This is a genomic window from Streptomyces sp. XY006, from assembly GCF_002237655.1.
Taxonomy (GTDB): domain Bacteria; phylum Actinomycetota; class Actinomycetes; order Streptomycetales; family Streptomycetaceae; genus Streptomyces; species Streptomyces levis.
Genome location: NZ_NOKT01000009.1, coordinates 1 through 115343, shown reverse-complemented (window position 1 = coordinate 115343; position 115343 = coordinate 1). Strand labels below are relative to the sequence as shown.

General features: G+C 72.4%; 92 protein-coding genes, 1 tRNA gene and 1 pseudogene. 32 read left to right on the top strand and 62 right to left on the bottom strand.

What is annotated here, in order from left to right; translation table 11 throughout:
• Positions 1-7 precede the first annotated feature (7 nt).
• Positions 8-667 (bottom strand): GTP cyclohydrolase II, encoded by a 660-nt coding sequence (gene ribA, locus CHR28_RS12705; protein ID WP_094053685.1) that lies wholly within the window; start codon positions 665-667, stop codon positions 8-10.
• Positions 668-708: 41 nt separating this feature from the next.
• Here ribA and CHR28_RS12700 point away from each other — a divergent pair, with 41 nt between their 5' ends.
• Positions 709-1437, top strand: coding sequence for a creatininase family protein (locus tag CHR28_RS12700; protein ID WP_094053798.1), 729 nt, complete (start codon positions 709-711; stop codon positions 1435-1437).
• 188 nt (positions 1438-1625) lie between these two features.
• Here the strand turns inward: CHR28_RS12700 and CHR28_RS12695 are convergent.
• The 5 genes and pseudogenes from CHR28_RS12695 to CHR28_RS12675 form a co-directional block, all read right to left on the bottom strand.
• Positions 1626-2822 (bottom strand): annotated as a pseudogene (locus tag CHR28_RS12695) (lysylphosphatidylglycerol synthase transmembrane domain-containing protein); the annotation flags it as partial.
• Complete coding sequence (locus CHR28_RS12690; RefSeq protein ID WP_094053684.1) at positions 2819-3943, bottom strand: class I SAM-dependent methyltransferase; 1125 nt, start codon at positions 3941-3943, stop codon at positions 2819-2821. The pseudogene CHR28_RS12695 and the gene CHR28_RS12690, both read right to left, overlap by 4 nt.
• Positions 3940-5145: a glycosyltransferase family 4 protein gene (locus CHR28_RS12685; RefSeq protein ID WP_094053683.1), complete on the bottom strand. Its 1206-nt coding sequence runs from the start codon at positions 5143-5145 to the stop codon at positions 3940-3942. The genes CHR28_RS12690 and CHR28_RS12685 overlap by 4 nt, the downstream gene beginning before the upstream one ends.
• Positions 5142-5540, bottom strand: coding sequence for a 6-pyruvoyl trahydropterin synthase family protein (locus CHR28_RS12680; RefSeq protein ID WP_010043117.1), 399 nt, complete (start codon positions 5538-5540; stop codon positions 5142-5144). Before CHR28_RS12680 ends, CHR28_RS12685 begins: the two co-directional genes overlap by 4 nt.
• A 172-nt stretch (positions 5541-5712) precedes the next feature.
• Entirely contained in the window at positions 5713-6693 is a 981-nt protein-coding gene (locus CHR28_RS12675; RefSeq protein ID WP_094053682.1) for a zinc-dependent alcohol dehydrogenase, read from the bottom strand.
• 108 nt (positions 6694-6801) lie between these two features.
• Here CHR28_RS12675 and CHR28_RS12670 point away from each other — a divergent pair, with 108 nt between their 5' ends.
• Complete coding sequence (locus tag CHR28_RS12670) at positions 6802-7563, top strand: CDP-alcohol phosphatidyltransferase family protein (protein WP_094053681.1); 762 nt, start codon at positions 6802-6804, stop codon at positions 7561-7563.
• Between the two features lie 15 nt (positions 7564-7578).
• Here CHR28_RS12670 and CHR28_RS12665 read toward each other — a convergent pair whose 3' ends face one another.
• Positions 7579-7959, bottom strand: coding sequence for a winged helix-turn-helix transcriptional regulator (locus tag CHR28_RS12665; RefSeq protein WP_094053680.1), 381 nt, complete (start codon positions 7957-7959; stop codon positions 7579-7581).
• A 118-nt stretch (positions 7960-8077) separates the two neighbouring features.
• On the opposite strand from CHR28_RS12665, the gene CHR28_RS12660 reads away from it, so the two are divergent.
• From CHR28_RS12660 to CHR28_RS12650, 3 genes are all read left to right on the top strand, one after another.
• The gene (locus CHR28_RS12660; protein WP_094053679.1) at positions 8078-8479 is read left to right on the top strand and encodes a RidA family protein; all 402 of its coding nucleotides are present in this window, start codon (positions 8078-8080) and stop codon (positions 8477-8479) included.
• A 101-nt stretch (positions 8480-8580) separates the two neighbouring features.
• A complete protein-coding gene (locus CHR28_RS12655; RefSeq protein WP_094053678.1) occupies positions 8581-9540 on the top strand; it encodes a nucleotide-binding protein in 960 nt (319 codons plus the stop codon).
• Between the two features lie 122 nt (positions 9541-9662).
• Entirely contained in the window at positions 9663-10775 is a 1113-nt protein-coding gene (locus CHR28_RS12650; protein ID WP_094053677.1) for a hypothetical protein, read from the top strand.
• Positions 10776-10802: 27 nt separating this feature from the next.
• On the opposite strand, the gene CHR28_RS12645 is transcribed toward CHR28_RS12650, so the two are convergent.
• The 5 genes from CHR28_RS12645 to CHR28_RS12625 all read right to left on the bottom strand — a co-directional run bounded on the left by CHR28_RS12645 (position 10803) and on the right by CHR28_RS12625 (position 17368).
• Entirely contained in the window at positions 10803-12680 is a 1878-nt protein-coding gene (locus tag CHR28_RS12645) for a discoidin domain-containing protein (RefSeq protein WP_094053676.1), read from the bottom strand.
• A gap of 140 nt (positions 12681-12820) precedes the next feature.
• Positions 12821-14179, bottom strand: coding sequence for a GH1 family beta-glucosidase (locus tag CHR28_RS12640; RefSeq protein ID WP_094053797.1), 1359 nt, complete (start codon positions 14177-14179; stop codon positions 12821-12823).
• A gap of 29 nt (positions 14180-14208) precedes the next feature.
• Positions 14209-15048 carry a carbohydrate ABC transporter permease gene (locus tag CHR28_RS12635; protein WP_094053796.1) on the bottom strand — a complete coding sequence of 280 codons (840 nt, stop codon included), beginning with the start codon at positions 15046-15048 and terminating at the stop codon, positions 14209-14211.
• 8 nt (positions 15049-15056) lie between these two features.
• Positions 15057-16046, bottom strand: coding sequence for a carbohydrate ABC transporter permease (locus tag CHR28_RS12630; RefSeq protein WP_094053675.1), 990 nt, complete (start codon positions 16044-16046; stop codon positions 15057-15059).
• 5 nt (positions 16047-16051) lie between these two features.
• Complete coding sequence (locus CHR28_RS12625; protein ID WP_094053674.1) at positions 16052-17368, bottom strand: ABC transporter substrate-binding protein; 1317 nt, start codon at positions 17366-17368, stop codon at positions 16052-16054.
• 253 nt (positions 17369-17621) lie between these two features.
• Here CHR28_RS12625 and CHR28_RS12620 point away from each other — a divergent pair, with 253 nt between their 5' ends.
• Positions 17622-19424 (top strand): coagulation factor 5/8 type domain-containing protein, encoded by a 1803-nt coding sequence (locus tag CHR28_RS12620; protein ID WP_094053673.1) that lies wholly within the window; start codon positions 17622-17624, stop codon positions 19422-19424.
• 297 nt (positions 19425-19721) lie between these two features.
• Here CHR28_RS12620 and fusA read toward each other — a convergent pair whose 3' ends face one another.
• The 7 genes from fusA to CHR28_RS12585 form a co-directional block, all read right to left on the bottom strand.
• On the bottom strand, positions 19722-21761 hold the full coding sequence (gene fusA / locus CHR28_RS12615; RefSeq protein WP_179272411.1) for an elongation factor G: 2040 nt from the start codon (positions 21759-21761) through the stop codon (positions 19722-19724).
• Positions 21762-22179: 418 nt separating this feature from the next.
• Complete coding sequence (locus CHR28_RS12610; protein WP_143655831.1) at positions 22180-22941, bottom strand: hypothetical protein; 762 nt, start codon at positions 22939-22941, stop codon at positions 22180-22182.
• 180 nt (positions 22942-23121) lie between these two features.
• Positions 23122-24036, bottom strand: a complete 915-nt coding sequence (locus CHR28_RS12605; protein WP_094053671.1) for a YceI family protein — start codon at positions 24034-24036, stop codon at positions 23122-23124.
• Positions 24037-24184: 148 nt separating this feature from the next.
• Positions 24185-25018, bottom strand: a complete 834-nt coding sequence (locus tag CHR28_RS12600; protein WP_094053670.1) for an NmrA family NAD(P)-binding protein — start codon at positions 25016-25018, stop codon at positions 24185-24187.
• Between the two features lie 89 nt (positions 25019-25107).
• Positions 25108-26202: a maleylacetate reductase gene (locus CHR28_RS12595; protein ID WP_094053669.1), complete on the bottom strand. Its 1095-nt coding sequence runs from the start codon at positions 26200-26202 to the stop codon at positions 25108-25110.
• Positions 26199-27068: an intradiol ring-cleavage dioxygenase gene (locus CHR28_RS12590; RefSeq protein ID WP_094053668.1), complete on the bottom strand. Its 870-nt coding sequence runs from the start codon at positions 27066-27068 to the stop codon at positions 26199-26201. The genes CHR28_RS12595 and CHR28_RS12590 overlap by 4 nt, the downstream gene beginning before the upstream one ends.
• Positions 27069-27115: 47 nt before the next feature.
• Entirely contained in the window at positions 27116-28858 is a 1743-nt protein-coding gene (locus tag CHR28_RS12585) for an FAD-dependent oxidoreductase (RefSeq protein WP_094053667.1), read from the bottom strand.
• Positions 28859-29048: 190 nt separating this feature from the next.
• Here CHR28_RS12585 and CHR28_RS12580 point away from each other — a divergent pair, with 190 nt between their 5' ends.
• On the top strand, positions 29049-30929 hold the full coding sequence (locus tag CHR28_RS12580) for a helix-turn-helix domain-containing protein (protein ID WP_094053794.1): 1881 nt from the start codon (positions 29049-29051) through the stop codon (positions 30927-30929).
• A gap of 162 nt (positions 30930-31091) precedes the next feature.
• Here CHR28_RS12580 and CHR28_RS12575 read toward each other — a convergent pair.
• Positions 31092-31176 (bottom strand) — tRNA-Leu (locus CHR28_RS12575).
• Between the two features lie 141 nt (positions 31177-31317).
• Here CHR28_RS12575 and CHR28_RS12570 point away from each other — a divergent pair.
• Positions 31318-32649, top strand: a complete 1332-nt coding sequence (locus tag CHR28_RS12570) for a DUF2254 domain-containing protein (protein WP_094053666.1) — start codon at positions 31318-31320, stop codon at positions 32647-32649.
• Positions 32650-32750: 101 nt separating this feature from the next.
• Here the strand turns inward: CHR28_RS12570 and CHR28_RS12565 are convergent, their stop codons facing one another.
• The 3 genes from CHR28_RS12565 to sucC all read right to left on the bottom strand — a co-directional run bounded on the left by CHR28_RS12565 (position 32751) and on the right by sucC (position 36692).
• A complete protein-coding gene (locus CHR28_RS12565; RefSeq protein WP_094053665.1) occupies positions 32751-34292 on the bottom strand; it encodes an aldehyde dehydrogenase family protein in 1542 nt (513 codons plus the stop codon).
• A gap of 361 nt (positions 34293-34653) precedes the next feature.
• Complete coding sequence (gene sucD, locus CHR28_RS12560; protein ID WP_094053664.1) at positions 34654-35547, bottom strand: succinate--CoA ligase subunit alpha; 894 nt, start codon at positions 35545-35547, stop codon at positions 34654-34656.
• A 14-nt stretch (positions 35548-35561) separates the two neighbouring features.
• A complete protein-coding gene (gene sucC / locus CHR28_RS12555) occupies positions 35562-36692 on the bottom strand; it encodes an ADP-forming succinate--CoA ligase subunit beta (protein WP_094053663.1) in 1131 nt (376 codons plus the stop codon).
• A 142-nt stretch (positions 36693-36834) separates the two neighbouring features.
• On the opposite strand from sucC, the gene CHR28_RS12550 reads away from it, so the two are divergent.
• The 4 genes from CHR28_RS12550 (at position 36835) to CHR28_RS12535 (ending at position 43431) form a co-directional block, all read left to right on the top strand.
• Positions 36835-38517, top strand: a complete 1683-nt coding sequence (locus tag CHR28_RS12550; RefSeq protein WP_094053662.1) for a thiamine pyrophosphate-binding protein — start codon at positions 36835-36837, stop codon at positions 38515-38517.
• 12 nt (positions 38518-38529) lie between these two features.
• Positions 38530-39771, top strand: a complete 1242-nt coding sequence (gene frc / locus CHR28_RS12545; protein WP_094053661.1) for a formyl-CoA transferase — start codon at positions 38530-38532, stop codon at positions 39769-39771.
• 4 nt (positions 39772-39775) lie between these two features.
• Positions 39776-41920 (top strand): acetate--CoA ligase family protein, encoded by a 2145-nt coding sequence (locus CHR28_RS12540; RefSeq protein ID WP_094053793.1) that lies wholly within the window; start codon positions 39776-39778, stop codon positions 41918-41920.
• 122 nt (positions 41921-42042) lie between these two features.
• Positions 42043-43431: an OFA family MFS transporter gene (locus tag CHR28_RS12535; protein ID WP_094053660.1), complete on the top strand. Its 1389-nt coding sequence runs from the start codon at positions 42043-42045 to the stop codon at positions 43429-43431.
• A 212-nt stretch (positions 43432-43643) separates the two neighbouring features.
• Here the strand turns inward: CHR28_RS12535 and CHR28_RS12530 are convergent, their stop codons facing one another.
• The 19 genes from CHR28_RS12530 to CHR28_RS12445 form a co-directional block, all read right to left on the bottom strand.
• Complete coding sequence (locus tag CHR28_RS12530) at positions 43644-44696, bottom strand: sugar phosphate isomerase/epimerase family protein (RefSeq protein ID WP_094053659.1); 1053 nt, start codon at positions 44694-44696, stop codon at positions 43644-43646.
• An 81-nt stretch (positions 44697-44777) separates the two neighbouring features.
• Positions 44778-46190 (bottom strand): nucleotide pyrophosphatase/phosphodiesterase family protein, encoded by a 1413-nt coding sequence (locus tag CHR28_RS12525; RefSeq protein ID WP_094053658.1) that lies wholly within the window; start codon positions 46188-46190, stop codon positions 44778-44780.
• Positions 46187-47356 (bottom strand): metabolite traffic protein EboE, encoded by a 1170-nt coding sequence (gene eboE / locus CHR28_RS12520; RefSeq protein WP_094053657.1) that lies wholly within the window; start codon positions 47354-47356, stop codon positions 46187-46189. Before eboE ends, CHR28_RS12525 begins: the two co-directional genes overlap by 4 nt.
• Positions 47357-47359: 3 nt before the next feature.
• On the bottom strand, positions 47360-48271 hold the full coding sequence (locus CHR28_RS12515; protein ID WP_094053656.1) for a TatD family hydrolase: 912 nt from the start codon (positions 48269-48271) through the stop codon (positions 47360-47362).
• Complete coding sequence (locus CHR28_RS12510) at positions 48271-49092, bottom strand: EboA domain-containing protein (RefSeq protein WP_094053655.1); 822 nt, start codon at positions 49090-49092, stop codon at positions 48271-48273. Before CHR28_RS12510 ends, CHR28_RS12515 begins: the two co-directional genes overlap by 1 nt.
• The gene (locus CHR28_RS12505; RefSeq protein ID WP_094053654.1) at positions 49089-50063 is read right to left on the bottom strand and encodes a sugar phosphate isomerase/epimerase family protein; all 975 of its coding nucleotides are present in this window, start codon (positions 50061-50063) and stop codon (positions 49089-49091) included. Before CHR28_RS12505 ends, CHR28_RS12510 begins: the two co-directional genes overlap by 4 nt.
• Complete coding sequence (locus CHR28_RS12500) at positions 50060-50971, bottom strand: SCO3242 family prenyltransferase (RefSeq protein WP_256984240.1); 912 nt, start codon at positions 50969-50971, stop codon at positions 50060-50062. Before CHR28_RS12500 ends, CHR28_RS12505 begins: the two co-directional genes overlap by 4 nt.
• Positions 50972-51102: 131 nt before the next feature.
• Complete coding sequence (locus tag CHR28_RS12495; RefSeq protein WP_094053652.1) at positions 51103-52287, bottom strand: inositol-3-phosphate synthase; 1185 nt, start codon at positions 52285-52287, stop codon at positions 51103-51105.
• A gap of 82 nt (positions 52288-52369) precedes the next feature.
• Complete coding sequence (locus CHR28_RS12490; RefSeq protein ID WP_094053651.1) at positions 52370-56092, bottom strand: ThuA domain-containing protein; 3723 nt, start codon at positions 56090-56092, stop codon at positions 52370-52372.
• Positions 56093-56355: 263 nt separating this feature from the next.
• Complete coding sequence (locus CHR28_RS12485; RefSeq protein WP_094053650.1) at positions 56356-57354, bottom strand: sugar phosphate isomerase/epimerase family protein; 999 nt, start codon at positions 57352-57354, stop codon at positions 56356-56358.
• A 14-nt stretch (positions 57355-57368) separates the two neighbouring features.
• Positions 57369-58580 (bottom strand): Gfo/Idh/MocA family protein, encoded by a 1212-nt coding sequence (locus tag CHR28_RS12480; protein ID WP_094053649.1) that lies wholly within the window; start codon positions 58578-58580, stop codon positions 57369-57371.
• A 55-nt stretch (positions 58581-58635) separates the two neighbouring features.
• On the bottom strand, positions 58636-59682 hold the full coding sequence (locus CHR28_RS12475; RefSeq protein WP_094053648.1) for a substrate-binding domain-containing protein: 1047 nt from the start codon (positions 59680-59682) through the stop codon (positions 58636-58638).
• 17 nt (positions 59683-59699) lie between these two features.
• Positions 59700-60719: an ABC transporter permease gene (locus CHR28_RS12470; RefSeq protein ID WP_094053647.1), complete on the bottom strand. Its 1020-nt coding sequence runs from the start codon at positions 60717-60719 to the stop codon at positions 59700-59702.
• Positions 60716-62233 carry a sugar ABC transporter ATP-binding protein gene (locus CHR28_RS12465; RefSeq protein WP_094053646.1) on the bottom strand — a complete coding sequence of 506 codons (1518 nt, stop codon included), beginning with the start codon at positions 62231-62233 and terminating at the stop codon, positions 60716-60718. Before CHR28_RS12465 ends, CHR28_RS12470 begins: the two co-directional genes overlap by 4 nt.
• 180 nt (positions 62234-62413) lie before the next feature.
• Positions 62414-63595, bottom strand: coding sequence for an ROK family transcriptional regulator (locus CHR28_RS12460; protein WP_094053645.1), 1182 nt, complete (start codon positions 63593-63595; stop codon positions 62414-62416).
• Between the two features lie 356 nt (positions 63596-63951).
• On the bottom strand, positions 63952-64629 hold the full coding sequence (locus CHR28_RS12455; RefSeq protein ID WP_094053644.1) for a GntR family transcriptional regulator: 678 nt from the start codon (positions 64627-64629) through the stop codon (positions 63952-63954).
• Positions 64630-64787: 158 nt separating this feature from the next.
• Positions 64788-65726: a beta-ketoacyl-ACP synthase III gene (locus CHR28_RS12450; protein ID WP_094053643.1), complete on the bottom strand. Its 939-nt coding sequence runs from the start codon at positions 65724-65726 to the stop codon at positions 64788-64790.
• Positions 65727-65875: 149 nt separating this feature from the next.
• Entirely contained in the window at positions 65876-66016 is a 141-nt protein-coding gene (locus tag CHR28_RS37755) for an MFS transporter small subunit (protein ID WP_179272410.1), read from the bottom strand.
• Positions 65985-67316 (bottom strand): OFA family MFS transporter, encoded by a 1332-nt coding sequence (locus CHR28_RS12445; RefSeq protein ID WP_094053642.1) that lies wholly within the window; start codon positions 67314-67316, stop codon positions 65985-65987. The genes CHR28_RS37755 and CHR28_RS12445 overlap by 32 nt, the downstream gene beginning before the upstream one ends.
• Before the next feature lie 196 nt (positions 67317-67512).
• Between CHR28_RS12445 and CHR28_RS12440 the strand changes: the two genes are divergently transcribed.
• Genes CHR28_RS12440 through fdhD form a run of 5 tightly spaced genes read left to right on the top strand, consistent with a single transcriptional unit; the run spans position 67513 to position 73952 of the window.
• On the top strand, positions 67513-68484 hold the full coding sequence (locus CHR28_RS12440) for a 2-dehydropantoate 2-reductase (protein WP_094053641.1): 972 nt from the start codon (positions 67513-67515) through the stop codon (positions 68482-68484).
• Entirely contained in the window at positions 68481-70400 is a 1920-nt protein-coding gene (locus CHR28_RS12435) for a molybdopterin oxidoreductase family protein (RefSeq protein WP_094053640.1), read from the top strand. The genes CHR28_RS12440 and CHR28_RS12435 overlap by 4 nt, the downstream gene beginning before the upstream one ends.
• Before the next feature lie 6 nt (positions 70401-70406).
• Positions 70407-72239, top strand: coding sequence for an NADH-ubiquinone oxidoreductase-F iron-sulfur binding region domain-containing protein (locus CHR28_RS12430; RefSeq protein ID WP_094053639.1), 1833 nt, complete (start codon positions 70407-70409; stop codon positions 72237-72239).
• Positions 72236-73096, top strand: coding sequence for a 2Fe-2S iron-sulfur cluster-binding protein (locus CHR28_RS12425; RefSeq protein WP_094053638.1), 861 nt, complete (start codon positions 72236-72238; stop codon positions 73094-73096). The genes CHR28_RS12430 and CHR28_RS12425 overlap by 4 nt, the downstream gene beginning before the upstream one ends.
• A 7-nt stretch (positions 73097-73103) precedes the next feature.
• A complete protein-coding gene (gene fdhD / locus CHR28_RS12420) occupies positions 73104-73952 on the top strand; it encodes a formate dehydrogenase accessory sulfurtransferase FdhD (RefSeq protein WP_094053637.1) in 849 nt (282 codons plus the stop codon).
• Positions 73953-74228: 276 nt separating this feature from the next.
• On the opposite strand, the gene CHR28_RS12415 is transcribed toward fdhD, so the two are convergent.
• Positions 74229-74666 (bottom strand): MarR family winged helix-turn-helix transcriptional regulator, encoded by a 438-nt coding sequence (locus tag CHR28_RS12415; protein ID WP_094053636.1) that lies wholly within the window; start codon positions 74664-74666, stop codon positions 74229-74231.
• A 122-nt stretch (positions 74667-74788) separates the two neighbouring features.
• On the opposite strand from CHR28_RS12415, the gene CHR28_RS12410 reads away from it, so the two are divergent.
• The 3 genes from CHR28_RS12410 to CHR28_RS12400 all read left to right on the top strand — a co-directional run bounded on the left by CHR28_RS12410 (position 74789) and on the right by CHR28_RS12400 (position 78971).
• Positions 74789-75706, top strand: coding sequence for a quinone oxidoreductase family protein (locus CHR28_RS12410; protein ID WP_094053635.1), 918 nt, complete (start codon positions 74789-74791; stop codon positions 75704-75706).
• A 140-nt stretch (positions 75707-75846) separates the two neighbouring features.
• Positions 75847-77718, top strand: a complete 1872-nt coding sequence (locus tag CHR28_RS12405; RefSeq protein ID WP_094053634.1) for a sialidase family protein — start codon at positions 75847-75849, stop codon at positions 77716-77718.
• 11 nt (positions 77719-77729) lie between these two features.
• Positions 77730-78971: a DUF4185 domain-containing protein gene (locus CHR28_RS12400; RefSeq protein WP_094053633.1), complete on the top strand. Its 1242-nt coding sequence runs from the start codon at positions 77730-77732 to the stop codon at positions 78969-78971.
• Here the strand turns inward: CHR28_RS12400 and CHR28_RS12395 are convergent.
• Positions 78907-79923, bottom strand: coding sequence for a bile acid:sodium symporter family protein (locus CHR28_RS12395; protein WP_179272418.1), 1017 nt, complete (start codon positions 79921-79923; stop codon positions 78907-78909). The genes CHR28_RS12400 and CHR28_RS12395 overlap by 65 nt on opposite strands.
• 172 nt (positions 79924-80095) lie before the next feature.
• Between CHR28_RS12395 and CHR28_RS12390 the strand changes: the two genes are divergently transcribed.
• The 3 genes from CHR28_RS12390 to CHR28_RS12380 all read left to right on the top strand — a co-directional run bounded on the left by CHR28_RS12390 (position 80096) and on the right by CHR28_RS12380 (position 84052).
• Positions 80096-80974: a LysR substrate-binding domain-containing protein gene (locus CHR28_RS12390; protein ID WP_094053631.1), complete on the top strand. Its 879-nt coding sequence runs from the start codon at positions 80096-80098 to the stop codon at positions 80972-80974.
• A 301-nt stretch (positions 80975-81275) separates the two neighbouring features.
• On the top strand, positions 81276-83102 hold the full coding sequence (locus CHR28_RS12385) for an AMP-dependent synthetase/ligase (RefSeq protein ID WP_094053630.1): 1827 nt from the start codon (positions 81276-81278) through the stop codon (positions 83100-83102).
• Positions 83103-83260: 158 nt separating this feature from the next.
• Positions 83261-84052 (top strand): aldo/keto reductase, encoded by a 792-nt coding sequence (locus CHR28_RS12380; RefSeq protein WP_094053792.1) that lies wholly within the window; start codon positions 83261-83263, stop codon positions 84050-84052.
• A gap of 97 nt (positions 84053-84149) precedes the next feature.
• On the opposite strand, the gene CHR28_RS12375 is transcribed toward CHR28_RS12380, so the two are convergent.
• The 3 genes from CHR28_RS12375 to CHR28_RS12365 all read right to left on the bottom strand — a co-directional run bounded on the left by CHR28_RS12375 (position 84150) and on the right by CHR28_RS12365 (position 87699).
• Entirely contained in the window at positions 84150-84851 is a 702-nt protein-coding gene (locus tag CHR28_RS12375; RefSeq protein WP_094053629.1) for an SDR family oxidoreductase, read from the bottom strand.
• An 81-nt stretch (positions 84852-84932) separates the two neighbouring features.
• Positions 84933-85829, bottom strand: coding sequence for a class I SAM-dependent methyltransferase (locus CHR28_RS12370; RefSeq protein WP_094053628.1), 897 nt, complete (start codon positions 85827-85829; stop codon positions 84933-84935).
• A 148-nt stretch (positions 85830-85977) separates the two neighbouring features.
• The gene (locus CHR28_RS12365; RefSeq protein WP_094053627.1) at positions 85978-87699 is read right to left on the bottom strand and encodes a glycoside hydrolase family 6 protein; all 1722 of its coding nucleotides are present in this window, start codon (positions 87697-87699) and stop codon (positions 85978-85980) included.
• 395 nt (positions 87700-88094) lie between these two features.
• On the opposite strand from CHR28_RS12365, the gene CHR28_RS12360 reads away from it, so the two are divergent.
• The 3 genes from CHR28_RS12360 (at position 88095) to CHR28_RS12350 (ending at position 94048) form a co-directional block, all read left to right on the top strand.
• Positions 88095-91013: a glycoside hydrolase family 48 protein gene (locus tag CHR28_RS12360; protein ID WP_094053626.1), complete on the top strand. Its 2919-nt coding sequence runs from the start codon at positions 88095-88097 to the stop codon at positions 91011-91013.
• Between the two features lie 156 nt (positions 91014-91169).
• Positions 91170-93818 (top strand): cellulose binding domain-containing protein, encoded by a 2649-nt coding sequence (locus tag CHR28_RS12355; protein ID WP_094053625.1) that lies wholly within the window; start codon positions 91170-91172, stop codon positions 93816-93818.
• 59 nt (positions 93819-93877) lie between these two features.
• The gene (locus tag CHR28_RS12350) at positions 93878-94048 is read left to right on the top strand and encodes a hypothetical protein (protein ID WP_306437564.1); all 171 of its coding nucleotides are present in this window, start codon (positions 93878-93880) and stop codon (positions 94046-94048) included.
• On the opposite strand, the gene CHR28_RS12345 is transcribed toward CHR28_RS12350, so the two are convergent.
• Together CHR28_RS12345 and CHR28_RS12340 are read right to left on the bottom strand one after the other, a co-directional pair.
• Positions 94017-94760 (bottom strand): class I SAM-dependent methyltransferase, encoded by a 744-nt coding sequence (locus tag CHR28_RS12345; protein ID WP_094053624.1) that lies wholly within the window; start codon positions 94758-94760, stop codon positions 94017-94019. The genes CHR28_RS12350 and CHR28_RS12345 overlap by 32 nt on opposite strands.
• 4 nt (positions 94761-94764) lie before the next feature.
• Entirely contained in the window at positions 94765-95070 is a 306-nt protein-coding gene (locus CHR28_RS12340; protein WP_094053623.1) for a 4a-hydroxytetrahydrobiopterin dehydratase, read from the bottom strand.
• Positions 95071-95199: 129 nt separating this feature from the next.
• Here CHR28_RS12340 and CHR28_RS12335 point away from each other — a divergent pair, with 129 nt between their 5' ends.
• Positions 95200-96006 (top strand): helix-turn-helix domain-containing protein, encoded by an 807-nt coding sequence (locus tag CHR28_RS12335; RefSeq protein ID WP_094053622.1) that lies wholly within the window; start codon positions 95200-95202, stop codon positions 96004-96006.
• On the opposite strand, the gene CHR28_RS12330 is transcribed toward CHR28_RS12335, so the two are convergent.
• On the bottom strand, positions 95988-96413 hold the full coding sequence (locus tag CHR28_RS12330; RefSeq protein WP_094053621.1) for a hypothetical protein: 426 nt from the start codon (positions 96411-96413) through the stop codon (positions 95988-95990). The two genes, CHR28_RS12335 and CHR28_RS12330, sit on opposite strands and share 19 nt — an antisense overlap.
• 183 nt (positions 96414-96596) lie before the next feature.
• Between CHR28_RS12330 and CHR28_RS12325 the strand changes: the two genes are divergently transcribed.
• The gene (locus tag CHR28_RS12325) at positions 96597-97460 is read left to right on the top strand and encodes a helix-turn-helix domain-containing protein (RefSeq protein ID WP_094053620.1); all 864 of its coding nucleotides are present in this window, start codon (positions 96597-96599) and stop codon (positions 97458-97460) included.
• A gap of 155 nt (positions 97461-97615) precedes the next feature.
• Positions 97616-98083 carry a nitrate reductase molybdenum cofactor assembly chaperone gene (locus tag CHR28_RS12320; RefSeq protein WP_094053619.1) on the top strand — a complete coding sequence of 156 codons (468 nt, stop codon included), beginning with the start codon at positions 97616-97618 and terminating at the stop codon, positions 98081-98083.
• Here the strand turns inward: CHR28_RS12320 and CHR28_RS12315 are convergent.
• Positions 98080-98469, bottom strand: a complete 390-nt coding sequence (locus CHR28_RS12315) for a winged helix-turn-helix transcriptional regulator (protein WP_094053618.1) — start codon at positions 98467-98469, stop codon at positions 98080-98082. The genes CHR28_RS12320 and CHR28_RS12315 overlap by 4 nt on opposite strands.
• Before the next feature lie 103 nt (positions 98470-98572).
• Here CHR28_RS12315 and CHR28_RS12310 point away from each other — a divergent pair, with 103 nt between their 5' ends.
• A complete protein-coding gene (locus tag CHR28_RS12310) occupies positions 98573-99418 on the top strand; it encodes an NAD(P)H-binding protein (protein WP_094053617.1) in 846 nt (281 codons plus the stop codon).
• Positions 99419-99439: 21 nt separating this feature from the next.
• Here CHR28_RS12310 and dnaK read toward each other — a convergent pair whose 3' ends face one another.
• From dnaK to CHR28_RS12270, 8 genes are all read right to left on the bottom strand, one after another.
• Positions 99440-101320 (bottom strand): molecular chaperone DnaK, encoded by a 1881-nt coding sequence (dnaK, locus tag CHR28_RS12305; protein WP_094053616.1) that lies wholly within the window; start codon positions 101318-101320, stop codon positions 99440-99442.
• 69 nt (positions 101321-101389) lie between these two features.
• Positions 101390-102130, bottom strand: coding sequence for a glycerophosphodiester phosphodiesterase family protein (locus tag CHR28_RS12300; RefSeq protein ID WP_094053615.1), 741 nt, complete (start codon positions 102128-102130; stop codon positions 101390-101392).
• The gene (locus CHR28_RS12295) at positions 102127-103512 is read right to left on the bottom strand and encodes a hypothetical protein (RefSeq protein ID WP_094053614.1); all 1386 of its coding nucleotides are present in this window, start codon (positions 103510-103512) and stop codon (positions 102127-102129) included. The genes CHR28_RS12300 and CHR28_RS12295 overlap by 4 nt, the downstream gene beginning before the upstream one ends.
• A gap of 707 nt (positions 103513-104219) precedes the next feature.
• Positions 104220-104648, bottom strand: coding sequence for an OsmC family peroxiredoxin (locus CHR28_RS12290; protein ID WP_094053613.1), 429 nt, complete (start codon positions 104646-104648; stop codon positions 104220-104222).
• A 73-nt stretch (positions 104649-104721) separates the two neighbouring features.
• Positions 104722-106452: a vWA domain-containing protein gene (locus CHR28_RS12285; protein WP_373453347.1), complete on the bottom strand. Its 1731-nt coding sequence runs from the start codon at positions 106450-106452 to the stop codon at positions 104722-104724.
• Between the two features lie 68 nt (positions 106453-106520).
• Complete coding sequence (locus CHR28_RS12280; protein ID WP_094053611.1) at positions 106521-107582, bottom strand: ATP-binding protein; 1062 nt, start codon at positions 107580-107582, stop codon at positions 106521-106523.
• A gap of 96 nt (positions 107583-107678) precedes the next feature.
• The gene (locus tag CHR28_RS12275; protein WP_179272409.1) at positions 107679-109757 is read right to left on the bottom strand and encodes a phage holin family protein; all 2079 of its coding nucleotides are present in this window, start codon (positions 109755-109757) and stop codon (positions 107679-107681) included.
• A gap of 110 nt (positions 109758-109867) precedes the next feature.
• Positions 109868-110269, bottom strand: coding sequence for a hypothetical protein (locus CHR28_RS12270; RefSeq protein ID WP_094053610.1), 402 nt, complete (start codon positions 110267-110269; stop codon positions 109868-109870).
• Positions 110270-110352: 83 nt separating this feature from the next.
• Between CHR28_RS12270 and CHR28_RS12265 the strand changes: the two genes are divergently transcribed.
• Together CHR28_RS12265 and CHR28_RS12260 are read left to right on the top strand one after the other, a co-directional pair.
• On the top strand, positions 110353-111126 hold the full coding sequence (locus CHR28_RS12265; protein WP_094053609.1) for an MBL fold metallo-hydrolase: 774 nt from the start codon (positions 110353-110355) through the stop codon (positions 111124-111126).
• A gap of 29 nt (positions 111127-111155) precedes the next feature.
• Positions 111156-111776, top strand: a complete 621-nt coding sequence (locus CHR28_RS12260; RefSeq protein ID WP_373453346.1) for a DedA family protein — start codon at positions 111156-111158, stop codon at positions 111774-111776.
• 7 nt (positions 111777-111783) lie between these two features.
• Here the strand turns inward: CHR28_RS12260 and CHR28_RS12255 are convergent, their stop codons facing one another.
• From CHR28_RS12255 to CHR28_RS12245, 3 genes are all read right to left on the bottom strand, one after another.
• Complete coding sequence (locus CHR28_RS12255) at positions 111784-112848, bottom strand: MBL fold metallo-hydrolase (protein ID WP_094053607.1); 1065 nt, start codon at positions 112846-112848, stop codon at positions 111784-111786.
• Positions 112845-114092, bottom strand: coding sequence for an aminotransferase class I/II-fold pyridoxal phosphate-dependent enzyme (locus CHR28_RS12250; RefSeq protein WP_094053606.1), 1248 nt, complete (start codon positions 114090-114092; stop codon positions 112845-112847). The genes CHR28_RS12255 and CHR28_RS12250 overlap by 4 nt, the downstream gene beginning before the upstream one ends.
• 360 nt (positions 114093-114452) lie before the next feature.
• The gene (locus tag CHR28_RS12245) at positions 114453-115124 is read right to left on the bottom strand and encodes a hypothetical protein (RefSeq protein ID WP_094053605.1); all 672 of its coding nucleotides are present in this window, start codon (positions 115122-115124) and stop codon (positions 114453-114455) included.
• Between the last annotated feature and the right edge of the window lie 219 nt (positions 115125-115343).

Here is a 115343-nt window from a genome sequence, read left to right as displayed (position 1 = left end):
CGGCGTCTCAGGAGGAGCTGACCACCGCGTCCAGGTGGGGCAGGTGGTGGTCGAGGCGCTCCCGCTTGGTGCGCAGATAGGTGATGTTGCTCTCGCACGGCGGGATCAGCAGCGGCACCTGCTCGGCGACGCTGATGCCGTGGTCCACCAGCGCCTCGCGCTTGCGCGGGTTGTTGGACATCAGGCGCACCGAGCGCACGCCCAGGTCGTCCAGGATGCGGGCGGCCACGCCGTAGTCGCGGGCGTCGACCGGCAGACCGAGCGCGAGGTTGGCCTCGACGGTGTCCAGGCCCTCCGCCTGCAGGGCCATCGCGCGCAGCTTGGCGAGCAGGCCGATGCCGCGGCCCTCGTGCCCTCGGAGGTAGACGACGACACCGGCGCCCTCGGCGACCACCGCGCGCAGGGCGGCGTCCAACTGGTCGCCGCACTCGCAGTGCTGGGAGCCGAAGGCGTCACCGGTGAGGCACTCCGAGTGCAGCCGGACGAGGACACCGTCGGTGCCGAGTTCACCATGGACGAGCGCGACCTGTTCGTCACCGCGGTCGTGGTCCATGTAGCCGATCGCCTGGAATGCGCCGTACACGGTGGGCAAGGGTGCATTCACGACGCGTTCCACGCCGGTGCGCTGCGGTGACTTCTTGCCGAGTACGCCTATTTTTTCTGTCATGATTCTCGAGTTCCTAAGCAGAGACGAAAGGCCGTGACGTGATGAGTGATCTGGTGCCGGCGGACACCACGGAAGACGTACGGACGCGGGGCGCCGATGTCTCACGGCAGGTCGCGGTGCTTCCCGTGGGGAGCTTCGAGCAGCACGGTCCGTACCTTCCCCTGGCGACCGACACGCTCGTCGCCTGTGCCGTCGCGCGGGAGATAGCCGGCGCGTACCCGGTGCACCTCCTTCCTCCGGTGACGATCTCGTGCTCGCACGAGCACGCGGCCTGGCCGGGGACCGTCAGCATCTCCTCGGTGACCCTTCATGCGGTGGTACGGGACATAGCGGCCTCGCTCCGCCGGTCCGGGGTCGACGCCCTGGTGGTGGTCAACGGGCACGGCGGAAACTACGTGCTGGGCAACGTCGTTCAGGAGTCCAACGCCCGCGGCGAGCGGATGGCGCTCTTCCCGGCCCCGGAGGACTGGGAGGCGGCGCGGGAGCGGGCGGGTGTGGTCACTTCGCTGCTCACCGACATGCACGCGGGGGAAATAGAAACCTCCATCCTTCTGCACGCTCATCCCGAAATGCTCCGTCCCGGTTATGAGACCTCCGATTTCGTCGCTGACGACCGGCGTCATTTGCTCACCCTCGGCATGTCTGCCTATACCGATTCCGGTGTCATCGGCCGTCCTTCGCTGGGTTCGGCGGAAAAGGGGAAGGAACTCCTGGCGAGCCTCGCGGATTCCTTCGGCACGTATTTCTCGATGCTGACCTCCGAGGCGTAGCCGCGCCGGGGCACGAGGCCGGTACCCGGGTCCGGGTCCGGGGCGATCCGGGTCCGGCCGGCTGCCTCGGCCGCGGTCCCGTCGGTGGCGCGCAGGTTCGCGTACCAGCGGGCGACGAGGACGATCAGGCCGGGCAGGCTCGCCACGAGGCTGAGCACCCCGTAGACGACCGCGACGGCGAGTCCCCGGCCGGCGCCGAGGCCCGCGGCGCCGAATGCCCAGGCGGTGACGCCCTCCCTCGGGCCCCAGCCGCCGACGTTCAGGGGCAGTCCCATCGCCAGCAGGGCGAGCACGGCGAGCGGCACCAGGACGGCCACGGAGGCGGTGGTCCCGGCGACGCGGGCGGCGAGGACGAACATGGCGACGTAACCTGCCAGGACGACCACGGAGGAGGCAAGCACTCCGGGTCCGTTGCGCCGGGACAGCAGGACTTCGCGGGCCTCGGCGAGGAGCGCCCGGACCTTCCCGCCGCGGGGCGCCCGCGAGGGCCGGTTCATGCGCAGGGCGAGGACGACGGCGAGGGCGCCCAGTCCGGCCAGGGCCGCGAGCGGCGCGACGTGCCGGGCCTGGGCGAGCACCGGGGACGGCATGGTCAGCAGGACGACCGCGGCCGCGGCGAACAGCGCGAGCTGCCCGGCGGTCCGTTCGAGGACGACGGCCTTCACGCCGCGCCGCAGGTCCCCCTCGCTCTGCCCGTGCCGTACCGCCCGGTGGACGTCGCCGAGGACGCCGCCGGGCAGGGCCGCGTTGAGGAACAGCGCGCGGTAGTAGTCGGCGACGGCGGGCCCGAACGGCAGCCGGATGCGCAGACTCCGGGCGACGAGCGCCCACCGCCACGCGCTGCACACGGTGGTGACGGCGCCGATGCCGAGCGCGAGCAGCAGCGTCACGGCGTCGATCCGGCGCAGCCCGTCGAGGAAGGCGCCGGTGCCGAGCCGCCAGAACAGCACCGTGATGATGGCGACGCCGGCGACGGTCCCGATCCGCGTACGGGCCTTGCGAGAGCCGAGCCGGGCAAGAAGGACCCGCAGCGGGCCACGCCCCGAGTCACCGGCGCGGGACCCGGACACCTCCGACCCGGCCGTGGACGACGGGGCACCGGGCACCTCGGCGGAGCGGGCCGAGTCCGGGCTGCCCACGGAGCGGGCCGCGTCCGCACTCCCCACGGGAGAGGCCGTGTCAGGCCTCCCCGCGGAGCAGGCCGCGTCCGCACTTCCTGCGGGGCGGGCGGCGTCCGGGCTCCCCGCGGGGCGGGCCGCGTCCTCCTCCCCCGGCCGGTGAGCCGGAGTCGGGGGCGCCGTTTCCGGCGCCGGGTGCGTCGCCGGTGGGGCGGCGGCCGCCGTGCCGTGGGGCCGGGGGCGGGTGCCCGTCGCCTGGGGGGTCATGACGCTCCGTCCGCCGGGCGGCACAGGGCCAGGAGGTCGGTGTGGTGGACCGTGACGCGCAGCTCGCCGGCCGCGCACTGGCGCAGGCGGTTGTTCAGGTAGACCTCCGCCTCGGCCCGCAGCTCGGGACGCTGCTCGACGGCGGCGCCGACCCAGCCGCGCAGCCACTGCTCGGTGAGCGCGGCCTGCTCGGGCCCGAGCCGCCAGGGGCTCGGATGCAGCCGTACGGTCGCGCCGTGCGCGGAGAACGCCTCGGCCGCCACCGTGACCGCGTCGGGGCCGAGCAGGCCGTCCCGGCGCTGGTGGTCGTTGAACGCCCGGGCGATCTCCGCGTCGAGCGGGTGGGGCGGGGTCAGTTCCACCCGCCCGGCGACGGACAGCGTCAGCAGGGCGGGGCAGCCGGCCCCGGCGCAGGCGGCCGCGAGCGTGTCGATCTCCTCGCGGGTGAGGACGTCCAGCAGGGCGGACGCCGTCACCAGGGAGGCGCCGTGCAGGGCGTCCGCGGTGAGCCGCGCGACGTCACCGCGCCGGGTCTCCACGCTGACCCGGCTGCCGTCGGCGGCCGAGCGCGGGGACGCCACGGCGGCGAAGTGCAGCAGATAGGGGTCGCGGTCGTGCAGGATCCAGTGCTGCGCGCCGTCCAGGCGGGGGGCGAGCCAGCGGCCCATCGAGCCGGTGCCGCAGCCCAGGTCGTGGATGACGACGCCCGATTTGCCCGGCAGGTTGGCGAGCCGGATCCGCAGCGGATCGAGCAGGTCGTGCGCCCGGGCGGCGGCATCGGCCGGTTCCCGCAGCTCCAGCCACTCGGGCGCGTACCGGGGCGGGTCGTCGGGAGCGGCCTCCCGCAGCTTGACGGTGGGCCGTGTACCGGGCGTGCCGCTGGGACCGGCGCCGGGGATGACCGCGCCACCGGCGTGGGTCGGAACGGACGGGCCACCGGGGCCGGACGGGCCACCGGGACCGGCGATGCCGCCGGGGCCGGACGGGCCACCGGGGCCGGTCGGGCCGGACATGCCGCCGAGGGCCGCGGGGATCATGCCGTTCTTCGCCTCCACGGCCTCGCCGGGCCCGGGCTGGGCCGGGATCGGCCCGCTCCGCTTCGTCGTCGCCGGGTTCGTCATGCGGCCCTCCGGGGTTCGGTCGGGAGCCGGCGCAGGACAGCCGCCAGGCTCTGTGCGGTCGTCGCCCAGCCGTCGAGGGCGGCGCGGCGGCTGCGGGCGGCGGCCTTCAGCCGGCGTCGTACGTCCGCCTCGCCGAACCAGCCGCGCAGTTCGGCGGCGATGGCGGCGGGGTTCTCCGGCGGCACGAGGATGCCGGGCACCCCGCCGTCGGGCGCGCGGCCGACCGCCTCGGGAAGGCCGCCGACGTCCGTCGCCAGCACCGGGATGCCCCGGGCCAGCGCCTCGGTCACGGCCATGCCGTATGTCTCGGCGTAGGAGGTGAGGACCATCAGGTCGGCGGTGGCGTAACTGGCGTCCAGCGCGGCGCCGGACTGCGGCCCGGCGAGCTCCAGCCGGTCCTGAAGGCCGTGCCGCGCGATGAGGGACCGCAGGTGGGCGACGTACTCCGGGTCCTGGGTCAGGGCGCCGACGCACACGCAGCTCCACGGCAGGTCGGTCACCGTGGCCAGCGCCTCCACCAGCCGGTGCTGTCCCTTGCGCGGGGTCACGGCGGCCACGCACAGCAGCCGCGACACGCCGTCGGTGCCGGGCGCGAGGGGCGCGATGTCGGCGCCGGGGGCGGCGACGTGCACCCGCTCCGGGGGCAGGCCGTGGTGGGCGACGAGGCGGCGGACCGCCCAGTCGCTGGTGGCGATCACCGCGTCCACCGCCCGCAGCACCGCCCGCTCCCTGGCGTCGAGTTCGGCGGCGACCGTCGCGTCGAGCCCGGTCTCGTCACCGAGCGGGAGGTGGACGAGCACGGCCATGCGCAGCCGCTCCGCCTCCGGTACCACGATCTCCGGCACACCGCAGGCCACGAGCCCGTCGAGCAGGACGGCGGCGCCGTCGGGCAACGCGGCCAGCGCGCGGGCGAGTTCCGTCCGGGCGGCGGCCCCGGGCCGGGGCCACCGGCCGGCCACGGCGTGCTTGTTCACCTGCCAGCCGAAGCCGGGCAGGTCCAGGCAGACCCGCCGGTCGTAGGCGTTGCCGCCGCTCGGGGCCGCCGGGTCGTCGACGCCGCCCGGCAGCACGAAGTGCACGGTGCGCAGGGACATGGGGATGATCTCGGCGTTCTTCAGGGCGGCATGCTGCACGGGCACGTAGTTGAGGCGCGCGGGTGCGGGTCCGGCCGGCCCGGGCCGCTCGACGGTCGTGTCGGTCACAGCGCACGCTCGTAACTCGCCCAGGCGATGTGCGACTCGTGCAGGGTGACGGTGAGGCCCGCGATGCCCTTGGCGCCCTCGCCCAGCGCGCCCTTGTGGATGCGCTCGGCGAGCCGGTCGGCGATGACCTTGGCCAGGAACTCCGTGGAGGTGTTGACCCCGGCGAAGTCGGGCTCGTTGTCGAGGTTGCGGTAGTTCAGCTCGCTGACCACGGCACCGAGTTCCTGCGTGGCCAGCCCGATGTCGACGACGATGTTGTCCTCGTCCAGCTGTTCGCGCCGGAACGTGGCGTCCACCAGGAACGTGGCGCCGTGCAGGCGCTGCGCCGGTCCGAAGACCTCGCCGCGGAAGCTGTGGGCGATCATGATGTGATCGCGGACGGTGATGCTGAACAACGGACGACCCTCCAGGTGCGGCGCGTCTGCTCCCCCGCTGATGGCTGCCGGGGATGCCGGGTAGTACGGCTGCTTCCCTTCCCCCGTTCAGTGTCGGCTACGTCTTTTCTCAGGTCAGGCGCTCTTGCCCCGCCGATGTCGTACCGGATGGAACGAATCGTCAGCCGATGCGTCAATCGCTCTCGTCGTAACGGACGCGGTGGCACAGGGCGGGGATCTCGCCCGAGGCGAGTCCCGGCAGCACGTCGGGCAGGTCCTCGAAGGCGGATTCGCCCGTGACGAGGGCGTCGAGCGCCGGGTCGGCGAGCAGGTCGAGGGCGACGGCGAGCCGGTCGGCGTAGCTGCGGCCGGGGCGGGCCGGGGAGACGGTGCCGACCTGGCTGGAGCGGATGGTCAGGCGCCGGGAGTGGAAGGCCTCGCCGAGCGGCAGGCTGACCTTCCGGTCGCCGTACCAGCTCAGTTCGACGACGGTGCCCTCGGCGGAGAGGAGTTCCAGGGACCGGGCGAGGCCCTGTTCGGTGGCGCTGGCGTGGACGACCAGGTCGCGGTCGCCGTCGGCGTCCTGCGGGGTGGCGAAGGAGACGCCGAGCGCCTCGGCCGTCTTCGCGCGGGACGGGTCGGCGTCGACCAGCTGGACGCGGACGCCGGGGAAGCGGGCGAGCAGGGCGGCGACCGAGCAGCCGACCATGCCGCCGCCGACCACGGCGATCCGGTCGCCGATCAGGGGCGCGGCGTCCCACAGGGCGTTGACGGCGGTCTCCACGGTCCCGGCGAGCACGGCCCGTTCGGCGGGCACGGTGTCCGGGACGGGCGTCACGGCGCTCGCCGGCACGACGTACCGGGTCTGGTGCGGGTAGAGGCAGAACACCGTCCGCCCGGTGAGCGCGTCGGGACCCTCCTCCACCACGCCGACGTTGAGGTAGCCGTACTTCACCGGGCCCGGGAAGTCGCCCTCCTGGAACGGGGCCCGCATGGCGGTGTGCTGGCTCTCGGGCACGCCGCCGCGGAAGACCAGGGTCTCGGTGCCGCGGCTGACACCGGAGAACAGCGTGCGGACCAGCACCTCGCCCTCGCCGGGCTCCGGCAGGGCGACGTCCCGGATCACGCCTCGGCCAGGCGAGTCGATCCAGAACGCGCGTCCGGTGTGCTTCATCGAAGTCCTCCTGAACGATCGGGAAGCTGCTTGCGTACCGAGGGGTGCACAGGCCGCGCACAAGGTAGCGGCGTTGATCGACTCTGTCACACGGCCGGAGGGTGTTCGGTGGCCCTGAACAACACTTACGACGCGAGGCTCGTACAGCAGGAGACCGCCGTGGGGGCGGGAGTACAGGTCCTGCTGCTGGCCCTGATCGGCACGGCGATCGGGATGGGCCCGGCGGGCTGGCTGAGCGGCCTCGCGTTCGCGATCGCCACCTGGGCGGTGCTCTCCCGGGCCCTGCACCGCTCCCGGCTGCGCTCCTTCGGCGCGGCGAACCGGGTCACCCTCGGCCGGGCCACCCTCGTCGGCGGTGTCACCGCGCTGGTCGCGGACTCCTTCCAGAGCTCGCCGCCGGTGTCGCTGTTCGTCGGGCTGACGGCGGTGGCGCTGATCCTCGACGGCGTCGACGGCAAGGTCGCCCGCCGCACCGGCACCTCCACTCCGCTCGGCGCGCGCTTCGACATGGAGGTCGACGCGTTCCTGATCCTGGTGCTCAGCGTGTACGTCTCGATGGAACTGGGCCCGTGGGTGCTGCTGATCGGCGGCATGCGGTACGTCTTCGTCGCCGCGGCCCGGGTGTGGCCCTGGCTGACCGCGGCCCTCCCGCCGAGCACGGCCCGCAAGACGGTCGCCGCGCTGCAGGGCGTGCTCCTGCTGCTGGCGGGTTCCGGTCTGCTGCCTTACGCGGCCAACTTCGGTGTCGCCGCCCTCGCCCTGGGCCTGCTGGTGTGGTCGTTCGGCCGGGACGTGCTGTGGCTGTACCGGACCTCGCGGACCGAACAGGCGCCGGCGCCGCGTCCGGTGCGGGAACTGGTCGCGGGCTGACGCCCCCGGGCCTGGTCAGGCGCCGAACCGCCCCCGGGCCGCCTCGATGTGACCGAGGTACTGGTGGGTCCAGCCGCAGATCAGGTCGACCGTGGCGCGCAGGGCCCGGCCCGGTTCGGTGAGCGTGTACTCGACCCTGGGCGGCACGGTGGGGTGCACCTTGCGGTCGACCAGGCCGTTGCGCTCCAGCATCCGCAGGTTCTGGGTCAGCATCTTGTGGCTGACGCCCTCGACCTCGTCGCGCAACTCGCTGAAGCGGAGGGTGCGTTCGCCGAGGGCCTCGATGATCAGCAGCGCCCACTTGTTGGCGACGTCCGAGAAGATCTCCCGCGCCAGGGAGTCCGCCCGCCGGAGGTCCGCGTTCTCCGGCACGTCCCTGAGCTGCTTGGTCACCATCTGGTTCCCCTGTCACCGAAAAGTGCGTTCTTCCAGGTCGGCGTTCACTCTCCTACGGTTCCCCTGTAACCACAAGAGAGCACGGAGCGGATCCGGGCTCGACGGAAGGACGGGAACCATGAGCACCCTCGACCTCTACGACCACGGCATCCCGGCGGAGAAGCACTTCGGCTACACGCAGGCGATCAGGTCGGGCGAGCTGATCCACGTCTCGGGCCAGCTCTCCTTCGACGACGCGGGCGACTTCGACCCCGAGGACGACATCGCCGCCCAGTTGGCGCGCACCTACGTCAATCTCGACAGGGTCCTGGCCCACTACGGCGCCACCCGCAACCAGATCGTCTCCCAGACGCTGTACGTGGTGGACCTGGTGCGCAACGCCGACGCGGTGGCCGCGGGCAACCGGGCCTACTTCGGTACCCACCGCCCGGTCAGCACGGCCCTGGGCGTCACCGAACTGACCTTCCCCGGGCAGGCGGTCGAGATCAGCTGCGTGATCGACACACGCCTGCCGGCCTGACGCGGGACGTCCGCCGGTCGGCGCAGGCAATTTGACAGTGGCGACGATCACTCCCTAAAACCTAGTCACATGACATCCATTTTCAAAACAGTGGGCCGGTCGTGAGGGTCGCGTTCGTCGGCAAGGGCGGCAGCGGCAAGACCACGCTGTCGGCGCTCTTCTCCCGCCATCTGGCGCGCTCCGGCGCCCCCGTGCTCGCCGTCGACGGCGACATCAACCAGCACCTGGCCGAGGCGCTGGGCCCCGAGGAACGACCCGCCGTCCCCCTGGGCCCGCACCTGACGGACATCAAGGACTTCCTCCGGGGTGACAACCCGCGCATCACCTCCGCGGAGGCGATGCTCAAGACCACCCCGCCGGGCCGCGGCTCCCGTCTGCTGCGTCCCCTGGGCGACGACGCGCTGCACGCCCGGCACGTCGGCCGGGCGGGTGGCGTCCCGCTGATGGTCACGGGCGAGTTCGACGAGTCCGACCTGGGGGTGGCCTGCTACCACTCCAAGCTCGGCGCGGTCGAGCTGTACCTGGGCCATCTGCTGGACGGCCCCGGCGAGTACGTCGTGGTCGACATGACGGCGGGCGCGGACGCCTTCGCGTCGGGCCTGTTCACCCGCTTCGACGTCACGTTCCTGGTGGCCGAACCGACCCGCAAGGGCGTCTCGGTCTACCGCCAGTACCGCGACCACGCCGAGCAGTTCGGCATCAAGGTCGCGGTCGTCGGCAACAAGGTCACGTGCGAGGACGACCTGCTCTTCCTCAAGGAACAGGTGGGCGACGACCTGCTGACGCACCTGGTGCAGTCCCCCTGGGTCAGGGCGGCGGAACAGGGCCGGGCGCGCGGTGACCTGGAACCCCACAACCGGCACGCGCTGAACGTCCTGCGCGAAACGGTCGACGCGCAGCCCCGCGACTGGCCCCGCCTCCACCGCCACGCGGTCGACTTCCACCTCCGCAACGCCCATGCCTGGGCGAACGACCGCATGGGCAAGGACCTGGCGGCCCAGGTGGACCCTGACTACGTACCAGGACCGCCGGCCCCGCTCCGAGAAACCCCGGCGCCCTGACGGTGACCGAGGGAGGCGTTAATGTGACGCCTCATTGGGGTGTGATGACGCACGTGATGCCACAGGGGAAAGGCTCGCGATGTTCGCGGCCTGGCCGTGTGGCAAGCGCCTGGGGGGTAGCCGTGATCGAGACGCCGATCGACGCCGATGGTGAGGACGAGGCCGACCGCAAGGTCGTCGAGCAGGAGCGCGAGGAGATCAAGGAGTTCGTCAAAGGGCTGAGCGCGAACGACATCAAGTCGGGGAACTGGTTCACCAAGCTCATCGCTCAGGCCATGAACTCCTACACCGAGAAGGTCGACTGGCAGTACTTCCAGGAACGGTACGAGGGTGTACCCGCGGATGCCATTGTCGATCAGCGGATCAAGATGGCGGCCCGCTATGCCGCCCTCGAGGGTGGGCTGTCCGCCGGTGCGTACTCGGCGGCCATCATCGCGACCCTCGGGAGTCTGGGCGGCGCCTCGGCAGCGACCGTTCCGGCCGCCGTCGCGACCATGATGGTGGACGTCGTGTTCATCACCCGGCTCCAGCTCCGCCTGGCCTACGACATCTCCGTCCTCTACCGGGTCCCGCTCGACGTCTCCGATCCCGAGGACATGTGGAAGCTCATTCGCGTGTCCTTCACCATCAAGAGCGGAGAAGTGGTCCGGGAAGGGGTGCTCAAAGCGGTGCCGGCTCTGGTGCGGCCGGTGATCAAGCGCTTCTACTCCAAGGCGGTTCTGAGCGCGGCGAAGGGGCTGCCCGTCGTCGGGAAGTTCCTCCTGCAGCGCAATGTCATCAAGGTGGGGATCCCCGTCGTCGGCGTCCCGCTCGCGGTCGTGCTGAACCGCTACACCACACTGCTGGCCGGTCGACATGCTCAGGCCGTCTTCCGGAACGAGGCACGGGTCATCGAAACGGCCGAGGGCCTCACCAAGCGCAGCCGGCACCCGCAGTTGATGCTGTGGGTCGCCTGGCTCGTCATCAGGGCGGAGCGCAAGATCGCTGACGACGAGGCGTTGCTGATGCGACACCTGGTGAGGCTGGTCCGCGAGCAGCATGAGGTTGTGGATGAACAACTCGCACATCTGGTAGACGTCGATCCTGCCGAGGTGTGGCGTCGTCTGGACGCCGAGCCGGGTGACCTGAGCGACGTCGTCGACGCAGCCGAACGGGTGGCCACCGTGGACGGCCCCCTCACCACGCGCGAGAAGGCCGTCATCGCCGAGCTTCGGCAACGCTGCCACCGGGTCTGACCTCAGAACGAACCCGCGGGCAGGGCTTCAGCCCTTCTGTTCCACCCGCACCCAGTCCACCTCCGCCCGCACTCCCCCGGCCGCGATGCGGTCCACGCTCGACTGGGGCAGGCCCCAGTACGGGGTCGTCACCTTGTTCCAGCCTGCGGGGTAGGCGCCGCCGAGGGCCAGGTTGAGGATCACGTACTGGTTGTGGCCGAAGACCCACTGGCCGCGGGTGGATTCCAGCTTGTTGCGGGTCGTCTCCTGAACCAGGCGGTCGTCGACGAAGAAGCGCATCGTCGTCGGGGTCCACTCGACCGCGTACGTGTGCCACTCGTCCGCCCGGCCGCCCCCGGGGTACACCTGGCGGGCGCCGATGTTGCCGTCCGCCGAGTAGCCGGGGCCGTGCAGTGCGGTGCTGGTCCAGTCGGCGTAGCCGACGTTCTCCATGATGTCCGTCTCGCCCGAGGAGGGCCAGCCGACCGACGGGTCGTCCACGTCGCTGCCCAGGAGCCAGAACGCCGGCCAGAAGCCGTCGCCGACCGGGAGTTTCATGCGGGCGCTGACCTTGCCGTAGGTGAAGTCGAACCGGGTGTGGGTGTCGATGCGGCCGGAGGTGAAATCGTAGGTGCCGCCGCCCGCCTGGGTGCAGCCCTTGCAGTGCTTGGCCGACAGCACCAGGGCGCCGTTCTCGGTGCGGACGGTGTCCGTGGAGTCGACGTACGCCTGTGCCTCGCCGTTGACCGAGCCCATCTCCGTGCCGGTGCGCACCACCCGCCACTTGCCGCGGTCCAGGGCGGGGGTGGTGAAGTCGTCGAAGAACGTGGTGCGGTAGGTGCCGGACTGTTCGCCGGGGAGCGCCGGGTACGCGGCGCTCGCACTGCCGCCCGTGCCCCAGACCTCGAACTCGTAGAGGGAGTAGCCGAACTGGGCGGTGGCGGGGGCCGGGTTGTGGAAGGAGCGGCGTTCCTTGCCGAGCATGCGGACGTAGCGGCCCGTGACCGGCTGGGGCGGCCGGACGGAGTCGTGCAGGCCGACGGCCTCCGCCGGTGACTTCACGTTCGCGCGGCGCGTCGCGACCTCGGCGGCCGACGGGCGGTACACCGTGCGCCAGGTGCGGTTGTCGTCGGACACCTGGAGTTCGTAGTCGACGGCGTAGGCCGCCTCCCAGTACAGGTCGACCGTGTCGATGGTGGCGGTCGCGCCGAGGTCGACGGAGACCCAGCGGTTCGCGTTCCAGTCGCTGGACCAGCGGCTGACGTCGGCCTTCAGGTCCGCCGGTCGGCCGCCGTCCGTCACGAACGCCGGGGAGTTGCCCGCGTGCTGGTAGTAGTTCGCGTAGGCCGGGTGGTTGAGGGCGAGGTTGGTGCGGGTGGTGGACGCGGGGGCCGGTTCGCCGCCGTAGATCCTCATCGACCACAGCGAGTAGCCCCAGGCGGTGGCCCGTTCCACGCCGCGCAGGCGGACGTAGCGGGCCGTGACCTCCTGCGGGTAGGTGTGGGCCGTGACCGAGCCGCCGGTGCCGGCGGTCTCCGTGAAGAAGGGCGTCCAGTCGGTGCCGTTCTTCGACGCCTCCAGGACGTAGCGCTTGCCGTAGGCGGCCTCCCAGTCGAGGACCACCCGGTCGACGCGGATCGTCGAGCCGAGGTCGACGCGGAGCCAGGCGGTGTCGGAAAAGTCGCTGGACCAGCGGGTGGAGCCGTTGCCGTCGAAGGCGCGGCCGGGGGACGTGTCGGGGTTCTCGCTGCCGGACGCCGTGACGGCGGCCGGGTTCACGGCGTAGGCGGCCGCCGCGCGGTCCGTGTCCCAGGCGGCGGCCGCTGCCCGCGTCTCGGGGGCGGGGGCCGCGAAGGCGGGGCCGGCGGTCAGCAGCGTGAGGGCCGCGAGTGCGGTCAGGAGGGTGCGGGACGTTCGGGACGGCATGGCTCTCCTCCGGTTCGGTCCTGCTCATGACGGGTGCGGGTGTGTGACGTGTACCTGACATACAGAAAGGCGCGCCGACGCCGCCGGCGAGCCGGGGTGGGCGTGACTCCCGCGTCCGCGCCCACCCCGGCCGTGGTGGGTCAGGCGGCCTCGCGCGCCCGGCCGCGGTGCGAGCGCACGACCTCGGCGTACCGGTGGCCCGTGCCCTTGATCGTCCGCTGCTGCGTCGCGTAGTCCACGTGGACGAGGCCGAACCGCTTCTCGTAGCCGTACGCCCACTCGAAGTTGTCCAGCAGGGACCAGGCGAAGTAGCCGGCCAGCGGGGCGCCCCGGCGGGCGGCGGAGGCGCAGGCCGCAAGGTGCCGCAGGAGGTAGTCCTGCCGCTCGGGGTCGTCGATCGTGCCGTCGGGGCGGACGACGTCGGGGAAGGCCGAGCCGTTCTCCGTCACGTACAGCCGGCGCGCGCCGTAGTCGTGCGTGAGGCGGAGCAGCAGGGTCTCGATGCCGCTCGCGTCGATCTCCCAGTCCATGCCGGTGCGCGGGACGCCCTCGCGGCGGACGGCCCGGGCGTACGGGGCGGGACCTTCGGGGTCGTCGGCCACCGTCTGCGGGAAGTAGTAGTTCAGGCCCAGCCAGTCCAGCGGGGCCGCGATGGCCGCCGAGTCCCCGGCCTGTTCGGGGAGTTCGACGCCGTAGACCTCGCGCATGTCCTCCGGGAAGCCCCGGCCGTGCACCGGGTCGAGCCACCAGCGGTTGGTGTGGCCGTCCATGCGGCGGGCCGCCGCGAGGTCCTCGGGGCGGTCGGAGGCCGCGTGGATGGTGGAGAGGTTGTTGACGATGCCCACCTGGGCGTCCGGGGCCGCCGCCCGGATCGCCCGGGCCGCGAGGCCGTGCCCCAGCAGCAGGTGGTAGGAGGCGCGGACGGCGGCGGTCAGGTCCGTCCAGCCGGGGGCCATCTTGCCTTCGAGGTGGCCGATCCACGCCGAGCACAGGGGCTCGTTGAGGGTGGCCCAGTGGCTGACGCGGTCGCCGAGCCGCTCGGCGACGACCGAGGCGTAGTCCGCGAACGCCAGGGCGGTGTCGCGCTCCGGCCAGCCGCCGCGGTCCTGCAGCGCCTGCGGCAGGTCCCAGTGGTACAGGGTGACGGACGGGGTGATGCCGGCCTCCAGCAGGCCGTCGATCAGCTCGTCGTAGAAGGCCAGGCCCTTGGGGTTGACGGTGCCGTCGCCGCCCGGGACGACGCGCGGCCAGGCGATGGACAGGCGGTAGGCGTTCACGCCGAGCTGCCGCATCAGGGCGATGTCCTCGCGCCAGCGGTGGTAGTGGTCGCAGGCGACGTCGCCGTGGTCGCCGCCGGCGGTCTTGCCGGGGGTGTGCGAGAAGGTGTCCCAGATCGACGGCGCACGGCCGTCCTCCGCCACGGCGCCCTCGATCTGGTACGCCGAAGTGGCCGTGCCCCACAGGAAGTCGTCGGGGAGGGCGGCATAGTCGATGGTCACGGAAGTCCTCTCGGGAACGTACGGGTCGGTCACTTGACGGCTCCTGCCGTCAGGCCGGCGACGAGATAGCGCTGGAGCAGCAGGAAGCCCGCGACGACGGGGACGCTGACCACCAGCGAGGCGGCCATGATCTGGTTCCAGTACACGTCGTTGAGGGTCGAGTAGCCCTGGAGGCCGACGGCCAGGGTGCGGGTGGTGTCGTTGGTCATCACCGAGGCGAACAGGACCTCGCCCCAGGCGGTCATGAAGGCGTAGACGGCCACCGCGACGATGCCGGGGACGGCCGCCGGGACCACGACCCGGAACAGCGCGCCGAGCGGGCCGCAGCCGTCGACCAGCGCCGCCTCGTCCAGGTCGCGCGGCACCGAGTCGAAGTAGCCGATCAGCATCCAGATGGAGAACGGCAGCGAGAAGGTGAGGTAGGTGAGGATCAGACCGCCGCGCGAGCCGAACAGGGCGATGCCGGTGGCGTTGCCGATGTTGACGTAGATGAGGAACAGCGGCAGCAGGAAGAGGATGCCGGGGAACATCTGTGTCGACAGCACGGTCACCGTGAAGACGCGCTTGCCGCGGAAGTCGTAGCGGCTCACCGCGTACGCCGCGAAGACCGCGATCACCACCGAGCAGACCGTCGCCGCGCCGGCCACGATCAGGGAGTTGAGGAAGTAGCGCGCCAGCGGGACCGTCGACCAGATGTCGATGTACGGGCGGATGGTGAGCTCGGTCGGCAGCCAGCGGAACTTGCCGGTGACGTCCGCGAGCGGCTTGAGCGAGCTGGACACCATGACGTAGACCGGCAGCAGCACGAAGCCCGTCAGCAGCGTCAGGAAGATCCGCCGGGACCACAGGAAGGACCGGGGCGGGGCCAGGGGTGAACTCATGAGGCGGCCCTCCGTCCGCGCGAGGTCAGCACCAGGTACACGCCGGTCACCAGCAGCAGGAACAGCAGCAGGAGCACCGACATCGCCGAGCCCGTGCCGAAGTTCCAGGTGACGAACGACGCCTGGTAGATGTGCACCGAGATCAGGTCGGCCGCCGCCGGCGCGGTCCTGCCGAACAGCACGTACGGCGTGTTGAAGTCGTTGAACGTCCACAGGAACAGCACGAGGACCAGCACCTGGTTGACCGGGCGCAGCGACGGCAGGGTGATGCGGCGGATCTGCTGCCACACCCCGGCGCCGTCCAGCGCCGCCGCCTCGTACAGCTCGCGCGGGATGTTCTGCAGTCCGGCCATGACGATGAGGAAGGCGAACGGCCAGCCCTTCCAGACCGACACCGTCAGCAGCGCGATGAAGCTGTTGTCGCCGATGAGCCAGAAGGACGGCTTGTCGGTGAGGCCGAGCTGGTCGTGCAGGACGTGGTTCACCAGGCCGTTGTCGTGCTGGAACATGAACACCCAGGTGATGACGGCCGCGTAGACCGGCAGGGCGTACGGCACGAGGAACAGCGCCCGCAGCAGGCCGCGGCCCCGGAAGGTGTCCTGCATGAAGACCGCCGCGGCCGTGCCGATCAGCCAGCACAGGCCGACCGACAGCAGCGTGAAGGCGACGGTGACGAGGAAGGAGTGCAGCAGCGCCTCGCCGACGGGGGCGTCGAAGTCCACCGACACCTTGTAGTTGTCCAGCGCGGCCCAGGGGGCGGTGCCCCAGTCGCGGATGTAGAACTGCGTGAGCTCCTTGAAGCTCATCACGACGCCGATCACCATCGGCACCAGGTGGACGAGGAGTTCGAGCAGCAGCGCGGGCAGGAGCAGCAGGTAGGGCAGGCCGACGCGGTGGATCCGTCCGGTGCGGCGGCGGGGGCCGCGCGCCGCACCGGACGGGCTCTTGCGGACCGGCGGCGTGCCGGCTTCAACCGTGGTGGTCATGTCGTTCAGGCCGCCGGCATCTGCTGCTGGGCCTTCTCCAGGGCCGCCTTGACCGAGGCGGTGGTGACCGCGCGTCCGGCGGCCGCGTCGGCGAACAGGTCCTTGATCGCCGTGCCGACGGCCGTCTCGAACTGTGACTCGTCGGCGACCTGCGGCAGCGCGACGGCGCTCTGGGCGAGGGTGTCCTTCAGGACGGCGTTGGCCGGGCTGGCGAACGCGGCGTCCGACTGGGCGGTCTTGACCGGCGGGATCGAGCTGTAGGCCTTGTTGAGGATCTTCTGCTCGTCGTCGCTGGTCATGAACTTCACGAACTTGGTGGCGCCGTCGAGGTTGTCGGTGTTCTTGAAGACGGCGAGGTTGATGCCCGCCACCATCGAGTTGACCTGCTTGCCGGTGCCGGGGGTGCCGGACTGGACGGGCACGGGCGCGACGCCGTAGTCGTCCTCGCTCATGCCCTGGGACTTGAGGTTGGCGGAGGCGGACTGCCACAGCAGCATCGCCGTCTTGCCCTTGGCGAAGTCGCTGACCGACTGGTTCTGCGCGTACTCGGCGTTGCCGGGCGCGATGACCTTGTCCTTGGCCATCAGGTCGACGTACTGCTTGACCGCGGCGACCGTCGCGTCACCCGTGAAGTCCGGCTTGCCGTCGGCGGTGAAGAAGTCGGCGCCGTGCTGCTTGGCGAAGACATAGGCGTGGTGGATGTTCTCGGACGCGTTCGAACCCTCGGCCCCCAGGCCCCACTTGCCGTCCTTGGAGACCTTCTTCCCGGTCGCGACCAGCTCGTCCCAGGTGGCCGGGGGCTTGGAGACGCCCGCCTCGGCGAACATCTTCTTGTTGTAGTAGAGCGCGTACGCCATCGAGTACAGCGGCACCGCGGCCGGGTCCTCGCCCTGGGCGCCGGTGGAGCCGAGCGCCGAGTCGACGAAGCGGTCCCTGCCGCCGATCTTGTCGAAGTTCTTCGCGTCCCAGGGCAGCAGGGCGCCCGTGGCCTGGAGCGAGGCGCTCCAGGTGTTGCCGATGTTCAGCACGTCCGGGCCCTGTCCGGAGGTGGTGGCGGTGAGGATCCGGTTGAGCAGGTCCGACCAGGGCACGACCTCCAGCTTCACCTTGATCCCGGTCTGCTTCTCGAACTTGTCGAGTTCGGGCTGGAGGACCTTCTTGTCGATCTCGATGCTGGCGCCCTGGTTGGAGGCCCAGTACGTCAGCGTCTTGGGCGAGTCGTCGGACCCGCCGCCGGTGGCGGAGCCACCTCCGCAGGCCGAGGCCGCGAGGACGAGTGACAGGGTGACGGCGCCGGCTGCCGCGGCTCGGGTACTGCGCATGCTGCTCGTGTCCCTTCCGGGAGGACGGGAGTTCGCCCCCCAGACCGTGCTCCCCCGCCGGGAGGGAGCCGTCATGGCTTAATTTAGGACGTGAGTTAATCCGTGGAAGGCGGACACGTCAAGGGTTTCGACGCACTCTCCGAACTCTCGCCGCACCCCTTGACGCATCTGTTCCACGCATGAACTATTCAGCGGCGAGAGAGCGCTCCCCGCACCCCACACCGTTCACTTCCTGAACCAGGAGAGCCGCCCCATGCCCACTGACTCCCCCTCGTCCGGCCTGCCCTCCCCCGGCCGCCGGGCCGTACTCGGCGCCGCCGCGGCGGCCACCGTGCTCGCCGGCCTGCCCGGCACGGCCTCGGCCGCCCCGGCCGAGGGCAGGCAGCCCGTCCGCAAGCGGCCCCGGGCCCTGCCCGGCGGCGGCGACCTCGGCCCCAACGTCGTCGTCTTCGACCCCTCCACGCCGAACATCCAGGGCAGACTGGACGAGATCTTCCGGCAGCAGGAGTCGGCCCAGTTCGGCACCGGCCGCTACCAGCTGCTGTTCAAGCCCGGCACCTACCACGGCCTCAACGCGCAGATCGGCTTCTACACCTCCATCTCCGGTCTCGGCCTCTCCCCGGACGACACCACCATCAACGGCGACATCACGGTCGACGCGGGCTGGTTCAACGGCAACGCCACCCAGAACTTCTGGCGTTCGGCGGAGAACCTGGCCGTCGTCCCGGTCAACGGCACCAACCGCTGGGCGGTCTCCCAGGCGGCCCCGTTCCGCCGGATGCACGTCCGCGGCAACCTCAACCTCGCCCCGACCGGGTACGGCTGGTCCAGCGGCGGCTACATCGCCGACAGCCGGATCGACGGCCAGGTGCAGCCCTACTCGCAGCAGCAGTGGTACACCCGGGACAGCGCGATCGGCGGCTGGCTCAACGGCGTGTGGAACATGGTGTTCTCGGGCGTCGAGGGCGCTCCCGCGCAGGGCTTCCCGAACCCGCCGTACACCACGCTGACCACCACGCCCGTCTCGCGCGAGAAGCCGTTCCTGTACCTCAGCGGCAACGAGTACCGGGTCTTCCTGCCGGAGAAGCGGACCAACGCCCGGGGCGTCACCTGGGGCAGCGGCACCCCGCGCGGCACCTCCCTGCCGCTGACCCGCTTCTACGTCGCCAAGCCGGGCGTCTCGGCCGCCACGCTCAACCAGGCCCTGGCCGAGGGCCTGCACCTGCTGCTGACGCCGGGCATCTACCACCTGGACCGGCCCATCCGGGTCGACCGCGCGGGCACGGTGGTGCTGGGCCTCGGCTACGCGACGCTCATCCCCGACAACGGCGTCGCGGCGCTCAGGGTCGCCGACGTCGACGGCGTCCGGCTGGCCGGGTTCCTCATCGACGCCGGGCCGGTCAACTCCCCGACCCTGCTGGAGATCGGCCCGGCCGGCGCCTCCCGGGACCACTCGGCCGACCCGACCACCGTCCAGGACGTGTTCATCCGCATCGGCGGGGCCGGCCCCGGCAAGGCCACGACCAGCATGGTCGTCAACAGCCGCCACACCATCGTCGACCACACCTGGGTCTGGCGCGCCGACCACGGCGACGGCGTCGGCTGGGAGACCAACCGGGCCGACTACGGCGTCGTCGTCAACGGCCACGACGTGCTGGCGACCGGCCTGTTCGTGGAGCACTTCAACAAGTACGACGTGCAGTGGTTCGGCGAGCGGGGCCGCACGATCTTCTTCCAGAACGAGAAGGCGTACGACGCACCCAACCAGGCCGCGATCCAGAACGGTTCGATCAAGGGCTACGCGGCCTACCGGGTCGGGGACAACGTGACCAGCCACGAGGGCTGGGGCCTGGGCAGCTACTGCTACTACAACGTCGACCCGACCATCGTGCAGCACCACGGCTTCGCCGCGCCGAACCGGCCCGGGGTGCGCTTCCACGACCTGCTCGTGGTGTCGCTGGGCGGCAACGGGCAGTACGAGCGGGTCATCAACGACACGGGGGCGCCGACGTCGGGGACGTCGACCGTGCCGTCGACGATCGTGTCGTACCCGTAGGGACGGGCGGGCGGCTGGGGGAACGGGCGGATGCCTGTGGAACGGGCGGGTGCCTGTGGAACGGGCGGGTGCCTGTGGGACGGGCCGGCAGGTGTAGGAACCGACCGGCACCACCCGTGAGAACGGGTCCCCACCGGCACCACCCGTAGAAACGGGTCCCGGCCGGCACCACCCGCGAGAACGGGTCCCCACTGGCACCACCCGCAGGAACGGACCGGCGTCCGCAGGAACGGGGGGCATCCCCTGGTACGGGCCGGCCTCTTCCCTCCGCTCGGAGGGAAGAGGCCGGCCCGGGCCCTACCGCACGGCCGTGGGCGCCGGTGCCGGCGCGTAGCCGGCGGGCCGGGTCGTGAACGTGCCGCGGCCCTGCGTGCGGCTGCGCAACCGGGTCGCCCAGCCGAACAGTTCGGCCAGCGGCACGGTCGCGGTGACGACCGCGACACCCGCCCGGGTGACCGAGCCGGACACCCGCCCGCGCCGGGCGGCGAGGTCGCCGAGCACACCGCCGACCGCGTCCTCCGACACCGTGACGGTGACCTCGGCGACCGGCTCCAGCAGGACCATCGCGCAGCCGCGCAGGGCCTCCCGCAGTCCGAGCCGGCCGGCCGTGCGGAACGCCGTGTCAGACGAGTCCTTCACGTGGGTCGCCCCGTCGGTGAGCGTGACGCGCAGACCGGTCACCGGGTGCCCGCCGAGCGGCCCCTCGGCGAGTGCGTCCCGGCAGCCGGCCTCGACCGCCCGCACGTACTCCTGCGGCACGCGCCCGCCGACCACGGCCGAGCGGAACGCGAAGCCACCGTCGTACGGCTCCACGTCGAGCACGACATGGGCGAACTGCCCGGCACCGCCGTCCTGTTTGACGTGCCGGTACACCAGTCCGGTCACGCCCCGGCCGACGGTCTCGCGGTGACTCACCCGGGGACGGCCGACGGTGACCTCCAGGGCGAGGTCACGGCGGAGCTTCTCCACCGCCACCTCCAGGTGCAGCTCCCCCATGCCGGACAGCACGGTCTGCCCGGTCTCCGGGTCGGTGCGCGCGAGCAGCGAGGGGTCCTCCTCGGCCAGTCGCGCCAGCCCCGACGCCAGCCGCTCGGTGTCGCCGGCCCGGCGGGCCTCGACGGCGACCGACACCACCGGCTCGGGCACCCCGGGCGGCTCCAGCAGCACCGGCGCGTCCGGGGCACACAGGGTCGAACCGGCACGGGCGGACTTCAGCCCGACGACGGCGACGATGTCCCCGGCGACGGCGCGCTCCAGCGGTGCGTGCCGGTCGGCCTGCACGCGCAGGATCCGGCCGATCCGCTCGGTGCGGCCCGCGGTCGCGTCCCACAGCGTGTCCCCCTTTCCGATCGTCCCCGAGTAGATCCGCAGATACGTCAGCCGGCCGGTCGCGGTGGCCTGCACCTTGAACGCGAGGGCGACCGGCGGCGCCGCCGGATCGGCGGGCCGCCGCTGCTCGGCACCGGCGTGGGTGCCGCGCACCGGCTCGGCGTCCAGCGGCGACGGCAGCCACGCCACGACGGCGTCGAGCAGCGGTTCGATCCCGCGGTTGCGGTAGGCGGAGCCGCACAGCACGACCACGCCGTCCCCGCTGCGGGTCAGGTCCCCGAGCGCGGCAGCGAGAGTCCGCTCCGCGAGCGCCCCCGTGGCGCAGAACTCCTCCAGGGCGCCCGGGTGCAGCTCCGCCACCGCCTCCTCCAGGGCCCGGCGGCGGGCGAGGGCCTCGTCCCGCAGTCCGTCCGGCACCGGCAGGTCGTCCGGCGTGTCCCCGTCGCTCCACAGCAGCGCGCGCATGCGGACGAGGTCGACGACGCCGGTGAAGGCGTCCTCCGCGCCGATCGGCAGCTGGACGGGCAGCGGCGCCGGGTGCAGCCGCTCCCGGATGGACGCCACGGCCGCGTCGAGGTCGGCGCCGGCCCGGTCCATCTTGTTGACGAACGCGATTCTCGGCACGCCGTGCCGGTCCGCCTGCCGCCACACCGACTCGCTCTGCGGCTCCACCCCGGCCACCGCGTCGAACACGGCGACGGCGCCGTCGAGCACACGCAGCGCGCGCTCCACCTCGTCGGCGAAGTCGACGTGCCCGGGGGTGTCGATGAGGTTGATCCGGTGACCGTCCCAGGCGCAGCTCACGGCCGCGGCGAAGATGGTGATCCCGCGGTCGCGCTCCTGCGGGTCGAAGTCCGTGACGGTCGTACCGTCGTGCACCTCGCCGCGCTTGTGCGTGGTTCCGGTGGCGAACAGGATCCGTTCGGTGACGGTGGTCTTGCCGGCGTCGACATGGGCGAGGATGCCGAGATTGCGGACGACGGCGAGCGAGTTCTGGGTGATACGCACGGCCCGGGGCCTTTCGATGCGATCGGGAAAGGGGCGGCGCGATTACCGGGAAAGCGAAAGAGCGGTCAGGCAGACCCGACGGCAAGTCAGATAAACAAGCGATGCCTGGAGTTCGTCCCGGTCAGCCGGTGCCGCCGCGCAGCGCGCACCGGAGGGACGAAGACACGAGGATCACCTCGTAGCGCGGGAGGGCGACGGCGGCAGCGCTGTGATCACGCACGGCCGTCTCCCCTCATTCGTCACGCCGACGCACCGCCCGGGTCGTGGGCGGGGCGGATACATGCGTGAGTGTAGGGAGACGGGAAAGGACGGCGCCAGGAATTATTCCGGCGTGACCTGAGCCGGTGCGACCGACGCCGCCAACCCTATTCTTTTGCCGGAGCCCCCGTCCACTTCAGCGGCCGAGGGCTCCGTGGTGTCACTGCGCGCTGTCGTCCATGCTGTTCGCCGCGGGACGGTCGTCGATGACGATGCGGACCGGGTCGGCTCCGTTGCCGCGGTGGCGGCGAGTGCGGATCTCTTGCACGGTCTTGGTGAGTCGCTCGTGGAGGTGGGCGGCGATAGCGCGAGTGCCCGGGTCGGCGGCGGTGTGGCTGACCCGGTGGAGGCTGGTCAGGGCGGCGACGAGGCTGGGCCCGGAAACCCTGACAAGGATCGTGCCCTCTGTGTCCTGGACGCCGGCCGGGAGGTGGAAGTGCTGGTCGGTGCCGGCGTGCTTGACGAGGAATTCCCAGGTGTCGCGGTGGGCGTGGAGGGTGGCGGCGGAGATACCGGCCGCGGCCTGAAGGGTTTCCTTGTCGGGCTCCGGAACGATGCCCGGTTCGCTGACCGACTGAGGCGCGAGTTCGGCCGGTTCCGGATCCGGTGCTGCCTGTGGCCTCTTGGCCTCGGGCTCCGGGCTTGCCGTGTCCGTCGGGGTCTCCGACGGGCTGACGGCCACGGCCTCGGCCTGGAGTCGGTTGTCGAGTTGTGTGATGGCTCCGCGGATGGCGACGAGTTCACTGCCGATGCCGGCGAGAGGTCCGCTGGTCATGGCGGCGCTGGTGTCTTGGCGGATCTGGTCGATGATGTGCTGCTGGTCGGCTACCTGCTGCTTGACGGCGGCAAGGTCGGTGGCGAGCTTCCCAAGCTGGTCGATGACTTGCTGAAGCCGAACCCGGTTTCCCATGCCGAACGGCACGCTTCCCCCCTTGCGGTCACTGGTGACCTTGAAAGGGTCGTGCGGTGGCGACTTGTCTGCAAGGTCGCGATTTGATCAGAAGTGCGGCGCTATGACTACAGCGCTATGACTACTCGCGACGAGGCGCCCGCCCGGTGCTCCCGTGCGGGCCCTCCGTCACGCCACGCCGAGTCGAAACGCCTATTCCGGCGGGGTCGGGGTGTCGTGGGTGCGGTACATCGCCTGGACGTCCAGTTCCAGTTGTACGGTCGGGCCGACCACGGCGATGCCGCGGGCCAGCATCGAGCGCCAGTTCAACGTGTAGTCCTCGCGGTGCAGTTCGGCCGTGGCGAGGGCCGCGCAGCGCAGTTCCTGGCCGTAGCCGCCGTTCACCGTGCCCAGGTAGGTCGTGTCCAGCGACACCGAGCGGCTGACGCCGTGCATCGTGAGGGTGCCCAGCAGCGACCACTTGCTGCCGCCGCGGTAGGCGAAGCGCGTGCTCGTGAAGTCGATGTACGGGAAGCGTTCGACGTCCAGGAAGTCGGCGGAGCGCAGGTGGTTGTCGCGCGTGGTGTTGCCGGTGGTGATGCTGCCGGCGTCGATGCGGACCCGCACCCGCGAGTCGGCCATGTCCTGGGCGACTTGGATGCCGCCGTCGAAGCGCTCGAAACGGCCGTGCACATGGGCCATTCCGACGTGCTTGGCGATGAACCGGATCGCGGTGTGCGGCGGGTCGAAGAGCCAGGTGCCGGGGGCCGGCAGCTGGAGGGCCTCGGCCGGCTGCAGCCAGACCCGCTCGGTGGGCGTCGAGGCGTCGGGCGCGATCTCGATCGTCTCGCGGTGCGGCCGCAGGCCCTCCGCCGAGATCAGCAGGCTGTACCGGGCGGGCGGCAGGGCCGCGAGGAAGTAGCCGTACGGGTCGGTCGTGCCACGGGCGGCCACCCGGTGGGTGTCCAGGGCGGTGACGGTGACGTCCGCGCCCGCCAGGGGCGCGCCCATCGGGTCGACGACCTCGCGGGCGACGGCACCGGCACCGTTCGGGAGGGGGACGGCGAGGCCCGCCGCTGCGGCGGAGGTGCCTTTGAGCCACCGGCGCCGGAGCAGTGCGAGGGCCATGTGGTTCACCTTTCTTCGGGGTGTGCGGCCGCCCGGCGGCGACGCAGCGCTCGCCGAAGGCCGCACCTTGCTGCGGTCACACCCCCCCTGTCGATCTTGATGCGCCTGGGCGGCGCGCGGGTGTCTCAATACGAGACACTCACGGCCGTCACCGGAAGGCGCCGGCGTGTTCGGCGGCCCACTGCCCGAAGGTGCGCGCCGGGCGGCCGGTGACCTTCTCGACGGTGCCGGAGACGGTGCGGCCCACCTCGGGCGTGTTGCCGTACGCCTCGAGCAGGAAGCCGATCACGTCCTCCGGCAGATACGCGGCCCGCCACTGCGCGACGGCCTCCTCCTCGGTCAGCTCGACCAGGGCGATCTCCCGGCCCACGGCGGCGGCGAGGATGCGCACCTTGTCGTCGACGGTGAGCACCTCGGGGCCGGTGATCACGTACTCCTGGCCGGCGTGGCCCTCCTCGGTCAGCGCGACCGCGGCGACGGCGCCGATGTCGCCCTCGTGGACCATGGCGCTGAGCCGGGACACGAACGGCTCGCGCACCTCGCCCGCTGCCCTGATCCCGTCCGCCCACTCCAGGGCGTTCGCCATGAACTCGACCGGCATGAGCACCGTCCAGTCCAGGGCGTCGTCGGCGCGCACCGCGTCCTCCAGCGGGGTCGGCCCGCCGCCGTGCAGCACGGTGACGCGGCCGACACCGGCCGCGTGGGCCAGTTCCAGGATCCGCGGACCGGTCTCCAGCGGGGTGAACGCGGCCCCGCCGAACGTGATCAGGTGCAGGCCGGTCACGCCCTCCAGGGCCGGTGCCAGTCCGTCCGGCTCGGTCAGGTCGCCCTCGACTACCTCCACCCCGTCCGGGAGCGCGGCCTTCGCGGCGTCGCGGGTGAGGGCACGTACGCGGTGGCCCCGCGCGAGGAGTTCGGCGACGACCTGACGGCCGACGGTTCCGGTGGCGCCGGTGACAAGGATCTGCTGCGTCTGGGTCATGCCCCGACCGTAGAAAGGCTTGCGGTCACCTTCTGTCCGCGACAGCGACAGCGACCGCAACCATGACCATGACCGTGCCCGTGGCCGCGTCAGCCTCCGCCCCGAGCCGGGCCGGAGCCGGGCGGGCCTCCCTCGTAGGCCGCGCGCAGCACACCGCGCACCCCCTCCGCCGTCACCTCCCGCGGGTTGGCGTACGGCTCGCCCGCCACCCGCTCCGCCGCCGGGGTCAGATCGCCCTCCGTCAGGCCGAGTCGGGCCAGGGAGCGGGGTGCGCCGAGGCCTCCGGCCAGCTCCCACAGGGCCCGTGGCACGTCGTCGGCGCCGAGCGCCCGGCGCAGCACGGTCAACGCCCGTGGAACCGCAGGGGCGTTGTAGGCGAGGGCGTACGGGAGGACGACCGTGTGCGTCTCGGCGTGCGGCAGTCCGAAGGTGCCGCCGAGCACATGGCACAGCTTGTGGTGCAGCCCCATGGTGGTCGCGCCGAGGCAGGCGCCGCACAGCCAGGCCCCGTACAGCGCCCGGCTGCGCGCGTCGAGGTCCCGCGGGTCCGCGGCCAGCCGGGGCAGCGCGCCGGCCATCTCCCGCACGCCCTCCTCGGCCATGGCGGAGACCAGCGGTGAGACGTCGGGGGCGTACAGCGCCTCCACGGCGTGCGCGAGCGCGTTGACGCCGCTGGTCACGGTCAGCGCCACGGGCAGGGAGAGGGTGAGCCGGGGGTCGTAGACGACGCTGCGGGGCTGCACGGCCGGGTCGCGGCCGGTGCGTTTGGCGCCGTGCTCGGTCAGGCCCCAGACCGGGGTCATCTCGGAGCCGGAGTAGGTCGACGGGACGGCGATCAGCGGCAGCCCGGTGCGCAGGGCGATCGCCTTGCCGAGCCCGATGGCGGAGCCGCCGCCGACCGCGACGCAGCCGTCCGCCCCGGCCGCCCGCACGGCCGCGACGGCCCGGTCGGCGTCCTCGACGGGCACGTGCATCCGCGCCTCGGCGTGCACTCCGGCGCAGCGGTCGCCGAGCGCCTCGGCGACCGTACGGGCGACCCGCTCGCCGCGGCTGCCGCACACCACGAGCAGCCGTCCGAGGCCGAGCCGGGCCGCCTCGTCCGGGGTGGCGGTGACGGCCGAGCCGGGCCGGAACACGACCCGCACGGGCCGCGTCTCGTACGTGAACTCGTCCTGGAAGGTCATGGGGCGGGCTCCAGGACGAGGTCGAAGCGGGCGTGCCGGAAGGGGTTCGGCACGCCGAACTCCCGGGCCAGGGACGGGTCGTCCGTCTCGGCGAAGTCCTGCACGAGGCTCTCCTTGACGGCGAAGACCGCGTCGGAGTCCAGGTAGTCGCCGCCGGCCACGAAGATGTGCGTGGTGACCGGCGTGTGGCCGGCCGCGGAGGCGATGAAGTGGATGTGCGCGGGGCGGTAGGGGTGCCGGCCGGTCGCGCGCAGCAGCCCGCCGACCGGCCCGTCGGTGGGGATCGGATACGGCGCCGGCACGCAGGTGCGGAACCAGAAGCGGCCCTCGGCGTCGGCGGTGAACAGTCCGCGTCCGTTGCCGGCGGGCTGGACGCCCGGCTGCTGGACGTCGTAATAGCCCTGGTCGTCGGCCTGCCAGACGTCGACGGCGGCTCCGGGCAGCGGGGTGCCGTCGGCGGAGCGCACCCGGCCGCTGACCACGCACGGCTCGCCGCCGCCCACGAGGTCGATGTCGTCGCCGAGTTCCCGGACCGGCGACTCGGTCAGGTGGAACGGGCCGAGCACGGTCGACTCGGTGGCCCCGGGGGTGTGGTGGCCGTGGAGGGTCTCCACCAGCATGGACAGGCCCAGTACGTCCGACAGCAGGATGAACTCCTGCCGGGTGTCGGTGCAGGCCTGCCCGGTGGCGGTCAGGAAGGCGATCGCCCGTTCCCACTCGCCCTGGGTGAGCCGGGTCTCGCGGGCGAAGTCGTGCAGATGGCGGACGAGGGCGGTGAGCAGCTCGCGCAGCCGCGGGTCGGCGGTCGCCCGGAGGCTGTCCACGGCCTGCTCGGTGACCTGTGTCCCGGTCGCGTCCGTGGTCATGCCGGCTCCTCGTCGTCGACGTCCGTCTTCTCCATCATGGCGCGTGCTCAGGCGTGTCCCAGGATCCGCCGCAGCGCGTCCGTGAGCAGCTCCCCGGCGTTGGTGCGGGCGGCGTCCGGGTGCCGGAAGGCGACGAAGCCGTCCGGCCGGACGAGGAGCGCGCCAGCGTCCGGGATCTCCCGCAGCCGCGCCCAGTCGCCGTACGGGTCCTCGTACTCCTGCCCCGGGCCGATCACCACCGTGGCGATCTCGACGTCCTGCCGCTCGGCCGCCCGCAGCCAGGCCTCTCCCCCGATGCCGGTGAGCAGCGTGAAGCGGCCCCGGCCGACGGTGTCGAGGGTGGACAGCGTGCGGGAGCCGGAGGTGATCCAGGCGTGCGGGAGCCGGGCGCCGGGGCGGGAGGAGGGCTGGTGGTACAGCTCGGGGTCGCGGGCGAAGCCGGGGTCGGGCGTGCCGTCGGGGACGATCGCGCCGGAGGTGTAGCGCTGGTTGAGGTCCACGCCGTGCGCGTCGAACTCGTACACCTTGAACGCGATCGCCTCCCGCAGTGCGGCACGCTGCTTCTCGGCGGCCTCGGTGGCGTCCTTGCGGGCGTCGATGTTGGCCCACAGTTGTTCGGGGGTCTGCGGGGCGAGCCCGTCGAGGGCCTCGAAGACGGGGGCGGTCTCGCGGATGGACCGGTTGGCACGGGTGACGACCTGCCGCCCGACCGGGGCGCGTTCGGCGCTGTAGGAGTCGAGCAGCCTGGGGTGGGCGGTGCCGTCCAGGACGAGCTTGAGCTTCCAGGCGAGGTTGTGGGCGTCCTGGATCGAGGTGTTGGAGCCGAGGCCGTTGGACGGCGGGTGGCGGTGCACGGCGTCGCCGGCGCAGAAGACGCGGCCGTTCGCGTACGTCTCGGCGTACCGCTCGTTGACGGTCCACGCCGAGGACGAGGTGATCTTCACGGGTATCTCGTCGTCGCCGACGAGCTTGCGGACGATCGACTCGGCGTACTCCGTGGTCAGGTCCGGGGCGCCCGCGCTGACGTCGTAGCCCCAGACGATCAGCCATTCGTTCCAGGGCCGTACGCAGCGCACCAGGCCCGCGCCGATGCCGCCGACCGTGGCGCCGGGGGCGAGGACCCAGTAGAGGGTGGAGGGCCGGTGGGCGGTGTACCGCGTCAGGTCCGCCTCGAAGACGATGTTGATGCTGCCGGCCACGCCCATCCGGCCGCCCATCGGCAGGCCGGCGTCCTCGGCGACCTTCGACCGTCCGCCGTCGGCGCCGATCAGGTACCGGGCGCGGATCTCATAGGTGTCCCCGCGCAGCCGGTCGCGGACGGTGGCCGTGACGCCGTCGGCGTCCTGCGTGTGGGAGAGGTACTCGGTCTCGTAGCGCAGCCGGGTGCCGCGGGCGACGGCCGCGTCGACCAGGACCGGCTCCATGAGGTGCTGCGGCATGTCGCACATGCGGGTGGGGCTGGCGAGCTCGTGCTCGGCCCGGGAGAGCGGGTCGGTGCCCCAGGAGCGCACCCGGCCCAGTTCCTCGCCGGCCAGGCTGGTGCAGAACGTCGTATTGCCCATCAGGTGCTGCGGGGTCGCCCGGGCGACGACCTCCTGCTCCACTCCGAGGTCGCGCAGCACCTCCATCGTGCGCTGGTTGGTGATGTGCGCGCGGGGGGTGTCGGCGAGGTGCGCGTAGCGGGTGACGACGATGTGGGGCACGCCGTAGGTGCTCAGGGCGAGCGCGGCCGCGGCACCGGCCGGGCCGCTGCCCACGATGAGGACGTCGGTCTCGACGACGGTGGACACGGGGTGCTCCTGCGAGGCGGGTCGGGGGACATCGGACGGTCACGATCCTGGAGGGGTTCGGGGGAGCGCGGGTGTCTCATTACGAGACACGCCGCCGGGTCCGTGAACGGGCCTGCCGGGTCCGTGAACGGGCCTGAGGAGCACCGCGGTTGTTGCCCGTTCAACCGAACGCGCTACGGTGGGCCGTGCCGTGACCACCACAGATCCTTCCCCCACCCCCGCCCTGCCCTCGCTGCGCCTCGCCCGCGAGCGGTTCCTGTCGGGGGAACCGCTGCCCGGGGGCGTACCGGAGGAGGTCGTCGCGGCGTGGCGGCGCGCCCGGTTCTTCGGCGTGCCGCACAACCTGAACGCGCCGGCGGCGTGCGCGGAACGCCCCGCCGAGTCGGCGCTGCTCACCGCGGCCCGGCCGGTGCTGGACCGGATCGTCCCCGCCCTGGACGCGGACGCGCTGCTGGTGCTGACCGACGAGCGGCTGCGCGTGCTGTGGACGGCGGGGCGGGTGCCCGGGGTCGCACCGTGCCCCGTGCTGGCGGAGCAGGAGGTCGGCCACAACAGCGCCGCCCTGGCCCTGCGCACCCGCCGCCGGGCCGAGGTGCACGGCCCGGAGCACTTCCTGGACCGGTGGCAGGACGTCTCGGCCGTCAGCGTCCCGGTGCTCTCCCCGGACAGCGGCCAGGTCCTCGGCACACTGACCGTGGCCGCACACCTGTGCGCCACGCGCGCCCCACACTCCCGGGCCGCCCTCGCCGAGGCCGCCGCCGCGGCGATCGAGACGGAACTGCGGGCGCGCTCGGGCCGGGCCGAGCAGGCACTGCTGGACGCGTATCTGCGGGCCTCACGGGGCAGGGACCGGGCCGTGGCCGCCCTCGACGGCCACAGCCGGCTGATCAACGAGGCCGCGCAACGGCTGCTCACGCCGGAGGTGCTCGACGCACTGGAGCGTACGGCGGTGCACGCGCGACGCGCCGAAGTCTCTGGCCCGGCGGAGGAACCCGAGGGGCCGTCCGGGCGTACCACGGCGTCGGGCACGGGGCCGTCGCCGCTGCCGGTGCCGGTGGCGCTGCCGATGTCGACGCCGACACCCACGCCGACGCTGACGCCGACACCGACGCCGACGCCGACACTGACGCCGTTGGCATTGTCGTTGCCGTTGCCGTTGCCGGAAGGAGCCGGTTGCACCGCGCAGGTCACCCCGCTGCGCCTGGACGGCACCGTGGTGGGAATCGTGGCCGTGCTGGAACCGCTCGGTGATCAGGCGCCCGTGGTGCCGGACCCGCCGGCGGCGGCGGTCGCCCTGACCGGCTCCTCGCTTCCCTGGCGGCATGCCGTGGGGCGCGCGGTGGAGCTGGCACGCTCCCCGGAGCCGCTGCTGCTGGCCGGGGAGCGGGGCACGGGCAAGTCCGCCCTGGCCCGCGAGCTGCTGGGGCCGGGTCCGGTCCAGGAGGCGGACGCCGCTCAGGACCCCGGACTCGAACACGCTCTGCGCGCACGGCAGACCGGCAGACCGCTGCTGCTCCGGCACGCCGAGCGCCTCGCACAGCCCGGCGTGGCCGCGCTGAACTCCCTGCTCGACGCGCGCCCGGACACCCCACTGCTGGTCACCTACACGCCCGGCGCCCCGGCCGGCCCCTGCCTGCAGCGCCTGCTGGACATGCTGTCGGCCCGGACGGTGACCCTGCCTCCCCTGCGGGAACGCGCCGAGGACCTGCGCGAGCTGCTGCCGGCCCTCGCCCCACGGCCGGCGCCGGGCCGGCCGCCGCTGACCTGGACCCTGGACGCCCTGCAGGCGCTGGAGCAGTACCCGTGGCCCGGCAACGTCACCGAACTCGCCCACGTCGTACGGGCCGTGGCGGAGCACCGGCGGATGTCCGGCCCGGTGCGCCGGGCGGAACTGCCGGACGCCGTCCGCGAAGGCCCGGCCGCACGCCCCCTCAGCCCGATGGAACACGCCGAACGCACCACGATCCTGGAGGCGTTGCGCCGCCACGGCGGCAACAAGGCACGCGCGGCGGCGGCGCTGGGGATAGGCCGGGCGACGCTGTACCGCAAGCTGCGGGGGTACCGGGGCTGAGAGGGATCCCCGGAAGAGCGCCGGGGAGCCACGGCCCCATGCCCCTGCCACTGACCCTGACCCTGCGTGACGGATCGGGCACGTGACGCGTGGCCGCAACGCGTGCCCGGGGGCACGAGAAAGGGTGCCGACCATGAACTGGTCGGCACCCTTTTCTGCCAGTGTCCGAGGGGGGACTTGAACCCCCACGCCCGATAAAGGGCACTAGCACCTCAAGCTAGCGCGTCTGCCATTCCGCCACCCGGACCGGTGTCCGTCGCCCTGCCAGGGGTGTTCCCCGCGGCGACAGGCACAACAATACCAAGGTTTCGGAGTGCCCTTCACCTGCGTTTCCGTCCGCCGGGCGGGGGTCCCGGACCTCGCGGCCCGTTGCCTCTAGGGTCGCACCATGAGTGACTGGATGGTGACGCAGAGCCCTCGCGCGGGGCGCCGCCCGCGCGCCCTGTCACCGCTCGGGGAGCATCTGAGGGACACGTTCTGGTTCGCCCCCACAGCAGCGATGGTCGCCGTCTTCCTGGTGTGGCTGGGGGCACAGGCGCTCGACACGGCCGTCGTGGAAGCGCTGCAGGAGGAGGGGGACTACGACACGCTCGACGAGCTGCTGCGGTTCGCGGAGGACGCGAAGGCCGTGGTGAACGCGGTCGGCTCGGCGATGATGACCTTCATCGGGGTGGTCTTCAGCATCTCGCTGGTGGCCGTGCAGATGGCGAGCGGGCAGTTCACCCCGCGTGTGGTGCGGCTCTTCGTCCGCAGCCGGATCACCAAGGCGACCTTCGCGGTGTTCCTGGCCACGTTCGTGCTGTCGCTGCTGGTGCTCACCTCCTTCGACAGCGCCGGCGACCCGCGTGCCGTGACGTCGCTGCCGCTGGTGCAGTCCGTCCTCACGCTGTGCATGGTGGCGCTGAGCCTGCTGCTGTTCGTGCTGTACGTGAACGCCACCCTGCGGCTGATGCGGATCAGCCACGTGATCGCGCGGATCGCGACGGAGTCCTTCCGGGTGGTCGCGTCGTTGCCCGCACCGGCGGGCGGGCACGAGGCGCCCGACCTGGGTCCCGTGACCGCGTGGGTGCCGCACGAGGGCCGGGCCGGGGTGCTGCGGGACGTGCACATCGCGCGGCTGGTGCGGGTGGCGCACAAGCACGGGGTCGTGCTGCGGCTGATCCCGCGGATCGGGGACTTCGTGGTGCCGGGTACGCCGGTGCTGGCGGTCCACGGCGGGGCCGCCCCACCGCGCACGGCGCTGCGCCGCACCGTGTCGGTGGGGGTGGAGCGGACCTACCACCAGGATCTCGGCTTCGGGCTGCGGCAGTTGGCCGACATCGCGCTGCGCGCCCTGTCGTCCGCGATCAACGATCCGACGACCGCCGTCCATGCGCTGGACCGCATCGTGCAGTTCCTCGCGGCGCTGAGCCGGTATCCGCTGGACGCCGCCCTGCACCGGGACCGGGGCGGTGCGGTGCGGCTGGTGCAGCCCGTGCCGGGGTGGACCGAGCTGGTGGATCTCGGGTTCACCGAGGTGCGGAACTGCGCCGCGGACAGTCCGCAGGTGACGCGGCGCATGCTGGCCGGGCTGGACGACCTGCTCCTGCTCACGCCGCGGGAACGGCAGCAGCCGCTCCTGCGCCACCGCGAACTGCTCCGGCAGGAGATCGCCCACACGGCCCCGAGCCCGGCGGACCGCGCCTTCGCCCTGCACCCGGACCGGCAGGGCATCGGCTGAGGGCACCCGGTCCTACCGGGGGGACTCGCGGCGGCGTCCGGCGCCGGCCCCCCTCGGGGCTGCGCGCGGGGTGCCCGGCGCCGGACACCGCCCTCCCCCTCTCATGGCAGCAGCTGGTACTCCGGGAAGTTCCCCGGCAGCCTCTCCCCCGCCGGCCCCCGCGTCACCGCGCGCACCAGGAGTTCACCGCCCACGAACGCGCCGCGCCACGACGCGCCGAGCCCGCCGAACAGCTCGTCGCGGTCGCCGCGGGAGCGGGGCGTGCCGTGGCCGACCTTGAAGGCGCGGATCTGCGGGGCGAGCCGCTCGTAGGTGGCCCGGTCATCCGTGGACAGCGTGGCCACCAACGCCCCGTTGGAGGCGTTCATCGCGGCCAGCAGCTCCGCCTCCGTGTCGACCAGGACGATCGTGTCGACCGGGCCGAACGGCTCCGCGTGGTGCAGCGGGGAGGAGCGCGGCGGGTTGAGGAGCGTGACGGGCTGGACGTAGGCGGAGGTGTCCTGCCCGGGCAGGAAGCGCGCGTCGTCCGGGCTGCCGCGGTACAGCGGCACCGCCCCGCGCTCGACCGCCTCGGCGACCTGGTCCTGCAGTTCCTTCGCCTTGGCCGCGTTGATCACCGGCCCGAAGTCCAGCTCCGGGCAGGGGTCGCCGGGGTCCTCGACGGCGAGCGGATGCCCGACCCTGAGCGCGCGCACCGCCGGGAGGTACGCCGCCAGGAACGCGTCGAACAGCTGCCGTTGGACGACGAAGCGCGGATACGCCGTACAACGCTGCTTGCCGTAGTCGAAGAGCTTGGGGATCACCGCGGTGAGCGCGTCCCAGTCCGAGTGGTTCCAGATGCCCCAGGTGTTGAGTCCCTCCTGTTCGAGTACATGGCGTTTGCCGAGGTCGGCGAGGGTCGTGGCGACCGCGGCGCCGGTGTCGCGACCGCCGACGAAGGAGACGCAGCCGATCTCGGGCGCCCGTACGAGCGCCTCCGACAGCTCGCCTCCGCTGCCGCTGACGAGGGTCACGGGAATCCCCTCGCGGGCGGCCAGCGCGCAGGCCAGGGTGAGACAGGCGACGCCGCCGTCGGTCGGGGTCTTGGCGATGACCGCGTTGCCCGCCAGTGCCTGCACCAGCACTGCGTGAACGAGCACGCTCATCGGGTAGTTCCAGCTGGCGATGTTGGACACCGGCCCGTCCAGCGGGGCCCGGCCGGTGAGCATCGGGTCGATGCCGTCGACGTACCAGCGGACCCCGTCGATCGCCCGGTCGACGTCCGCCTGGGCGAGCCGCCAGGGCTTGCCGATCTCCCAGACGAGCAGGAGCGCGAGCAGCGTGCGGTGTTCGGTGAGGGCGTCGAGGGTGGCCGCGACACGGGCCCGGCGTTCCTCCAGCGGGACGTGCCGCCAGGCCCGGTGCTGGTCCAGGGCGGCGCGCACGGCCCGCTGGGCGGTGGCCCCGTCCAGGCGCGGCGGGCCGGCGATCGGGCTGCCGTCGACCGGGCTGACGGCGGGCAGGACCCGGCCGTCGGGCTGCCAGCCGCCGTTCCAGAGGTTGAGGACCCGGTCGTCCCGGAAGGCCTCGGGGGCGACGGCGAGACACCGCTGCCAGGCGTCGGGCCAGGACGTGCCGGATTTGAGGGTGAGGGTGGGTGCCATGCGGTTGCTCCGCTCTCGGTGCACGGTCGGGGGCGGAAAGGCGGGCCCTGAACGGCCCGCCCGTGTATGACGCGGACGGCTCTGAACAGCTCACAGAGGACCTGGACTCGGACGACCGCCGCGGGTCCGGACTCGGACGGCCGCCGCAGGCCCGGGCTGGGACGACCGCCGCGGGTCTGGGCTGGGACGACCGCCGCGGGCTCGGGCTCCGGTGGTCGCCGCAGCCCCTGGCTCGAACAGCCGTCGCACGCCCGGGCTCAGGCCGCCGCGGGCCCGGGGCCCGGGTTCAGACGGCCGTCGCAGCCCCGGGCCAGGACGACCCCGCAGGCCCGGGTTCAGACGGCCCGCCGCGAGCCCGGGTTCAGACGGCTCGCTGTCGGTCTTCCAGCAGTGCGAGCACCAGCTTCGCGGTCTCGGTCGGTGTGCTGCCCACCCGCACCCCGACCGCCTCCAGCGCCTCCTTCTTCGCCTGTGCCGTACCGGCGGAGCCCGAGACGATCGCGCCCGCGTGCCCCATCGTCCTGCCCTCGGGCGCGGTGAACCCGGCGATGTAGCCGACGACGGGCTTGGTGACGTGCTCGCGGATGTACGCCGCCGCCCGTTCCTCCGCGTCGCCGCCGATCTCGCCGATGAGGACGATCAGTTCGGTGTCGGGGTCGTCCTGGAACGCGGCGAGGCAGTCGATGTGGGTGGTGCCCACCACCGGGTCGCCGCCGATGCCGACGCACGTCGAGAAGCCGATGTCGCGCAGCTCGTACATGAGCTGGTAGGTCAGCGTGCCCGACTTGGAGACCAGTCCGATACGGCCCGGTTTGGTGATGTCGGCCGGGATGATGCCCGCGTTGGACTGGCCCGGCGTGATCAGGCCCGGGCAGTTGGGGCCGATGACGCGCGTGCCCTGCTGCCGGGCGTACGCGGTGAAGGCGACGGAGTCGTGCACGGGGATGCCCTCGGTGATGACGACCGCGAGCCCGATCCCGGCGTCGGCGGCCTCGGTCACGGCGGCCTTGGCGAAGGCGGGCGGGACGAAGACGACGGTGACGTCCGCGCCGGTGGCGCGCATGCCGTCGGCGACCGAGCCGAAGACGGGCACGGCGCGGTCGTCGAAGTCGACGGTGCGGCCGGCCTTGCGCGGGTTGACGCCGCCGACGACGTTCGTGCCGGCCGCGAGCATCCGCCGGGTGTGCTTCATGCCTTCGCCGCCGGTCATGCCCTGGACGAGGACCTTGCTCTCCTTGGTGAGGTAGATGGCCATGGCGTTCCCTCTCCTCAGGCCGTGGTGGCGAGTTCGGCGGCACGGGCGGCGGCGCCGTCCATGGTGGTGACCTGCTCGACCAGCGGGTGCGCGTGCTCGTCGAGGATGGCCCGGCCCCGGGCCGCGTTGTTGCCGTCGAGGCGCACGACGAGCGGTTTGGTCAGCCGGACGGTGTCCAGCGCCCGGACGATGCCGTCGGCGACCGCGTCGCAGGCGGTGATCCCGCCGAAGACGTTGACGAAGACGGATTTCACGGCCGGGTCGGACAGGACGACCGACAGCCCGTCCGCCATGATCCGGGCGCTCGCGCCGCCGCCGATGTCGAGGAAGTTGGCGGGCCGTGCCCCGCAGCCCGCGACCACGTCGAGGGTGGACATGACGAGGCCCGCCCCGTTGCCGATGATGCCGACCTCGCCGTCGAGCTTGACGTAGTTGAGGCCCTTGGCGGCGGCCGTGGCCTCCAGCGAGTCGTCGTGCTCCACGTCGTCGGCACCCCACCGGGCCTGCCGGAAGCGGGCGTTGTCGTCGAGGGTGACCTTGCCGTCGAGGGCGAGGATCTGCCCCTGCCGGGTGCGCACGAGCGGGTTCACCTCGACCAGGAGGGCGTCCTCGCGGACCAGCACCTCCCAGAGGCGGACGAGGACGTCCACGGTCTGCGGCGGCAGCCCGGCCGCCTCGGCGATCTCGCCGGCCTTCGCGGAGGTGACGCCCTCGGCGGGGTCGACGGGCACGCGAGCCACGGCCTCGGGACGGGTGGCGGCGACCTCCTCGATGTCCATGCCCCCCTCGGCCGAGGCGATCGCGAGGAACCGGCCCGCCGCGCGGTCGAGTACGTAGGACACGTAGAACTCGGTCTCGATGTCCACGGGCTGGGCCACCATCACCGTGCCGACCGTGTGGCCCTTGATGTCCATGCCGAGGATCTGACGGGCGGTGAGCTCGGCGGCCGCGGGGTCGGCGGCGAGCTTCACGCCGCCCGCCTTGCCCCGTCCACCGGTCTTCACCTGGGCCTTCACCACCACGCGCCCGCCCAGCCTGCGCGCGATGTCCCGTGCCTGAGTGGGCGAGTCGGTGACCTCGGCCCGCGGCACCACGATGCCGTGTTCTTCGAAGAGTTCCCTTGCCTGGTGTTCGTACAGGTCCATTCCGGCTCCTGACTGAAAGTGCCGCACGCCCCCTGGACACCACCCACCGGATGCGGGATAACAAGCTTCATACAGTATTCGTCGACTGTATGCAATGTACCGCGAGCCGCTCCAACCCCTTACGAAGGGACAGGACTTCGCCATGCCCGACGACACCCAGGACGTGATCTCCGGTGGTCATCTCGTAGCCAAGGCGCTGAAGGCCGAGGGGGTCGACCGCATCTACACACTGTGCGGCGGCCACATCATCGACATCTACGACGGCTGCGTCGACGAGGGCATCGAGGTCGTCGACGTCCGTCACGAGCAGGTCGCCGCCCACGCCGCCGACGGCTACGCGCGCATCACCGGCAAGCCGGGCTGCGCCGTGGTCACCGCGGGCCCGGGGACCACCGACGCCGTCACCGGTGTCGCCAACGCCTTCCGCGCGGAGTCCCCGATGCTGCTGATCGGCGGTCAGGGAGCGCTCACCCAGCACAAGATGGGCTCCCTGCAGGACCTGCCGCACGTCGACATGATGAACCCCATCACCAAGTTCGCGGCGACCGTGCCGGACACGGCGCGCGCGGCGGACATGGTGTCCATGGCGTTCCGCGAGTGCTTCCACGGCGCGCCGGGCCCCTCCTTCCTGGAGATCCCGCGGGACGTGCTCGACGCCAAGGTGCCGGCCGACAAGGCACGCGTGCCCCAGCCCGGTGCCTACCGCGCCTCGACCCGCTCGGCCGGCGACCCGGAGGCCATCGAGAGGCTGGCCGACCTGCTCGTGCACGCCGAGAAGCCGGCCATCCTGCTCGGCAGCCAGGTCTGGACGACACGCGGCACCGAGTCGGCCATCGAGCTGGTGCGCACACTGAACATCCCGGCCTACATGAACGGCGCGGGCCGCGGCACCCTCCCTCCCGGCGACCCGCACCACTTCCAGCTCTCGCGCCGGTACGCCTTCTCCAACGCCGACGTCATCGTCATCGTCGGCACGCCCTTCGACTTCCGCATGGGCTACGGCAAGCGGCTGTCGGCGGACGCGACCGTCGTGCAGATCGACCTCGACTACCGCACCGTCGGCAAGAACCGCGACATCGACCTCGGCATCGTCGGCGACGCCGGACTCGTGCTGAAGTCGGTGACCGAGGCCGCCTCCGGACGCGTCAACGGCGGCGCGTCCAAGCGCAAGGAGTGGCTGGACGAACTGCGGGCCGCCGAGCAGACCGCCCTGGAGAAGCGGCTGCCCAGCCTGAAGTCGGACGCCTCACCCATCCACCCCTACCGCCTGGTCAGCGAGATCAACGACTTCCTCACCGAGGACTCCCTCTACATCGGCGACGGCGGCGACATCGTCACCTTCTCCGGGCAGGTCGTGCAGCCCAAGTCGCCCGGGCACTGGATGGACCCGGGGCCCCTGGGCACGCTCGGCGTCGGCATCCCCTTCGTGCTCGCGGCCAAGCAGGCCCGGCCCGACAAGGAGGTCGTCGCGCTCTTCGGCGACGGCGCGTTCTCCCTGACCGGCTGGGACTTCGAGACTCTCGTCCGCTACGACCTCCCCTTCGTCGGCATCGTCGGCAACAACTCCTCCATGAACCAGATCCGCTACGGCCAGGCCGCCAAGTACGGCAAGGAGCGCGAGCGGGTCGGCAACACCCTCGGCGACGTCCACTACGACAAGTTCGCCCAGATGCTGGGCGGTTACGGCGAGGAGGTGCGCGACCCCGCCGACATCGGCCCGGCCCTCAGGCGTGCCCGCGAGTCCGGCAAGCCGTCCCTGATCAACGTCTGGGTCGACCCCGACGCGTACGCCCCCGGAACCATGAACCAGACCATGTACAAGTGAGGAGCGCTTGGCATGACCCAGACCTCCACCAGGGCTCTCGACGGCATCCGCGTCCTGGACATGACCCACGTCCAGTCCGGGCCCTCGGCGACCCAGCTGCTCGCCTGGCTCGGCGCGGACGTCGTCAAGCTGGAGGCGCCGACCGGCGACATCACGCGCAAGCAGCTGCGTGATCTGCCGGACGTCGACTCCCTCTACTTCACGATGCTCAACTGCAACAAGCGGAGCATCACCCTCAACACCAAGACCGAGCGCGGCAAGGAGATCCTGACCGAACTGATCCGGCGTTCCGACGTGATGGTCGAGAACTTCGGGCCGGGCGCGGTCGACCGCATGGGCTTCACCTGGGACCGCATCCAGGAGATCAATCCGCGTATCGTCTATGCCTCCATCAAGGGGTTCGGCGAGGGCCCGTACACCAACTTCAAGGCGTACGAGGTCGTCGCGCAGGCCATGGGCGGGTCGATGTCGACCACCGGTTTCGAGGACGGGCCGCCGCTGGCGACGGGGGCCCAGATCGGGGACTCGGGGACGGGTGTGCACGCCGTGGCGGGCATCCTCGCCGCGCTCTACCAACGGGAGCGCACCGGTCGCGGGCAGCGGGTCAACGTGGCCATGCAGCACGCCGTACTGAACCTGTGCCGGGTGAAGCTGCGGGACCAGCAGCGTCTGGCACACGGGCCGCTCGCTGAATATCCCAACGACGACTTCGGCGACGAGGTTCCCAGGTCCGGGAACGCGTCCGGCGGCGGCCAGCCCGGCTGGGCCGTCAAGTGCGCGCCGGGCGGCCCGAACGACTACGTGTACGTCATCGTGCAGCCCGTCGGCTGGCGCCCGATCAGCGAGCTCATCGGCCGGCCCGAGCTGGCCGACGACCCCGAGTGGGCGACGCCCGAGGCGCGGCTGCCCAAGCTGAACAAGATGTTCCAGCTGATCGAGGAGTGGTCCTCGACCCTGCCCAAGTGGGAGGTGCTGGAGCGGCTCAACGCGCACAACATCCCGTGCGGGCCGATCCTGTCCACGCGGGAGATCATCGAGGACCGGTCGCTGGTCGCCAACGAGATGGTCGTCACCGTGCCCCACCCGCAGCGGGGCGAGTTCGTGACCGTGGGCAGTCCGCTCAAGCTGTCCGACTCCCCCGTCGAGGTGACCAGCTCCCCGCTGCTCGGCGAGCACAACGAAGAGGTCTACGTCGGCGAACTCGGCCTCGGCGACGAGGAAGTGCGCCTGCTCAAGTCGAACGGGGTGATCTGACGTGATGGCCGAGGACCGCCTGGCGCGGGTGCGCTCCCTGCTCGACTCAGTGCGGGCCGAGGGCCGGACCGCACTGACCGCGCCCGAGGGCAAGGTGCTCGCCGACGCGTACGGCATCGCCGTACCGGGCGAGGAGCTGGCGACCGACGTCGACGAGGCCGTGGCGTTCGCGGCGCGCTTCGGCGGGCCCGTCGTGATGAAGATCGTCTCGCCGGACATCCTGCACAAGACCGACGCCGGCGGGGTGATCGTCGGCGTCGAGGGCGCCGCCGACGTGAGGGCCGCGTTCCACACCATCGTCGACAACGCGCGGGCCTACGACCCGAAGGCCCGCATCGCGGGCGTGCAGGTGCAGGAGCTGCTGCCCCGGGGGCAGGAGGTCATCGTCGGGGCGGTCACGGACCCGACGTTCGGGAAGGTGGTCGCCTTCGGGCTCGGCGGGGTGCTCGTCGAGGTGCTCAAGGACGTCACCTTCCGGCTGGCGCCGGTGGACGCCGACGAGGCGCTGTCGATGCTGGACTCGATCCGCTCCGCGGAGATCCTGCGCGGGGTGCGCGGACAGGCCGGCGTGGACCGGTGGGCCGTGGCGGAGCAGATCCGCCGGGTCTCCGAACTCGTCGCCGACTTCCCGGAGATCGCGGAGGTCGACCTCAACCCGGTGATCGCCACCGCGGAGGGGGCGGTGGCGGCCGACATCCGGGTGATCCTCGCCGAGTCGCAGCCCCCGCCGCGCCGGAAGTACTCCAGGGACGAGATCCTCACCTCGATGCGCCGGCTGATGCAGCCCGCCTCGGTCGCCGTCATCGGCGCCTCCAACGAGCAGGGCAAGATCGGCAATTCCGTGATGCGCAACCTCGTCGACGGAGGTTTCGCGGGCGACATCCACCCGGTGAACCCCAAGGCCGATGACATTCTGGGCCGCAAGGCGTACAAGAGTGTCACCGACGTTCCCGGTGAGGTGGATGTGGCGGTCTTCGCGATCCCCGCCAAGTTCGTGGCCTCGGCCCTGGAGGAGGTGGGACGCAAGAGGATCCCCAACGCCGTCCTGATCCCCTCGGGGTTCGCGGAGACCGGCGAGCACGAACTCCAGGCGGAGATCGTCGCCATCGCCGAGCGGTACGGGGTACGCCTGCTGGGGCCGAACATCTACGGCTACTACTCGACGTGGCAGGACCTGTGCGCGACGTTCTGCACGCCCTACGACGTCAAGGGCGGGGTGGCGCTGACCTCGCAGTCGGGCGGCATCGGGATGGCCATCCTGGGCTTCGCCCGCACCACCAAGACGGGCGTGTCGGCGATCGTCGGGCTCGGCAACAAGTCGGACCTGGACGAGGACGACCTGCTGACCTGGTTCGGCGAGGACCCGCACACCGAGTGCATCGCGATGCACCTGGAGGACCTCAAGGACGGCCGCGCCTTCGTGGAGGCCGCGCGGGCGACCGTGCCGAAGAAACCGGTGGTCGTCCTCAAGGCGGGCCGTACCGCGGCGGGCGCGAAGGCGGCCGGCTCGCACACCGGCGCCCTCGCCGGTGACGACGCGGTCTACGACGACATCCTCCGCCAGGCCGGTGTCATCCGGGCGCCCGGGCTGAACGACATGCTGGAGTACGCGCGCGCGTTGCCCGTGCTGCCGGCTCCCCAGGGCGACAACGTCGTGATCATCACCGGCGCCGGCGGCAGCGGTGTGCTGCTCTCCGACGCGGTGACGGACAACGGCCTGTCCCTGATGGAGATACCGCCCGACCTCGACGAGGCCTTCCGGAGGTTCATCCCGCCCTTCGGGGCGGCCGGAAACCCGGTGGACATCACCGGGGGCGAGCCGCCGTCGACGTACGAGGCGACGATCCGGCTGGGGCTGGAGGATCCGCGCATCCACGCGCTGGTCCTGGGCTACTGGCACACGATCGTCACTCCCCCGATGGTCTTCGCGGAGCTCACCGCGCGCGTGGTGGCCGAGTTCCGCGAGCGTGGGATCGAGAAGCCCGTGGTGGCCTCGCTCGCGGGGGACGTGGAGGTCGAGGAGGCCTGCCAGTACCTCTTCGAGCGCGGAGTCGTGGCGTACCCGTACACGACGGAGAAGCCGGTGGCCGTGCTCGGCGCGAAGTACCGCTGGGCGCGGGAGGCGGGGCTGCTGGGGGGCGGTACATGAGGTGAGGCAGCGGGGGGCCGGCCGACGGTGCGCGTCGGCCGGCCCCGGGACCCGCACGCGCACGAAAGGCATGGGACAGGGGGCGCTGGCCAGATCTTTCGACGCAAGGGGTGCGACACGACATGACAACGACCGATCTGCCCACCACGGTTCCCTACCGGGAGGTCACCGACGCGAACGGTCGCGTCTACCGCCTCGGTGAGACCGACATCGACATCATGGGGCGCAAGCGCAAGTGGATGGTGATCCTGCCCTGGATCGGCATGATGGGCATCTCCTCCGCCGAGTACGCGTTCGCGTCCGCCGAGGAGACCCTGCACACGGCGCACAGCTGGAACAGCATGCACATCTTCTGGATGATGACCGTCTGGGTCTTCTTCCAGGCCGCGGTGGCCTTCCCCGCGGGCAAGCTGCGAGAGAGCGGAAAACTCCCGGCCCGCTGGGCCATGATGTGCGGCGCGGTGGGGACCCTCATGGGCTACCTGTCGCTGGCCTTCGCACCGCACGTCGTCTTCGCCTACATCGGCTTCAGCATGTTCAGCGGCATGGGCGCGGGCATGGTGTACGCCACCTGCGTCAACATGGTCGGCAAGTGGTATCCGGAGCGCAAGGGCGGCAAGACCGGCTTCGTCAACGGCGGTTTCGCCTACGGCTCGGTGCCCTTCGTCTTCCTCTTCAACGGCTACATGGACCTCACCAACTTCCGCTGGGTGCTGGTGTCGGTGGGCGTGTTCCTGGCCGGGATCGTGGCGTTCTCCGGCTACTTCTTCAAGGACCCGCCGAAGAACTGGTGGCCCGCCGACATCGACCCGCTCAACCCGCCGGCCGACCCGCGCGCGGCCCGTTCGCTGCGCATGAACCCGCCGGCGGTGCGCCAGTACTCCCCCAAGGAGGCGTGGAAGACCGGCCGGGTGGCCCTGATGTGGTTCTGCCTGGCGTGCACGTCCGGTGTGAACATCTTCGGCATCGCCTTCCAGGTGGAGATCGGCGAGGAGGCCGGCTTCGCGGGCGGCATCGTCGCCACGGCCATGTCCCTGAAGGCCATCGTCAACGGCACCGGCCGCGGTGTCATCGGCTGGCTGTCCGACCTCTACGGCCGCAAGCGGTGCCTGCTGGTCGTGTGCGTCATCCTGGGCCTGTCCCAGTACGGCATCCTCTGGTCGGCGAACGCCGAGAACCTCCCGCTGTTCCTGGTCTTCTCCTCCATCTCCGGCTTCGGCGGCGGCGCCATCTTCCCGATGTTCGCCGCGCTCACCGCCGACTACTTCGGTGAGAACAACAACGCGTCCAACTACGGCATGGTCTACAGCGCCAAGCTGGTCTCCGGTCTGGGAGCGGGCATGGGTGCCGTGGTCGTCGGCGCCTGGGGACACTCCGGTGCCTTCATCCTGGCCGGTTCCATCTCCCTCTTCGCCGGCTGTGTGGCCCTGTTCCTCACCCCGCCGGGACGCGACAAGCAGACGCGCCGCATCGCTCCGAACCCGCAGCCGCTCGGCGAGGACACGACCTGACATGGCGGCGGAACCGCACGCGGCACCGTCCCCACCCGCTCCGCCGCACACCGTCCCCATGCGTCGCACGACCGGCTTCCACGGCCGCGTCCCGCTGATCGGCGGGACCGGCAGGCCCGCTGCGGGCCGGGCGCGACCCGTGTGCTGAGCCTGCCCCATGTGAGGAGGCCCCTCCCCGACCGGGGAGGGGCCTCCTCATGCCGTACCGGCCGTCAGCACTTCTCCCGCAGCGAGTGCAGGTGCGCGCTGGAGCGGCGGGCGAAGGTGAAGGACTCGGCCGGGTTGTCGTGCTCGGCCTGCCAGTGGTGGGCCAGGCGGTGGCCGCGCAGCCGGGTCACGGCGGAGATGAACCGCTGGTAGTCGATGTCACCGTCGCCGACGTCGGTCATGCGGTAGCCGTAGGGGTCCGACGGGGTGCTCTCGCCGTCCTTGACGTGGAACAGCGGGTAGCGGTCGGGCTGCCGCAGGACGTAGTCGAGCGGCTCGAACGGCGCGGCCGTGCCGTCGGGCCGCTTGGAGAAGCGGAACTGGCCGACGTACGCCCAGTAGATGTCCATCTCCAGATAGACCAGGTCCGGGTCGGTCTCCTTGAGCAGGACGTCGTAGAGGCGGACCTTGGGGTTGTCGGTGGCGAAGGAGAACTCCTCGGAGTGGTTGTGCTGGTAGAACTTCATGCCCCGGGCCTTCGCCGCGGCACCGTAGGTGTTGAAGTCCTCGGCGGCGCGCTTCCAGGCGTCGACGGTCGAGCCGTAGCGGAACGGGCCGGCGGCGGTGCCGATGTGCTTCAGACCGAGGGCCTGGGCGTCGTCGAGGACCTTGGTGAGGTTCTGCGCGAACGTGTAGGCGTTCGGGTCGTCGGAGTAGTAGCCGACGTGGCTGCCGATCGGGTTGAGGCCGTGGCTGCGGGCCAGCCGCTTGAGCTGGGCGAGCGTGATGGGGCCCGCCGAGCCCTGGGTGTAGCCGGCGAACTCGACCTCGTCGTAGCCGTAGCGCTCCAGTTCGGCGAAGACGGGGCCGAAGCCGAGGGTGGAGACCTTGTCGCGCAGGCTGTACAGCTGGATGCCCAGACGGCCGGGCGGCAGGACGGGCCGGCCACGGCCCTTGCCCGCGGCGGCGGTGCCGGTGGTGGCGGTCGCCGGGGCCGCGGTGGCGGGGAAGGCGGCGCCGAGCAGGGCCGCGGCGGTGGCACCGGCGGCCACGCCGAGCATGCCTCGTCTGCTCAGGCGGTGGCCGAGCTCGGGGTCGGGCTGGGAGAAGCGGCTCATGCGGGGAACTCCTCGTGATCGCGGGGCGTTGTCAGTGGTGAGTGCTTCACTTGTGACCAGTCGGGACTGAGGGCTACGGCCTCAGCCGAGACCGGCGAGTCGGAGCAGCAGTGACTTCACATCGGTGGCCGCGACGCGGTCGCCGACAGCGCGGGGGGTGGAGCAGATGAGGAGCGGACCGTCGTCGTCGCTCTGCGGAAGGCGGCCGTGGCTGCCGCGAATAGGTGAGGGATCCAGGGGCACCACCGCCATGCGGTAGCGCATGCCGAGTTTCTTGCGTGCCAGCGCGGTGGCCGCCTTGACCTTGACGTAGGGGTCGAGGGGATCCATGAAGAGCTCGACCGGGTCGTAGCCGGGTTTGCGGTGGATCTCGACGAGCTGCGCGAAGTCGGGTGCGCGGGCGTCGTCGAGCCAGTAGTAGTACGTGAACCAGGCGTCCGGTTCCGCCACGGCGACGAGTTCGCCCGCGCGCGGATGGTCGAGGTGGTGGGCCTTCTTGCCCTCGTCGTCGAGGAGTTGCTCGATGCCGGGCAGGCCGTCGAGGGCGGCGCGCGTGGCGTCGAGGTCCTCGGGGCGGCGCACGTAGACATGGGCGATCTGGTGGTCGGCGACGGCGAAGGCCCGGGAGGTCATCGGGTCGAGGTACTCCATGCCGTCCTGGGTGTGCACTTCCAGCAGGCCGGCGCGGCGCAGGGCGCGGTTGATGTCGACGGGCCGGTTCACGCGGGTGATGCCGTACTCGGACAGCGCGACGACCGTGCGGCCCTCGGCCCGGGCCTCGTCCAGGAGTGGGACCAGGGCGGCGTCGAGATCGGCGGCCGCCTTCAGGGAGCGGGGGTCGTCGGGGCCGAAGCGCTGCAGGTCGTAATCGAGATGAGGGAGGTAGCAGAGCGTCAGGTCGGGGTGACGGGTGCGGATGATGTGGCGGGTCGCGTCGATGATCCACCGGCTGGAGACGAGGTCCGCTCCGGGGCCCCAGAAGTGGAACAGGGGGAAGGTGCCGAGTTTCTCGGTCAGTTCGTCGTGGAGCGCGGGCGGCCGGGTGTAGCAGTCGGGTTCCTTGCGGCCGTCGGCGTAGTAGACCGGACGGGGGGTGACGGTGATGTCGGTGTCGGCGCCCATGGCGTACCACCAGCAGATGTTGGCGACGGTGTAGCCGGGGTGGGCGCGGCGGGCGGCGTCCCAGAGCTTGTCGCCGGCCACGAGCCCGTTGTGCTGGCGCCACAGCAGGACGTCGCCGAGTTCGCGGAAGTACCAGCCGTTGCCGACGATGCCGTGCTCGGAGGGCATGGTGCCGGTCAGGAACGTGGACTGGGCGGCACAGGTGACGGCGGGCAGGACAGTGCCCAGCGGGGCGACGGAGCCGGAGCGGCCGAGCGCCTTGAGGTGGGGCATGTGGTCGAGGAGACGGGGGGTGAGGCCGACGACGTCCAGGACGAGAAGCGGGGTGGGGCGGTCCGTACCGGCCGGGGCCGGCTGCTCGGGGATGCTCATGGCAGCTCCTTCAGGCCGAGGTCGGTCAGCAGGTCGCGGGCGAGGGTGAGTTCGGCGGCGATGCCCTCGGCGAGCTGGGTCCGGCCCTTGGGACGCAGCTCGGGCGGGAGGGCCTGCCAGGTGTAGGTCTCGACCTCCAGGTGGCGGGTGAGCGGGGCCGGGCCGCCGACGAGCCGGGTCAGTGCGGTCTTCAGGACCGGGAGGGTGGAGGTGAGGGGCGCGGCGGGGGCCGCGTGCAGGGGGACGTGGAAGTGGGCGCGCCAGGGTGCGGCGTCCGGCAGGGCGTGGCCGGCGAGGGCCTCGTCGAGATCGTCGGTGCCGCGCAGCCCGGCGGCGGTGGCGGTACGGGTCTGGTGCAGGAAGCGGGGTTCGGCGAAGGCGGCGAGAGCCTCGCGGACCTCAGGCAGATGGGGGTGTTCGGCGTGCAGGGCGGCGGAGAGCTGGGATTTGACGACGGGGACGCGGGCTGCGGCGAGGGCGTCCAGGGCGGTGTCCGGGTCCTCGAAGGAGGTGGCGAGGTGGCAGGTGTCCACGCAGATGCCGATGCGGTCGCGGCCGATCGCGGTGAGCGGGGCGATGGCGTCGCGGGTGGTCTCGACGACGCAGCCGGGTTCCGGCTCCAGACCGACGCGGAGGGAGCGTCCGGTCAGTTCCTCGATGGCATCGAGCCGCTCGGCGAGGGTGCGCAGGGCTGCCCGGGCGGCCTCCGCGCGGCCGTCGTCGTACACGGTGCGCCAGGCCAGGGGCAGGGTGGAGATGGTGCCCTCGGTGACGTCGTCGGGGAGGAGGCCGGCGAGGACGCGGGCCAGGGCGGTGGTGTGGTCGAGGCGCTCCGGATCGGCCCAGTCCGGCTTGTAGACGCGGTACTTGACCTCCTCGGCGCCGAAGCCCTCATAGGGGAAGCCGTTGAGGGTGACGACCTCCAGGCCGCGCCGGTCGAGCTCGGTGCGCAGGCCGCGCAGGGCCGACGGGTCGGTGACGAGGGCGTGGGCGGCGTCCTTGGCGAGCCACAGCCCGATGCCGAGACGGTCGCGGCCGAGGCGGCGGCGGACGGGTTCGCAGTGGTCGCGGAGCTGGGCGATCACACCGTCAAGGGTCTCGGCGGGGTGGACGTTGGTGCAGTAGGCGAGGTGGACGGTGGTGCCGTCGGGGTGGCGGAAGCGCATGGCTCACGCCTCCGCTGCGGGGACACGTGCCGGGTCCGCGGACCCGGGGTCCGGCTCGTGCGGGTCCTTCGGGGCGCCGCGGAGGATGGAGTTGCCCTCGTGAGTGGCCTCGGTGCCGGTGACGTCGAGGTTCAGGCGGCCGCTGAGTCCGTAGAAGGCGACGGGGTTGCGCCACAGCACCCGGTCGACGGTGTCCTCGTCGAAGCCCTCGGCGAGCATCAGGTCGGCCACCTTGCGGGTCTTGAGCGGGTCGCTCTTTCCCCAGTCGGCGGCGGAGTTGACCAGGACCTGTTCGGGACCGTAGGCGCGCAGGATCGCGACCATCCGCTCCTCGTCCATCTTGGTGTCGGGATAGACGGAGAAGCCCAGCCAGCAGCCGCTGTCCTTGGCTTCCTTGACGGTGGTCTCGTTGAGGTGGTCGACCAGGACGCGTTCCGCGGGCAGGGCGGACTCGCGGACGACGTCGAGGGTGCGGCGCAGTCCGGCGAGCTTGTCGCGGTGCGGGGTGTGCACGAGGGCGGGCAGCCCGTGGTCGGCGGCGAGCTGCAGCTGTGCGGCGAGGGCGGTGTCCTCGGCGGGGGTCATCGAGTCGTAGCCGATCTCCCCCACGGCGACGACGTTGTCCTTGACGAGATACCGGGGCAGTTCGTCGAGGACGGGCACACAGCGCGGGTCGTTCGCCTCCTTGGGGTTGAGGGCGATCGTGCAGTGGTGGGCGATGCCGTACTGGGCGGCCCGGAAGGGCTCCCAGCCGAGGAGGGCGTCGAAGTAGTCGCGGAAGGAGGCGGGCGAGGTGCGGGGCTGGCCGAGCCAGAAGGCGGGCTCGACGACGGCGCGGACGCCTGCGGCGTACATGGCCTCGTAGTCGTCGGTGGTCCGGGAGGTCATGTGGATGTGGGGGTCGAAGATGCGCATCAGGACTCCTTGCCGTGGGGGTGGTCCGGGCCCGGGGCGGGGGGCGCGGACTCGGTCAGGTCCAGGACGCGGTACAGGTCCTCGGGGACGGGGCGGCCGGCGGCCGTGCGCTCGGCCGCGTAGTCGCCCAGCATGCGGGCGAGTTCGCCGTCGCCACGGGCCCGCCGGGGCAGGTCCGCCACGTGGTCGACGGGGACGCCGGTGAACAGGCACTTGAGCACGGCGTGCCGCCAGGAGTGGGCGTCCAGGTGCCGGGCGGCGTACGGGCCGACGGCGGCGCCGAGGAGCCGGGTGTCGTTGGTGCGCAGGGCGTCCTCGACGAGCGGCAGGGCGGCGGGGCCGGACACGAGGTGGGGCAGGGCGTGCAGGACGGCGCGGCGCTCGTCGGCGGTGCCCTGGAAGTACACGCGGCTCAGGGCGTCGGCGCCGGCCCGGGCCGCGTGCAGGATGAGGACGCGTGCGGCGTCGGCGTGCGCGGCCCCGCAGCGGCGGCCTGCCTCGGCCAGACGCAGCTCCCACGCGGAGATGGGCCCGTGGATGCCCGGGTGCGCGGCGGCCTCGTCCAGGGCGTGCTCCAGCCAGGTGCGGGCGGCCTGGTCCAGGTCGGTGGTCAGCCGGCGGCGGAGGTCGGTGAGCGACGGGAGGGTGGGGAGGCCGGTGAGGACCGTGTCTGACGTGGGTGAGTCAGGCGTGGGTGAGTCAGGGGTGGGTGAGTCAGGCGTGGGTGAGCCGGGCGTGGACACCTCGGGCTGGGCTTCGGTGTCGCGGGTGTTCGGGGTGCTGCCGGTGCTCGCCGTGGGTGTGGCGTGGGGGTGGGTCATGGGGTGCTGCTCCCTTCAGGGGTGGTGGAGGGAGCGCCGTGGGGTGGCGCGGCCTGCTGGAGGGCCGGAGCGGGAGACGGCGGCGCGGCGGCAGCCGCGGCCCGCTCGGCGTGGCGGAGGAAGGGCAGGGAGCGGGCGGCGAAGTGCGGACCCGCGTGCGAGTGGCGGGGCAGTTCGACGACGGTCAGGCCCTGGTAGCCGGTGGCGGCGAGGGCCGCCAGGACCGGCGGGAAGTCGATCTCCCCGTCCCCGAAGGGGAGGTGCTCGTGGAAGCCGCGCCGCATGTCCTCGATCTGCACGTGCCGCAGCCAGGGGGCGGCCTCCCGGACGCAGTCGGCCGGAGGCAGGGGTTCGAGGCACTGGCAGTGGCCGATGTCCAGGGTGAGGCCGAGCGGCTCGGGGTCGCCGAGGGCGCGGCGCAGGTGGTGGAAGTCGGCGAGGGTGGAGAGGAGGTGGCCGGGCTCGGACTCGACGGCGAGCGGGACGCCGGCGGTGGCGGCGGCGTCCAGGACGGGAGTGAGGGCCTCGGTGAGGCGTTTCCAGGCGGTGCCGGAGTCGGTGCCCTGCGGGAGGATGCCGCTGAAGCAGTGCACGGCGTGGGCGCCGAGGTCGGCGGCGACCCGGACGGCCCGGACGAGGAGGTCGATGCGGCGGGCCCGGTCGTCGGGGTCCGGGTCGAGCAGGGACGGACCGTGCTTGCGGCGCGGGTCGAGCACATAGCGGGCCCCTGTCTCCACGGTGACGCCCAGGCCCAGCGCGTCCAGCCGCTGCGCGACGCGGCGGGTCCGGGCGGCGAGGTCGGGGGCGAGCGGGTCGAGGTGCATGTGGTCGAGGGTCAGCCCGACGCCGGAGTAGCCGAGGTCGGCGAGAAGGGAGAGGGCGTCGTCGAGGCGGAGGTCGGCGAGACCATTGGTGCCGTAGCCGAAGCGGAGGGCGGGGAGGGCACCGGGGACAGGGTTCTGTGCGCTCATGTGACGCTCACCTTCCTCGCGAACTTCGCTCCCAGTGGGGCGAGGGCGGCGATGAGGAGTGCCCCTGCCGTGCCCCGGGCGCGCGCGGTGAGAGCGGCCTGGAGGGGGATCGTGGCGCGGATGCCGGCGCCGACGGCGCGTTGGGTGAGGGGAGGTGACGGGTTCAGGGCGGCGTGGACGTAGGGGCGGGCGGTGGTCGCGGCGTAGGCGGCCGCGCACGCGGTGGTGAGCAGGGTCGCCGGGGACGGGCGACCGGCGTGGTCCCGGACGGGGCGGAGGCCGGTCCGTCCGTGGGCGGTGGCCGGTGGGCGGCCGGTCACCGGGCCGGCGGACCGGTGCGTCACCAGGCGGGTCAGCAGGGCGGTCGTCGCGAGGGCCGCGAGCGGGGCCAGGGGTGCGCCGCCCTGGGCCTCGTGGCGGGAGACCGTGGTCACGGCGACGGTGTGGGTGCCGAGGAGGGCGGCGGAGGGCAGGGCCGGGCCGGTGCGGCCTGTGGTGGCCGCGGCTCCCAGGAGCAGGTCCAGGCCCCGTGCGGCCCCCATGGCCACCGGTCCGGCCGGGGTGTGCTTCAGGCCGAGGTCGTACGCCCAGACGGTGGCGGCCAGGGGTACGGCCACGGTGAGGGCCGGTCGTCCGGCGCGGGCGGCCAGGGCCAGTCCGGCGGCGGTGAACGCGCAGGCGGCCGTGAGTGCGGCGGACGGCCGGATGCGGCCGGAGGGCAGGGGGCGGTGCGGGCGTTCGACGGCGTCGATGTCGCGGTCCGCCCAGTCGTTGAGGGCCATGCCGGCCTCGTAGAGGCAGAGGGAGGAACCGATGGCGAGCAGGGTCCGGGCGCCGGGCCGCGCCCCGGCCGCGGCCGTGCCGGCCAGGGCGTCGCCGGGGACGCTGAACAGGGCGGGCAGCCGCAGGAGCTCGGCCCAGGCGCGCCTGCCGCCCCAGCGGTTGCGCGAGCGGCGGCCGGTGGGGGTGCGGAGGGCCGGGACATGCCCGGTGCCGGACGCGTCGGCCAGGGACGTGTCGCACGAGCGGTCGCGCAGCGTCACAGCGCTTCCCCCGATGCGTCGGCCCGCTGCTCCGGCCGCGCGTCACCGCCCCCTGCCCCGATCCGCCCCAACCCCCGCCCGAACCGGACCAGTTGCTCGTACTGTTCGGACAGGCCGGCGGGGCCGTCACCCACCGGGTCCTTGAAGTAGAACCCGAGGGGGGCGAGCGGGCCGGACAGGCCCGTTTCGTGGGCGCGGGCGGTGAGGCGGGCGAGGTCGAGCACCAGGGGGGCGGCGAGCGCCGAGTCGCAGCCCTGCCAGATGGTCTGCAGGACCATGCGGGTGCCGAGGAAGCCGTCGAAGGCGATGTGGTCCCAGGCGGTCTTCCAGTCGCCGAGGGCGGGGACGTCGTCGATGTGCACCTCGCCCTCGGGCACGTTGCCGAGGGTGTCGGCGAGGACGCGTTCCTTGCCGGCGTTCTTCGCCGCGGCGGCCGCCGGGTCGGCGAGGGCGGCGCCGTCTCCGCCGCCGAGCAGGTTCGTGCCGGACCAGGCCCGCACGTGCAGGGCCCGCTGGGCGAACATCGGGCCCAGCACGGCCCGCAGCAGGGTCTGTCCGGTCTTGCCGTCGCGGCCGGCGTAGGGCAGTCCGCTGTGTTCGGCCTCGCGCGCGGCGACGGGGTGATGCATGCCCTCGGAGGGGGTGAAGTTGACGTAGGGGCAGCCCGCGCGCAGGGCCGCCAGGGCGTACAGGGTGCTGGCCGGCAGGGGGGCGCCCGGGCCGTGCGAGGCGGGTTCGGTGGAGGCGACGTTCACCACCACGGTCCGTTCGAGCGCGTGGCGGCGCGTGAAGTCGCGGATGTCGTCGGCGAAGGCCGTGATCAGGTCGGCCTCGCCGCGGGTGTCCCCGGGCGTGGGGCCGCCGGGGCGGATCTCCCGGTCGGCGGCGGCGAGTTCGGCGGCGACGGCGGTCGCGACGCCGGGGGGCAGGACGCCGCCGGCGGTCAGGGTCTCGGCGCGTTTGGGCAGGGGGCAGTCGAGGGTGTCGTGGCCGCCGAAGACGAGGTCGGACAGGGCGGGAAGGCCGCTGTCGGTGAAGGCGGGGGTCTCGGTCACCATGCCGGTGGGCGGGTGCAGTCCCGCGGTGACGGCGGCACACCCCGTGACGACGGTGGTGGCGACGGAGCCTCGGGCTCCGATCAGCCACACGCCCACGCGGGGTCGGGGAAGGAACGCGGACATGGGCAGCCTCCTGGTCGTGCGCGAACCCGGGGGGAGGGGGGAGACGGCGGGCGGGGGTCCGGCGTCCCCCGCCCGCCGCCGTTCACTGGCCCTGGACGGGCAGTTCCTTGAGCTGGATGTTGCGGAAGGAGACCTGGTCGTCGGCGCCGTGGTTCTGCAGGCCGATGTAGCCGTCGGTCAGGCTCCGCTCGGGGTCCTTGTTGGTGAAGTCGTTGATCTTGACTCCGTTGAGGAACACCTGGAGGCGTTCGCCCTGGACCTTGATCTCGTAGGAGTTCCACTGGCCGGGCGGCCGCAGAACCTGGTCACGGGCCTTGATGTTGGCCGACTTGAAGGAGTAGACCGAGCCCGTGGTGCGGTCGGGTGCGTCCGTGGCGTCGATCTGGATCTCGTAGCCCTTGTTCACCGCGGACCAGGGGTCGTCGGAGGCCGGGAAGCCCACGAAGATCCCGGAGTTGTCGTCGCCCTGCATCTTCCAGTCGAGCTTGAGGGAGTACGACTTCAGCTCCTTGGCCTGGTACCAGAGCAGACCCATGCCGCCCTCGGACTCCATCACGCCGTCCTTGACGACGAACTTGCCGGGGCCGGCCTGCTTCCAGCCGTCCAGGGTCTGGCCGTTGAAGATCTTCCGGTATTCCTTGCCCGGCTTGCAGTCCGCCTTCACCTGGCCGGTGGCGTACTGCAGGCCGCCGAGCAGGTGGGCGCGGAAGGCCTCGTCGGCGTAGGACTCCTTGGTGTGGCCGCCGCCGGTGTAGAAGGAGCGGCCGCCGCCGTAGCTCTGGCACCAGGCGATCGGGTGGTCGCCCTTCATGGTGCCGCCCTGGTAGGTGGTCTCGTCCAGGGTGGCGAGGACCTTGGCCTGCTCGCGCGGGTTGGTGCGGTAGTTGTACCACTCGTCGGTGCGCTCCCAGGCGTCGCCCAGGTGCGCGGTGGACGGGTGGTCGTGGTCCTCGACGCGGACGGTGGCCTTCTGGATGGCCGGGTGCGAGTGGAAGTAGGCGCCGACGAGGCCGCCGTAGAACTCCCAGTCGTACTCGGTGTCGGCCGCCGCGTGGATGCCCATGTACCCGCCGCCGCCCGCCACGTAGTCCTCGAACGCCTTCTGCTGCCCGGCGTCGAGCACGTCGCCGGTGGTGGACAGGAAGGCGACGGCGTCGTACTTGGCAAGGTTGGTGGTGGTGAACTGCCGGGCCTCCTCGGTCGCGTCGACCGTGATGCCGGCCGGGCCGCCGAGTTCCTTCAGCGCGGCGATGCCGGCCGGGATGGAGTCGTGCCGGAAGCCGGCGGTCTTGGAGAAGACCAGGACCTTCTTGCCGCCCTTGAACGGCTCCTTGGAGAACTCGAAGTCGTCCACGTCGAACAGGGCGCCCTCGCCGCCCTTGAAGACCAGGTAGATGTCGGTGGTCTTCTTCGGCAGCGACCGCAGCGGCACGTCGACGTTCTGGAACGTCTCCCAGCCGCCGGTCGGCGGGATGTAGGCCGAGCCGTGCAGCGGTCCCTCGGGCGAGCCGGTGCGCAGTTCGACGAAGCCGCCCGCGCCGCCGGAGGAGGCCCGCACGGTCATCTTCTTCTGCCCGTCGAACCGGTAGGGGGTGAAGGAGATCCAGTCGCCGTCGTTGATGTCGCCGACGGTCTTGCCGCCGTTGGCGCCGGTCTTGTCGACGACGGACACGCCGGACTGGGTGGTGAAGTGCTCGCCCTGGCGGTGCAGCGGCTGCAGGACGGTGCGGGCCGTGCCGGTCAGCTCCTCCTGGCCGTTGGCGCCGCCGTCGGTGTAGCTGGCGCCGACGACGCCGTAGATGTTGGCGTTGGGGTCGTGGCCGCCGTCACCGGGCGGCGGCTTCAGGGTGCCCTCGCAGCCCATCTCGCTGGTCAGCTCGTGGGCGTGGGAGTCGTGGCCGAGGCTGTAGGCGACCTTGACCTTGGAGCAGTCGACGGTCTCCTCGGGGTCGGTGACGGTCACCTTGAACGGGACGGGCTGGCCGAAGGCGGCCAGGGTTCCGTTGCCCGGGACGTCGATGCGTACCTTGGGCTCGGTGTTGCCGACCACGATCCGGACGCTGGCGTTGCCGGTGTTGCCCTCGGGGTCCTTGGCGGTGAAGGTGGCGCTGTAGGTGCCGACCTTCTTGTACCGGTGGGTGGGGTTGAGGCCCTCGCCCTTGGTGCCGTCGCCGAAGTCCCAGCTGTAGGTGAGGTCGGTGGAGTCGGCGTCCTTGGCGGAGCCGGTGAAGGTGACCTTCAGGCCGGCCGCTCCGGACGTCTTGTCGGCGCTCACCTCGGCGATCGGGGAGAAGCCGTCCTCGGCGTTCTCGATCCGGTACAGCGCGGAGTTCTCGTCGCCCTGGAACCAGGAGACGCCGTAGTCGAGGACGTAGAGGGCGCCGTCGGGGCCGAACTCCATGTCCATGATCTGGGTGCCGGTCCACGGGAAGTCGTTGATCTTCGCGACGGACCCGTCGTCGTTCTGCTCGATCCGCTTGATCCAGCGGCGGCCGAATTCACCGGCGAAGAAGTCGCCGTCGTAGGCCTCGGGGAACTTGACGCTGGAGTCGAGCTCGGGGTCGTAGCGGTAGACCGGGCCGGCCATCGGGGACTCGGAGCCGGTGCCGAACTCGGGCACGGAGCCGCCGTCGTACGGGATCCAGGCGGCCTGCGCGGGCGGCAGGTCGGTCAGGCCCGTGTTGTGCGGGGAGGTGTTCTTCGGGGCGGCGCAGTCGAACTTCTCGCCGGACTCCTTGGTGGCGAAGTCGTAGTCGACGTAGGCGTCGTTGTTCCCGGTGCAGAACGGCCAGCCGAAGTTGGCCGCCTTGGTCACCTTGGCGAACTCGACTTGTCCGGCCGGCCCGCGCTTGGGGTCGGCGGCGCCCGCGTCGGGGCCGTAGTCGCCGACGTAGACGATGCCCGTCTTGTCGTCGACGCTCATCCGGAACGGGTTGCGGAAGCCCATCGCGTAGATCTCGGGACGGGTCTTGTCGGTGCCCGGGGCGAAGAGGTTGCCCTCGGGAATCGTGTAGGAGCCGTCCTCGGCGACCTTGATGCGCAGGATCTTGCCGCGCAGGTCGTTGGTGTTGCCGGAGCTGCGGCGGGCGTCGAAGGCCGGGTTGCGGTTCGGCCGGTCGTCGATCGGCGTGTAGCCGTCGGAGGCGAAGGGGTTGGTGTCGTCGCCGGTCGACAGGTAGAGGTTGCCGTCGGCGTCGAAGTCGATGTCGCCGCCGACGTGGCAGCAGGTGCCGCGGGAGGCAGCGACGTCGATGACCTTCTTCTCGCTGGCCGTGTTGAGTGTGCCGTTGGCGTTCAGCGTGAAGCGGGACAGGCGGTTGACGCCGTCGAACTTCTTGAAGTCCTCGGCGGTGCCGGTCTCCGGGGCGTCGCCGGCGGGGGTGTCGAGCGGCGGGGCGTAGTAGAGGTAGATCGCCCGGTTGTTCTTGAAGTCCGGGTCGACGCCGACGCCTTGGAGGCCTTCCTCGTCGTGGGTGTAGACGGGGATCTTGCCGGCGACCTTGGTGACACCGCCCTGGTCGGTCAGGCGCAGGGTGCCGTCGCGCGAGGTGTGCAGGACGCTGCGGTCCGGGAGCACGGCGAGCGACATCGGCTCGCCCATCTCGGGTTCGCCCTTGGCGAGCGGCACCTGCTGGAACTGGCCCTCGGCGGCCGCCGGTTCGTCGTGCTCCGGGTGGCCGGGGTGGGCGCCGGCGACGCCGGCCGGGGTGCCCACGGCCAGGAGCAGACCGGTGAACAGGGCAAGGGTGGTGCGCAGTGTGGGGCGTCTGGGGGTGCGGGTGCGTGTGAGGCTGGTTCTGTGCACGAAGTCCCTCCGGGAACGGGTGGGCCGTACGGGGTGGGTACGAAGACGTGCGGTGCGGGCGCCGGGGTGCGCCGTCACCCCGGAGGTGCGTGTGTCCTGAACACTTCAAGGACGGTAACCGTCTCCGTCCGGGGCGAACACCCCTTGCGCCAGGATCGGTTCAGCTTTCTCCCAGCACAGGACAAAGCGGTATCCGGGCAGGTCGGAGGGGGGACCGGCAGGGGGTGCCGGTCCCCGTCCCCGACCTGGGCCGGGTGTGCGGTTCAGCTGTTGAACGCGGCGTCGAACGACGCGCTGGGCGGCTCGAAGTCGAAGGCCTTCAGACGGGTCAGCGCCTCCGGCGCCCCCTGGAGCCGGTCCATGCCGGCGTCCTCCCATTCGACGGAGACCGGGCCCTGGTAGTCGATGGAGCGCAGCATCCGGAAGACGTCCTCCCAGGGCACGTCGCCGTGCCCGGCGGAGACGAAGTCCCAGCCGCGCCGCGGGTCGCCCCAGGGCAGGTGGGAGCCGAGCCGGCCGTTGCGTCCGTCCAGGCGCTTGCGGGCCTCCTTGCAGTCGACGTGGTAGATGCGGTCGCGGAAGTCCCACAGGAAACCGACGGGGTCGAGGTCCTGCCACACGAAGTGCGAGGGGTCGAAGTTGAGTCCGAAGGCGGGGCGCCGGTCGACGGCTTCGAGGGCCCGCTGGGTCGTCCAGTAGTCGTAGGCGATCTCGCTGGGGTGGACCTCGTGCGCGAACCGCACGCCCTCGGCGTCGAAGACGTCGAGGATCGGGTTCCAGCGGTCGGCGAAGTCCTGGTAGCCGCGCTCGATCATCGACTCGGGCGCGGGCGGGAACATGGCGACCAGGTGCCAGATGGCGGAGCCGGTGAAGCCGATGACGGTGTCGACGCCGAAGGCGGCCGCGGCCCGCGCGGTGTCCTTCATGCGCTCGGCGGCCCGCTGCCTGACCCCTTCCGCGTCGCCGTCGCCCCAGATCGCGTCGGGCAGGATCGCCTCGTGGCGTTCGTCGATGATGGCGTCGCAGACGGCCTGGCCGACCAGATGGTTGGAGATCGCCCAGCACTTCAGGCCGTACTTGTCGAGCAGCGCCCGGCGGCCGTCGAGGTATCCGGGGTCGGACAGCGCCTTGTCGACTTCGAAGTGGTCTCCCCAGCAGGCGAGTTCGAGGCCGTCGTAGCCGAAGTCGCGGGCCAGGCGGCAGACCTCCTCCAGGGGCAGGTCCGCCCACTGGCCGGTGAAGAGCGTGAAGGTGCGCGGCATGGAAAGGGGCCTCCTCAGACCGCGATCGGGGTGTAGACGGAGTTCTTCTCGGCGCTCTCCTCCACGGCGGCGAGCACGCGCTGCACCTGGAGCCCGTCCGTGAAGGAGGGGTCGGGGCGGCGGCCCTCGGCGATGGCGTGGACGAGGTCGCGGGCCTGGTGGACGAAGGTGTGCTCGTAGCCGAGGCCGTGGCCCGGCGGCCACCAGGCCTCCAGGTAGGGGTGGTCGGGTTCGGTGACGAGGATGCGGCGGAAGCCGGCCTCCGTGCCCGGCTGGGTGCCGTCGTGGAAGGACAGCTCGTTGAGCCGCTCCAGGTCGAAGGCGAGGGAGCCGCGTTCGCCGTTGAGCTCGATGCGCAGGGCGTTCTTGCGGCCGGTGGCGTAGCGGGTGGCCTCGAAGGAGGCGATCGCTCCGGAGGGGAAGCGGGCCGTGAACAGGGCCGCGTCGTCCACGGTGACCTCGCCCTTGCCGGCGGCCGAGACGGAGGACAGTCCGCTGGTGGCGCCGGTGGGCAGCGGCCGCTCCCGGACGAAGGTCTCCGTCAGGGCGGACACGCCGGCCAGCGGCTCCCCCACGAGGTACTGGGCGAGGTCGATGATGTGTGCGCCCAGGTCGCCGAGCGAGCCCGAGCCGGCCTGCTCCTTGCGCAGCCGCCAGGTCAGCGGGAACGCGGGGTCGACCAGCCAGTCCTGGAGGTACGTCACGCGTACGTGCCGCAGCCGGCCGAGCCGGCCCTCGGCGACCATCCGGCGGGCCTGGGCGGTGGCCGGGACCCGGCGGTAGTTGAAGCCGACCATCGCCACCTGCCCCCGCCCGTACGCCTCCTCGGCCGCCCGGGCCATCGAGGTGGCCTCCTCGACGGTGTTGGCGAGCGGCTTCTCGCACAGGACGTGTTTGCCGGCGGCCAGGGCGGCGAGCGCGATCTCGGCGTGGCTGTCGCCGGGGGTGCAGATGTCGACGAGGTCGACGTCGTCCCGGGCGACCAGGGCACGCCAGTCGGTCTCCACGGACGCCCAGCCGTGCCGGTCGGCCGCCGCCTGCGCGGCGGACCGGTCCCGGCCGCAGATCACGGCCTGCACCGGGTCCAGCGGCAGGTCGAAGACGCGGCCCGCGGTGCGCCAGCCCTGGGAGTGGGCGGCGCCCATGAAGGCGTAGCCCACCATTCCCACGCGCAGGGGTGGTTTGCCTGCCTCGGTCCCATCTGACGGCGCTTGCGGCTGTCCCATACGGGTGTCCTCCTCGTCCTGGTCGGGGTGGCGCACGTGGGGGGTGCGGGCGGGATCACTTGAAGCCGGTGGGCATGTACTGGTCGACGTTGGTCTTGTCGACGACGGCCGAGTAGAGCGTGATGGAGGCGGGGATCTCGAACTCGGCCATGCCGCCGATCCCCTTGCCCTGGCCGAGGGCGCGGGCGAGGTCGATCGCGGAGGCGGCCATGGTCGGCGGGTACAGCACCGTCGCCTTGAGCACGCCGTCGTCCTGCTTGATGGCCTGGAAGGCGGACAGCGCGCCCGCGCCGCCGACCATCAGGAAATCGTCGCGCCCGGCCTGCTCGATGGCGCGCAGCGCGCCCACGCCCTGGTCGTCGTCGTGGTTCCACAGCGCGTCGAACTTCGACTGCGCCTGGAGCAGCTGGGCCATCTTGGCCTGCCCGGACTCGACGGTGAACTCGGCGGCCTGGCGGGCGACCTTCTTGATGTTGGGGTAGTTCTTCAGGGCGTCGTCGAAGCCCTTGGTGCGCTGTTTGGTCAGCTCCAGGTTGTCGAGGCCGGCCAGTTCGATGACGCGGGCGTCGGGCTTGTCCTTGAGCTTCTCGCCGATGTAGTGACCGGCGTTGAGGCCCATGCCGTAGTTGTCGCCGCCGATCCAGCAGCGGTAGGCCTGCGGGGTGTTGAAGATCCGGTCGAGGTTGACCACCGGGATGCCCGCGCGCATCGCCTTCAGGCCGACCTGGGTGAGGGCCTTGCCGTCGGCGGGGAGTACGACCAGGACGTCGACCTTCTTGTTGATGAGGGTCTCGATCTGGCCGATCTGCTGGGCGGTGTCGTTGGAGCCCTCGGTGATCTCCAGGGTGACGTCGGAGTACTTCTCGGCGCGGCTCTTGGCGTTGTCGTTGATGGCGTTGAGCCAGCCGTGGTCGGCCTGCGGTCCGGCGAAGCCGATGGTGACCTGCTTGCCGGGCTTGTCGTCGGCGGCCGGCTGGTTGTTGCCGGCCGGCTCGTCCTTGGAGTCGGACGGCTCGTTGCTGGTGCACCCCGTGATGAGGGCACCGGCGGAGACGGCGGCGGCCCCGAAGAGCAGTCCTCTGCGGCTCGTGATCTCTGGCATGGCGGTGAACCCTTTCCTCAGGTCGTGCTCGCGGTACGGCGCTGGACCAGCACGGCGGCGACGATGATCGCGCCCTTGGCGATCTGCTGGACGTCGCTCTGCAGGTTGTTCAGGGCGAAGATGTTGGTGATCGTGGTGAAGATCAGGACGCCGAGGACGGAGCCGGTGATGGTGCCGCGGCCGCCGGTGAGGAGGGTGCCGCCGATGATGGCGGCGGCGATGGCGTCGAGTTCGTAGAGGTTGCCGTTGGTGTTCTGGCCCGAGCCGGCCAGGACGATCAGCAGGAAGGCGGCGATGCCGCAGCACAGTCCGGACAGCAGGTAGAGGTAGAGCCGCTGGCGGCGCACGTCGATGCCGGCGAGCCGGGCGGCCTCCGGGTTGCCGCCGACGGCGACGGTGCGGCGGCCGAAGGTGGTGCGGTTGAGCACCAGCCAGCCGATGACCGTGACGACGGCGAACACCATGACCAGCGGCGGGATGCCGAGGACGTAGGCGTCGCGCTCGCCGAGGTCGAGGACGGACGGGACGGTGACGATCTGCGTCTTGCCGTCGGTGATCTGCAGGGCGAGACCGCGGGCGGAGGCGAGCATGGCGAGGGTGGCGATGAACGGCACCATCGCGCCGTAGGCGATGAGCACCCCGTTGACCAGGCCGCAGCCGACTCCGACGACGATCGCCGTGAAGAGGATGCCGGCGAAGCCGTACTCCTGCGTGGCGACGGTGGTGGCCCACACGGAGGCGAGGGCGACGATCGCGCCGACCGACAGGTCGATGCCGCCCGAGACGATGACGAAGGTCATGCCGACGGTGACGACGCCGATGACGGACGCCTGGGTGAGGACGAGTTGCAGGTTGCGGGTGTCGAGGAACTCGTCGGGCTTGGTGATGCCGCCGATGAGGACCAGCACGGCGAGCACGCCGAGCAGGGACAGGGTGCGGACGTCGGCGCGGAACAGCAGGCCGCGCCAGGCCGGAGGCCGGGCCTGGGGCACCTTGTCGGTGCTGCTGTCCAGCGGCGGGGAGACGGGCTGCGTCATGACGCCGGGCTTCCTTCCATGACCAGGTCGAGTACGCGGTGTTCGTCGAGCTCGCGGGCGGGTGCCGTGTGGACGACCCGGCCCTCGCGCAGCACCAGGACGCGGTCGGCGAGGCCGAGCACCTCGGGCACCTCGCTGGAGACCAGCAGCACGGCGAGGCCCTCGTCGGCGAGGCGGCGGATGACCGCGTAGAGCTCGGCGCGGGCGCCGACGTCGACGCCCCGGGTGGGTTCGTCGAGCAGCAGCACCTTGCAGCCGCGCAGCAGCCAGCGGGCCAGGACGGCCTTCTGCTGGTTGCCGCCGGACAGGGTGCGCACGGGCACCGACGGGTTGTCGGGCCTGAGCGACAGTTCACGGGTGGCGGCCCGGGCGGCGCCGAGTTCGGCGCCCCGGTCGATCCAGCCGCCGCGCGAGAAGCGGGACATGGAGGAGACCGAGACGTTGCGGGTGACGGACTCCAGCATCAGCAGGGCCTGCGCCTTGCGTTCCTCGGGGGCGAGTCCGAGCCCGGCCCGGACGGCGGCGCGGACGCTGCCCGGCCGCAACGGCCTGCCATCGACCAGCACCTGACCGGTCGTCGGTTTGCGGGCGCCGTAGACGGTCTCCAGGATCTCGGAGCGGCCCGAGCCGACGAGCCCGGCGAGGCCGACGATCTCGCCCGGCCGCACGTCGAGGTCGAGCGTCTCGAACTCCCCTTGCCGCGACAGCCCTTGGACCCGGAGCACGGGCTCCGCGCTCGGCGGCGAGACCGGCCGGTCCGGGAAGACGTACTCGACATTGCGGCCGGTCATCAGGGCGACGACGTCACGGGTCGGGGTCGACTTCGCGGGGAGCCCGTTCGCCACGGCCCGGCCGTCCTTCAGGACGGTGACCCGGTCGCCGATGCGGCGGATCTCCTCCAGCCGGTGGGAGATGTAGACGACGGCGACTCCGGCGGCGGTCAGGTCGCCGACGATGCGGAAGAGGTTGTCGACCTCGTCCGGGTCGAGGGCGGCGGACGGCTCGTCCATCACGATGAGCCGCACGTCGTGGGAGAGCGCCCGGGCCATGGACACGATCTGCTGCTGCGCGGCCGAGAGCTCCCCGACCAGCCGGCCGGGGTCGATCTCGGCGTGGCCGAGCCGTTGGAGCAGGGCGGCCGTCGACGCCTTGGCCGCCTTGCCCCGGACGACGAAGCCGGCGGCGGTCGGCTCGTGTCCGAGGTGGACGTTCTCGGCGACCGACAGGTGCTCCACCAGGTCGAGTTCCTGGTAGATGGTCGCGATGCCGAGGCGCATGGCGGCGATCGGCGAGCGGAGGGTGACGTCCTCGCCGCGCCAGCGGATGGTGCCGGTGTCGGGCTGGTGGGCGCCGGCCAGGACCTTGATGAGGGTCGACTTGCCGGCGCCGTTCTGGCCGAGCAGGCAGTGCACCTCGCCGGCCAGGACATCGAGGTCGACGCCGTCGAGGGCCCGGACTCCGGGGAACGACTTGGTGATGCCGGACATGCTGAGCAGCGGTGGTTCTGGTGCCATGAGGTCCCCTTGGCGGACGTGCGGGCCGGTTCAGGGCAGGGCAGAGCAAGGCAGGGCAGGGCGGAGCAGGGCTCGGTGACGGGAGCGTGGTGCCGACGTGCTGAACTGCTGAAGTGCTGAGTTGCGAAGTGCCGACGTGCTGAGTTGCCAAGTGCTGAGTTGCGAAGTGCCGAAGTGCGCTCAGGCGGGGGAGAACAGGTGGTCGCTGATGAGCCGGGCCGCGCCGATGACGCCGGCGGCGGGTCCCAGCTCGCCCAGGACGATGGGCAGGTTGCCGGTCGCGAGCGGGAGCGACTGGCGGTAGACCTGGGTGCGGATGGCGGCGAGCAGCGTGTGGCCGAGGCCGGTCACCCCGCCGCCGATCACCACCAGGCCGGGGTTGAAGAAGCTGACCAGGCCGGCGATGACCTGGCCGGTGCGGTTGCCGCCCTCGCGGATCAGCTCCAGGGCGGTGGCGTCTCCGGCGGCGGCCGCGGCGGCGACGTCGACGGCTGTCAGGTCGCCGTTGGTCTCCAGGCGTGACGCCAGTTCGGCCGAGAGCCCCTGCTGGGCGGCCTCCAGGGCGTCGCGGGCGAGGGCCGCCCCGCTGAAGTGGGCCTCCAGGCAGCCCCGGTTGCCGCAGGCGCAGGGGCGGCCGTCGGGGACGGCCTGGATGTGCCCGATGTCGCCGGCGCTGCCCGTCGTGCCGCGGTAGACCTCACCGCCGACGACGATGCCGCAGCCGATGCCGGTGCCGATCTTGACGCAGAGGAAGTCGGGCACGGTGCGGGCGACGCCCGCGTGCTGCTCCCCCATCGCCATCAGGTTCACGTCGTTGTCGACCATGACCGGGCAGCCCAGTTCCTGGCTGAGCGCCTCCCGTACGGGGAAGCCGTCCCAGCCGGGCATGATCGGCGGTGCGACCGGGATGCCCTCGGGGAAGCGGACCGGGCCCGGGACGCCGATGCCGGCGCCGTCGAACCCCTCCGCGAGCCCGGAGGCCCTCAGCTTCGCGGCCATGGCCAGGACCTGCTCGAAGACCGCGACCGGGCCTTCGCGCACGTCCATCGGGTGGTTGATGTGCCCGAGGGTCTCCAGCTCGGCGTTGGTGACGGCGACGTCGACCGAGGTCGCGCCGATGTCGACGCCGAGGAAGCGGAGTTCGGGGTTGAGCCGGATGTTGTGGGAGCGGCGGCCGCCGCGCGAGGCGGCGAGTCCGTCGGCCACGACCAGCCCCGTCTCCAGCAGCCGGTCCACCTCCACGGCGAGCTTGGACCGCGAGAGGTCGACCTGGTCGCCCAGCTGGGCACGGGAGTTGGGGCCGCCGTCGCGCAGCAGCTTGAGCAGTCGGGCCTGGTGGGCGTTCCCGGGTCGTGCGGTCATACGTCTCACGAGCCCCTCCCCGCCTCGATCGGCCTGTGCGCGCCGGTTTTCCGCCACCTCGGTGGCGGGCTTTCGGAGGGAACGTAGCAGTGGCTGCCGGGAGTGGGAAGAAGTCGCGCAGGAATTGCCTCCTACTTTTTCCACTCAGAGGACAAAGGCGCGGGCAGGGCCCTCCCTCGCGGGCGCGTCACGACGGGCCCGCGCACCGCGCAAGGGCACGCCGAAGCCCGGGCCGCACAGGGGCCCGGGCGGTACGGATCAGGCGGTGCGGATCAGGCGAGGCAAATCAGGCAGGGCGGATCAGGCCGCGCCGATCAGGCCGTGCGGATCAGGCCGTGCCGCCGGCCGGCCGACGCCTAGGAGCGGGCGCGCGCGTGGTACGAACGGCGGGTGTGCTCGGTGTGTTCGCGCATCAGCTGGGTCGCCCGCTGCTCGTCGCGGGCGGTGACGGCGGCGATGAGCTCACGGTGCTCGATCCAGGACTGGTGGCCGCGCTGGCGGGCCACCGGCGTGTAGTACCAGCGCACACGCCGGTCGACCTGGGCGGCGAGTTCGGCGAGGACCGTGTTGCCGGCCAGCTCCATGATCGTGGCGTGGAAGCGCGCGTTCATGGCGACGGCCCCGTCCACGTCGTCGGTCTCCACGGCCTTCTCGCCCTCCGCGCACAGCGCTTCCAGGGTGGCGATGCCTGCGCTGTCGGCGTTGGCCGCGGCGAGGCGGGCCGCCTCGGCCTCCAGGAGCGTACGGACCGTGAGGAGCTGGTCGGCCTCCTCCTCGGTCGGCTCGTGCACGAACGCGCCCTGGGCGGGCCGCAGATCGACCCACCCCTCGGTGTTGAGCCGCTGCAGCGCCTCGCGCACCGGCTGCCGGGACACGCCCAGATGCCCGGCGAGCTCGCTCTCGACCAGGTGCTGGCCAGGCTGCAGGGCTCGGGTGGTGATGAGTTCGAGGAGTGCCTCGTAGACACGGTCGCGCAGCGGACCCGGGCGTTCCAGCTTGGGTACCGCCCCTTGGGGCAGGCCTGTCGACAGCATCGCGGTCCCCCTCCTCGGCAGGGCCGTGCACGGCGCGGCCGACGCCGGTGTCGCCGCAGAGTCAGTATCGATTGTCTTTCGTCTACAGTCTACGGCGCACAAGTGCCAGGGCTCCGGGGAGTTGACCGCGTCACCCCCCCCCCGCCGCGGACGGCGGTTCAGGGACAGCGCACGACCTGCCCGGCGTAGGAGAGGTTGCCGCCGAAGCCGAACAGCAGGACCGGGTCGCCCGTGGCGATCTCGCCCCGCTCGACGAGCTTGGAGAAGGCCAGCGGGATGCTCGCGGCCGACGTGTTGCCGGACTCGGTGACGTCCCGGGCGACGACGGCGTTCACCGCGCCGATCTTCTCGGCGAGGGGTTCGATGATGCGCAGGTTCGCCTGGTGCAGCACGACCGCCGCGAGGTCCGCGGGCTGGAGGCCCGCCCGCTCGCACGCCCGGCGCGCGATGGGCGGCAGCTGGGTCGTCGCCCAGCGGTAGACGCTCTGCCCCTCCTGCGCGAAGCGCGGCGGGGTGCCCTCGATGCGTACGGCGTTGCCCATCTCGGGCACCGAGCCCCACAGCACGGGCCCGATCGCCGGCTCGTCCGCGGCCTCCACCACCGCGGCCCCGGCCCCGTCCCCGACGAGCACGCAGGTGGTGCGGTCGCTCCAGTCGGTCACCTCGGACATCTTGTCGGCGCCGACGACCAGGGCCCGGGTCGCGCCCCCCGCGCGCACGGCGTGGTCGGCGGTGGCCAGGGCGTGGGTGAAGCCGGCGCAGACCACGTTGAGGTCCATGGTGGCGGCCTGCGGGACGCCGAGCCGGGCGGCGACCCGGGCGGCCATGTTGGGCGAGCGGTCGACGGCGGTGGAGGTGGCGACCAGCACCAGGTCGATGTCGGCCGGGGCCAGTCCGGCCGCCGCGAGGGCCTTGGCGGCGGCGTGCGCGCCCAGTTCGTCGACCGGCTCGTCCGGGCCCGCGATGTGGCGGGTGCGGATGCCCACCCGGCTCCTGATCCACTCGTCAGTGGTGTCCACCAGGCCCGCCAGGTCCTCGTTGGTGAGCACCTTGGCGGGCTGGTAGTGGCCGACGGCGGCGATGCGCGAGCCGTTCATTGGGTGGGTCCCCCTCGTCTCCTTGGGCAGCGGATCCACCAGTCTGATCAGTGACTCACGGGTACGACGGCAGGCGAGGCGACAGGAAACAGGCGCCCTGGTTGTCGGCTTCCGTCAGGAGCCCGGACGCCCGGACACCTGTCGAACGGCTACCCGGTGAACAGCTGCGTCGCCTTGCGGACCAGCTCGTACAGCCCGTAGGCGAGCGGGACGCCCACCCACACCCAGGCCAGGGCGATCAGCCACCGCCGGTCGGGGCTAGGCGGACTCTGACTGCTGTCGCTCGGCATGAGCGGCCTCCCTCGGGGCGGGCACGTGGTGACGGTCGGCGACGGGGCGGACGAGTTCGTTGGCGACGAAGCCGACGACGAGCAGGCCGATCATGATGACGAACGACAGGCCGTACAGGGACGCGCCGTGCCGGCCCGCCGCCTCCTGCCGGTCGGCGATCCAGTTCACGATGAGCGGCCCGAGCACCCCGGCCGTGGACCAGGCGGTGAGCAGCCGCCCGTGGATGGCCCCGACCTGGTAGGTGCCGAAGAGGTCCTTCAGATACGCCGGGATCGTCGCGAAGCCGCCGCCGTAGAAGGAGAGGATGACGAGCGCGCACAGGACGAACAGGGGCTTGGAGGAGTCGCCGAACAGGGCGAGGAGTGTGTACATCAGCGCGCCGACGCCGAGGTAGAGGCGGTAGATGTTCTTGCGGCCGATGAGGTCGGAGGTCGACGACCAGCCGATGCGCCCGGCCATGTTCGCCGCCGACAGCAGCGCGACGAAACCGGCGGCGGCCGTCACCGACACCGGTGTGGAGGTGTCCGCGAAGAAGTCGGTGATCATCGGCGCGGCCTTCTCCAGGATGCCGATGCCGGCGGTGACGTTCATGCAGAGCACGATCCACAGGAACCAGAACTGGGGAGTGCGGATGGCCTGGTTCGCCGAGACCTGCGGGCCGGTGGAGAGACCGGGCCCGCTCGCCGTCTGCTGCCGCTCACGCGGCACCCGGACCAGCAGCACGCCCAGCAGCATGAAGACCGCGTACGACAGCCCGTGCACCAGGAAGGCCAGCGCGATGCCGGAGCTGTCGGACCCGAAGGACTCCAGCATCTGGGCGCTCCAGGGCGAGGCGATGAGCGCGCCGCCGCCGAAGCCCATGATGGCGATGCCGGTGGCCATGCCGGGCCGGTCCGGGAACCACTTGATGAGGGTGGAGACCGGGGAGATGTAGCCGATGCCGAGGCCGATGCCGCCGACGAAGCCGTAGCCGAGGACGATCAGCCAGTACTGCTCCAGGGACGCGCCCAGCGCGGAGAGCAGGAATCCGGACGAGAAGCAGACCAGGGCGACGGTCATCGCCCAGCGGGGGCCGTTGCGCTCCACGAGCGTGCCGCCGAACGCGGCCGACAGGCCCAGCATGACGATGCCCAGCTGGAAGGGCAGCGCGCTCTGGGTGCCGCTGAGCCCGAGGGCGGACTCCAGGGGCGGTTTGAACACGCTCCAGGCGTAGGCCTGGCCGATGGAGAGATGTACGGAGAGCGCGGCGGGCGGGACGAGCCAGCGGCTCCAGCCCACGGGCGCGACGGGGGGACTCATGAACCCCGGACGGTAGGGATCCGTGGGGCGGTTGAGAAGGCGGTGCGTCGACCGTATGCGGTGAGCGGTATCCAGCATGCGCCGAACGGTCGCTGCGCGGACCCTTGCCGCCCCAACCTCCATACTGTAGACAATATTTCGTCGACAGAGTCTCGGCAGTTCCTCGGTACCCTCGACCGAACGGAGCTCCCTCGTTATGAAAGTCGCAGTTCTCGGCGCCGGTGCCATCGGCGCCTACGTCGGCGCCGCGCTCCACCGCGCGGGTGCCGAGGTGCATCTCATCGCCCGTGGACCGCACCTGGCGGCCATGAGGCGGCACGGAGTCCGGGTGCGCAGCCCGCGCGGCGACTTCACCGCGCACCCGCACGCGACCGACGACCCGGCCGAAGTCGGCCCGGTCGACTACGTCTTCCTGGGCCTGAAGGCCAACGCGTACGCGGCGTGCGGGCCGCTGATCGCGCCGCTGCTGCACGACACCACGGCCGTCGTGGCGGCCCAGAACGGCATCCCCTGGTGGTACTTCCACCGGCACGGCGGCCCCTGGGACGGCCACCGGATCGAGAGCGTGGACCCGGACGGCGCGGTCAGTGCGGTGCTCGCGCCCGAACGGGCCGTCGGCTGCGTGGTCTACGCGGCGACCGAGCTCGAAGGCCCGGGAATCGTACGGCACCTGGAAGGCACCCGGTTCTCCGTCGGCGAGCCCGACCGCAGCCGCTCGGCGCGCTGTCTGGACTTCGGCGAGGCCATGCGGGAGGGCGGACTGAAGTGCCCGGTCGAGCCGGACCTGCGCAACGACATCTGGCTCAAGCTGCTCGGCAACATCTCCTTCAACCCGATCAGCGCGCTGGCCCGCGCGACCATGCGGCAGATGTGCCTGCACGGCGGCACCCGCCGGGTCATCGAGATCATGATGACCGAGACGCTGGCGGTCGCCGAGGCCCTGGGCTGCGAGGTCGGGGTCTCCATCGAGCGCCGGCTGGCGGGCGCCGAGCGGGTCGGCGACCACCGCACCTCCACGCTCCAGGACCTGGAGCGTGGCAAGCCGCTCGAACTCGACGTGCTGCTCGCGGCGGTCGTCGAGCTGGCGGAGATCACCGGCGTGGAGGTGCCCACCCTGCGCACCGTGCACGCCATCTCGGACCTGCTCGCGCTGAGGAGCGCCGCATGAGGAAGCGTGAACCGAAGACCTACACCCGACTCACCCACCCTCTCGTGCGGGACTCCCGGGACGAGCCGTTCCGGCGGGCGAGCTGGGAGGAGGCCCTGGACCGGGCGGCCCGGGGGCTGGAGCGCAACCGCGGCGCCTTCGGCATGTTCTCCTGCGCCCGCGCCACCAACGAGATGAACTACGTGGCGCAGAAGTTCGCCCGCGTCGTCATGGGCACCAACAACGTCGACTCCTGCAACCGCACCTGCCACGCCCCGAGCGTGGCGGGCCTGTCGGCGGCGTTCGGCTCGGGCGGCGGGACGTCGTCGTACGAGGAGATCGAGCACACCGACGTCATCGTGATGTGGGGCTCCAACGCCCGTTTCGCGCACCCGATCTTCTTCCAGCACGTGCTGAAGGGCATCAGGAACGGGGCGCGGATGTACGCGGTCGATCCGCGCCGCACGTCGACCGCCGAGTGGGCGGAGAGCTGGCTCGGGCTGAACGTCGGCACGGACATCCCGATGGCGCACGCGATCGGCCGCGAGATCATCCACGCGGGCCTCGCGAACGAGGCGTTCATCGAGCGGGCCACCACCGGCTTCGAGGAGTACCGGGCGCTGGTCGAGCCGTGGACCCTGTCGCTCGCCGAGAAGGTGACGGGCGTCCCGGCGGCGGCGATCCGCGAGCTGGCGCACGCCTACGCCCGGGCCGAGCGGGCCCAGTTGTGCTGGACCCTCGGCATCACCGAGCACCACAACGGCACCGACAACGTCCGCGCCCTGATCAACCTGTCCCTGCTCACCGGGCACGTCGGCCGCTGGGGCTCGGGCCTGCAGCCGCTGCGCGGGCAGAACAACGTGCAGGGCGGCGGCGACATGGGCGCGATCCCCAACCGCCTGCCCGGCTTCCAGGACATCCTCGACCCCGGCACACGGCACAAGTTCGAGTCGGCCTGGGACACCGTCATCCAGCCGCACTACGGCCTGAACCTCACCGAGATGTTCGAGGCCATGGAGGACGGCACCCTCAAGGCCGTCTACTGCATCGGCGAGAACCCGGCCCAGTCCGAGGCCGACAGCGAGCAGGCCGTACGGCGGCTCCGGGCGCTCGACTTCCTGGTCGTGCAGGACATCTTCCTCACGAAGACGGCGGAGCTGGCGGACGTCGTCCTGCCCGCGACGGCCGGCTGGGCGGAGACCGAGGGCACCACCACCAACAGCGAACGCCGGGTCCAGCGCGTCCGGAAAGCCGTCGCCCCGCCCGGGGAGGCCCGCGAGGACATCGACATCCTCTGCGACCTCGCCGCCCGCCTCGGCCACGACTGGAAGTACGCCGACGCCGAGACCGTGTGGAACGAACTGAGGTCGGTCTCCCCCGACCACTACGGCATGACCTACGAGCGCCTGGAGGAACACCAGGGCATCCAGTGGCCCTGCCCGAGCACCGACGGCCTCGAACCGACCTACCTGCACGGCCGGTTGTGGGACCCCGACCCCGCGCGGCGCGGGCGGCTCGCGCCGTTCGGGATCGTGCAGCACGACCCGCCCGTGGACCTCACCGACGAGCGGTACCCGATCCGGCTCACCACCGGGCGGCGCCTCGACTCGTACAACACCGGGGTGCAGAGCGGCGGTTACGCCTCCCCGCTGCGCCGCGGCGAGTACGTCGAGCTGTCGCCGGAGGACGCCGAGCGCTACGGCGTGGTGGTCGGCGAGCAGGTGCGGGTGACCTCGCGGCGCGGGTCGGTGACCGCGCCCGTGTGGGTGGATCCCGCGCTGCGGCCCGGGCTCGCCTTCATGACCATGCACTTCCCGGACGAGGTGGACACCAACGCGCTGACGATCGAGGCGAACTGCCCGATCGCGGGGACGGCGGAGTTCAAGGCGTCGGCGATCCGGATCGAGAAGCTGCCCATCGCGACCATCGTGGGGTGACGCACCGTGGACCTGCACTTCGGCGACAGCAAACCGACGGACGAGGAACGGGCGGCCGTGGACGCCCTGCTCGGGCCCCCGGAGTCCTCCTGGGAGGGTGCCGACCGCGACGAGATGCGGGCCGGTGATCTGCGGTGGGCCCGGGGCGGACGTGCGGCCCGGGACCGCCGCGACCTGCTGTTGCCGGGGCTGCACGCGATCAACGACCGGATCGGCTGGATCAGCGACGGCGCCCTGGACTACCTGTGCCGGCGCCTGACCGTGCCGCCGGCGGAGGCGTACGGGGTCGCCACCTTCTACGCGATGTTCTCCGTCAAGCCGCGCCCGGCGACCGTGCTGCACGTGTGCACGGACCTGGCGTGCGCGGCGGCCGGGGCGCCCGGGCTGTGCTCCGGGATCGAGGAGCGGCTGGGCCCCGGCAGCGGGGTGAGCGTGCAGCGCAGCCCTTGCCTGGGGCTGTGCGAACGCGCCCCGGCCGCGCTCGCGATCAGGGCCGGGGACCCGGTCCGCACGGCGGTGTCGGCGCCGGCGACCGTCGAGCGGGCCGTCCTCGCCGCGAGCGCCCCCGACTCGGCGCCGGAGGAGCCCCCGGCCGCCCTGGCGGTGCCCCAGGCCGGGCAGGACGGGCTGATGCTGCTGCACCGGGTCGGGGTGGCCGACCCGGCATCCCTCGACGACTACCGCGCCCACGGGGGGTACACGGCCCTGCGCCGGGCCTTCGAGCTGGGTCCTGCGGGCGTCATCCGCGAGGTCACCGACTCGGGCCTGGTCGGGCGCGGCGGGGCCGCCTTCCCCACAGGCCGCAAGTGGCAGGCCACGGCGTCCCAGCCGGACCACCCGCACTACATCGTCTGCAACGCCGACGAGTCCGAGCCCGGCACCTTCAAGGACCGGGTCCTGATGGAGGGCGACCCGTACGCGCTGGTCGAGGCGATGACGATCGCCGGGTACGCGACCGGCGCCCACCGGGGCTACCTGTACCTGCGCGGCGAGTACCCGCGCGCCCTGCGCCGGCTGGAGCACGCCATCGCGCAGGCGCGCGCCCGGGGCCTGCTCGGTGACGACGTCCTCGGCCAGGGCTACGCCTTCGACATCGAGATCCGGCGCGGCGCGGGCGCCTACATCTGCGGTGAGGAGACGGCCCTGTTCAACTCCATCGAGGGCTACCGCGGCGAGCCGCGCTCCAAGCCGCCGTTCCCGGTGGAGAAGGGCCTGTTCGGCAAGCCGACGGTCGAGAACAACGTCGAGACGCTGGTCAACGTCCTGCCGATCCTGACCATGGGCGCCCCCGCGTACGCCGCGATCGGCACCGGGCGCTCGACCGGACCGAAGCTGTTCTGCGTCTCGGGGAGCGTCGAGCGGCCCGGTGTGTACGAGGTGCCGTTCGGGGCGACGCTGGGCGAGGTGCTGGCCCTGGCCGGGGTGCGGGAGGGACTGCGGGCGGTGCTGCTCGGCGGCGCGGCGGGCGGCTTCGTACGCGCCGCCGAGCTGGACATCCCGCTCACCTTCGAGGGGACGCGCGAGGCCGGCACCACCCTGGGCTCGGGGGTCGTCATGGCCTTCGACGACAGCGTGCCCCTGCCCCGGCTGCTGCTGCGCATCGCCGAGTTCTTCCGCGACGAGTCGTGCGGGCAGTGCGTGCCCTGCCGGGTCGGGACCGTGCGGCAGGAGGAGGCGCTGCACCGGATCGCGGAGCGCACGGGCGCCGCCGCCGCGGGCGACATCGCCCTGCTCCGGGAGGTCGGCCGCGCGATGCGGGACGCCTCGATCTGCGGTCTGGGGCAGACCGCGTGGAACGCCGTGGAATCCGCCATCGACCGTCTGGGGGCGTACGAATGACCGTCACACCGCTGGGGATCCCGCGCCGGCTGCTGGAGTTCAATATCGACGGCGAGGCCGCCCGGGTCCCCGAGGGCTCGACGATCCTGGACGCCTGCCGGGCGGCGGGCAAGGACATCCCGACCCTGTGCGAGGGCGACACGCTGCGGCCGAAGAACGCCTGCCGGGTCTGTGTCGTCGAGGTCGAGGGGGCGCGCACGCTGGTCCCGGCCTGTTCCCGCAAGGCCGAGCCGGGCATGGAGGTCCGCACCGACAGCGAGCGCGCCCGGCACAGCCGGAAGATCGTCCTGGAGCTGCTCGCGTCCTCCGTGGACCTGTCCACCACGCCCCGGGTCGCCGAGTGGCTCAAGGAGTACGAGGCCAAGCCGGACCGCTTCGGCCCGGACGCGGCCCGGCTCGACGAGGAGCCGCGGGTCGACAACGACCTCTACGTGCGCGACTACGACAAGTGCATCCTCTGCTACAAGTGCGTCGACGCCTGCGGCGACCAGTGGCAGAACACGTTCGCGATCTCGGTCGCCGGGCGCGGGTTCGACGCCCGGATCGCCGTCGAGCACGACGCCCCGCTGACCGATTCGGCGTGTGTGTACTGCGGGAACTGCATCGAGGTGTGCCCCACGGGCGCGCTGTCCTTCAAATCCGAGTTCGACATGCGCGCGGCGGGTACCTGGGACGCGTCGCGGCAGACGGAGACGACCACGGTGTGCGCGTATTGCGGCGTGGGCTGCAACCTGACGCTGCACGTACAGGACAATGAGATCGTCAAGGTCACCTCGCCGCACGACAACCCGGTGACCCACGGCAACCTCTGCATCAAGGGCCGCTTCGGCTACCAGCACGTACAGAACCGGGACTGATCAAGACATGGGACGAGTCACGGAACGACGCAAGGTGCTCCGCATCCGGGACGGGGCGGTCTCCAGCCGGCCCGACACGCTCGTCGCCGAGGAACCGCTGGAGATCCGGCTGAACGGCAAGCCCCTGGCGATCACGATGCGCACCCCGGGCGACGACTTCGCGCTCGCGGCGGGCTTCCTGGTGAGCGAGGGCGTGCTGGGCGGGCAGCAGGACCTCAGGAACATCGTGTACTGCGCCGGGGCCACCGCCGACGGCTCGAACACGTACAACGTGGTCGACGTGCAGACGGCCCCGGACGTGGTGCTCCCCGACATCACGCTGGAGCGCAACGTCTACACGACGTCCTCCTGCGGTCTGTGCGGCAAGGCGTCCCTGGACGCGGTGCGCACCACGGCCCGCTGGCCCCTCGCCGACACCCCGCAGGTCCGGGTCACCCCCGAGCTGCTGGCGAGCCTGCCCGACCGGCTGCGCGCCGCCCAGCGGGTCTTCGACCGGACCGGGGGCCTGCACGCGGCGGCCCTGTTCTCCGAGGAGGGCGAGCTGCTGGACGTCCGGGAGGACGTGGGCCGGCACAACGCGGTCGACAAGCTCGTCGGCCGTGCCCTGCAGAACGGCGGGCTGCCGCTGTCGCGGGCGATCCTGCTCGTGTCGGGCCGGGCCTCCTTCGAGCTGGCGCAGAAGGCCGTGATGGCCGGCATTCCGATGCTGGCGGCGGTGTCGGCGCCGTCCTCGCTGGCGGTGGACCTGGCCGCCGAGACGGGCCTGACGCTGGTGGGTTTCCTGCGGGGCAGCTCCATGAACGTGTACGCGGGTGAGGACCGGATCGCTGTGCGGGCCGCGGCCGCCCAGGGCTGAGCAGGTTCGCCCCGCTGCACGGCGGCGGGGCCCCGACCGGCGGGGAGCGCCCCCTGCGCCGCAGGGGCCCCGTCTCGGCCGGCCCGCAGGGGCCCGTCTCGGCCCGGCCCGCCCGGGGTCGTCCGCCGCCCGGGCCGGATATCGGGCGCCGGCCGGTCGCCCGGGTCGGTTGTCCGCCGCCGGTCAGTCGCCCGGGTCGGTTGTCCGCCGCCGGCCGGTCGCCCGGGTCGGTTGTCCGCCGCCGGCCGGTCACCCGGGCAGGTTGCCCGCCGCCGGTCAGTCGCCCGTGCCGGATATCCGGCGCAGCATGCCCGTGAACTGTTCGCGCTCGGCCGCCGACAGCGGCGCGAGCAGTTCGTCGTTGGCCGCCCGGGCCGCCGTCTCGCAGCGCTTGAGCAGCCGGGCTCCCCGGACGGTGAGGGACACCGCGTTCTTGCGCCGGTCCTTCGGGTCGGGTTCACGCACCGCCAGTCCGGCCGCCTGGAGGTCGTCGAGGACACCGACCAGGTCCTTGGGATCGAGCCCGACCGCGCGGCCGAGGTCCGCCTGGGCGACGGGGGCGAGGTCGCGTACGGCCGACAGCACCACGTGGTGCCACATGCGCATGTCCTGCTCGGCCAGCGCCTGCGCCACCAGGGCGCGGCCCCGGGCGGCGGCGCGCCCGAGCAGCCAGCTGGGCAGGGAGCGGATCGCGGGGAGGGGGGCTTCCGACATGACCGCAGCCTAACCAGGAAATCGTTGGTCCTTCCTATGATCCTCCTATACCGTTGGGCACCCCGACGAACTCGTTGGGATCACCAACGACCTGCTGGGTGACCAGCGCCCCCGGAGGTGCGATGCGCCGCGTCCGCTACGAATCCCGAGGCGGCCCCTTCTTCGTCGAGGAGGCTCCGGTCCCCGAGCCCGGCCCCGGAGAGCTGCTGGTGCGCACGGAGGCGATCGGCGTGACGCTCCCGGTGGTCCGGAAGATCACGGAAGCGGCCGAGCCGGTGCCGCTCGGCGGTGAGATCGCCGGAGAGGTCACGGCCGTCGGCGAGGGCGTCACCCGCTTCTCCCCCGGCGAGCGGGTGACCGGCCTCTGCTTCGGGCACGGCTACGCCGACTTCGCCCTCCTGCACGAGGCGATGGCCTCCCCGGTCCCGCGCGACGCCGGCGCCGTCACCGCGGTCGCCCTGGTCCGCAGCGGCCTGGTCGCGCTCGGCGCCCTGGAGGCGGCGCGCCCCGAGCCGGGCGAGGCGGCCCTGGTCACGGCGGCGGCCGGCGGGGTCGGCCACCTGGCCGTGCAACTGGCCAGGACCCGCGGCGCGGGGCGGGTCGTGGGCGCCGTCTCCGACCCGGCCAAGGCGGGTTTCGTCCGGGGCCTGGGCGCCGACCACGTCATCACCTACGGCGACGACAGCTGGGGCACCCCCGTCGACTACGTCCTGGACGCCGTGGGCGGCGCGTTGCTCACCCCGGCCCTGGCCGCGCTCGCCCCGGAGGGACGGCTGGTGGCGTACAGCTCGGGCGGCGGCACCGTCCGGGCGTACGACCTGCTCATGGGCGCCAAGTCGGTCATCGGCTTCCAGATGGCCCGCGTCGCCCGCGGCAGGCCGGAGGTGTACGAGCAGTGGCGAGAGGAGCTGTGGCGGCTGTTCGCGGCGGGCGAGCTCCGACCGGTCGTGCACGGGGAGTTCGCCCTGGCGGACGCGGCGAAGGCGCACGGGGAGATCGAGGCGCGGACCAACCTCGGCAAGGTCGTCCTGATCCCCTGACGCACGGTTCTTGTGGGGGGTCTGAGAAGCCAAGTACCGTCTGTGGCCCCACACATGGGACGTGGGATGTCCGGATGACCGGATGTCTCTCCCCTGCTCCGGTGGTCCAGCCGACAGACGCATGAAGGGCAGGTCGCACCATGCCGTCAAGTCTTCGCACCCGTCTGAGATCCACCCTGACAGCCGCTCTCGCCGCCACGGCGCTGCTCGCGCCCACCGCACCGGCCGAGGCCGAACCGGCCACGGCGTCACCGGAGTTCGAGCAGCAGGTCCTCTTCAAGGCTTCCCAGGACCCCGGGTACGCCTGCTTCCGGATCCCGGCGATCGTGCGCACCACCAGCGGCACGCTGCTCGCGTTCGCCGAGGGCCGCGTCCTCAACTGCGGTGACGCCGCCGACATCGACATCGTCCTCAAGCGCTCCACCGACGGCGGCCGCACCTGGGGCCCGCTCCAGGTCGTCAACGAGGGCGCCGGCGACACGCACGGCAACCCGGCGCCGCTGGTGGACCGCCGTACCGGCCGCGTCCTGCTGGCCGAGACGTACAACACCGGCCGTACGGACGCCGGGAACTGCCGAATCCCCTGCGACCGCACCCCGCACCTGCAGTACAGCGACGACGACGGGCGGACCTGGTCGCGGCCGCGCGACCTGAGCGACGAGATCCTGCCCGGCGACTGGAACTCCTGGTACGCCACCGGCCCCGTGCACGGCATCCAGCTGACCCGGGGCGAGCACGCCGGGCGGCTGGTGTTCGGCGTCAACACCGAGACGTGGAACGGCAGCCGGGTCTCCGCCAACCACGCGGCGCTCATCGTCAGCGACGACGGCGGCGACCACTGGCGGGTCGGTGCCACCGACTCCTGGCCCATAGGAGAGGACAGCACCTTCCGGCAGAAGCCGTCCGAGGTGACGCTCACCGAACGCGCCGACGGCGCCCTCCTGGTCAGCGGCCGCGAACAGGACGGCACGGACCTCGGCCACCGCGCCCAGACGTTCAGCACGGACGGCGGCGACAGCTTCGCCACGCCCTTCCGTGCCCTGCCGGACCTCTACACCCCTCAGGTGCAGGGTGCGACGCTGCGCCTGGGCGACCGCATGCTGCTGTCGGCCCCGGCCGATCCCGACCGCCGCCGCACGATGATGGTCCGCTCCTCCTACGACGGCGGGCGCACCTGGGAGAGCGTGGACCGGGGCACGGTCGTCACCACCGACTGGTCGGGCTACTCCGACATGGCGGCGGTCGACGGCTCGACCGTGGGCCTGCTCTACGAGGGCGGCGCGGCCGACGCCCGGGACGAGATCCGCTTCGCCCGCTTCACCGAGGACTGGCTCAAGCCGCGCAGGGGCGCCGACCCGACCACCCGGGACGCGGCGGCGGGCGCCAGGCCGGCGGCCGTCCTCGGCGGCGCCGCGCGGACGGCCGGTGTGCGGGGCAGCGCGATGTCCTTCGACGGCACGGACGACGCCGTCCGCCTGCCGTACCGCGCCGGACTGCCGCTCGGCGAGGGGGACTTCACGGTGTCCCTGTTCGTCCGCTACACCGCCACGACCGGCGAGCAGCCCTTCCTGTGGATGGGCGGCATCGGCAGCACCCAGCCTCAGGTCTGGCTGCGCGGCGAGCCGGCGAGCGACCGGGTCCGGGCGCTGATCACCACCCGCTCGGACGCCGCGACCGTCAGGACGGCCTCGGTGTGGAGCACCGGCGCGCGCAACGACGGCCGCTGGCACCATCTGGCGCTGCGCCGCGGCGGCGGGCAGCTGACGTTGTTCCTGGACGGCGAGGCGCTGAGCACCGCGGACGTGGCGGGCTCGGTCAGCCGCAACTCCCCCTTCGGCGTGCACATCGGGCAGCGCATGGACAGCAGGGCGTACCTCACCGGGGCGGTCGACGACGTCCGCGTGTGGAACCGGGCCCTGTCCGACCGCGAGCTGGCCTCCGGCGCCTCGGGCGCGGCGGCACGGGGCACGGTGGCGTGGCTGCCCATGGACCAGGTGAGCGGCAGCAACTAACGTCACGGGGCGTGCCCGACGACGCATCCGCAGCACGAGCACGACAGCGCACGGGAACCGGGATCGGCCTGCTGCTGGTCCTGGTTCTCGGGGCCGCGCTGCTCATCGCCCGGCCGGACGACGAGGACCCGGGGCCCGACGGCGGTGCCTGCCGGGCGCGTACCGTCCGCTCCTGGCAGGCGGACGAGGGTCTCACCGCCGAGTTCGCCCGCTACGGCGACGACGCCTCCCGCACCGACGACTGGACCGGCGGCGACGGCACCCACTCGGTACGGCTGCCCGACGGCCGCGTGCTGTGGCTGTTCTCGGACACCTACCTGGGCCGGGTGCACGGCCCGCCCAACCCGCACGGCGAGTCCTACGCGTGGCGGGACACCACCGCGCCGCTGGTGCGCAACTCGGCCGTGCTGATGCGCGACGGCCGGCTCGAAGCCACGCTGCCCGCCCCGCTCTTCGCCGACCCGGCGCCGAACCAGTGGCGCTGGCCGGTCGCGGCCCGCGTCGAACCCCGCTCCCCCGGCGCCGACGAGCAGGTCCTGCGCGTCCTGCTGTGGGTCCGCACGGCCGGCTCCGCCCCGTGGATCTACGGCGTGCCCACCGCGACCGAGGTCGCCACCCTCTCCCTGCCCGACCTGCGCCCGGAGTCGGTCGTCAGGGTGCTGGACCAGCAGCTGGTCCCCGACCCGTCCCGGCGTGTGCTGTTCGGCACCACCCTGGTCGAGGAGGACGGCTGGACGTACGTCTTCGGCGGCGACGACGGACAGGCCGCCTCCCGCCCTGCCTCGCACGCCTACGCGGCCCGGGTGCCGGCGGGCAGGCTCGCCGAACCGGCCGCCTGGCAGTACTGGGACGGCTCGCACTGGACGGCCGGCGCCCGCCCCCGGCCGGTGCTCGGGGACGGGCGGCGGCGGGGCGTGGGCAGCGCGTTCTCGGTGGTCCGGGACGAGGGGACCTATGTGCTGTTCACGATGGCCACGGGCACCAGGGGCCTGACCACCGTGGCCGCGTACTGGGCGTGCTCCCCGCGGGGCCCGTGGCACGGCCCGGTGAAGAAGTTCAGCCCGTCGCTGCCGGCGGGCCAGGTCGCCGCCTACAACCCGCAGGCGCACCCGGTGCTCGGCGGAGACGGACGGCTCGTGCTGAGCTACGACGTCAACTGGCTGGAGACGGCGAGCGCCGCCGACCGGCTCAGCCGGAACGTGTCCCTGTACCGACCGCGGTTCGTGACGCTCCGGCTGGCTCCGGCGCGCTGATCGCGCTCGCGCCGGGGTCGTGCGAGCGGCGTTTGGCGATCACCGCGCAGACCATCAGCTGCATCTGGTGGAAGAGCATCAGCGGCAGCACGGCCAGCGAGGCGTGCGCGCCGAACAGGACGCTCGCCATGGGCAGTCCGGCCGCCAGGGACTTCTTCGAGCCGGCGAACTGCAGCGTGATCCGGTCCTCCCGGCCGAAGCCCAGGGCCTTCCCGCCGTACCAGGTCAGCAGCAGCATCACGGCGAGGATCACGGCCTCGACGGCCAGCAGCCCGCCCAGCCGGACGGGGCTGACCCGGTGCCAGATGCCCTGGACCATGCCCTGGCTGAACGCGGTGTAGACGACGAGCAGGATCGAGCCGCGGTCCACCAGGCCGAGGACCTTCTTGTGGCGCGTGACGAAACCGCCGATCCAGCGGCGCAGCAACTGCCCGGCGAGGAACGGCACGAGCAGTTGCAGCACGATCCTCAGCAGCGAGTCGGCGGAGAAGCCGCCGCCGCTGCCGCCGAGCAGGGAAGCCGCGAGCAGCGGGGTGGCGAGGATGCCGACGAGGGACGAGAAGGAGCCCGCGCAGATCGCGGCGGGCACGTTGCCCCGGGCCATCGAGGTGAAGGCGATCGACGACTGCACGGTCGACGGGACGAGCGTGAGGAAGAGCAGGCCCTGGTAGAGCGGGTCCGTCAGGATCACCGGCACCAGGCCGCGGGCCGCCAGGCCGAGCAGCGGGAAGACGACGAAGGTGCAGGCCAGCACCGTGACGTGGAGCCGCCAGTGGCGCAGTCCGTCCAGCGCCTCGCGGGTGGACAGCCGCGCCCCGTACAGGAAGAACAGCAGGGCGATCGCCGCCGTGGAGGCTCCGGAGGCCACGTCGGCGGCCACCCCCCGCGCCGGGAACAGCGCGGCGAGCCCCACCGTCGCCAGCAGGAGGATGATGTACGGGTCGATCGGCATCCGGCGCGGCCGGCGCAGGCGTTTCACGAGGCTCCACTCACTCGGTACCGACGGGACGCGCGGGTCCCGCGAGGGCCGGGACGGCCCCCTTCCATCCTGCCCCCCCGGGCGGCGATCGGGAATCCCGTACACCGCTCTGACTGTCATCACGTTCCGCGATAGGCTCGGCCGCGTGTACGACCCCTCGCATCTGCGGACCTTCCTGTCGGTGGCGCAGACCCTGAGCTTCACGCAGGCCGCACGGCGGCTCGGGCTGCGGCAGTCGACGGTGAGCCAGCACGTGCGGCGGCTGGAGGACGCCACCGGGCGGACGCTGTTCAGCCGGGACACCCACTCGGTGGAGCTGACCGAGGACGGCGAGGCGATGCTCGGCTTCGCGCGCCGCATCCTGGAGGTGCACGAGCAGGCGGCGGCGTTCTTCACCGGCACCCGGCTGCGCGGCCGGCTGCGCTTCGGCGCCTCGGAGGACTTCGTGCTGACCCGGCTGCCGGAGATCCTGGAGGGCTTCCGGCACGAGCACCCGGAGGTCGACCTGGAGCTCACGGTGGAGCTGTCGGGGACCCTGCACGAACAGCTGGCCGCCGGGAAGCTCGACCTCGTCCTCGCCAAGCGGCGGCCCGAGGACCCGCGCGGCGAGCTGGTCCGGCACGACCGGCTGGTGTGGATCGGCGCCGAGCGCCTCCGCCTGGACCCGGACCGCCCGGTGCCGCTGATCGTCTATCCGCCGCCGGGCATCACCCGCGCGCTCGCCCTGGAGGCGCTGGAGCGGCAGGGCCGCGAGTGGCGCGTCGTGTGCACGAGCGGCAGCCTCAACGGCCTCGTCGCGGCGGCCCGGGCGGGTCTCGGCGTGATGGCCCACTCCCGCGGTCTGATTCCGCCGGGCCTGGTGCGGGTGCCGGACCGGGCGGGGCTGCCCGAGCTGGGGCAGGTCGACTTCGTGGTGGTGCACGGCCGCCGCCGGCCCTCCGCCCAGGGCGCCGCCGACGCCCTGGCCGCGGCGCTGCTGTCCGGCGGGGACCGGCTGCACCGCACCGCGCGCAAGGGCCTGTGACGAGCCGGAGTGACAGAATCCGCCGCCGCCGCGCTGACAGGAGGAGACGCCGTGACGGTGCCCGGCACCCTGTCGCTGGAGTCGTACAGATTCGGTGGAGATTACGCCACCGAAACTTACTCAACCGTCAGGATTCTGTCCGACCCTTCCCCATGTGAGCGCATTTTCCCTCGCTGACCAGCGAGGACGAGAGCGCTGCTCACCTTCGGCCCCCCTCCCGCACATTGGTTGCTTGGGGTAGCTTTCACGGCGCTGTGCGGAGCGTCACTCAACAAAAGCGCTGAGGAGCGGGGAGCGGGGTTTGCGCGAGTTTTCGAACCCTCCGTTGGCGTTGGCACCTCCGGTGGGCGGTCTGGCCGACGTGGTCTTCCAGCATGCCCAGGAGGACCCGCTGCACCTCGCGCTCGGCCGCAAGGACGAGTCCGGGCAGTGGCGGGACGTCACCAGCGCCGAGTTCCGTGACGAGGTCCTCGCCCTGGCCAAGGGGCTGCTGGCGAGCGGCATCCGGTTCGGCGACCGGGTCGCGATCATGTCCCGCACGCGCTACGAGTGGACGCTGTTCGACTACGCGCTGTGGACGATCGGCGCCCAGGTCGTGCCGGTCTACCCGACCTCCTCGGCCGAGCAGTGCTTCTGGATGCTGTACGACGCCGAGGTGACGGCCGCGGTCGTGGAGCACGAGGACCACGCCATGACGATCGCCACCGTCATCGACCGGCTGCCGCAGCTGCGCCGCCTGTGGCAGCTGGACTCCGGCGCCGTGCACGAGCTGTACGACGCCGGCGCGCACCTCGACGACGAGGTGGTGCACCGCCACCGGCAGGCCGTCACCCCCGACTCGGTCGCCACGATCATCTACACCTCGGGCACCACCGGCCGCCCGAAGGGCTGCGTCATCTCGCACGGCAACTTCATGTACGAGGCGGACACGGTCATCGAGCGCTGGGAGCCGGTCTTCCACTCCAGGAAGGGAGACGAGGCGGCGACCCTGCTGTTCCTGCCGCTCGCCCACGTCTTCGGGCGGATGGTCCAGGTCGCCGGCATCCGGGGCAAGGTGAAGTTCGGCCACCAGCCGCAGCTGAACGCCGCGGCCCTGCTGCCGGACCTGGCCGCGTTCAAGCCGACCTTCTTCCTCGCGGTGCCGTACATCTTCGAGAAGGTGTTCAACGCGGCCCGCCGCAAGGCCGAGAAGGAGGGGCGCTCCGGCGCGTTCGAGAAGGCCGTGGACGTCGCCATCAAGTACGCAGACGCGGTGGAGGCCCGGGCCTGGGGCACCGGACCCGGACCCTCGGCGGGCCTGCGCATGCAGCACCAGCTGTTCGACAAGCTCGTCTACTCCAAGATCCGCGCCGCCATGGGCGGCCGCATCAAGCACGCCATGTCCGGCGGCTCGGCGATGGACCGGCGGCTGGGCCTGTTCTTCGCCGGTGCGGGCGTGCACATCTACGAGGGCTACGGCCTGACCGAGTCCACCGCCGCGGCCACCGCCAACCCGCCGGGTCGCACCCGGTTCGGCACGGTGGGGCAGCCCATCCCGGGCATGACCGTGCACATCGCGGACGACGGCGAGATCTGGCTGCGCGGGCACAACGTCTTCCAGGGGTACCTCAACAACCCCAAGGCCACCGACGAGTCCCTGCACGACGGCTGGCTCGCCACCGGCGACCTCGGCTCCCTCGACGAGGACGGCTACCTCACCATCACCGGCCGCAAGAAGGAGATCCTGGTCACCTCCGGCGGCAAGAGCGTCTCCCCCGGTGTGCTGGAGGAACGGGTCCGGGACCACCCGCTGGTCAACCAGTGCATCGTCGTCGGCAACGACCGCCCGTACATCGCCGCCCTGGTGACCCTGGACCAGGAGGCGGTGGAGCACTGGCTGACCATGCGGAACAAGCCGCAGATGTCCCCGGCGGAGCTGGTGCGCGACGCGGACCTGGAGACGGAGGTGCGGCGCGCGGTGGTCGCCGCCAACACGCTGGTCTCGCAGGCCGAGTCGATCCGCACCTTCCGCATCCTGGCCCAGCCGTTCACCGAGGAGCACGGGCTGCTGACCCCGTCGCTGAAGCTCAAGCGCAAGGCGATCGAAAAGGCGTACGAGAACGAGGTCGAGGCGCTCTACCGGGCGTGACGTCCGCTCCTTCCGGGCATGCGTCGGTTCTGAATTCTCCCGTCAGGAATGCATCACGGCTCGTGATCGTTGACGATGGGAGTTCCACTGACCACATACCGAAGGATCGAGAGCTCGTGAGCAAGGTCCCCCCGATCATCCTGAACAACGGCGTCGAGATGCCCCAGCTGGGCTTCGGCGTCTGGCAGGTGCCGGACGACGAGGCCGAGGCGGCCGTCGCGACGGCGCTGGAGGCCGGGTACCGCAGCATCGACACAGCGGCGATCTACGGCAACGAGGAGGGCACCGGCAAGGCCATCGCCGCCTCGGGCGTCCCCCGCGAGGAGCTCTTCGTCACCACGAAGCTCTGGAACGCCGACCAGGGGTACGACTCCACACTGCGCGCCTTCGACACGTCGCTGGACAAGCTCGGCCTGGACTACGTCGACCTGTACCTGATCCACTGGCCGACGCCGGAGCGGGGTCTGTACATCGACACCTACAAGGCGTTCGAGAAGCTGCACGCCGACGGCCGGATCAAGGCCATCGGTGTCTCGAACTTCCTCCCGGAGCACCTGGAGAAGCTGATCGGCGAGACGTCGGTCGTCCCCGCGGTGAACCAGATCGAGCTGCACCCCCACCTGCAGCAGCACGACGCCCGTGAGTACCACGCGGAGCAGGGCATCGCCACGGAGGCCTGGTCGCCGCTCGGCCAGGGCAGGGGCCTGCTGGAGGTCCCGGCGATCGTGGCCATCGCCCGCAAGCACGACCGCACGCCCGCGCAGGTCGTGCTGCGCTGGCACATCCAGCTGGGCAACGTGGTGATCCCGAAGTCCGTGACGCCCTCGCGGATCAAGGAGAACATCGAGGTCTTCGACTTCAGCCTGGACGCCGAGGACCTCGCGGCGATCAGCGCCCTGAACGAGGACCGCCGTCTGGGCCCGCACCCGGCGGAGTTCAACGACGCCTGAACCGCACCGGCGCCCTGAACCGCACCGGCGCCCCGGTCCCGCGGCCCATTCGGCCCGGGCCGGGGCGCCGCCGTTCCCGGGCCTGTCCCCCGGCCCGCTAGACCGGCTGCCCGACCGGCCGTACGACCACCGTGTTGACGTCGACCCCGGCCGGCTGCCGCATCGCCCAGACGACCGAGTCCGCGATCTGGCCGGCGGTGAGCAGATGGCCGGGCGGGAGGCTGCCGTAGGAGTCCCAGAAGGGCGTCTCGGTGCGGCCGGGTGCGATCAGGGTCACGCCCACGCCCCACTCGGTGACCTGCCGCCGGGTGTTCTCGGCGAGCCCGGTCACCGCCCACTTCGTCGCGCCGTAGATGTTGCCCGGCGTGTGCACGAACCCGGCGACGCTGCCGACCAGCACGATCCGGCCGCGTGTCTCCTTCAGGGCGTCGATGGACGCCCTGATCAGCAGGGCCGGTCCGAGGACGTTGGTCAGCACCATGTCCCTCCAGCCGGCCGGGTCGCCCTCGGCGACCGTGTCGTGGGTGGCGAAGCCGGCGTTGGCGACGACCGTGTCCAGCCGGCCGAACCTCTCGAGGGTCGTGCCGACCGCCGCGCGGACGTCCGCGTACTCGGCGGTGTCCCCGGCGATCGTCAGCAGTTCGCCGGGCTTCCCGAGCTCCTCGGCGAAGGCGCGCAGCCGTTCCTCTCCGCGCCCGGTGACGGTGACGCGGTACCCGGCGTCCAGCAGCCGCCGGGCGACGGCGGCACCGATGCCGCTGCCGCCGCCGGTGATGAGCGCGACCTGGGACTCGGACATGGTTTCCCCCTGGGATGCGGTCGGACGAGCGATGCCGGGGAGTCCATCAGTTGAAGCGCTCTCGAAGTCAAGGGCCCGCGATCAGACCGCCCGGACCGCCGTGTGCACGGTGTGCGCCTCCAGGACGAACACGTCCGGGCGGCGCCGCAGACCCGCCTCGTCGTCGGGGTCGAGGAGACGGTCGAGGGTGGCGTTGTCCTCGGCGTCGAGGGCCTGCGTGAGTCTGTCCCGCATGTGCGTCAGCGAGGCGATCACATAGGCGCGCGCCCGGTCCGAGGCGGGTGCGGGCAGGTCCAGCAGGAAGGTGTGCGACCGGGCCGGCTTCAGGCCCGCGGCGGCCAGCAGCGCGGGCCAGTCCTCCGTCTCCGCGACATGGCCGGGAAGGTCGTGGCGCATCCGGGTGAACCACTCCGCCTCCACCGCGTCGATCCGCGCCTGGAGGCCGGGCCGGCCGATGCCGATGTCGCGCGGCAGGTACCGCGGGGGCAGCCCGCCCTCCATGAGGGCCAGGGTGCCGCCGGGTGCGAGCCGCCGCGCGAACGCGGCGAGCGCGGCCCGCTGGTCGCCGAGGTGGTGCAGGCTGCGGCCGGCCCAGAGCAGGTCGGCCGGGTAGTCCAGCTCGTCGAGGGCGTCGGGCAGTTCACCGGTGATCGTGCCGAAGCGGTCGGCGACCCCCTGCCGCTCGGCCCGTGCCCGGGCCCGTTCCAGCAGCGGCTCGGCCCCGTCCACCGCGACGATCCGCGCGCCCGGGAACGTCTCGGCGAACAGGCACGCCACCACGCCCGGCCCGCTGCCCGCGTCGACGATCAGTCCCGGCTCGGTCACCTCACGCGCCAGCCACCCCAGGGCCCGCTCGTACAGGGACGCGAACAGTTCCGCCGAGGACTCCAGCACCGGGCCCATCGCGGCCCAGTCGATGTCGGTGTGGCCGTGGGAGTGCCCCTGCCGGTGTGCGTCGTCGTGGTGGTCGTGCGCCATGGTGGTCAGCCTCTCGCTCGGATGCGGTCAGGGTGCGCCGACGCACCGCGAAAGGCCACCGTTGTTGCCGCTCCCGCAAGATGTCCGCGCCCCGATCCGCCGGGGCTCACAAGCCCCGGCGGACCCGTGGGGACGGGGTGTCAGCCGCTCACGACAGCGGCGGGTAGGCGTTCTGCATCAGCTGCCGGAACTGGGCGGAGAACCAGCGTCCGGAGATCGGCGCGTCCGGCAGGGCACCGGACATGTTGTTGTTGTTGCGCGGGTTGCCCGTGTAGGTCGGGTCGCACATGCGGTCGAAACCCTTGCCCTCGTCGTTGTCGATGGCCTTGCTCGACCCGTCGGACTCGCCCGGGGGCTTCATCCACACGTACGCGTCGATCCCGGCGGCGGGGTTGGCCTGCGGGCGCTCGCCGAGGCCGGCTCCGGCCTGGTTGCACCAGTTGCCGGGGTGGATGCGGCGGTCGTAGCGGCCGCCGTCGACATAGGCGTCCACGGAGGTCTGCGGACCGGGGCCGGCGGGCCGGGCGGTGCCGCCCCATCCGTTGCGGGAGGTGTCGATCAGCATGCCGATGCCGGACGGGAAGCCGATCGAGACCAGCTGGTTGCGGAAGGCCTGGGCGAAGGAGAGTTCGTCGGTGTAGCGGTTCCAGTCGACCCACTTCGACTCGCGCACGGACTTGCCCGCGACGTTGTCGGTGATGGAGAAGTTGTTCTCCTTCAGGGCACTGTAGTTGGCCGTGTTGGTGATGAAGCCGTGGACGTCGTTGACGGTCGCGCCCTCGGCGGTCGCCGCCTCCTTGAACAGGGCGGCGGAGGGGGCGAAGTTGTCGTCCCAGCCGATCCAGCCATGGTGGCCGGCGTCGACGTAGTTGTAGACGTTCGGCACGTCGCCGAGCTTGTTCAGCGCGTAGCCGACGCCCTTGACGTAGTTGCCGTTGGCCTTCATCACGTCGCACTGCGGGACGGCCGTGGGGCGGCTGCCGGTGTTGGTGACGAGGTTGGGCAGGGAGTCGATCTCGACCGTGGTGACGATCCGCAGCGAGGCGTACTTCGAGTCGGCGAGGATCGCCTTGATCGGGTCGATGTACTCGCTCTTGTAGCGGCCGATCTCGTCGGCCTTCAGCTCGCCGTTGGAGGCCAGGGCGGAGCAGTCCCGGCCGGGCAGGTTGTAGATGACGAACTGGACGACGAGCTCGCCGGAGCCCTTCTGGCGCAGGGCCTCGTCGAGGTGGTCGCGCAGGCCCATCTTGCCGCCGGCGCCGTTGATCGCGGCGATCCGGTCCAGCCAGACACCGGTGGGCTGGTTGGCGACGCGGCTGCCGCCCGGCTCGGCCGCGGCGTTCGCCGACCACTCCGGGTTCACGTACACCTTGGCGCCCGCGTAGGGGTTGTCGACGCGGTTGGCGGGGCCGCCCGGGTCCGGCGGGTCGGTGGGACCGCCGGAGCCGCCGTCGTCGACGTTGCAGGTCACGCCGTCGAGGGTGAAGGTGGCCGGGATCGCGTTGCTGCCGCTGTAGCTGCCCTGGAAGCCGAAGCTGACCGAGGCTCCGGTCGCCAGCTGGGCGTTGTAGCTCTCGTTGGCCGCGGTGACGTCGGTGCCGCTCTGGCTGATCCTGGCGTTCCAGCCGCTGGTGACCTTCTGGTTGCCGGCGTAGGACCACTTCAGCGACCAGGAGGACTTGGCGGCGCTGTTGTTGGTGAGGGTCACGGCGGCGGTGAAGCCGGTGCTCCACTGGTTCTGGATCTTGTAGTCGACCGTGCAGGGGACGGCGGCGGTGCCGAGGCCGCCGGGGTCGACGGCGAACGCGGTGCCGGTCGCGCCGGCGACCAGGGCCAGGGCGGCCAGTAACGCTGTTCTGGTACGGCTCATGAGTGCGGGTGTCCCTTTCGCTGGGGGTGTCAGCCGTTGGGGACGCGCTCCGGCACGGACACGAGGAACCCGGTACCGGCACGCGCGCAGCAGGGGACGTCCGCACGGGCGGCGGCTAAAAGTACTGAACGCGAGAGGTGTCGCATGAGCGACTCCTTGCAGGCCGGGCCCGCCGTGACGGACGCGTCGACTGATGGAATCGCTCCCACTGGTGCCAAGGAAGGTAGCGCCAAGTGCCGGTGAAGAACAGGGGAGTTGCCGACTTTCCCGCTTCCCGCGGCGTCGAATCTTTTCGACTCTTCGAACGTCTTGACCGGTACCTGACGGGTCTTCACTATGGGAGCGCTCCCACTGGTTCAAGCCTTGACTCCGAGCCGCAAGGAGGAACCAGCACCATGCATCCCCCACCCCGCAGACGCGGAGCCGTGCGGCGCCTGTGGACCGCCGCTCTCGCCGCTCTCGCCCTTCCGCTGACGATGCTCTCCTCGGGGTCGACGCCCGCCCAGGCGGCGCCGCTCCAGTGCAGCGTCGACTACAAGACGAACGACTGGGGTTCAGGTTTCACGGTGGACCTGACCCTCACCAACCGCGGCACGGACGTCATCGACGGCTGGACGCTGACCTACGCCTACTCGGGCAACCAGAGGCTGGGCAACGGCTGGAACGGCAGCTGGTCGCAGTCCGGGCAGAACATCACCGTGCGGAACGCCGCGCACAACGCCCGTGTCGCGGCGGGCGCGTCCGTCTCCACCGGCGCCCAGTTCGCCTACAGCGGCACCAACACCGCGCCGGCGTCCTTCTCGGTCAACGGCACCCCCTGCACCGGCGCGCACCAGCCCCCGATCACGGTGCTCACCAGCCCGGCCGCCGGTGCCGTCTACAGCCAGGGCGAGGCCGTCCCGCTGGCCGCCACGGCCGCCGCGGCGGACAACGCCACGATCAGCAAGGTCGAGTTCTACGACGACACCACGCTGCTCGGCACGGACACCAGTGCGCCCTGGACGCTCTCGGCGTCCGGCCTGGCCGTGGGCAGCCACTCCCTGGTCGCGAAGGCGTACGACAGCATGGGTGCCTCGGCCGGCTCCACGCCGGTCGGCATCACCGTCGCCTCCGGCCCGGCCGTCGTCGCCTCGCCGCTCCAACTGGGCATGCAGTCGGGCAAGTCGGGCACGTACGAGGTGAAGCTGTCCAAGCAGCCCACCGCGAACGTGACGGTGACCTCGGCCCGCGCGAGCGGCAACACGAACCTGTCGGTCTCCTCCGGTGCCTCGCTCACCTTCACGCCGCAGAACTGGAACACCGCGCAGAAGGTGACCGTCACCGCGGCGGACTCGGGCTCCGGGTCGGCCGTGTTCGAGTCGACGGCCGCGGGGCACGCCAAGGCCGCGGTCACGGTGACGCAGCTGGCCGCGACGAAGACGTACGAGGCCCGCTTCCTGGACCTGTACGGGAAGATCACCAACCCGGCGAACGGCTACTTCTCCCCCGAGGGCATCCCGTACCACTCGGTCGAGACGCTGATCGTCGAGGCGCCGGACCACGGCCACGAGACCACCTCGGAGGCGTACAGCTACCTGCTGTGGCTCCAGGCCATGTACGGCAAGGTGACGGGCGACTGGTCGAAGTTCAACGGCGCGTGGGAGCTCATGGAGAAGTACATGATCCCCACCAAGGCCGACCAGCCGACCAACTCCTTCTACAACCCGTCGAAGCCGGCGACCTACGCGCCCGAGCTGGACACCCCGAACGAGTACCCGGCCAAGCTGGACTCCGGCGTCTCGGTCGGCCCGGACCCGATCGCGGCCGAGCTGAAGAGCGCTTACGGCACGGACGACGTCTACGGCATGCACTGGCTGCAGGACGTGGACAACGTCTACGGCTACGGCAACGCCCCCGGCAAGTGCGAGGCGGGGCCGTCGGACACCGGCCCGTCGTACATCAACACCTTCCAGCGCGGCGCGCAGGAGTCGGTGTGGGAGACGGTGCCGCAGCCGACCTGCGACGCCTTCAAGTACGGCGGCAAGAACGGCTATCTCGACCTGTTCACCGGTGACGCCTCCTACGCGAAGCAGTGGAAGTTCACCAACGCGCCGGACGCCGACGCGCGGGCCGTGCAGGCGGCCTACTGGGCGGACCTGTGGGCGAAGGAGCAGGGCAAGGGCGGGCAGGTCTCCGCGACGGTCGCCAAGGCGGCCAAGATGGGCGACTACCTGCGCTACTCCATGTTCGACAAGTACTTCAAGAAGGCCGGCAACTGCGTCGGTCCCTCCACCTGCCCGGCGGGCACCGGCAAGGACGCCTCCTTCTACCTGATGTCCTGGTACTACGCCTGGGGCGGCGCCACCGACACCAGCGCCGGCTGGGCCTGGCGCATCGGCTCCAGCCACGCCCACGGCGGCTACCAGAACCCGCTGGCCGCGTACGCGCTCGCCAACTACGCGCCGCTGAAGCCGAAGTCGGCGACGGGCGCGGCCGACTGGGCCAAGTCCATGGCCCGGCAGCTGGAGTTCTACCGCTGGCTGCAGTCGGACGAGGGCGCCATCGCGGGCGGCGCGACCAACAGCTGGGCGGGCCGCTACGCGACCCCGCCCGCCGGCAAGTCGACGTTCCACGGCTTGTACTACGACGAGAAGCCGGTGTACCACGACCCGCCGTCCAACCAGTGGTTCGGCTTCCAGGCGTGGTCCATGGAGCGGGTCGCCGAGCTGTACCAGCAGACGGGCAACGCGCAGGCCAGGACGGTCCTCGACAAGTGGGTCGACTGGGCGCTGTCCGAGACCACGTTCAACCCGGACGGCACGTTCCGCATCCCGTCGACGCTGCAGTGGTCGGGCCAGCCCGACACCTGGAACGCGTCGAGCCCCGGCTCCAACAGCGGGCTGCACGTGAGCGTCGTGGACTACACCAACGACGTCGGTGTGGCGGCGGCGTACGCCAAGACGCTGACGTACTACGCCGACCGCTCGGGTGACACCGAGGCCGCGGCGGCCGCGAAGAAGCTGCTGGACGGCATGTGGGACAACCACCAGGACGCACTCGGGATCGCCGTCCCGGAGAACCGGGCCGACTACAACCGGTTCGACGACCCGGTGTACGTCCCGAGCGGCTGGACGGGCACGATGCCGAACGGTGACGCGATCAACTCGTCGTCGACGTTCGACTCGATCCGGTCCTTCTACGAGGACGACCCCGCGTGGTCGAAGATCGAGAGTTATCTCGCGGGCGGGGCCGTGCCGTCGTTCACGTACCACCGGTTCTGGGCCCAGGCGGACATCGCCCTGGCCATGGGCTCGTACGCGGAGCTTCTCGAATAGCCCCCGCCGGGCGCTCCGCGGGTGAGCGGTTGCGTCCGAGGCTCCGCGTTCGTGGTCCCGTCACCTGACGACGGGACCGGCCGGCCGGGCGGTTCCCATCCGCACTGGGAGCCGCCCGGCCCTCGCACGTTCCCCCTCACCGGAAGGAACCCCACCGTGCGAAGAACCCGTGTCCTCACGGCCGTGCTCGCGCTGGCCGCCGGGCTGCTGTCGGGCAGCCCGACCGCCCTGGCCGCCGACCGGCCGGCGCCTAGGCTCGCCGCCGACACCTACATCTGGAGGAACGCCCGGATCGACGGGGGCGGCTTCGTCCCCGGGATCGTCTTCAACCGCTCCGAGAAGAACCTGGCCTATGCCCGCACCGACATCGGCGGCGCCTACCGGTGGCAGGAGTCCTCGAAGTCCTGGACGCCGCTGCTGGACTCCGTCGGCTGGGACGACTGGGGGCACACGGGCGTCGTCAGCATCGCGTCCGACTCCGTCGACCCGGACCGGGTCTACGCGGCGGTCGGGACGTACACCAACGGCTGGGATCCGAAGAACGGCGCGGTCATGCGCTCCTCGAACCGGGGCGCGAGCTGGCAGAAGACGAACCTGCCGTTCAAGCTGGGCGGCAACATGCCGGGGCGGGGCATGGGCGAGCGGCTGGCCGTCGATCCGCACCGCAACAGCGTGCTGTACCTGGGCGCGCCCAGCGGCAAGGGGCTGTGGCGGTCGACGGACTCGGGGGTGACCTGGTCGCAGGTGGCGAACTTCCCCAACGCCGGGAACTACGTGCAGGATCCCAGCGACACCTCCGGCTACGCGTCCGACAACCAGGGCATCGTCTGGGTCACCTTCGACGAGTCCACGGGCACGGCCGGCAGCGCCACGAAGACGATCTACGTCGGGGTCGCCGACCAGGACAACGCGGTGTACCGGTCGACGGACGCGGGCGCGACCTGGCACCGGCTCGCGGGTCAGCCGACCGGCTACCTCGCCCACAAGGGCGTGCTGGACGCGGAGAACGGCCACCTGTATCTCGCGTACAGCGACAAGGGCGGCCCGTACGACGGCGGCAAGGGCCGGTTGTGGCGGTACGCGACGGCGACGGGCACCTGGACGGACATCAGCCCGGTGGCGGAGGCCGACACCTTCCACGGCTTCAGCGGGCTGACCGTCGACCGGCAGAAGCCGGGCACGGTGATGGCGACCGCGTACAGCGCGTGGTGGCCGGACACGCAGATCTTCCGCTCCACGGACAGCGGCGCGACCTGGACGAAGGCGTGGGACTACACGTCGTACCCGAACCGCGAGAACCGCTACACCATGGATGTCTCGTCCTCGCCATGGCTGACCTGGGGCGCGCATCCGCAGCCGCCCGAGCAGACGCCGAAGCTCGGCTGGATGACCGAGGCGCTGGAGATCGACCCGTTCGACTCGGACCGCATGATGTACGGGACGGGCGCGACGATCTACGGCACGGAGAACCTCGGGAACTGGGACGGCGGTGGCACGTTCACGGTCAAGCCGATGGTGCGGGGCCTGGAGGAGACGGCGGTCAACGACCTCGCCTCTCCCCCGTCCGGAGCCCCGCTGCTGAGCGCGCTCGGTGACGTCGGCGGCTTCCGCCACACGGACCTGACGAAGGTCCCGTCGATGATGTTCACCCAGCCGAACTTCACGACGACCACGAGCCTGGACTTCGCGGAGTCGAACCCGGACACCGTGGTCCGCGTGGGCAACCTGGACTCGGGCCCGCACATCGCGTTCTCGACGGACAACGGGGCCAACTGGTCCGGCGGGACCGACCCGTCGGGCGTGAGCGGCGGCGGCACGGTCGCGGCGGCGGCCGACGGCACCCGGTTCGTGTGGAGTCCGGAGGGGGCCGGTGTCCATCACGCGTCGGGCTTCGGCACGTCGTGGCAGGCCTCCGCCGGGATTCCCGCCGGGGCGATCGTCGAGTCGGACCGGGTCGACGCGAAGACCTTCTACGGCTTCAAGTCCGGGACGTTCTACCTCAGTACGGACGGCGGGGCGACGTTCAGGAAGTCCCCGGCCACCGGGCTGCCCGGCGGCGACAGCGTCCGCTTCAAGGCGCTGCCCGGCGGGAAGGGCGACGTGTGGCTGGCGGGCGGCGCGCCGGACGGCGCGTACGGCCTGTGGCACTCCACGGACGGCGGGGTGAGCTTCTCCAAGCTCCCGAACGTCGAGCAGGCCGACACCGTCGGCTTCGGCAAGGCCGCGCCCGGCGCCTCCTACCAGACCCTCTACACCAGCGCGAAGATCGGCGGGGTGCGCGGCATCTTCCGCTCCACGGACCAGGGCGCGAGCTGGACCCGCGTCAACGACGACGCCCACCAGTGGGGCTGGACGGGCGCGGCGATCACCGGCGACCCGCGGGTCTACGGCCGTGTGTACGTCTCCACGAACGGCCGGGGCGTGATCTACGGCGACTCCTCCGACGGCGGCACGACGGACCCGGGTCCCGGCCCGGCGCCCACCGGCGGCTGCGCGGTGACGTACACGGTGACGAACCAGTGGCCGGACGGCTTCCAGGGCGAGATACGGCTCACCAACACCGGCTCGGCTCCCTGGACGGGCTGGTCCCTGACCTGGTCCTTCGCGGACGGCCAGCGGCTGGCCCAGGCGTGGAACGCGGAGGCGGCGCAGTCGGGCACGGCGGTCACGGCGAGGAACACCGGCTGGAACGGCACGGTGGCCAAGGGTTCGTCGGTGAGCTTCGGCTTCACGGCGAGCCGCTCGGGCACCAACACGAAACCGACGGCATTCCGGCTGGGCGACCAGAACTGCACCGTGACCTGACCGCGCCTCGGGGGACGCGCTTCGTTCTCCGGCCCGCGTCCCCCGGCCAGGACGTCCGGGTGCGGTTCGTCCGGTCGGGCGTCTCCGCGACGACGGCCCGCTGGGAGCAGGCGTTCTCCCGGGACGGGGGAACGACCCGGCTGACCAACCGGGCCACGGTGACCAACCGGGCCACGGTGACCAACCGGGCCATGGGCTTCACCCGGGCTTGCGGAACGCCCGCAGGCTGAACACCGGGTCGGGGCGCGGCCGGTCCTGGTCGGGCAGTCGCGCGAGCCGCCCGGCGTACTCCTCGGCGAGGGGCCCGCCGGGCGGCAGGGTCATGAACCAGCCCCGGCGCAGGTCGGCGATCGTGCGGCGCGGGCTGCGGCCCTGGCCGTGTCCGGTGAACCGGGCCCGCCCGGCCGGGACCAGGCCGTGGGCGGCGGCGTGGGCCTCGACGTCCGCCGCCGCGTCGCGGACCGGGCTGGGCGGCCGGGTGGACAGGACGACATCGATGTCACTTCCCACGTTGTGGGCGGCGGCCTTGTCCACCGTCGTGACGTACACCCCGCCGGGGCGCAGCACCCGGGCGCACTCGCCGACGACGGCCCGGACATCGGCGGGCCCGTCGGCCAGGTGCAGCAACCACACCGTGCAGACGGCATCGAACTCCCCGTCCCGGAAGGGCAGTCGGCGGCCGTCGGCGCGGACGACGGCGCCGGGCAGCCGGGCGGCGGCCTGCCGGGCCATCGCCGGGGTGAGGTCGACGCCGATCACCCGCATGCCGGCGCGCGCGGCCGCGAGCCGGCGGGTCACGATGCCGGTGCCGCAGGCGACGTCGAGCAGGTCGCGCGTCCGCTCCGGTACGAGACCGAGCACCGCGTCAGCGGCGGCGGCCGCCCGGGGTTCGCCGCCGCGGGAGGCGTCGTACCGCTCCGCTTCCTTGTCGTAGTCGAGCACGCGGTCAGTGTGCCCCGTGTCCGGGGGCCAGGTCCTCCACCCTGCGGGCGAGCTCGAAGTCCTTCTCGGTGACGGCGCCGCCCGCGCTGTGCGTGTGCACGGACAGGGAGACGGTGTTGTAGCCCAGGGTGAGGTCGGAGTGGTGGTCCAGTTCCTCCTGGACCTGGGCGACGTGCACGACCATGGCCGTCGCGGCGAAGTGCGAGCCGAGCCGGTAGGAACGGGTGAGGCGGTCCCCGTCGAGCGTCCAGCCCGGCAGTTCGGCCAGCCGGTCCTCGATCTCCTTCTGCGACAGCGGTTCGACGGGCATGGGCGGGTGCTCCTTCTCTCGCTGCGGGTGTCCTCGTCGCCTCTCAGCCTGCCACAGCGCACCGCCGCAGGCCCTGGTCAGAGCACCACGCCCTGTCCGCGGCGGCCGGTTCTCGGCTACGGTCCCGGCATGACCACTCACCCGTCCACCGCGCAGCAGGGCGTGGGCCCCCTGCTGCGGGCCTGGCGGGAGCAGCGGCGGGTCAGCCAGCTGGAGCTGGCCCTGCGCGCGGACTCCTCGGCCCGTCACATCAGCTTCGTCGAGACGGGCCGGTCCCGGCCCAGCGAGGAGATGGTGCTGCGGCTGGCCGAGCACCTGGACGTCCCCGTGCGGGAGCGCAACGCGCTGCTGCTGGCGGCCGGTTACGCCCCGCGCTACCCGGAGACCCCGCTGGACGACCCGGCGCTGGGGGCGCTGCGCGAGGGCATCGAGCGGCTGATCGGCGGGTACGAGCCGTATCCGGCGCTGGTGGTGGACGCGCGCTACGACGTGGTGGCGGCCAACCGGGGGATCATGGCGCTGGTCGACGGTGTCGCGCCGGCCCTGCTGGAGGCGCCGCTGAACGCGATGCGGCTGGCGCTGCACCCGGAGGGTCTCGCGCCCCGGATCCGGAATCTGCGGGCCTGGCGCGGGCATCTGCTGGAGCAGATGGAACGGCAGATCGCGCTGCACCGCTCGGAGCCGCTGCGGGCGCTGTACGAGGAGGTGGCGGCGTATCCGGTGCCGGACGAGGATCCGGCCGGCGAGCCCGCGGAGCCGGTGCCGTACTTCGCGCTGCCGCTGCGGATCGAGCACGAGGGGCGGACGCTGTCGTTCATCTCCTCGATCTCCACGTTCAACACGCCGATGGACGTGACCGTCGCCGAGCTGGCCGTCGAGACCCTGCTCCCGGCCGACCCGGCGACGGCCAAGTACCTTCAGGCCGCCATCTCCTGACGGGCTTTCAGCGCAATGTGCTGGAGTGCGGCGAAGCCGGCCACCGTCAGTGCCTGGAGCACGGTCCACACGGCGCCCGCGGTGCTCGGCGAGAGCCACAGCGCCAGGGCCACGAGGCTCAGCGCCGTCCAGGCGAGGTTGGCCTCGACGACCGCCCGCACGCCGAGCGACGGGGGCCTGCGGCGGGCGGCCAGCAGGCCCACGCCGGCCGCGTAGACGGCGAGGAAGGCGCCCAGCGCGAGCAGCAGCGTGGCGTCGGCCCCGAGGAAGCGTCCCAGCGGGCCGGACAGGGCGAGGTAGGCGAGCGCGTTGGCGCCGGTGACGACGGCGTCCAGGGCCAGGAAGCGGCGCAGCATGGACTGCGGCTCGGCGGTCCGGGCGAGCGCGGCGAGCTGGGTCGCGGACATGGGCATCATCCTCCGTCGGTTGCGGTGCCTTCACGATCCCGTCCGGGCGCCGGGCGGTCGATTACCCGCGGGGTAATGCCCGTGCGCCCCCCTTCCGCGCGATCTCCTCGCCGTCAGGCCTGTGAGGCGGGCGGCCGGGCGTGCCACACTGATCGCGGACGTGGCACGTTGGGGAGGCGTGGCGTGAGTGAACGGCGGGCCGCACCCACCGTGGGCCAGGTGGTGCTGGGCAAGCGGCTGCAGGAACTGCGCGAGGCGGCGGGCCTCAGTCGTGACGAGGCCGCGCGGGTGCTGCGCGTCGCCCCGGCGACCGTGCGGCGGATGGAGACCGCCGACGTCGCGCTGAAGATCCCGTACGTGCAGATCCTGCTGACCGCGTACGGGGTGGCCGAGGACGAGGTGACCGCGTTCGTCGAGCTGGCCGAGGAGGCGAACCGGCCCGGCTGGTGGCAGCGGTTCCACGATGTGCTGCCCGAGTGGTTCAGCCTGTACGTGAGCCTGGAGGGCGCGGCCCGGATCATCCGCTGCTACGAGCCGCACTTCGTGCCGGGCCTGCTGCAGACCGAGGGGTACGCGCGGGCCGTGCTGGAGTCGGGCACCATCGCGAACGCCGGCCCCGAGGCGGTCGAGCGGCACGTGGCGCTGCGGATGGAGCGGCAGCGGCTGCTGGAGCGCCCCGACCCGCCGCACCTGTGGGTGATCATGGACGAGACGGTGCTGCGCCGTCCGGTGAGCGCCGACGGCCGGGTCATGCGTGAGCAGCTGGACAAGCTGCTGGAGTACGCCGCGCGGGACCGCGTCACGCTCCAGGTCGCCGAGTTCGACGACGGCCCCCATCCGGGCACGTACGCCCCGTTCTCGCTGTTCCGCTTCGCCGAGCCGGAACTGCCCGACATGGTGTTCACCGAGTATCTGACCGGGGCGCTGTACCTCGACTCCCGCAAGGAGGTCTCGGCGCACCTGGAGGTCCTGGACCACATGACGGCCCGGTCCGGCTCGGCCCAGCGCACTGGGGAACTGCTGCGGGAGTACCGCGACCGCTACTGAGCCGCCGGCTTGCGCGGGCCGTGCGCGCCGGGGCGGTGGCCGTCCGGTCTCGCCCGGGCGGGGCTCCGCTCTGACCCGTACGGACCCCGCCGACGGGTGGGCCCCCCGGCCCGCACCTAGCGTCGGCATCGCGGGGCGCACGCGAAGGAGGTCCGATGCCCGGATTCGAGGTGCTGTACCAGGCGGCAGCGCTGTGCCTGATGTTCCCCGACGACGACTTCCGCGCCCGGCTGCCGCTGCTGCGCGAAGCCGCCCCGCCGCTGCGGGAGTTCGCCGACCACGCGGCACTCACCCCGCCGCGCGAGCTGGCGGCGCACTACGTCGAGGTGTTCGAGGCGGAGCCGGAGCACAGCCTGTACCTCAGCGCGTGGCGCGAGGCGGCCCCGACGCCCTCCGAGGAGCTGTACCGCTCGCACGGCCTGGAGACGACCGGCGAGGAACCGCCGGACTTCCTGCCGGCGGTCCTGGAGTGCGCGGCCCGCACCGGTGACACCCAGCTGCTGGCGGACCACCGCGACGGTCTCGACCTGCTCCGCTCCCGGCTCACCGACTTCGGCACGCCGTACGCGACGGTCCTCGACGCGGTCTGCGTGACCCTGCCGCCCGCCGCGCCGGGACGCTAGGCCCCGCCGTCGTAGACCCGCCGGGCCCGCTCGACGTCGTCCAGGTGGGTGTCCGCCCATTCGGCGAGGTGGGCGAAGAGCGGCGCGAGGCTGCGGCCGAGCCCGCTGATCTCGTACTCGACCCTCGGGGGCACCTCCGGGTGGTACGTGCGGACGACCAGGCCGTCCCGCTCCAGTTGCCGGAGCCGCTGGGTGAGCACCTTCGGCGTGATGGAGCCGATGCGCCGTTCCAGCTCGACGAAGCGCTGCCGGCCGTGCGTGTGGAGCGTCCACAGGATCGGGGTGGTCCACCGGCTGAAGACGATGTCCACGACCGGGGCGATGGGGCAGGCCAGCTCCGCTTCCGTGGCCACCGGTCCGGTACGGCTCCGCGTGTCCCCCGCCATTCGCTTCCCTCCAGGGCAGCCACTTTCCTGTAGGTACCTACTATACCAACGGTGTTAGCGTCCCGGGCAACGACAACAACGCCACAAGGCAAGGGAGTTGCTCATGATCGTGGTGACGGGGGCGACGGGGAACGCGGGCCGGTCGCTCGTACGGATCCTGGCGGCGGACGGCGAGCGGGTGTCCGCCACCTCGCGGGGGATCTCCGCCGCGGACGTGCCGGGGGGTGTCCTGCACCGGAGGGCGGACCTCACGGACGCGGACACGCTCCGGCCGGTTCTCGACGGCGCCGACGCGCTGTTCCTGCAGAACGGCGGAGCCGACGCGCACCGGCTGGACCCCGGGCACATCCTCGACGCCGCCAAGGCCGGCGGGGTCGAGCGCGTGGTGCTGCTGTCCTCCCAGGGGGTCGCGACCCGGCCGGAGTCGCCCTCGCACGGCGGCGTCGGGCGTGCCATCGAGGACGCGGTCAGGGGGTCGGGGCTGGACTGGGTGATCCTGCGTCCCGGCGGCTTCGCCTCCAACGCGCTCGCCTGGGCCGCATCCGTACGGGCGCAGCGGGCCGTCGTCGCGCCGTTCGGCGACGTCGGCCTGCCGGTCGTCGACCCGGAGGACATCGCCGCGGTCGCCGCCGTGGCCCTGCGCGAGCCCGGACACGCGGGACGGACCTACGAGTTGACCGGTCCCGCCCCGAGCACGCCCCGGCACCGCGCCCGTGACCTGGGCGAGGCACTCGGCGAGCCGGTGCGCTTCGTGGAACAGGGGCCCGAGGAGGCCCGGGCCGAGATGCTGCGCTTCATGCCCGGGCCCGTGGTCGAGACGACCCTGGCGATCCTCGGCGAGCCCACGCCCGCGGAGCAGCGGGTCAGCCCCGACGTGGAGCGGGTCCTCGGCCGCGCGCCCCGCCCGTTCGCCGAGTGGGCCCGCCGCAACGTCGCCGCGTTCCGCTGACGGGGAGGGGCGGGGCCCGGCCTAGGCCGCCCCGCCCCTCTCGTCCCGCCGGTCCTTCTCGTCGTCGACGATCTCCGCGTCGACCACGCCCTCGTCGTCCTGCGGTGCGGAGCGGGCGGTGTCGTCCGTGGGGGACTGTTCGGCGCCGGTCTGGGCCTGGGCGTACATCGCCTGGCCCATCCGCTGGCTGACCGAGGCCAGTTTCTCGACGCCGGTGCGCAGGGCGGCGGTGTCCGCCTGCTGGTCGAGCAGCGCCTTGACGTCCGTGACGGCGGACTCGACCTCCGACCGGGTGCCGTCCGGGATCCGGTCGGTGTTGTCGCGCAGGAACTTCTCGGTCTGGTAGACGAGTTGCTCGGCCTGGTTGCGTGTCTCGGCGGCCTCGCGGCGCTTGCGGTCCTCCTCGGCGTACTGCTCGGCCTCGCGCATCATGCGGTCGATGTCGTCCTTGGGCAGGGCCGAGCCGCCGGTGACGGTCATCTTCTGTTCGCGTCCGGTGGCCATGTCCTTGGCGGAGACGTGCATGATGCCGTTGGCGTCGATGTCGAAGGCGACCTCGATCTGCGGAACGCCGCGCGGGGCCGGCGGCAGGCCCGTCAGGTCGAAGACGCCGAGCTTCTTGTTGTAGGCGGCGATCTCGCGTTCGCCCTGGTAGACCTGGATGCCGACCGAGGGCTGGTTGTCGGCGGCGGTGGTGAAGATCTCCGAACGCCGGGTGGGGATCGTGGTGTTGCGCTCGATCAGCTTCGTCATGATGCCGCCCTTGGTCTCGATGCCCAGGGACAGCGGGGTGACGTCGAGCAGCAGGACGTCCTTGACGTCGCCGCGCAGGACGCCCGCCTGGAGCGCGGCCCCGACGGCCACGACCTCGTCGGGGTTGACGCCCTTGTGGGGGTCCTTGCCGGTGAGTTCCTTCACGAGGTCCGTCACCGCGGGCATCCGTGTGGAGCCGCCGACCAGGATCACGTGGTCGATCGCCGAGAGCTTCACCCCGGCGTCCTCGACCGCCTGGTGGAAGGGCGTCTTGCAGCGGTCCAGAAGATCCTGGGTGAGCTCCTGGAACTGGGCCCGGGTCAGCTTCTCGTCCAGGTGCAGCGGCCCCTCGGCGGAGGCCGTGATGTAGGGCAGGTTGATCGTGGTCTCGGTGGAGCTGGACAGTTCGATCTTGGCCTTCTCCGCGCCCTCGCGCAGGCGCTGCACGGCCATCTTGTCCTTGGCGAGGTCGACGCCGTACTGCCCCTTGAAGCGTTTGATCAGGTACTCGACGATCCGCTGGTCCCAGTCGTCGCCGCCGAGGTGCGTGTCGCCGTTGGTGGCCTTCACCTCGATGACGCCCTCCCCCATCTCCAGCAGCGAGACGTCGAAGGTGCCGCCGCCGAGGTCGAAGACGAGGACCGTCTGGTCGTTCTCCTTGTCCAGGCCGTAGGCCAGGGCGGCGGACGTCGGCTCGTTGATGATCCGCAGGACCTTCAGGCCCGCGATCTCACCGGCCTCCTTGGTCGCCTGCCGCTGGGAGTCGTCGAAGTAGGCGGGGACGGTGATCACCGCGTCGGTGACGTCCTCGCCGAGGTAGGACTCGGCGTCCCGCTTCAGCTTCTGCAGCACCCGCGCGGACAGTTCCTGCGCGCGGTAGCGGGTGCCGTCGATGTCGCCCTGCTCGGGGAAGCGCCAGTGCGCGTCGCCCATGTACCGCTTCACCGAGCGGGCGGTGCGCTCCACGTTCGTCACGGCCTGCCGCTTGGCGACCTCGCCGACCAGCACCTCGCCGTTCTTGGCGAACGCCACCACCGAGGGCGTGGTCCTGGCTCCCTCCGCGTTGGCGATGACCGTGGGCTCACCGCCCTCCAGCACGGCGACCACCGAGTTCGTGGTTCCGAGGTCGATCCCGACCGCACGTCCCATCGCTGTCCCCTTCCGCTTGCGCCAGGGCACTCCTCACACTGTCCAGCACAAAACTTGAGTGGGCTGTTGTCAATGCCGCATGGGGGTGACCGGGTCGCGCAGTGCGACGGCGCGCCGGGGCAGGTCGGTGACGAGGACGTCGACGCGCGGGTGGGCGAGGAGGGCGCGTATGAGGGTGTCGTCGTTGACCGTCCACACCATGGTGAACAGGCCGCGCCGGCTCGCCTCGCGCAGCACGTTCGCCCTGGCCAGACGGTGGTGCACGGCGACGCCCTGGGCGCCGCAGGCCCGGATCCGGCGGGCCGGGAACAGTTCGCTCAGGCGGGTCCCGGGCAGCCGGGCCAGGGCCAGCTCGCCGCGGTCCCGGCCCAGGGACAGGGCGGTGCGCACCCGGGGGTGGGAGCGGGTGACGGCGGCCACGGAACGGTCCTCCAGGGTCGTCACGACGAGGCCGTCCTCCCCCAGCAGGCCGACCGCCCGGTCGATCACCTCGCGTTCGTAGCCCGCCTCCTTCAGGTCCAGGTGCGCCACCAGCTTCCCGGCGATCAGCGCCATGACGTCGTCCACCACGGGCACGTCGTACCCGGCCCGCTCGCTCAGCTCGGCGTGGGTGAGCGCGGACAGCGGCGGCCCGGCGGGGCCGACCCGGGGGTCGTGGTAGACGACGAGGACGCCGTCGCCCGTGCGGCGGATGTCGAACTCGGCGTACTCCGCGCCGGACTCCAGCGCGTCCTGGTACGCCTCCCGGGTGGCGGCGCGGGCGCGCTCGGAACCGCCCCGGTGGGCGGAGACCGCGGGGTGTGGCGTCATGGGCGGGGGCTCCGGGAGGGCGCGCGCGGGGGCGGGACGGGGGCGAGGTCGTCGTCGGGGGCGGGCAGCAGCCGGCCGGAGCCGGCCCGGACCCGTCTGAGCAGGATCCAGCCGGTCAGGACGAGGGCGACGAAGGGCAGCCAGGCCAGCGCGTAGGCCGTTCCGTAGGCGCGCAGGTCGAGGATGGAGCGGTGCTCGTCCACGTTGGTGCCGTTGACGCCGAAGAACGCCAGCAGCAGCGTGGGCGGCAGGGCGATCAGCGTGGCGGCGGCGACCAGGCCGGAGACCGTGCGGTCGCGGCGGTCGTCGCGCTCGGCGAGTGCGGCGTCCAGGGCGGCGGAGCGTGCGCTGATCACGGAGGTGAGGCGCTCGACCATGCGGGCCGAGTTCTCCAGGCTGTCGCGGATGCCGAGGGCCTCGCCCAGGGAGGACTGGAAGGCCTCGGTGATCATCTCGGGGATCAGCAGGCTGTCGACGTAGGCCTCGACGCCGAAGGCGAGGTCCAGCTGGAGTTCGTTGACGCCCGCGGACAGGCGGGAGATCAGGGAGCGGATCTCGGTGGGCGAGTCGGCCGGGGTGCGCTCGTTGGCCTTCATCATGGCGAAGGCCGCCAGGCGGGTGCGCTGGAGCACGGCCAGGGCGGAGATCATGCCGATCGCGACGAGGGCCAGGCCGTTCTCGACGTGCGGGGCCCAGCCGGCCTGGACGGAGACGCCGCGGCCGAGGGCGGAGAGGGTGAGGCCGTGGTTGCGCGGGTGCGGGGCGAGGCTCGTGTCGTGGGGGGCGGCGGGGTTCCACGGCATCCTGCCGCGGTAGACGATCTCGTTGAGCAGGACGGCCCTGCGGGCGGCGTCGGCGCCGAGCAGTTCATGCTGTAAGCGGCCGCCGGGGAAGACGAGTTGGTGCACGTTCCGGCCGAGGGCGGGTGTGCGGCCGCCGAGCGGGGCGGCGAGGGCGTGCAGGAGCGGGCGGTCGTCGAGTTCGATGCGCTCGCGGTCGAAGCAGGTGGTGGCCAGCCAGGCGGCGAGGTCGCCGGCCGAGGTCTCGCCGGCGAAGACGCAGTCCAGGACGAGGGTGGCGTCACCGCGCGGGGTGGTGACGACGAGGATCCGCAGGGACGCGAGGCCGAGGCCGTGGTCGCCGTGCGGCAGCCGCAGCCGCCCGGGCGCCACGTGTTCGTCCAGGACCGGCACGGGCAGCACGTCCTGGCTGGTCAGCAGGTGGGAGGCGAAGCGGCCGTAGTCGTAGCGGTCGACGAGGGCGCCGAGGGCGGTGTCCCGGGGGCGCATGCGGCCGGTGAGGCTGAACAGCAACAGCACCCGGGTCCGCTCCCGACTGCCGGAGTCGAGCACGGCCGCGCTGGTGGACGCTCCCGGCAACATCGCGTTCCCTCCGACCGATCACCGACAAAGCGACTGGTTATTACCCCAGCGCCAGAGGACGAACCGACACCCGCCGCCCCGACGCCTGCCGAGCGGACCGCGAGAAGCCCCAGGGGCCGGGACCAGCGCCAGGGCGGTGGCCAGGGCCAGGGCCGGGTCGGAGCCTAGGCCAGGGCCACGGGCGTGGCCGGGGCCGGGGTCGTGGTCAGGGCCGGGGCCGCCGTGGCCGGGGCCGGGCCCCTGGCGGGTGGCCGACGCCCCGGCGGACGCACGTCCTCCCGCCGGTCCCCCGGGGCAGGCCGACGCGCTCACGCGGACGACACCGGCGCGGGCCCCCTGCGGCGTCACGCGGGCCGCACCCCGGCGGGTGGGCCCGCGCGACCTCAGGCGCGCACCCAGCTGACGTCAGACGCGGGCGCGCGTCGGATTCGTGTGCGGGACGGGCGTCCCGACCGAGTGCGGGGCCGCATCCCTTTGGACACGATGCCCGCGCCCCGCCCGGGTGGGAGACCCGGGTCGCATCCCGATGCGGGGTTTCCACGCCCCGTCCGGGCGCGAGGCCCGCATCCGGCCCGGGTGCGAGGCCGCGTCGCATCCGGTGACGAGGCCCACGCCCCGTCCAGACACCAGACCCGCATCCCGCCCGGGCGCGAGGCCCGCGTCTCGCCCGAACACGAGGCCTGCGCCCCGGCCGGCGACACGCAGCGTCAGGCCAGCTTCGCCGTCAGGGTGATCGGGGTTGCCTTGAGGGCCTGGCTTACCGGGCAGCCGACCTTGGCTTCTTCCGCCGCGGCGAGGAAGGCCGCCTCGTCGATGCCGGGGACGGTGCCCTCGACGGTGAGGTGGATTCCGGTGATGCCCTCACCCGGCTGGAAGGTGACGTCCGCGGAGGTCACCAGCTTGGTCGGCGGGGTGCCGGCCTTGTCGAGGATGTTGGAGAAGGCCATCGAGAAGCAGCTGGAGTGGGCCGCGGCGATCAGCTCCTCCGGGCTGGTCTTCCCGCCCGGCTCCTCCGTACGGGCCGCCCAGGAGACCGGCTGCTCGGTGAGGATGCCCGAGGAGTCGAAGGTGACGACACCGTTGCCCTTGAAGAGGTTGCCTTCCCACACGGTGTGGGCGGAGCGCGTGGCTGCCATGACGCATCCTTTCGATGAGTATCCGGAACCCGGTCAATCGGGGTTCCCGGCCCCCATCCGATCACACTCCCGCTCAACTCACGCGGAAGACCGGCCCTCTGGCACTGAACGGCAGCCGCGCCCCGGCCGGGATCAGGTACGCGTGCTCCCGCCGCACCCGCAGGGTGTCGCACCAGCCGTCGGTGATGATCAGCACGGGCGCGCCGGGCGGGAAGTCGTCCGCGCGGTGCAGCAGGTCCACGCCGGGCTGCAGCACGGTGCCGCCACGCCCGTGCACCCGCACCCGGCCCGCGATCTCCGTCACCGGCAGGTACCCCGCGTCGTGCGGCGCGGCGTCGCAGAACACGACCCGGGCGGCGGGGACGTCCCGCGCCTCGGCGTAGGAGGCGATCGCGCCCAGCGCCTTGCCGAGCAGGACGCGGTCCATCGAGCCGGAGGTGTCCAGGACCACGCCGAAGGTGCAGCGGGCGACCTCCTCGGGCGGGAACCACCGCCCGGCGCGCGGGATGTCGGGCGTGGACGCCTGGCGCCGCGAGGGGCGGGCGTAGGAGCGGACGGGTTCGGGGCGGGGCACGAACTCGTCGAACCAGCGGGCCAGGCGCGCGTCCCAGGGCAGCGGCGGATGGCTCAGCGCCCGGATCTCCTCGACCAGCCCGCCGGGCAGGAAGCCGCGCTCCTGGCGCTGGTGCAGGTCCAGACCCTGGGCGAGGCCGCGCCGGTAGAACGCGTCGAGGTCGACGTAGTCGCGGGGCGAGCCGAGCGGGCCGCCGAGGATGTCCCCCACGCCCTTGCCGCGCAGGGTGGCCAGGCGGCGTCCGCGACGCAGGTCGCCGGCGATGCGGTCGTAGACCTCCTCGACGGAGAGCCCCGCGAGCCCCGGGTCGTACAGCAGGCCCTCGGGCATGGTGCCGACCTCCATCTCGGTCAGCCAGCCGTTGACGACGTAGTCGCAGGCGACGTTGAAGAGGTAGGGGTCGCGGGTGCCGCAGCGGTCGCCGTGGCGCAGGGCGGCGTGCAGCATCTCGTGGGCGAGGACGAACCGCCACTCCTCGTCGTCGAAGCCGCGCAGCGGGTTGATGTAGATCTCGCCCGCCGCGGCGTCGACCGCGGCGACGGCGATGCCGTGGGCACGGGCGAGTTCGGCGTCGGCGACCAGCTTCATGCCGGACGCGAGCCCGCCGAGCAGCGGGTAGGACGAGATGAACCAGCTCAGCGCCCGCTGCCAGGGGCGCTGTGCGGGCGCCTCGTCGTCCAGGCCGGCGCGGCGGCCGCCGGCCATGTCCATCGCGGCGGACACGGTCCGGGTCAGGGCGGTGGCGAAGGCCAGTTGCCAGTCGGGCGGCCGGGACCAGCCCACCCACGGCACCAGGATCTGGTCGGGCTCGTCGCCCGCCGTGCCGCAGCGCTCGTACACCGGGGGCAGTCCGTCGCGCCGCCAGCGGGCGGCGAGCTGCTCCTCGTCGCCGTCCGGGTAGGAGGCGGGCAGGTGCTCGGGGGTCTCGCCGACGGTGAAGCCGAGCAGGAAGCGGTTGACGACGACGCACCGGGCGGCGAGGTCGAAGCGGTCGGGCTGGACGCGCTCGCCCTTGACCGCGGGGACGTGTCCGAAGCCGAGGTGGAGGACGGCGTGGGCGAGCGCCCAGGCCCAGGCGGCGGGCTCGGCGAGCCGGTCCGGGTGGACGTGCAGGTCGCCGTCGGAGTCGACGGCGACGAGACCGTCGCGGGGCGCGAAGCGGCACTCCTCCTGGCGGCAGACGTCGAACTCCACGGCCGCGAGGGCCGGGTTGGTCCGCAGCAGCCGCATGCCCTCGGCGAACGCCTCCCCGGCGAGGTCCCGCTTCTTCTTGCGCCGGTCCTTGCCGGCGCCGCGGCTCACCGGCGTGCCTCCACCAGCCGGGGCATGTCCCGTGCCGCCTCGACGAGGAACCAGGAGGGCAGCACGGGGTTGCCGTCGGCGTCGGAGGCGATGACGGTCTGGGCGACCTCGACGGAGATCTCGGCGAGCTGCACCAGCAGCGACTTGGCGCGGTAGGCGGTCTGCCGGCCGTTCGCCGACATGTGCTCCTTGCTGACGGGCAGGTCCTTGACCAGACGTCCGCGGAAGGAGTCGGCGAGGTAGTACAGCAGGTCGCGGTCCTCCGGGCGGTTCGGCCAGCGGGCGTCGCCCTTGATGATGGCCTCGATCCCGTACCGGCTCCGCACGATCTTGACGTAGCCGCAGAAGGCCTGCGCGTGGGCGGGCGTGAGCGTGCCGTGGGCGAGGATCCGCAGCGTCTCCTCGTCGAGGTCCCGGCCGAAGGAGTGCAGGGCGTCGGAGAGCATGTGCCAGGAGCGGGGCGTGGAGAACGGCTCCTCCGTCTTCGGCGGCTTGGACCACAGGTGGTCGGGCCGGTCGGTGAGGTGGTCCACGATCCACGGGTGGATGCCGTTCTCGCCGGCCCAGGTCAGCCAGTCCTTGGCGGAGGCCTCCAGGTGAACGTGGGTGAGCCGGTTGACCAGCGCGGAGGCGATGGGCCGGGCGAGCGCGTTGTCGGTGGCGCGGTTGCCGGCGCCGATCACGATCGAGCCCTTGGGCAGTTCGTAGGTGCCGATCCGGCGGTCCAGGATCAGCGAGTAGAAGGCCTTCTGCACGTCCGGCGTGGCCGCGTTGAGCTCGTCGAGGAACAGGCAGTACGGCTCGTCGCGGGCGATGGCCTCGGGCGGGCAGAACACCGAGCGTCCGTCGCGGATCTGCGGGACGCCCATCAGGTCCTCGGGGGCGAGCTGGGTGCCCAGCAGGCTCACGCATTCGAGGCCCAGCGACTCGGCGAAGCTGCGCACGAGGGAGGACTTCCCGATGCCGGGGGCGCCCCAGATGAAGACCGGCCGGACCGTGGCGAGGCCGAGCAGCAGGTCGGGGATGCGGGCGGGCGTGACCGTGACGGCTGCCTGCAAAGCAGCGACTCCTTGGGGGTGTTCGAGAAGGACGCGCAGGTGTGCGGCGTCCGTACGGACAGTGTGGGCGTACGGTCCGTGCGGCGCAGCCGATTTTCAGGCGGCGCGCTCCTGCTCCCCGGTCTCCAGCGGCACCTGCGGTCCGTTCGACTCGCGCAGCCAGCGCCGCAGCACCCGGTGCACCCGCTCGGCGCCGACGAGTTCCGCCGCCTCCTCCTCGACGGGCGTGGACAGCGCGAGCGGCGACAGCAGGAACGGCCTGCCCTGGGCGCCGCCGAGTCCGCCGTGGGAGCCGATCTGCTCCTCGAAGGCGAGGACTTCGCCGTCGGCGGGGTCGTGGAAGGAGTTGACCATGATGTCGGCGGCGTGCGGGAAGGAGTGCGTACGGCGTACCGCGTCGGCGGCGCCCGGGCCGAACGCGGCGAGCGGGCCCGGGTTGTCGTCGAGGTCGGCCAGCGGGATCTCGGCCCCGTACGCGCCCAGGACGACCCCGCCGTGCTCCTCGCTGCGGACCAGAAGGAAGCCGATGCCGGGGTGGTTGGCGAGGGTCGGCAGCAGCGCGGGGTGGCGGGCGTCGATCTCCTCCTTGCTCATCCGGTGGCCGACGTCCGGGAAGGAGACCAGGCCGAGGTTGCCGGAGGCCAGCACGATCGGTTCCTCGCGGCGCCCGGGCCGGTGGCGCTCGCCCGCCTCCTCGACGGGGATGCGCAGCGCGGCACGGACGGCGGCGCGGGCCTCCGCCCCGCTGCGGGTGCGTTCGGCGCGGCGCGGCACGGGCAGTCCGCAGCCCGCCCGGACCAGGTCGCCGAGGGTGAGGCCGTAGCGGGAGCGGAAGGTCTCGCCGGGGCTCTGGCCGTGGTCGGACAGCACGACGATCCGGTACGGGCGCGGGGCGTGCTCGGCGACGTTCTCGATCAGCGCGAGGCAGCGGTCGAGGCGCTGGAGGACCTTCCGGGCGTCGCGGCTCGCCGGGCCGGAGTGGTGGGCGACCTCGTCGTAGGCCACCAGGTCGGCGTAGACGGCGGTGCGTCCGGCGAGCATGTCGCCGGTGACGGCGGCGACGACGACGTCCCGCTCGACGACGGTGGCGAAGGCGCGGACGAGCGGGTAGAGGCCGCCGCGGGAGACGCGCGGGCGCTGCTTGTGCAGACGGGCCCGGGTGGACTGGCCGATCTCCCGGCCGACCTCGGCGAGGAAGGACAGGGCCGTGCGCACGGCGTTGGCCGGGTCGGAGAAGTAGGCGAAGTAGCCGTCGCGGGAGCGGTTCTCGCGGCTGCGGCGGCGGGTGGCGATGGACAGCACCAGGGCCTGTTCGTCGGCTCCGCCGCTGAAGAGGTTGCCGCGGCTGGCGCCGTCGACGGTGAGCAGGCCGCCGTGCCCGGCGTGGGCGACGGCGCGGCGCTGGAGTTCGGCGGCGCTGGTCGGGCGGTTGCAGACGACGACCTCTCGGGTGTCCTTCTCGTACCAGCGGAAGGCGGGGACGTCGTGGTTGCTGCCGTGCAGGATGCCGAGCTGGCTGGCGCCGGTCTGGCTGGACCAGTCGGTGCGCCAGGGCGTGAGCCGGTGGCTGGGTCGGCCGCCGGGGCCCGGGTCGAGCCAGCGGGCGACGGTGGGCATCAGGCCCTCGCCGACCGCGTCGAGCAGCGTGTCGTGGCCGACGCCGTCCAGTTGCAGGAAGACGGTGCCCGGGCTCGGCGGGCAGGGCGGTCCGGAGCGGCGGCGGCGGTCGGAGAGGCGGTACAGCCGGCGGCGGTAGGCGTCGTCGTCGCGGACGGCCAGGGCGGCGCCGGTCGCCGACGCGACGGCCGACATCACCGCGGCGACCACGACGGCCGTCTCCGGGGCGGCGGCGCCGCGCTCGGCGGGGTTGAGGTTCAGGGCGAGCAGCAGCAGCGCCCCGTTCAGGAAGAACACCAGCAGGCCCAGCACGAGCGCCGGCACCAGGAGCAGCAGCCGGACGAGCAGGGGCCACACCACGGCCGACAGGACACCGAAGGCGCCGGCGCCGAACGCGGCCGTGACGGCGATGTCGGTGGCGCTGTCGCCGTCCGCCGAGCGGAGCCGGAAGTCCGGCAGGATCCCGGCGAGCACGAGCATGGTGACGGTGGAGACCGCCCACACCGCGACGCTCCGCCCGACCTGACTGGCGGCCCGCCGCCACCACACGCCCCGCACGCCCAGCCACCTCACGTCCCGGCCCGCCGCCGTCCACGGGCCCTCCCCCACCCTGTCACAACGCCCGGGAGGACTCCTTCGTCCCCGGCTCATACCCCTCGCCGGGGACTTCAGCGGCCGTCGTACCCGGCCGTCGGCATCGACAGCCGGCGGTGCACGCACGCCTTCATCGCCGCGTCGTACGCCGGTTCCGCGTGGCCCACCGTCTCGACCCGGACGCCGCGCCGCGCGCACTCCGCGGTGAACTCCTCGACGGAGGCGAGGGCGCTCTCCAGGACCCGCCGGCTGGGCGCCACGAACAGGTCGAGGCCGGGCCGGACGCCGTCCCACAGGGCGCCGTGGTCGGGCCGCAGTCCGCGGACCAGCAACTCGCGGTTGACCGTGTAGCCCCGCTCGGCGGCCCAGCGGGCGCACATCGCGTGCTGGCTGCGGGAGTCGACCAGGAACGGGTCCTGGTCCAGTTCCTCCAGCGGCGTCAGGCTCGCGATCGCCGTGACCCGCACCGGCACCATGGCGTCCCCCCTCACCTCCGGTTTCGCCGCCGACCCTACTCCTGCACGTAGGCTTCGGGGAGTCGCGCGAAGGAGGCAAAGAAGTGCCGGTGGAGATCACCTGGTGGGGTCACGCCACTTGCACCGTGCAGGACTCGAACGTGCGCGTGCTCACCGACCCGTTGTTCGCGCGCCGGCTCGCGCACCTGCGGCGCCGGCGCGGGGCCCTGCCGCCCCCCGGCGCCCACCACGCGGATGTCGCGCTGGTGTCGCATCTGCACGCGGATCACCTGCACGTGCCGTCGCTGATGCGGCTCGCGCCGGGCACGCGCCTGCTCGTGCCCCGGGGCGCGCGCCGGGCGGTGCCCGCGCTGCGCCGGCTCGCGCATCTGCGGGTCAGCGAGGTGGCGCCGGGCGACGAGACGGCGGTCGGCGACGTCGTCGTACGGGCCGTTCCGGCGCGGCACGACGGGCGGCGGCTGCCGCTCGGACCGCACCGCTCCCCCGCCCTCGGCTACGTCATATCCGGCGAGGCCCGCACGTACTTCGCCGGGGACACGGGCCTGTTCGACGAGATGGCCAAGGAGGTCGGACCGGTCGAGGTGGCGCTGCTGCCGGTGGGCGGCTGGGGGCCGTACCTGGGCGAGGGGCACCTGGACGCGGGCCGGGCGGCCCAGGCGCTGGCGCGCCTGGGGGCGCGCAGTGCGGTGCCGGTGCACTACGGCACGTACTGGCCGATCGGGATGGACGCCGTGCGCCCGCACGAGTTCCACACGCCGGGGGACGAGTTCGTCCGGCTGGCGGCCCGGCACGCGCCCGGGGCGGCGGTGCACCGGCTCGGGCACGGCGAGAGCGTGCGGCTGGAGGCGGCGCGGTGACGTGGTCCGCGCCCGCGGCACTGGCCGGGCTGCCCCTGCTCGCCGCTCCGGCCGTCACACCGGCGTCCGTGCTGCCGGAGTCGACGCAGCAGGCGATCGGGTATCCGACGCTCTTCCTGCTGGTGCTGGCCGGGGCGCTGGTGCCGGTGATCCCGACGGGGGCGCTGGTGAGTTCGGCCGCGGTGGTGGCCTTCCACCAGACGGCCCCGTTCTCGCTGGCGATGGTGTTCGTGACGGCGTCGCTGGGCGCGTTCCTCGGGGACGCGGCGCTGTACTGGCTGGGGCGGCGCGGGCTGAAGTCGAAGAACGGGTCGCGGTGGCTGGAGGCGCTGCGGGCCCGGGCGCCGGAGGACCGGCTGGAGCAGGCGCAGGAGAAGCTGGCCTCGCACGGGGTCGCCGTGCTGGTGCTGTCCCGGCTGGTGCCCGCCGGGCGGATCCCGGTGATGCTGGCGTGTCTGCTGGCGAAGTGGCCGCTGCGGCGGTTCTCGCGCGGGAACTTCCCGGCCTGTCTGGCCTGGGCCGTGACGTATCAGCTGATCGGGATTCTCGGTGGGTCGCTGTTCCCCGAGCCGTGGCAGGGAGTCGTGGCGGCGATCGGGCTGACCGTGCTGATCAGTGTGGTGCCGAGTGTGGTGCGGCGAGTGCGGTAGGGCTCCCCTACAGCACCCTCGAAGCGCCCACCGGCATGTCCCACAGGTTCTCGCGGGGCAGGCCCGTCTTCTCCCAGGCCGCCCGTACGCGGGTGAGGGGCTCCAGCACCGGCTCGGCCGACAGGACGAACGTCGCCCAGTGCATGGGGGCCATCCTGGCCGCTCCCAGGTCCTGGGCGGCCCGGACGGCTTCCTCCGGGTCGCAGTGGACGTCGCTGAGCCACCAGCGGGGGTCGTAGGCGCCGATGGGCAGGAGCGCGAGGTCGATGCCGGGGTAGCGGCGGCCGATGCGGGAGAACCAGTGGCCGTAGCCCGTGTCGCCCGCGAAGTAGACGCGTTGGCCGTCCCGGTCGGTGAGGACCCAGCCGCCCCAGAGGCTGTGGCAGGTGTCGGTGAGGGTGCGCTTGGACCAGTGGTGGGACGGGACGAAGTCGAAGCGGACGCCGTCCAGTTCGGCCGCCTCCCACCAGTCGAGCTCCGTGACGCGGGTGAAGCGGCGGCGGTGGAACCAGCGGGCGAGCCCGGCCGGGACGAACACGGGCGTGTCGCGCGGGAGTCGGCGCAGGGTGGGGGCGTCCAGGTGGTCGTAGTGGTTGTGGCTGATGACGACGGCGTCGACGCGCGGCAGGTCCTCCCAGGGGACGCCGACGGGTGTGATGCGGGCCGGGGTGCCCAGGATGCGGCGGGACCAGACCGGGTCGGTGAGGACCGTGAGCCCGCCGATGCGCAGCACCCAACTGGCGTGTCCCGCCCAGGTGACCGCGACCGTGCGGGCGTCGACGCGGGGCAGCGGGGCCGGGGCGTAGGGCAGGCGCGGGATGTCGGCCAGGCCTTCGGGGCCGGGTCTCACGGCGCCTTCGCGGGCGAAGCGGGCCATGGCCTTCAGTCCGGGCAGCGGGGCGGTCAGCCGGTCGTGGAAGGTGCGCGGCCACACCCGGTGCTCGGCCAGCGGCCGGGGTGCGGCCAGCGGCGGGTACGGGGCAGCCAGGGGAGACGGGAGGGCCGGGGCGTCGGCTTCCGGGCCGGCCGGGCCGGTGGTCGTGGTGGTGGTCGACTCGGACTGCTGCGTCATCGCTGAGGCTCCCCTCGCTGGGCGTCGTCGCGGAGATCGTCGAAGACCGACTGCAGATGGATCAACGCGCGTTGCACGTGCGGCAGTTCCAACGGCGTGGGCGAGGTGAGGCATTCCGCGCGTTCGCTGTCGGAGCCGGCCATCAGCGCGGCTGTGGAGAGCCGCACGCGCGGGGCTTCGAGACCGTCGCCGAAGCGGTGGCCACCCGGCGCGGGCATGCCGAGCCGGGCGCCGAGGAAGTCCTCCAGTTCCTGGGCGTCGCCCACGCCGTGCGCGGCGAGGGCCGGGCGCAGCGGGCTCAGGTCGGCGTACAGGTGGCGGCCGGAGCGCGGGGGCCGGGCGAGGGCGCCGGCGGCGACCACCGCGGCGTGCGCTGCGGCGGCCAGGTGTGCGTGCAGACGCACGGCGGCACGCACGCGTGCGGTGACCGGTTCCGGTTCGGCGAGGGCGTATCCGGCGGCCGCGGCGACCGGGGCGGCGACCCGCCCGTCCAGGGCCGTGAGGACGTCCAGCACGCGCGCGTGCAGGCCGTAGGCGTCGTCGCCGGCCGGGAAGCGGGCCACGGCGGCCGGCCAGCCGGGCGGGAGCAGGGCCCCGGCCAGGTCCGAGACGACGGTGACCCGGTCGGGCAGCATCTCGGCGGGGCTGAGCAGCACGGTGTCGTGCGGATCGTGCAGGGTGTCCCGCCAGGTCTCGTCGCTGACCAGGTGCAGGCCCTCTCCCTGGGCGGCCTCGACGGTCTCGTGCAGCAGCTCGGGAGGGGCGACGGTGGCCGTGGGGTCGTCGGCGACGGACAGCACCAGCAGCCGCGGATCGCCGCCCTCGGCGCGCACCCGGCGCACGGTCTCCAGCAGGGCGTACGGGTCGGGGACGCCGCCGCTCTCCGGCGGGGTCGGCACATGGAAGGCGGGGCGCCCCAGCAGGCGTGCGTACGGCGCCCACCAGGCGGCGCAGGGGCGCGGCACGAGGACGTCGCCGCCGAGGGCCGCGGTCAGGGCGAGGAGCAGGGCGGGCGCGCCGGGGGCGGCGGCGACCCGGCCGGGGTCGCAGTGCAGTCCGCGCCGGGCCCAGTAGCCGCAGGCGGCCTCTCTGAGGGCGGGGCCGCCGCCGACCGGTTCCTGGCCGCCGCGGGAGGCCGCCGCGGCCAGCACCGCGGACAGTTCCGGCAGGACGGGCAGGCCGTCCTCGGGGAGCGGCGGCCCGAACCGGACCGGGCCGTGGCCTTCCGGGTCCGTCCGCAGCATCGGTACCTCCGCAGTGACTCGTGCCGCCGTGTCGTGTCGCCCTCGGCGCCTGCGCCGTCCGCTGCCCGGTGGTCCGTACGGTGCGGCTCGTGCCCTCGGCCCTTGAGTACCCAGGGCGCAGGTGTCCCATGGGCCCCGGCCGGGTTGCGACGGTCACAGCATGAGCGGGCCGGGCCGGGGAAGCGGGGGGCGTGCGGTGCCGCGGTACGCGCCGGCGCCGGACGCGCACGCCCGGGGTCGACGGTGTGCGCCGGTGGGTCGGTGGTACCGGCGGTGGGTCAGTGGTACCGCCGGTCGGTCAGGGGTATCGCCGGTGGATCAGTGGCACCGCCGGTGGGTCGGGCGTCAGTGGGTCAGGGGTCAGTGGTGTGTGCCGGTCTCGCGGTTGCGCAGGCGGTGCACGGCGGCGCCGCACGCGCCCGCGATCAGCACCCCGCCCGCGACCAGGGCCGGTACGGAGTCGGTGAAGGCCCCGCCGTCACCGGCCCGTACGCCGCGCTGGACGGGTGCCTCGCCACACGCCGTGGGGTGCGGTTCCCGGTGGTGCGACGGACAGGGGTGGTGCGACGGCTTGTGGGTCGGACGGTGGGACGGCGGGTGGGGGCCCGTGCCGTGGGCGACGGTGAAGGTCGCGCTCCAGGGCTTGCCCTCGCCGCCGGGCGGGGCCGGGCAGGTGCCGTCGACGGTCCACGCGGAGTCCTGGCCGAGGGCGTCCGGATCGCCCTCGAAGTTCTCGGCGGAGGCGATGAGGGCCGTGCCGCGGTAGGCGGGCCCGGACAGCTCGTCGTCGTTGCCGGTGACCTTGTGCAACGCCACGGTGCCCTCCTCGAAGGCCTGCGAGGTGGCGTCGATGCTCCCGGGCGGCGGTCCCCCGGTCGGATCACAGGTGACCGAGACCGTGACCGTGCCCCCTGGGTGGACGGTGGCGGGAGCGACCTCGGCGGCGGGTTCGGCGGACACGGCCGGTGCGAAGCCGGCCAGGGCCGAACCGGCCAGGGCGGCGGCGGACAGTGCGTGGAGGGTGCGGCGCATGGAGCGAGCTCCTTCGGGCGACGGCAGAAATGCCCTGCTGCCATCACAGCCACCCCGGCGCGTCCCCGCGCGCGGCCGACCCCCATTAGCGGGACGGCACCCTCCGGGCGGGTGAACGCCCGGCCCTAGTGTCCTGGTCCGGAGATCCTGTCGCAGTAGCGGCAGATGCGGTCGATGATCTGGTCTGCGGTTTTGGTCCATTTGAAGGGCCGGGCCTGG

What these genes read in the sequence shown, in the direction of transcription:
- ribA (WP_094053685.1), bottom strand. Translation starts at nt 667, where the DNA reads ATGACAGAAAAAATAGGCGTACTCGGCAAGAAGTCACCGCAGCGCACC.
- CHR28_RS12700 (WP_094053798.1), top strand. Translation starts at nt 709, where the DNA reads ATGAGTGATCTGGTGCCGGCGGACACCACGGAAGACGTACGGACGCGG.
- CHR28_RS12690 (WP_094053684.1), bottom strand. Translation starts at nt 3,943, where the DNA reads ATGACGAACCCGGCGACGACGAAGCGGAGCGGGCCGATCCCGGCCCAG.
- CHR28_RS12675 (WP_094053682.1), bottom strand. Translation starts at nt 6,693, where the DNA reads ATGAAGCACACCGGACGCGCGTTCTGGATCGACTCGCCTGGCCGAGGC.
- CHR28_RS12665 (WP_094053680.1), bottom strand. Translation starts at nt 7,959, where the DNA reads ATGGTGACCAAGCAGCTCAGGGACGTGCCGGAGAACGCGGACCTCCGG.
- CHR28_RS12660 (WP_094053679.1), top strand. Translation starts at nt 8,078, where the DNA reads ATGAGCACCCTCGACCTCTACGACCACGGCATCCCGGCGGAGAAGCAC.
- CHR28_RS12645 (WP_094053676.1), bottom strand. Translation starts at nt 12,680, where the DNA reads ATGCCGTCCCGAACGTCCCGCACCCTCCTGACCGCACTCGCGGCCCTC.
- CHR28_RS12630 (WP_094053675.1), bottom strand. Translation starts at nt 16,046, where the DNA reads ATGACCACCACGGTTGAAGCCGGCACGCCGCCGGTCCGCAAGAGCCCG.
- CHR28_RS12625 (WP_094053674.1), bottom strand. Translation starts at nt 17,368, where the DNA reads ATGCGCAGTACCCGAGCCGCGGCAGCCGGCGCCGTCACCCTGTCACTC.
- CHR28_RS12620 (WP_094053673.1), top strand. Translation starts at nt 17,622, where the DNA reads ATGCCCACTGACTCCCCCTCGTCCGGCCTGCCCTCCCCCGGCCGCCGG.
- CHR28_RS12605 (WP_094053671.1), bottom strand. Translation starts at nt 24,036, where the DNA reads ATGGCCCTCGCACTGCTCCGGCGCCGGTGGCTCAAAGGCACCTCCGCC.
- CHR28_RS12600 (WP_094053670.1), bottom strand. Translation starts at nt 25,018, where the DNA reads ATGACCCAGACGCAGCAGATCCTTGTCACCGGCGCCACCGGAACCGTC.
- CHR28_RS12595 (WP_094053669.1), bottom strand. Translation starts at nt 26,202, where the DNA reads ATGACCTTCCAGGACGAGTTCACGTACGAGACGCGGCCCGTGCGGGTC.
- CHR28_RS12590 (WP_094053668.1), bottom strand. Translation starts at nt 27,068, where the DNA reads ATGACCACGGACGCGACCGGGACACAGGTCACCGAGCAGGCCGTGGAC.
- CHR28_RS12570 (WP_094053666.1), top strand. Translation starts at nt 31,318, where the DNA reads ATGAGTGACTGGATGGTGACGCAGAGCCCTCGCGCGGGGCGCCGCCCG.
- CHR28_RS12565 (WP_094053665.1), bottom strand. Translation starts at nt 34,292, where the DNA reads ATGGCACCCACCCTCACCCTCAAATCCGGCACGTCCTGGCCCGACGCC.
- sucD (WP_094053664.1), bottom strand. Translation starts at nt 35,547, where the DNA reads ATGGCCATCTACCTCACCAAGGAGAGCAAGGTCCTCGTCCAGGGCATG.
- sucC (WP_094053663.1), bottom strand. Translation starts at nt 36,692, where the DNA reads ATGGACCTGTACGAACACCAGGCAAGGGAACTCTTCGAAGAACACGGC.
- CHR28_RS12550 (WP_094053662.1), top strand. Translation starts at nt 36,835, where the DNA reads ATGCCCGACGACACCCAGGACGTGATCTCCGGTGGTCATCTCGTAGCC.
- frc (WP_094053661.1), top strand. Translation starts at nt 38,530, where the DNA reads ATGACCCAGACCTCCACCAGGGCTCTCGACGGCATCCGCGTCCTGGAC.
- CHR28_RS12540 (WP_094053793.1), top strand. Translation starts at nt 39,776, where the DNA reads ATGGCCGAGGACCGCCTGGCGCGGGTGCGCTCCCTGCTCGACTCAGTG.
- CHR28_RS12535 (WP_094053660.1), top strand. Translation starts at nt 42,043, where the DNA reads ATGACAACGACCGATCTGCCCACCACGGTTCCCTACCGGGAGGTCACC.
- CHR28_RS12530 (WP_094053659.1), bottom strand. Translation starts at nt 44,696, where the DNA reads ATGAGCCGCTTCTCCCAGCCCGACCCCGAGCTCGGCCACCGCCTGAGC.
- CHR28_RS12525 (WP_094053658.1), bottom strand. Translation starts at nt 46,190, where the DNA reads ATGAGCATCCCCGAGCAGCCGGCCCCGGCCGGTACGGACCGCCCCACC.
- eboE (WP_094053657.1), bottom strand. Translation starts at nt 47,356, where the DNA reads ATGCGCTTCCGCCACCCCGACGGCACCACCGTCCACCTCGCCTACTGC.
- CHR28_RS12515 (WP_094053656.1), bottom strand. Translation starts at nt 48,271, where the DNA reads ATGCGCATCTTCGACCCCCACATCCACATGACCTCCCGGACCACCGAC.
- CHR28_RS12510 (WP_094053655.1), bottom strand. Translation starts at nt 49,092, where the DNA reads ATGACCCACCCCCACGCCACACCCACGGCGAGCACCGGCAGCACCCCG.
- CHR28_RS12505 (WP_094053654.1), bottom strand. Translation starts at nt 50,063, where the DNA reads ATGAGCGCACAGAACCCTGTCCCCGGTGCCCTCCCCGCCCTCCGCTTC.
- CHR28_RS12495 (WP_094053652.1), bottom strand. Translation starts at nt 52,287, where the DNA reads ATGTCCGCGTTCCTTCCCCGACCCCGCGTGGGCGTGTGGCTGATCGGA.
- CHR28_RS12485 (WP_094053650.1), bottom strand. Translation starts at nt 57,354, where the DNA reads ATGCCGCGCACCTTCACGCTCTTCACCGGCCAGTGGGCGGACCTGCCC.
- CHR28_RS12480 (WP_094053649.1), bottom strand. Translation starts at nt 58,580, where the DNA reads ATGGGACAGCCGCAAGCGCCGTCAGATGGGACCGAGGCAGGCAAACCA.
- CHR28_RS12475 (WP_094053648.1), bottom strand. Translation starts at nt 59,682, where the DNA reads ATGCCAGAGATCACGAGCCGCAGAGGACTGCTCTTCGGGGCCGCCGCC.
- CHR28_RS12470 (WP_094053647.1), bottom strand. Translation starts at nt 60,719, where the DNA reads ATGACGCAGCCCGTCTCCCCGCCGCTGGACAGCAGCACCGACAAGGTG.
- CHR28_RS12465 (WP_094053646.1), bottom strand. Translation starts at nt 62,233, where the DNA reads ATGGCACCAGAACCACCGCTGCTCAGCATGTCCGGCATCACCAAGTCG.
- CHR28_RS12460 (WP_094053645.1), bottom strand. Translation starts at nt 63,595, where the DNA reads ATGACCGCACGACCCGGGAACGCCCACCAGGCCCGACTGCTCAAGCTG.
- CHR28_RS12455 (WP_094053644.1), bottom strand. Translation starts at nt 64,629, where the DNA reads ATGCTGTCGACAGGCCTGCCCCAAGGGGCGGTACCCAAGCTGGAACGC.
- CHR28_RS12450 (WP_094053643.1), bottom strand. Translation starts at nt 65,726, where the DNA reads ATGAACGGCTCGCGCATCGCCGCCGTCGGCCACTACCAGCCCGCCAAG.
- CHR28_RS37755 (WP_179272410.1), bottom strand. Translation starts at nt 66,016, where the DNA reads ATGCCGAGCGACAGCAGTCAGAGTCCGCCTAGCCCCGACCGGCGGTGG.
- CHR28_RS12445 (WP_094053642.1), bottom strand. Translation starts at nt 67,316, where the DNA reads ATGAGTCCCCCCGTCGCGCCCGTGGGCTGGAGCCGCTGGCTCGTCCCG.
- CHR28_RS12440 (WP_094053641.1), top strand. Translation starts at nt 67,513, where the DNA reads ATGAAAGTCGCAGTTCTCGGCGCCGGTGCCATCGGCGCCTACGTCGGC.
- CHR28_RS12435 (WP_094053640.1), top strand. Translation starts at nt 68,481, where the DNA reads ATGAGGAAGCGTGAACCGAAGACCTACACCCGACTCACCCACCCTCTC.
- CHR28_RS12425 (WP_094053638.1), top strand. Translation starts at nt 72,236, where the DNA reads ATGACCGTCACACCGCTGGGGATCCCGCGCCGGCTGCTGGAGTTCAAT.
- fdhD (WP_094053637.1), top strand. Translation starts at nt 73,104, where the DNA reads ATGGGACGAGTCACGGAACGACGCAAGGTGCTCCGCATCCGGGACGGG.
- CHR28_RS12415 (WP_094053636.1), bottom strand. Translation starts at nt 74,666, where the DNA reads ATGTCGGAAGCCCCCCTCCCCGCGATCCGCTCCCTGCCCAGCTGGCTG.
- CHR28_RS12410 (WP_094053635.1), top strand. Translation starts at nt 74,789, where the DNA reads ATGCGCCGCGTCCGCTACGAATCCCGAGGCGGCCCCTTCTTCGTCGAG.
- CHR28_RS12405 (WP_094053634.1), top strand. Translation starts at nt 75,847, where the DNA reads ATGCCGTCAAGTCTTCGCACCCGTCTGAGATCCACCCTGACAGCCGCT.
- CHR28_RS12395 (WP_179272418.1), bottom strand. Translation starts at nt 79,923, where the DNA reads ATGCCGATCGACCCGTACATCATCCTCCTGCTGGCGACGGTGGGGCTC.
- CHR28_RS12380 (WP_094053792.1), top strand. Translation starts at nt 83,261, where the DNA reads ATGCCCCAGCTGGGCTTCGGCGTCTGGCAGGTGCCGGACGACGAGGCC.
- CHR28_RS12375 (WP_094053629.1), bottom strand. Translation starts at nt 84,851, where the DNA reads ATGTCCGAGTCCCAGGTCGCGCTCATCACCGGCGGCGGCAGCGGCATC.
- CHR28_RS12370 (WP_094053628.1), bottom strand. Translation starts at nt 85,829, where the DNA reads ATGGCGCACGACCACCACGACGACGCACACCGGCAGGGGCACTCCCAC.
- CHR28_RS12365 (WP_094053627.1), bottom strand. Translation starts at nt 87,699, where the DNA reads ATGAGCCGTACCAGAACAGCGTTACTGGCCGCCCTGGCCCTGGTCGCC.
- CHR28_RS12360 (WP_094053626.1), top strand. Translation starts at nt 88,095, where the DNA reads ATGCATCCCCCACCCCGCAGACGCGGAGCCGTGCGGCGCCTGTGGACC.
- CHR28_RS12340 (WP_094053623.1), bottom strand. Translation starts at nt 95,070, where the DNA reads ATGCCCGTCGAACCGCTGTCGCAGAAGGAGATCGAGGACCGGCTGGCC.
- CHR28_RS12335 (WP_094053622.1), top strand. Translation starts at nt 95,200, where the DNA reads ATGACCACTCACCCGTCCACCGCGCAGCAGGGCGTGGGCCCCCTGCTG.
- CHR28_RS12330 (WP_094053621.1), bottom strand. Translation starts at nt 96,413, where the DNA reads ATGTCCGCGACCCAGCTCGCCGCGCTCGCCCGGACCGCCGAGCCGCAG.
- CHR28_RS12320 (WP_094053619.1), top strand. Translation starts at nt 97,616, where the DNA reads ATGCCCGGATTCGAGGTGCTGTACCAGGCGGCAGCGCTGTGCCTGATG.
- CHR28_RS12315 (WP_094053618.1), bottom strand. Translation starts at nt 98,469, where the DNA reads ATGGCGGGGGACACGCGGAGCCGTACCGGACCGGTGGCCACGGAAGCG.
- CHR28_RS12310 (WP_094053617.1), top strand. Translation starts at nt 98,573, where the DNA reads ATGATCGTGGTGACGGGGGCGACGGGGAACGCGGGCCGGTCGCTCGTA.
- dnaK (WP_094053616.1), bottom strand. Translation starts at nt 101,320, where the DNA reads ATGGGACGTGCGGTCGGGATCGACCTCGGAACCACGAACTCGGTGGTC.
- CHR28_RS12300 (WP_094053615.1), bottom strand. Translation starts at nt 102,130, where the DNA reads ATGACGCCACACCCCGCGGTCTCCGCCCACCGGGGCGGTTCCGAGCGC.
- CHR28_RS12295 (WP_094053614.1), bottom strand. Translation starts at nt 103,512, where the DNA reads ATGTTGCCGGGAGCGTCCACCAGCGCGGCCGTGCTCGACTCCGGCAGT.
- CHR28_RS12290 (WP_094053613.1), bottom strand. Translation starts at nt 104,648, where the DNA reads ATGGCAGCCACGCGCTCCGCCCACACCGTGTGGGAAGGCAACCTCTTC.
- CHR28_RS12285 (WP_373453347.1), bottom strand. Translation starts at nt 106,452, where the DNA reads ATGCGGCTGCTGCGGACCAACCCGGCCCTCGCGGCCGTGGAGTTCGAC.
- CHR28_RS12270 (WP_094053610.1), bottom strand. Translation starts at nt 110,269, where the DNA reads ATGGTGCCGGTGCGGGTCACGGCGATCGCGAGCCTGACGCCGCTGGAG.
- CHR28_RS12255 (WP_094053607.1), bottom strand. Translation starts at nt 112,848, where the DNA reads ATGACGCAGCAGTCCGAGTCGACCACCACCACGACCACCGGCCCGGCC.
- CHR28_RS12250 (WP_094053606.1), bottom strand. Translation starts at nt 114,092, where the DNA reads ATGCTGCGGACGGACCCGGAAGGCCACGGCCCGGTCCGGTTCGGGCCG.
- CHR28_RS12245 (WP_094053605.1), bottom strand. Translation starts at nt 115,124, where the DNA reads ATGCGCCGCACCCTCCACGCACTGTCCGCCGCCGCCCTGGCCGGTTCG.